Genomic DNA, 87,936 nt, shown 5'->3' with positions numbered 1-87,936 from the left:
CGATTTCCTGGTAGACAAGACACTGTTTATAACGTCTACATCACAGCGAATATAATCAACGACTCCTACGGCTTTTGGTACGATATTCCCTGCAAAGGGATAACAATTCGGGGGCCTCTTTCAAACTGGGGAATAAAAGAATACGACAATGACGAAAACCTTGTATTTGTAACAAACGCCTGGGGCGAAGAAGTTGGTGCAAGGTGGTACAAAGCAGACGGTCAAGTTCATACCCTAGCAGGAATTGAACGCCTTGACGGTGCAACAGAAGCACCGGAAGCACCAACGAAAAATCCAGAAGAACCGCCTGCACCAATTCCAGCACCAGACTATCCGCCACCTTTACCTAGACCAATAGTTCCCGGTGAGGACGATAACGAGATTGTCCCTTTTCGGCGACCAGCCCCAACACCAACGCCACAACCGCCGCCGGAAGAACCACCCGCACCAGAACCACCAGACAACCCAGAACCAGAACCGCCACCAACAGTAACGCCACAACCGCCACCAGCACCAGAACCACCCGCGCCAGAACCACCACCAGTCCCAACCCCTCAGCCGCCGCCACCTGCGCCCGGCTATCCTTCACCGTCGCCAACTCCGACACCGACCCCAACTCCAACCCCAACTCCAACCCCAACCCCAACTCCGACACCAACCCCGACTCCAACCCCAACCCCGACTCCAACTCCAACCCCGACTCCAACCCCAACTCCAACTCCAACTCCAACTCCAACCCCAACTCCAACCCCAACTCCGACTCCTACACCAGAACCGCCGCCAGTTCCCGAACCACCACCAATCCCTCAACCGCCACCAGTTCCCGAACCGCCGCCAATACCAGAACCACCCCCAGTCCCCGAACCGCCACCAACACCAGAACCACCACCCCAACCACCACCAGTCCCCGAACCACCCCCAACCCCAGAACCACCACCAGTCCCCGAACCACCCCCAACACCAGAACCGCCACCAATTCCCCCAGTTCCACCAGTCCCCAAACCACCACCAACACCAGACCCACCACCAGACGGAACCCCGCAAACCCCGCCAATTACGCCACCCGTGCCAGAAGAACCCAAACAACCCCTACCACCTTTTTGGATTCCGCCGATTCCGGGCAGAGTCCCACTGCCACCAGCCCAACCCCCACAAGAACCACCCGCAGGCCCCGGCTGTGACACTTGCGGAACTGCGATTTTAGGACAAAGCCAAAACAACGGATTAAAACTAGATGCTTTAACAGCAGTGCTTCAAGGTATTGATTTATCACTGTTAGCCGTAATCAATGCCAAACTTGGCCCACAAATTCCAGGTGGTTTGTCAACAAAGTTAGTTAACGGGTTTAAATGGCTAAAAATTGATAGGGCATTAAATTTACTCACACTCGCCGCGACAATTCATAACGCTTTCATGCTCAGTAACAACCTTGGACAAACTCTATTAGGAATAATAAATAATGTTTTACAAGTAATTGGATTGAAGGACGACGACGGGACAGCGTTTGATATTGGGTCAATAATTAATAGCAGTATTGAAAATCTTGTTAAATCAATCGTCGGTGAAGAAAATTATGACGCTATTTCAACAGCTTGGGCTAAAGCCAATAGAATCTATCAAGCAACAACAAATGTTTTGAACAATTTAATGAACGTAAACGCTGTAATTACTAATGCTTTAGAAATTATTGGCGGATACACAGGCAGAATTGGAAATGCTTTGAGAACTTGGGGTGTAGTTGGTGAAAAGGCTTATGCTTGGATGAATCCACAGCCAAACTTTGACAACAAATGGATAACCAAACTTCAGCAACTCCAAGAAGGTGCTAACACTGTACAAATGATTTCACAAGTACCAATTGATGTTACTAACTCTATTACCGAGTTTAATAATTCAACCACAGAAATGATTAAGGCTATCAAACAGGAACCAGACACTAAAGACGGTATAAATCCAGGCGAAGCATCCAAAGTTAAAGCAGAAAGAGAAACAGCCAAAGCCGCTAGTTTTGCCCCTTCATTTGATATTTCAGATTTGTTCGATGCGGATGATTAACCATGACAGAATTACCTGCAAACTTTGATTCGTGGGAACATCTGCAACAAACTTATATGCTTGAATACAACAAGCGAGTAGATAAGTTTTTTAGTGATGTTCAAGGCAATGGTGATTTATCCGGCCCTCGTCCGTCTCTAAAATTAGCTTGCCGTCTTAAAGATGATGACAACATCGCAACATGGAACTTACGAACCTCATTATTTTTTGATGTGATTGGCTATAGTCGCAAGAACTTATCAATCTTTTATGGCAGTAACTTAGACATTACTCCACCCGTTGCTGGACATCCCCAACTATTTTTATATTTCTCGCAAGACTCGCAAGCCGTACCAGCAAACGGTAAGCGGTTAGACCATGAGAAGTCGTGCAGGTTAACCCGTTATGCTTGTAAATCTGGTGAAGCTTTACCAGCAGTTACAAAAGCAAACTTGTTAGATATTGCTAGAGAAATAAAACAACAGTTTATGGAAGGTCAAAAAGGTATAACTTACACTGCTGGTAAATTAGCAGTAAGTTACACCGACCCGATAAACGGTTTTCCCCGTGGTGGTCGCTGGTTGGTCAATTCAAAATCTGAAGCAATTACCCTTTATCAAAAGTTATGTAACGTCATAGACCGACCGTTTGAGATTAATAAAGTCAATGTCAACACACCAGAAAAAGACAGTACAAGCTCAACCTCAACGCAGAATGAGACGGTTTTAGGAAAGCAGTACAAAAAAGCTGCATATAGACCAGTGGCTAACTTAAGATTTCGTTATGCCTATGTATCTTTTGGTGGCACAGTACCGTCAATATTTCTGATAGATACAACTTATAAAAATACAGCACTCCTAGCTTAAATTACTTAGGTTTACATTAATACTCCAGAACACAGGGAAATGTTATACATTTCCAAGTCCCGGAACCCTATCAAAGCAGTGTTAGTTATTGATTAATTAGATTTTTTACAGAGTTTGAATTTAATCTATGGCGACAAGAGTTAACGGGGTTGACAACGTGCCTCATCTAGTTGGCACAGGTACAAATCAAGTTTTATTGGTTTTACCTGATATTTACAGTACCGTTGGCACAGCATTAGGAGTAGTAAAGCTCACAGGTGATCCGCCAGCAGGAGTTTCTTCAACTACGGTCGCGCGTGCCATAGCAGAAGGTTTAGTTAGAAAAATTAAAATCTCTTACATTGGTGCAAATGCTAAACGCAAAACCTCAACTTTAATAGTTGCTGGTGATAAAGCAATGCAAGCTCGCGCCTCTTTGATTGGCGCTACTTATAGCAATTTCAAGATTAGAACTGCTTACTATCCAACTCGTATTCAACTTGGGTAATTTATGCCCAAACTTCAGAAGTATTTCATTACTGATGTTGCACTTGATAAAATCTATTTCCGGTCAACGGCTGGACTTTATCAAAGTATTGGTAGTGCAGTAACTGGAATTTACCCAGCACCAGATAATGAATTAGATAAGCCGGAAGTGTTGGTTAAAAATCTCTTGCTTGAAGGTCTATTAATTCGGCTTTCTGCAATTGTTTTAGTAAATACCAAAAGAAGAAATTTAGAGCTACTTTGCAATAAATTAGTTTTTCCTAGTGTCTTTGATACCGGACTTGGTAAAACTTTTTCTATTACTAATGGGGCTTCTGGCACAATCAAATCTTTAAATCAACGTAGACGACAAGTCTCTAGAGGATGAAATATGGCAAAGTTAGATAAATTCGTGGCGACTGTTGGAACTGCTAAATATGCTTTTCGCGCTCCGGCCGGCTTATACGATGGCACAATTGCTACAGAAACAGGAATTGCTGTAGCAGCAGAGGGAGATCAAGATTTACCAGAATATAAAGTTGCAGAATTGATGAAGAAGGGTATTCTTCGTCGTGTTAATGCCATTACTAGAACTTCAGCAGGTAGACCCAGCCGTATAGGACTGCTTTGTATTAGTACAAAACTTGCAACTATTTTGGATGCGCTCAAGGGCGACCCTTACTCTATTACTGGTGGCGGTAGCGGAACTATTGTAAGTATTGGTTTCGCTCGTCGTATCGTTAGCCGTGGCTAATTGGGACTTAATCGGGGAATTAACTGTCAGTAACTCATGGCAGTATTTCCCCAATGAAGTGCTGGCTTCTGAAACTTTTCGGATTACTACCACAATCCAAAATTTGGATGATTGGACTACTTGGAAGTTCAAAAGCGCAGCTTATCTTCAGTTCATTTACCCGAATGGTGATGCTACACCATCACATTATATTCGGGTACGTGATTTACCAACTATTTATGAATTTCCTATTCCAGAGCCTTTGAAAACGGAAGGCTATTTGTTGAGAACTCCAGTTATTATTAGGTCGTCTCGATATTTACCACTGACACCTAATGATATGTTTGCTCAGTGGAAATTTAAGTTAGAAGCTTGGCTTTAAAAATAGCTAATTGAGATTAAATCATGGGCGTTACTAATCCCACAAGTACAATAATTTCGGACAAAGAACACGAAACTTTTAGTAAGTGCAATAACAACACTGTTAATTTACTAACTAATATTGCTACTAATGTTGTCGATGAGAATCCTAATCGGATTTATGCACTTTTTCAGAATAACTCTAAATTCGATATTACTTTGATTTTGGGAGATTCTAAAGGGTCAGGACTAGAAAAGGGTATTGTTTTATATGCCCGTGGTGGTTGCTTTCAAATCGATACTACCAATCTTTACATCGGTAAGGTTTCTGCTATATCTGCTAATAATTGCAAGCTTTCTTTTGTGGAGTGTGTTGAATAATGGCTTTATACAATCCAGCAAGCGTTACGGTGGTTGAGCCGACTAGTAGCATATCTACACCAAGCAGTGTTACTGCTTCCACGGGCAGCATCACAATTTTGGCTTCTAACAGCAACCGTAAAGGCGGGACTATTTGGAATAATAGTACAGCCAGACTTTATATTGAGTTTGGTGCTACTGCTTCCACAAGTGCTTTTACTGCCAAACTTGAAGCTGATGGATATTACGAAATTCCTTTTAACTATACTGGTGCAATTTCTGGTATTTGGACAGCAGTAAACGGTAACGCTTTGGTACGAGAACTAACATAATATGCCTTTAACTAACCCCAACACCGCAGCACTACAGAAAGCTAATAATTTGAGTGATTTGGCTAATGCTGCTAGTGCTTGGCTAAATTTAGGGGCTAATCAATCTTTGGCGGATAATGCTGGATGGATAAAATTACCAAATGGATTGATTCTGCAATGGAGACGATTTACTGTCACAAGCCAACAGTTTACAGGCGGAACAATCTACAACTTTGACATTACTTTCCCTATTGCGTTTAACACGGTTTATCAGTGTGTTGGTTGTCAGAATACTACAATGCCAGCGACTTTTTTTATGAATTTGATTTTTGATAGTTTAACGAACAGTAAAGTCACAGCCAAAATTGTTTACCAAACTACTTTAGCTAGTGCAAGTCCAACTTTTACAGTATTTGCTATAGGTGTTTAACTTAATATGTACTACGTTAGTTTTGATGAAAATAATCAAATCAATGGTTTTTTTAATGACCAGATAAATAGCTTAATCCCTGACTCAGCCATTCAAATTAGTGATGATAAATGGCGCGAATTAAGCTCAAACCCTGAACAGTATTTATTACAGGATGGGCAAATTATTTTAAGTCCGCCCCAGCCACAATCAACGATTACACCGCAAATTAACTGGGCTGAATTTAATCGAAACATGCAATCTAATGCTGCATACAATCAATTTATTTCTGATGCAGTTGATAAAGACGCTGTACGTAGACTTGAAACTTTGGCTATTACTTTAGGAGTGACTAATCGCCAAGATTTTAATTTAGATGACTTGATATTACTTTGGAATATGGTCTTAGCGTCAATTCCTACAGAGAATCAACCTTTGGCATTTGCTATTTCCGAATGGAATCAAATTGCTAATCAATCTTATATGCCTTTTGAGTTTGGGACAGATGGCTCTATGGCAATCCGTGATAATTCATGAAGCAAGTAATAGCGGTTACTGCTACACCTCAACCGCAAGGTATGTACATCACTTGGGAATCAACTGGTGTTGTTTTGGGTGTGCTGGTGAGTGCTTCAATGCTGATTGGAATAGCTGTTAAAGTTGTTTCCAAATTCAATTCTATTACTAATAGCATTCGAGATTTGCGAGAGGATTTGAACTCACACACCAAATCCTTGGAACAAACCCAGCTTCTGAACGATAAGCTTTTTACGTTTGAGAAACGGCTTGACGTTCACTTACAGGATTATGTCAACCACAAAGACGCTGATTTGTTGGCGATAAATGGACTGAAGGAGAAAATTGAACATAAAGCCGAAAAGGCTGAGGGTTACTTTAAAGAGCTAAGAATTGAGATTAAAGACATTCAGGGTTTCTTGAACAAGCAGCAAAATTTTAGAATCCGCAATGACCAGTGATACCCTCTGGGGATTCACTCTAGTCACCTTCCTCAGATTTTAAAATCCCTTCTTTTAGTGTAGGTGTTTAGCATCAGGTGTTCATGATCAGGACTTATGCGCCAGAATTATTTGTGGAGATGGGGTGTAATTTTTCCTGCACAAGAGTTGCCTACTAGCCTAAACTGTAATTTATGGCATCTACTATTCAAGCTTTACCAACCGAAGTCGTATATCTCATTACAGCTGGTGAGGTGATAGACTCCTTGGCATCTGCTGTGAGGGAATTGGTGGAAAATTCTCTAGATGCAGGTGCAACGAGGATTGTGGTTTATTTATGTCCGCAACAATGGCGCATTCGTGTAGCTGACAATGGCTGTGGGATGAACCTGGAAGACTTGCAACAAGCTGCTATAGCCCATAGTACAAGTAAAATTCGCTCCAGCGATGATTTATGGAAAATTAACAGCTTGGGATTTCGGGGTGAAGCGTTGCACAGCTTGACGACTTTGGCAGAGTTAGAAATTTTGAGTCGTCCTGCTGATGGTAATTTGGGATGGCGGGTGGTTTATGGTGATGATGGCAAAGCACAAATAGTAGAAGCAACAGCGATCGCACCTGGTACAGTAGTTACAGTTTCTAATCTGTTTGGTAATTGCCCATCTCGCCGCCAAGGTTTACCCAGTGCAGCACAGCAAATGAAAGCTGTACAAGCCACAATTTATCAAATTGCTTTGTGTCATCCGCAAGTAACATGGCAACTGTGGCAAAATGACCGCGTATGGTTCACCATTTCTCCCGCCGCCACCACCGGACAACTACTGCCGCAAATTTTACCCCAAGTCCGCCAAGGGGATTTACAAGAACTAAAACTCGAAATTCCCCACCCTCCCAACTCCCAACTCCCCACTCCCCACTCCCAACTTTCCCTAGTAGTCGGACTCCCAGACAGGTGTCATCGCCATCGCCCAGACTGGGTGCGAATCGCTATGAATGGCAGAATGGTAAAATCGCCAGAACTTGAGCAAACTATTTTGTCAGCGTTTCATCGGACTTTACCACGCGATCGCTATCCTATTTGTTTATTACATCTAGAAATTTCTCCCGACCAAATTAACTGGAATCGCAACCCAGCCAAAACGGAAATCTATCTGAATGAATTAAACTATTGGCAAGAGCAAATCACCCAAGCAATTGACCAAGCACTCCGCATTGATGATGCGAACTTTAAAGAAGCTGTCCAAACAACCAGAGTCAGCAAATTACTCAAAGCCGCAGAAGAAAAAGGTGGTTATAAATTTAATCCCAGCAAAACACTCAGCACTCAGCACTCTCTCAAAGCAGTAGCCCAAGTAAGCAACACTTACATTGTTGCTGAACATCCTGGTGGTATGTGGCTAGTAGAACAACATATTGCCCACGAGCGAGTTTTGTACGAACAAATCTGTGATCATTGGCAACTTGTTCCTGTGGAACCCTCGATTATTCTTTATCAACTGTCACCCGCACAAGTTTCACAATTGCAACGCATTGGTTTAGATATAGAAATCTTTGGCGAACAACTTTGGGCTGTTCGGAATATACCTGCACTTTTGCAACAACGAGAAGACTGTGCAGAAGCTATTTTAGAACTTAGTTGGGGCGGAGACTTGCAAGCGGCTCAAGTTGCAGTTGCTTGTCGTACCGCCATTCGTAACGGTACACCACTGAGCCTACCAGAAATGCAAATATTGTTAGACCAATGGCAACGCACCCGTAACCCCCGTACCTGTCCCCACGGTAGACCAATCTATTTATCCCTAGAAGAATCAGCCTTAGCCCGATTTTTCCGCAGACATTGGGTAATTGGGAAAAGTCACGGGATTTAAGGATTAGGGGTATAGGAGGCAGAAGGGAAGGGGTTGGGGGTTGGGTTTGAGAGAAAGTTGCACACCATATTAAATATGTTATTTGCTTGATTTCTAAGTAATTCGAGTATTATTTATAACAAATATTTTCATAGCGATCGCTCGTTCATATCCATAATTTAAGTACAAATTAGTATTTTTCATCAGACTTTAAAAAACATTATCTTCCTCGTCGATTCTTAGCTGTCATACTGCGAATGATTACGATATGTTACCTATTCTTTTATGACAATTTCTAAATTAATTTGAACTGGATATGAATTCTTGAATGATAGTTTACTAAAAAATTCATATTAGTAGCGTTATTCTCTAGTAATTTGTGGGAACTCTGAAAATAGTTGATTTATCAGGTTTGCACAGACTTAAATGTAGATTAATTTATCCAGATGTTAACCAGGCAATAATATTTTGATTTAAATTTTATTTTTACATTTGCTTAACGAAGTAAATAAATACATTTTTAATTAATTGAGAGGATGAAATGTTAAAAGTGATTCTTGGTCATAGTGATGACCCCGATACTCAAGAAGCGACGAAAGATGTGCTAGATAGATGTGTGAGTCAATTACGTGATTTACCTGGAATACCAGTCAAAGCTGGTATGATATTTGCGGCGATAGACTTTGATCACGCACTGATTCTCAAAGAAATTCAGCAAGTATTTCCAGCGATTGACTTGATTGGTTGTACTACAGATGGTGAAATATCTTCAATATTGGGGTTTCAGCAAGATTCCTTGACGCTGATGCTGTTCTGTTCTGACACTGTAGATATTCATGCAGGGATAGGGTACGAAGTCAAAGAAAATCCCTTGGCGGCGGCGCAGCAAGCAGTACAACAAGCTACGCAGAGGTGTAGCACCCCGGCAAAATTATGTGTCACCTTACCTGCTAGTTATTTAGCAGATGGTTCTACTACCAATGGCGAGTTAATTTTGGCAGGGTTGAAATCAGCTTTAGGTTCTGAAGTGCCAATTTTAGGTGGTACAGCAGGAGATCAATTTAGGTTTAAAACAGCTTATCAATTTTTTGGGAATGAAGTTTTTACAGATGCACTCCCAATTTTGATTTTTTCTGGGGAGATTTTGTTTTCTTATGGGACTGGTTGCGGTTGGACACCCATTGGACGCAAGAGTATTGTGACGAAATCCCACGGAACGGTGGTTGAGGAAATTGATGGAGTCTCAGCACTAAAATTTTATCAGCGATATTTGGGCGATCGCCAACCAACAGCAGAAAATCCTTTAGCAGTATACGAAGGAAACAGCGATCGCTACTATATGCGAGTCCCGAATACTTGCACACCAACTGGTAGTATTAACTTTTTGGGCAGTGTCCCAGAACAAGCCACGGTTCAAATGACAGACTTTAACCGTGATGATGTTCTTTATGCTGTCAAAACCTCACTTCAGAAAGCATTAAACAACTATCCCGGCACAGAACCAGACGCTATTTTACTATTTTCTTGTTGCTGTCGGCGTTGGTTATTAGGCACAAGAGCCAAAGAAGAGTATCAAATTATCAAAACAGAACTTGGTAAAGAAATTCCGATTTGTGGTTTCTATACTTACGGTGAATTTTCTCCCATACAATCACAAGGTTCTACTTATTATCATCAAGAGACATTTGTGACTTTGCTAATCGGCACAAAGTAAAGGGTTATGCAAGATATAGACTACGATGGCAGACTCAAGGAATTAGAAAAAACTGTGCGAGTTTTGCAAAAAAAATTAGAACGTTCTGAAGCAGACCGCCAACAATTAGAGAATGCTAGTGAAGTTAGAGAATCACTACTCAAAAATGTGATTCGAGAATTAGAAGCATCACAAATTGCTTTAGAAAATCGCGGTCAAGAATTAGAAAATATTTTGGGCAATCTCAAGGCTTTACAAATCAAATTAGTAGAATCTGAAAAAATGTCTGCTCTGGGAGTTTTGGTAGCGGGAATTGCTCATGAAATTAATAATCCCGTTAGCTTTATTTACGGTAACTTAAATTATGCTCATAAATACTTTCAAGATGTCCTAGGTTTAGTAGAAATTTACCAAAAGCATTATCCCAAACCAGCAATTGATATCCAGAAAAAAATCAAAGCCATTGAACTTGAGTTTATCCAAGAAGATGCACATAAGCTATTTCAATCAATGATGTGCGGTGCCGAGCGTATTTGCGAGATTATCAAATCACTACGTACCTTTTCTCGCCTGGATGAAGCCGAGTTCAAAACTGTTAACATTCATGATGGGATTGATAGTACTTTAGTAATTTTAAATAATCGGTTTAAGGCATCATCTAATAAATTACAGGATATTCAAATTATCCATAAATATGGAGAATTACCATTCGTTGAATGTTATGCAGGGCAACTTAACCAAGTATTTATGAACATCTTAGCTAATGCGACTGATGCTTTAGAAGAGGCAGTAATTAAAAAAAGATGCACTCAAGAGAATTTCCATCCCACCATTGAGATTGAAACTAAAGTTATTAATCATGATTGGGTAGAAATTAGTATTGCTGACAATGGTTTAGGAATTACAGAACCAGTGCAGACAAAATTATTCGATCCGTTTTTTACGACTAAAGATATTGGTAAAGGCACAGGCTTGGGTTTATCTATTAGTTATAAAATTATTGTGGAATTGCATAGAGGTAAATTAGAATGTCATTCAGCGCCAGGAGCAGGAGCAAACTTTATTATTCAAATTCCTATTCGACAATCTAAAAATTCAGCACTAAATGACTGAATAATTCAATCCAGGACTCGAAGAAGTGTCACACCACTAATGGCTGCATAAATGGGTGAATAAGCTACAAGAAAAACTGGAAGACTATAAATGCCAGCTAAATTCCTTACCCCAAAAATTATAATTATCGCAGCGATTAAAAACACCACAATATTCATAACTATCCACAATGCTGCTTGTGGAGGTGTAAATCTGAGTGCTAAAGATTGGAGAATTCCCATTACCAATGCCGCTATGATTAAGGCAGTAATAGAACTAGCGATCGCTCCTCTATTATCCCAAAGAGAACGAGTTTGACCAACTCCCCAGCTAGTAGACATCACAAAAGCAATAGAGAAGGCAATTCCCAGCCAGCCAAAAGCACTAGCAAGTATCCACCAAAGACAATTGGTAAACCATCTCTGCAAAACAAACCATTGAAATATCCCAATCACTACACCAGCCACCACCGCCGCCGCAACCATACCACCAACCACTATATTTGGTAAAGCTGAGGGAGGGAAAAACATACTCACTATACTAATGGCTAACAATCCTACACCAGTGCCAACAAATCCACCAAGAGTAAAGCCGATTACTGTTAACAGCATCCAGCGTCCCCACACTCCTACACTCAAAGAATTTTGGTCACTCACTGTTTAACTCCAATTTTGATGACAACCCATTACAAATTAAAATAAACCCCTCAGAATGAAGCATATAACTGACTGCACTTCGCAGGCAATTATATGCTTGTTCATATCGATTTGGTATGAGTCCTATATTTAAGACTGTCGCGCGAGTATCAAAGACTCTCGCGCGAGTATTTAAGACTGTCGCGCGAGTATCAAAGACTCATTCACGAGTATTCAAGACTGTCGCGTGAGTATCAAAGACTCATCCGCGAATATCAAAGACTCTCGCGCGAGTATTTAAGACTCATTTACGAGTATCAAAGACTCGTCCGCGAGTATTCAAGACTCTCGCGTGAGTATCAAAGACTCTCACGCGAGTATTTAAGACTCATTTACGAGTATCAAAGGCTTATTCACGAGTATTCAAAACTCATTCAGGAATATCAACTAATAGCAAAAGTCTCTGGGAGTGAACTGAAATAGATTTTGCTTGAAGTTATCTAAAGATAACTAACGCTACGAGACTTGCAATGGATTTTGAAGTGTGATTTAAGCTAAATTAAGTATTTTCTGATATCTGCTGGCATGAGTATCAATTTCAGAAAGCGATCGCTCACAGATGGCAATCGGGCATTACAGTTATTTACAGACCGTCATGAATTGACTCGCGTATTTGCTGCTTACATAAATGAGGAGCCAGCAGCAGAAACAATATTATCTTTTTATGGTGATGGTGGTAACGGCAAATCTTTACTGCTGAAGTTTTTACGCACCAAGTGTTGTAAGCGGTTCGGTACGGATACTTGGCAGAAACTCAAGACAAAAACGGCGGCGGAAGTAGCAGAAGATATCGAGTTTGCCCATAGTTGGGAGTTTGAGCAAGTACCCGCAATTTTACAAGACTTTGGACTAGCACCGAATGGGGATGATCAACCCCAAGACCCATTTTATGGGTTGTTGATGCTTAGGCGATCGCTGGCACGGGCGGCGACAGAATTAAACTATCGGCTGCGGTTTCCCTTGTATGATTTTGCCTGTGTGTGGTATCTCAAGCAAAAAAATCGCCTCACGCCGGAGAAGTTGCAAGAATGGTTTCCCAGCGAGGAAGTTGATTTATTAATTGAAATTGGCAATGCTATTAGCGGCACATCTTGGGGAACTATTGGTAAAGCTGTCTTTGGCATTTTTGATAAGCACTTGGGAGAGAACTTTCAGCTATATTTACAGCGACGGGGACTGAAAGAAGCAGAGGTACAAGAAATTCGGGGGATGGATGCGGAAACGGAATTAATCAATGAACTCCCCCGCTATCTGGCGCAAGATTTGAATGTGGCGATGTTGCAAAAGAAAGCACCACCCAGAATTGTGTTGTTTTTCGATACTCATGAAGCTTTTTGGGGAAGTCAACGGCAACAAACAGGCATACTATACTTTCAGCGAGATGAATGGCTGCGGTATTTTCTCGCCGAGTTGGAATTGCAAGCGGGGATAGTCGCCGTCATCGCTGGGAGAGAAGCACCGCATTGGGAGGAAGCTGATAATTTTTCGATTCCGCAACAATATATAGATACTCAGTTAGTCAGCCATCTTTCCCCGACTGATGCAGACGTGTATTTACGCCGTGCTGAGATTAGAGATGAAGAATTGCGGCAAAGTGCGATCGCCTACTCTAGTGTGAGAGAAAATCAAGTACATCCCTTACTGTTGGGTTTGTCTGCGGATGTGATTTTACAAGCCCAAGCACAGCGAGTTACTCTCAGCGCAGCAGATTTCCCCAAAACAGCCGAGACGGTAGATAAAGCCCAAATCTTGATTAACCGACTGCTGAAATATGCAGATAGAGAAATTAGTTATGCGGTTCACGCTTTAAGTGCTTGTCGTTCATTTAACTTTGAAATTTATCGCCTGCTGGGTGCAGAATTACATTTCACATCTAGCAAACCAGCCTTTGATATCCTCACAGAATTTTCCTTTGTTTGGGATGTGGAACAGTTAGGAGAAGACTGGTATCGCATCCACGACTTACTGAGGCGGTTAAACTATGAAACCAATAACGCAATTACTCAACAGGCTCATGATGTTTTAGAAAAATACTACCGCCAACAGGGACAAGTTGCAGAAGCAATATATCACGCTAACCGTTTAGATTGGCGACGAGGTGTGTATGAGTGGGTAGAAGTGTTTGAGGAAGCATTACGCCTGAGTCGTTATCAACAATGTCGCTCACTGTTGGAAGTCAGAAGTGAGTTAATCATTAACAGCGATTTTCAACTGGGTAGAGTGTCGCAGTTTGAAGGTGATTACTATGCTCAATTAGCGAGATATTCAGCAGCGCAAACAGAATATTTAGAAGCTGTGGCTGCATACAACCGAGAATTAACCATCACCCCCAACGATACCTCTACCCTCAACAACAAAGGAATAGTGTTATGCAGTTTAGGGGATTTACAAACCCAACTAGCCCAGCATCCCCAAGCCCTACAATCTTACACCGATGCGATCGCTACCTGCGACCAAGCCCTCAAACTTGCTCCTGATGATATCTCGGCTCTCAACAGCAAAGGAAGTGCGTTAGGAAGTTTAGGAGATTTGCAAATCCAACTAGCTCAATATCCCCAAGCCCTACAATCGTACACCGATGCGATCGCCGCCTACGACCAAGCCCTTAACCTCGCTCCTGACTATATTCAAATTCGCAACAACAAAGGAGCAGCATTACAAAATGTGGGAGATTTGCAAACCCAACTTGCCCAGTATCCCCAAGCCATACAATCTTACACCGATGCGATCACTGCCTGCGACCAAGTTCTAAAACTTGCTCCTGACGACAACTACGCTCTCAACAACAAAGGGTTAGCATTAGAACGTTTAGGAGATTTGCAAACCCAACTAGCCCAGTATCCCCAAGCAATACAATCTTACACCGACGCGATATCCGTCTACGACCAAGCCCTCAAACTTGCTCCTGACTATATCTCTGCTCTCAGCAACAAAGGGGTTGCGTTAAACAGTTTAGGGGATTTGCAAACCCAACTAGCCCAGTATTCCCAAGCAATACAATCTTACACCGATGCAATTGCCGCCTACGAACAAGCCCTGAAACTTGCTCCTGACGATATCAATGCTCTCAACAACAAAGGGGTTGCGTTCCAAAAATTAGGGAATTTGCAAACTCAACTAGCTCAGTATTCCCAAGCCATCCAATCTTACACCGATGCGATCGTCGCCTACGACCAAGCCCTCAAACTTGCTCCTGACTATATCTCTGCTCTCAACAACAAAGGGGTTGCGTTACACAGTTTAGGGAATTTGCAAGCCCAACTAGCCCAGCATTCCCAAGCCCTACAATCTTACACTGATGCGATCGCCACCTACGACCAAATTCTAAAACTTGCTCCTGACGACAACTACGCCCTCAACAACAAAGGATTAGCGTTACAAAGTTTAGGGAATTTGCAAACCCAAATAGCCCAGTATCCCCAAGCCCTACAATCTTACACTGATGCGATCGCCACCTACGATAAAGCCCTAAAACTTGCTCCTGACTATATCTCTGCTCTCACCCACAAAGGGGTAGCGTTAAACAGTTTAGGGGAATTGCAAACCCAACTAGCCCAGTATCCCCAAGCCATCCAATCTTACACTGATGCGATCGCCGCCTACGACAAAGCCCTAAAACTTGCTTCTGACTATATCCCTGCTCTCAACAACAAAGGGGTAGCGTTACAAAATTTGGGAGATTTGCAAACCCAACTGTCCCAGCATCCCCAAGCCATCCAATCTTACACTGATGCGATCGCCGCCTACGATCAAGTCCTCAAACTTGCTCCTGAAGATATCTATACTCTCAACAACAAAGGGAATACGTTCCAAAAATGGGGTAAATTACTTTTACAGTTATCCCAACAACCAGAAGCAATCAATCATTTACAAGCAGCATTAGCCGCCTTTAATCGCTCCTTAGCCATAGCCCCCGGTGATGAGGACGTTCGCAATCAGCGAGATGAAGTACAAGAATTGCTGGATAATTTATAGAACTTACGCAGACTCTACGATTTCTTGGCATTCTACCCTGCGGGAAGCCGCTTGCGCGTAAATCCTATTAAAGTGGGGCTAGGAGCAATTAAACTCTAAAAATTGATTGCACTCAAATCTGGTTCAGTCGAAGAGTTTAAAAACGTCCACAATTGCAAATCGGTAAAATCGGGAATTGCCATAAACGCGCCGACTGTTTGCAGATTTTGTGGATCGTGGGTGGAGGCGATACCAATGGTAGGAATACCAGCCGCAACAGCCGCACGAATGCCAGAAGGAGAATCTTCCAGTGCGATCGCTTTCTGTGCGTTAATCTTTAACTTGTTTAAAGCAGTTTGATAAGGTGCAGGATCAGGTTTACCAGCAATGCAATCCTCTGCCAAAATCACTGTATGAAAAGCTTCTTTAATCTCTAAAACCTCAAGCACAAATTCTACATTCAATCGAGGGGCATTGGTGACTAATGCCCGTTTTAGCTGATGTGTCTCTGTCCAAGCTATGAGTTCAGTAAATCCACTCAACGGTTGCAGATGGGAAGCTAATTCACGAAACAATGCTTCTTTATCGTCGGCAAATTTCTGTCCTTCTGCTGGTGATAATTGCGGCAAAATATCTTTGACAATTTCTGGATTCAAGCGGCCACTAATCCGAGATTTGTAGAATTTTTCATCTATTTCAATGTTGTAGTCTGCCAACATTTGCTGCCAAGCTTGGTAATGTATCGGATCAGTATTGACAATAGTGCCATCTAAGTCAAAGAGAACTGCTGCCAGCATAATTCTTTAAGTGTAAATAAATATTAACTTTCTTTACACAGTTTACCTTAAGAAGTGTGAAGTATGAAAGGAAGAAGTTCATATAATTAAGTAGGGTGACACACTGCTGAAAGGATGTTTTAACAGTTATCTTGTTGGTAAGTGGTGATGCGTTACGGCAAATTTATACTTTGTGTCACGCTCAAATCCTCACATTGCCGTAACACACCCTACTCGACTTCACACTTCACACTTCAGACTTCACAATGGTTGCTGCCAAAAATTTTTTTCGTGTTGATGATTTACAAGTGCAAGTTTACAATTCTGAAGCAGAAATGGCTGAGAATGTTGCACAAATTACTAGGAAATATTTAAAGGATATCTTAGCAAAACAGGGTAAAGCTGCTGTTTTATTAGCCACAGGGAATTCCCAACTCAAATTTCTAGATGCGTTAATTAAGTTGGGTGGTGTAGATTGGTCAAAAATTACTTTATTTCACTTAGATGAATATTTAGGCATTACGGCTGATCATCCTGCGAGTTTTCGACGTTATCTACGAGAACGGGTAGAAAATAAACTGACTCCGCAGGAATTTCATTATATAGAAGGTGATACATTAGAGCCTGTAGCTGAATGCGATCGCTACACACAATTACTCCAAGCACAGCCAATAGATTTATGTTGCTTAGGTATTGGCGAAAATGGACACTTAGCTTTTAATGATCCTGATGTTGCTAATTTTCATGATCCTTATAGTGTCAAGTTGGTGAAATTAGATATAGTCAATCGCCAACAACAAGTGAATACTGGTCATTTCCCCAATATTGACAGTGTGCCACAGTATGCTTTTACTGTTACCCTGCCATTAATTTGTACAGCCAAAAAAATTATCTGCCTAGCACCAGAAAAACGCAAAGCCCAGATAGTAAAACAGATGTTACAACAAATAATCAGCACTGATTGTCCGGCATCGATTCTCCGCCGTCAATCACAGGCAACTTTATTTTTAGATGTCGACTCTGCTAGTTTATTGGATTAAAAATCCTAGATGTAATCACCAGCACTACTCGCTAGTTTCTAGCTTAATCCTAGACAAACAAGCCTCAAGATAAGGGCAATCTTCACATTTGAGTTCTTCGCCTGGATTAGCACAGCCACAAGGAGGCGAAATCAAGCATTCGGTTAGTTTTTTAGATGTAGAAGAAGGTTTTAATATTATCTCAACAGCCGCTTCTTGGAGGCAGAAAATTACATCCTGCATCATATATATGGAACCTTTGGTCATCTAGGTAAACTAATTATTCATTCGTGATGTTTAAAAAGTTGATAATGAATTCTGAGTTTTTATTATTGTATTTTACCGAAACAGTGATGAGTAATGAGTAAGAAGTAAAATTAATTACACTCAGGACATAGGGTTTAAAGTCCTAATTTCAATCCCCTAACTTTAGTTATAGGGTTTCACTCAGCATTCAGCACTTTCAACTCAGCACTCCTGAACTGATAAGTTTCAGTTGACCACTTTACCCATGCTGAAACTTGATCTTCAAAAACAAACTCTCGTCTTTGAGAATTAACAGTCTCAGCTACTAATACCTTGAGAGTTACGGTTTGCATATTATGATTCATAATCTGCTGTCCGTAACCAATCACTTTTCCTAGATGACCCGTTTGTTGATTCAGCACATAATCACCAATGGTGAACATAGTGACACTTTCAACGTTAATAAATAGGTGAATTTTTAAAATTCTCTATAAAAAAATAAATAAAAACCTCATGCTTATAGGATGATTTACTTTATCCTATTTTCATATATTTTCTAACTATCGATAGATGTCATCTTAATTTTAGCCGTAACGCACCAAAAGCTTTACGGCAGATTTATTACGCTATCGTTAACAGATCCTACATTTATTTTAAAAATCCAATATGATTTCTATAGTGCAGTACGCTTCAGATCAGAACCCTGAATTACAATAAAACCAGGATTTACGCACAGGCTACGGAAAATCTAAACACAGAGGTGCAGAGAGAAGTTGCGTGCGCGGGTTCCCCGCGTTGAGCAAACTTCGGGAGTTCATGGAGAAATGAGGGTTTGAGAGGTGTTTTGCGTAAGCCCTAAAAACCTACAAATAATGACTCATCCCTCTTTCAAGAAACCAGATTTTCTGAGGGCTGAGGAATAAGCTAGTAATTTTCTTTGAAAAATCTATATTCATCACATTTTTTGTTAACATAACTCAGAAAAAACGCTCCGAACCACGCTGTATTATCGCCCGATATTCGCATCCGATTGTTGGGCAACAACTTTAACTAGTAGTTCATCGCATGAGTTCTGAGTTGTTAGTGGTGGTCAGATCCCAGGCTTCTTGGAGAAGTCCAGGATATTGTAGCGCATCAAAAATTAACGGGACAGACTACTAGCTATTGTTAAACCTAGCTGACAGCCAATGCAGTTAGCAGTATCAGAGCAACAAACACAATAGCTAATGCCCCCTGGAAGATGTATCGCTGTTGCTGTTCTGGTGAGGGATATTCTGCCAAGGACATAGCAGGCTGAATTGCGTAGTTATCGATCATTCCCTCATCATCTACTGTGTAGCCAGTTGCGAGGGGTACATTAAGTAATTGACTGCCTTCTCGATGTGTACGCGCTTGAACTTCAGCGGGGATCAGTTCACTGCCATCACTACGAAGATGTGCGATCGCTTTGTTCGGTTTCTTTCCTGCTTTTAAATCTCCTTCTTTATTAAAATGCATTTCCAATGGTTCGCAGATGTACACCTCAGCTTCCATAAAGAAGCTGTCAGCAGTCATACAATCATCAAGGTTGAGGATCTTCCCTTCTTTATCGGTGTAGCGCATGGGCGTGACCTCGTATTTAAGTTATATGTAATTATTATAACAAATTATTTACTAAATTGGGACACTTGTGATATTATTAATATCCTTTTTTTATTCATAACATTTTTACCTTTGTAAAAGTTCCAAAAACTGTGTTGCAACTAAATATGGGGTCTTGTCTATCAATCCTTAATTCATGTTGCACCCAAGGTTCAACAGATAGTATTGCTAATAATTGAGCTTGATAAAAACAAAGAAACCTCTGAAACACGCGGGTTCAGAGGGTTATGCAGGTGTAAATGAGTTGCTTGCTACCTAAATAGCCCCTTTCTAATAGAGTATTTACCAACTCTACTCCTCTAGACCCACCCAGATACTACCTTCTTCTACGCGGGTTGGAAAAATTGTCAGAGCCTTTTGTTTGGAAACCATAGCCAAAACTCGTCCCACACCAGGCGGCCAGGGACTCCAGTCTTTGACATCTCCACTTTGGAGGTCAAAGGCACTATGATGCCAAGGACAAACGATTGCATTGTCTTCCGTTACTTTGCCACCTTGCAGAGGCAGCCTCATGTGAGGACAGGCATTATCTATCGCATAGATATGCTCTTTGTGATGCAGGAGTAAGATCGTGTAGTTACCCACTTTCAGCACCTTCCGCGCATCTTGGGGGAGCGCATCTTGAGCAAGCACCTTGACCCAATTCATAAAAACCTCCAGCATTTAAGTCTAATCATCATGGTTATAGAAAACCAAATTGAGGAACTTGTCGGGTCTACATCCCAAAACACCCCAAACCTTTTCTACTGGATAAAGCCCATGTTAAGTAGTTCCTGGGGAGTTGCTAGCACGTCAATTGCCACAAAGAAAATCTTGCCTTGCGGATTGAGCAAGAACCGCCATGCTAGATTTATGCCAACACTGTCACCAAACCAGGGAGTTTGCACTTTACCTGTCACTTTAATCTGGGTGAATTCTCCTTCTGTTGGTTCAGATACCCCTCGCTCTGGTATGAGTTTGAGTCCGTAGCATTCTTCGCGCATATAGACGAGGATGTTCTCCTGACCCACAATTGGTTCTTGGAAAGGGGGTTGCAGGGCACCATCTTCAGCAAATAAAGCTACAGCCCCTTGGAAGTCAAAGGCGTTCATATTCTCCACATAGCTTAGGACTGTCAAGTTGTTGATACCCTCAATGCTGACCTTAGTTCGGGGTGCGATATCTTTAGGAGGAACCACAGGTTCTTTGACTTTTTGGGTGCTAACTGTTGGGGCATACCCCATATTGACAACAAGATTTTGTAATACGGTAAGTTGCTGACCCCCTTCCAGTTGACGGATAGCTTGGAGGACATCTGATGCCTGTGCAGACAGTTCATAACTTTCTGGAATGGGAGCAACTATTCCTTGTTTCATCCACTCGCCTAACTGATACCAGAAACCCAACTTAACATTCGTGCCGAAAGATGAATATGTACGGCAGATTGGAGTATCACTATGGTTAACCAGATCGCACATAACTTGCGTTTGCTCTCTAGCAGGCATCTGCTTGATTTGAGTCAAGGTTTTTTCTGCGAAGACCATATTGGCTGCTCCCATAGCAGCAGGAGTGATTGTAACTCCCATCTCGGTATAGGCAAACCAAAGTAAAGCCAACTGATCCTCAGCACTGAGTTGGTTGCATGATTCAACCGTCGCGGGAATTGCATTAGCAACTTGAGTTCCTGGAAAAATGGAGCGTGCAGACTCGATAGTAAACGACATTTTTAAAAATCTCCAGAACGAAATTACATTAATTGATAGTGTTTCAAAAACGGTGATGCTAACTTGAAACTGATGGTTCTAACAGCATTTCCAGACTTAAATCACCATGTCCAGAAACATGACCTAAAATCTGTTGGGCGATCGCATATGAAGACTGTTGGCAAATAGCTAAACAGGCAAGCACAGCCAGAAACTCATCAATATCCATAGGTTTGGTAAACCATAGGTCAAACCCCGCAGACAAACCACGTTGGCGCATCTTTTCATCGGCGTAGCCTGTCACAGCAATGGCTAATACCACTTGCCCTCGCTCTTCCGCTTTGCTTTTCACTTGTTGAATCAGGGCATAGCCATCTTCCTTTGGCAAACCAATGTCACTCATGACGATATAAGGTTGCCATTGCTCAAATATCTCCAGAGCTTGCAGGGCTGAAAACGCTTGTTGTACCTTAACACCATAGAGTTGCAGCAGGATCGTCATCAAATCGCAGAAATCGACATTATCGTCTACGATAAGTACTTCCAGCCCTTGGAGGAATGAAAGATTATTCAGAAATCTATTACTTGGATACATAACTACTCCAATTGAGATTTCATGTACAACGATTGCTAAAACCCCTCAGTAATTCCCTAAAGGAGTGAACTGTTAGAGAGCAAGAATATAGCATCCTTTCTCCTACAGCATGACAAGTTGCTGTTTCATTTCTTGGTTTATTTGATTAATTACGATATGAAAAGTAAGGAAAGTTTTAGAGATGAATTCTTTCAAAATTCTTTGATTAAAAAACATTCATCAGACAGTTATAGGGCAGTGACTATTAAATAGTCACTGCCCTATAGATACTATTTCCTATTCCTATTTAAGCGTTTGCTTACGCAGGAATCAAAACTGTATCAATGATGTGAATTACACCATTATCAGCAGCAACATCTGGTGTTGTGACTGTGGCATTGTTTATCTTGACACCTTTAGAAGCGTCAATTTTTACATCTTCACCTTCAACGGTTTTAGCTGATTTCAGCTTCACCACATCCGCCGCCATCACTTTGCCTGAAACAACATGATAGGTCAGGATTTTTTTGAGCTTGGGAATGTCCTGAAGCAATGCCTCTACTGTACCTTTGGCAAGCTTCGCAAACGCTTCATCAGTGGGTGCAAAGACGGTGAATGGCCCAGTTCCTTTAAGAGTATCTACCAGACCAGCAGCTTTGACCGCAGTTACTAGGGTGCTGAAAGAACCAGCATTAATAGCAGTATCAACAATATCAGCCATGTGTTTTACCTAGGAGCGTGAAATCTGTGAACAAGATTTAGTATGACACCCTGTTGTCATAAATCATGTTTAAGCAAGTGTTTGAATAGCGTATAATTTGTCTGATTTGTATTAAAAATTTCCCGAATATTTTTAAATTAATTAAAAAGACATCACTTCAAATCATGCTTCAAAAATATAAGATACTTACACTAAAATTTACAACATTTATTATGAATAAAATTAGTAAATTTCATACAGATTTCAATAAAATAGTCTATTTTGTAGATGCAAAACTAATTAACCTCCAAAAGGAATATTACCACTGATATTCTGGGGTGATTATCGCTCACAACATGAAGTTAAATCGGCAGCATTCCACTTTTTCCATCAATACCTGGAAAGGTATTGCTATAGAGATAGTGTATCTTTGTAATTCCCCGACTTTTTCATCCAGGTTTATAGCTTATAAGCATTTAGAAAAATTAACTAAAAATTATTACTCTATAATTACCTTCTATACATTTATCCAAAGGTTGATTTTTTAAATATAAATGTCTTGCCGTCCTTCTCAACTTCTCATTAATATTGAGATTGAGTTTTTTCTCTCTTGTAATTGTTAAAATGTAGTTAAGCTTATACACTAAGACAAAGTTATGGTTGGAAGTAAAAGATTTGATGATACATTAGCTGCTATTGAGTTAAATGCAGCCCGAAAATTAAACTGGGATTATAATCAGTTCAAAGACTATTTTAGTTTTACAGTAAACAAGGAAGCTATTGAGATAGTCCTCAAGAATCAAATCGACGAATCTCAGTTAAAAACTTTAAAGCAAGCTTTGTTAGATTATGGTTTTCAGTACAAAAAAACTGTCAATGATTTGCTATTGGTTTTTGAGCAAAATGTTGAATTAAGAGAAAGCAATATTATAGATTGCTAGGAATACTGTACTAGCCAGTAACTAGCAATCATGAACGATGTACACGAGGACAAATGAAAATTTGTCATTTGTCATTAGTTGTTTCTCCACTTGCTCTGTGTTGCTTGCTTCTTCAAGTTAGGAGTATCTAGATAAATATAGGAATCCGGTTGGATTTGAAGAAATTATTTGCGTAGAGAGGGAATAGGAAAGAAGGGAGTAGAAGTGTACTGAATTTTGTCAAAAATAAAATATGAGTCCTATATAAGATAGTGACTCATTTGGACTCTGAGTTGCATCTGGTACAGCAATAAAATAAAGCCGAATTAAATTCTCAATAAGTCTCAGTAAACTAAGGTTGAGTGGTTTGAGTCAACAGTCCTTAAACCCCATCTCTAAAATTTAGGCAAGACTATCCGTAATCTGGGTTGTGACACCCATAGACACGGAACGGCTTGTCGCTAGACATTGCTCTCCAGTTGATTGTTATTGTCTGCCTATTGCAGATTAGTAATTAGGTAGTCGAAGTAAATGCCAACAACACTTGCATCTTCTCCAGACAACATTGAGATAGTGATGTTCTTCATAGCACGGATACTTTCGACAACGCCATCAATTGGGGTACCGAGAGATTTGTACATTTGGCGAACACCAACAATCCCGATCTCTTGAATTGGCGTAGTATCTCCAGCTGCGACACTGTAAGTAATCAACCGCAGGTAGTAATCCATATCGCGCAGGCAGGTGGCAGTCATACTTTCGCCGTAGGCATTGCCACCTGGAGCAACAAGGCGTGGAAACCTCTGAAACAGTTGCTTTCCAGCTTGCTTAACAATACGATCGCGGCTTTGAGTTAAAATTTGCACAAGTTCTAGACGGTGCTGACTGCTCTTAACAAAGATATTAATCTGGTCTAGTTCTCCAGGAGTGAGATAGCGAACCTCTGCATCTGCATTTAGAATCATCTTGGTAATAATACTCATTGACGAACTCCTGAAAGATTTAAATTAGTTGTAAAATGCGTTAGGCGATCGCATATTGAAGATTGCTGCAATAAACAGCATCCCTTCTCCTCAAGCATGACAAGGCGCTGTTTCATTTCTGGGTTGATTTGATTAACTACGACATGAAAAATAATCTGTAACATCTAACGATGAGCAGTGCCTTTAGATTAAAGGCACTGCTCACCAATAGCAGATTTGTTGTCAAGCGTTAGCTAAAGAAATAATTGGCAGATTCTAAGAGATCGTTGTGTGTTCCTCCATCAGGCATTTTTGCCCCCCTCAGATTAGCTCTACTGAAATTGGCTCCTTTGAGTCCAGCCCAGTTTAAATTAGCGTTGCTTAAATCTGAGCCGCTCAAGTCTGCGTTGCTCAAATGTGCGCCACTCAAATCTACTCCACTTAAATTAGCTTTAGGCAGGCTTATTCCTCTCCAGTCTGCCTGTCTAAAATTTCTTTCTCCGGCTGCATATCGTTTTAAAACTTCATTGGCATCCATATTGGTTGCCTCACAATGTGTAGCGTTATCGCTGTTTATATCTTTATTATAACTCACAGTCTGCCATTATAACATCACCGTTTTCTCTTTGCGATCGCATCTTGTTAGGTTGGGTTGCTTAATGGAGTGCTATTTAAATCAATCATCTGTTCTGTAATGTTTTTTGGGACACAACTATCTGATTTGCTTCCTCAACTGCGGCATTCAGTGCTTGATAGGCTGTTTCATAACAACCAAACAAGCATGAGTCAAAGTCTGCGATAGGGTATGGGTTGCGCTCTAATACGTTATCGATAGCGATCGCGTAAGAATACTTCTTTTGATCTAAAGGGTGGGAATGTACTGCCACATACCACTTTATAGTTTTTCCACCCTCAGATTTAGTCCCATCTTTTTCTAAGATTGGTTTATACATTGTTGGCTAAACTCCTGATAGCTTTAGTTGATCAGCACTAAGGTACTTTAATTAGATGCGGAAAACCTCTGTGTCGGAGAATAGTTAAGGTGTGAAAGTCGAGCATTAGTTTACCAAGATTGTTTTAGATTCAAGTTGCGATCGCCTATTACCGCGATCCACCAGTGCTGCCATTCCATGTTCTGAAGCACGTAACTCCTTGTCCGAGATTTCTGGCTCCTTGGTATAGACTGAACTCAGCAAGATATTCAAAACTCCACTTTCTTCAGCTTGACTAACGGCGCGATGCGTAATTAGTTCGCCCACATTCAGAATTACGTTATCTTCTGGGTCAAGAATGACACGGGTAACTGGACGACCCAGAGCTTGTTCAATCCGTTGCTTCTTCATTGCCCGTTCGCTGCGTCCTTGTAGATTTTCAGACTGCTTTTTCAAGGCTCGCCAAAAAGTGTTGAGGTTCTCTTGAGCAATATTTGCCCCCTCGCGCAGTTGAACTTTGGTTTCTAACCATGTGTCATTAGCACTAGACCGGACTGCGGTTGCCAGAGTTAGACCGACAGCGTTGAGCAATTCTGCTTCTTTACCATAAGTTTGGACACGATTAAGAACGGATTCAGTCACAATCTGCCCAGATGCCGCAATAATTAAGCCATCATTAGCACGCACTGTGTGCAGGACTCTGCGCCCTTTTGCTTGCTGGATTGCTGCGTGTGCAGCCAGCCCATCAACTGAGTGGCGCAGATTAGCGACGCTACTGTGAGTTATACTCCCAATTCGATTGCTAGTAGATTCTGCTGCTGCTTGCAGATTGCGGCTGATGTTTGCAGTCAGACTGCCACCTGTGGCTCGATAGAGTTGATCGAGGATACCCATGCGATCGGCTGATTCTGCATCGGCTAGGGTGACTTCCTGCCCTTGCAGTAGCAATACATTTTCGTCTGGAGTCAGCACATCCTGCTCAACGTGCTTACCAATCACGTATAACTTTTGCTCCGCAGGGTCAACCAGATTATTTGTCAGCGAAGTAGTTGCATCTCGATTCAGGTTTTGCAGTTTGCTGCTAGTGGCATCAGTTGCGGTCTGCAATTGCTCACCTGCATTCTGCCTTGCTTCCTGTAGACTACGGTTCGCGTTCTCTACCGAGCTTTGCAGTTGCTCATTTACGGTTTGAACTGCTGTTTGCAGTCTGCGGTTAGCAGTTTCAGCCGAGTCTTGGAATTTATCTTCAGTTGCGTTAACGGCTCCTCGGATACCACCGACTTGTTCTGCCATCATTTGAGCAGTTTCGGGAGGCACAAAAGCAACATCGTCACCAATTTTCAGCGTTTCGGGAGCAGGAACAAACGATCGCCCAGAGTAAGCATCGGCAAACACACCACCGGAAACTTCGTATCCTTCCACCAGTCCACTATGCTCATCGAAGAACAAATCAACCAGTCCGCCAAGATCGAGTCCCTCAGTGGTTAGAATTCTCGTGCCTCTCAGCACAATATTTTGGTGCAAAATCTCTTTAATTGCCGGAACACGATGTGCCTCAACAACAGATTCTTTCGAGTTAACTACGATCGCATCTAACCCGATAGCTTGTACCTCTTGCAAGGGAATCACTTTTGCATCCCGAAACAGTCCCTTCTCTTGCACCAGGAAGCCCAAAAGTTGATTGCGTGTCTGATCAAAAATTAAATCTTGAATTCGCTCAATTTTTTTACCCGTGTCGTATGTAACGACCACTTTATTGATAATATCACTACCTTTACGCATTTATTCCTCGCAGTTTTTATTGATTTGGTTGTCCAGTGACTTGTTCGTTAGTTGGCTGATTTTTTAGCTGAAAAAAGCGTTTCTCTCGACCAAAACCAGGAACAATGTTAATCACGCCAAAGTATTCGTAGAGTACTCCGAAGATGGCGAGCATGATGATGAGAATGGTGATGTTTACTCCAGTATGAGAGCGATGTCCTATGAGTCTTGGCATTTTTTCCTCTTATATTGTTGTTTTTAATAACCAGAATTGGTGTCAATCTTAGACAAGATTATTTACATCAAGAATGTAATTTATATACCTATTTATCGGACTATACCTTCGTTGACTTTGTTCTTTAAACCACATCTATTTTGATAACCATAGTTTTAAAAGTAGTGGAATATCTGCAAGATATCTGGTAGGAGCGGGCTTTCCGTCCCACACTACTCCAAGTTTTCAAATGGACGATGTTTAAAAGAAATAAAGTCAGAAGATGTATTTCTCAAGATAGATTTTTGATTTCCTTGTTCTCAAGCTGTTGAAGCTATTTTTGAAATAAATATTTTTAGCCTTAATACTATTGTATTACTTAAAAGATGATTATAGTTAATGTAATTGTAGTCCATTATTAAAAAGTTAATTTTTTATTACAAAATATACAACTTTTACGCTATTAAAACTTTTCTTAAACCTAATTCCAAACAGCAGGGTTTGCTTGGTTGCAAAACTGAGTAAAAAGGTGTAAAAGTAGCGAAGATAGCCCGATATGAAAAATAACAGTGATATCTTGCTGTAATTTCAAACATCCTTATGAACCAAAGAATGAGGTAGTTAATGAGAGCAGATCAACTAAAAACTACCCAAAAAATTAATAGGCTACTGATATGAATTGATATAAAAGGAATATTACCTAAAATATCTATTTTATGTTCTTGATTTGATAACATCTGCAAGCTTTTGAATTAGCTTTGGAAATAGCAATGATTACTATTAAAAAACTTCGTTTGAAATATCTGTAATATTGCAACCTTCTGGTTATACTAATCGGCGTTCTATCTGCTGTCGTTGCTCTAAAAAGCTAACCAGCGTTCAGAAAAAAGCCCTAAATTCTTTCTCTCCTAGCGTGACAAATCGGTGTTTGAGATCAGGGTGTAGCAACGGTTAGAGATGTATAAAATGAGTGAATAGCGTTTGAGTTTGTTACAAAACTTGAAATACTTGGATTAAATTCCAGTCTGATTCTGACTTTTGTATGATTTAACTAGAGCAGAAGATATTTAGCATAAGAAAAAAAATATAGATAAAATCCTTGGTATTCATAAAAATTTAAGTTGTGAATTTTAATATGAGTTTTTTGTCTTATGGTCAGGCGATCGCTCCAAGCATCACATATTGGAATTCAACAGGCTAAAAGAGCGTTTGCCCGCAAGGGTTGGACTCAGGAAAATTTAGCGTTAGAAGTTGGCTTAAAGACTCGACAACCTGTTTGGCGGTTTTTCTCTGGCCGTCCGGTTGAGCGTCATATATTTTTGGAAATTTGTTCCATATTGGAATTGAATTGGCGGGAGATCGCTGCCGATCCGCCGGACGAATTCTCCGATCCCACAGAAGTTGCCCAGGCTTCTGTCTTAGATATTAATGTCTTAGTGCAACAAGTGCGATCGCAACGCCACGAAAAAATTCAAGACCAATGCGGGATCTTGCAGTTATTAGATATGGGTCATCCCGTTGCGATCGATGAAATATATATTGATGTGAATATTCTAGAAGACATCCCCAGCCAACAGTGGTTAGATATCTCTAACCTGCAAAACCTTAAACCAACTGAATTTGACCGCTTTGGTTTAGGTGAGGTTGAACAGAAACAAATACCAGGTATGCGGGCAGTCGAAACTTACTCTAAACTCAGGGTGCTGGGTAAACCGGGAGTAGGTAAAACCACCTTTTTGCAACATCTTGCTATTCAGTGTAACCAAGGCGCATTTGCAGCAAACCAGGTTCCTGTTTTCATCGTACTGAGGAATTTTGCTGAAGAATCTAGGGTAAGTGGCGAGTTCAGCCTATTACACCACATCCGCCAGGAATTTGTTACGTCTGGAATTTCAGAAGAGTCAGTGATTGAAACCTTGCTTGAGAAAGGCAGAGTATTGCTATTGTTCGATGGGATGGATGAAGTTCTTAACCAAGAAAGTAATGCTGTCTTAAGAGAAATTCGCAGATTTTCTGACAAATATCACAAAAATCGGTTTGTAGCGACCTGTCGAACGGCAGCTAAAAAGCTCACGCTCCGGGGCTTTACCGATGTTGAGATAGCCCCGTTTACCTCTGAACAAATCCGCGCCTTCGCTCGAAAATGGTTTGTGGCATTCACTAAGACAAACACTCAAGATGGGCATGTACAGTCCCTTCAGTTTATTCATAAGCTGGACTTACCCGAAAACTGGCAATTTCGCCAACTCGTGATCACACCCCTATTTTTGCATCTGGCCTGCTGGGTGTTCCACGGTCAGGAAAAATTTCCTACTAAGCGGACTGATTTTTATAAGCAAGGGCTGGATCTTCTCTTGGGCAAATGGGATGAAGCTAGAGGCGTTGAACGGGATGAGGTTTACCGAGGGTTTTTATTACCACAAAAGCTCAAGTTGTTGAGTCAGATTGCAGCCACAACATTTGAAGAGGGTCAGTACTTCTTTGAGCAACGGGTGATTGAGCAATACATCAGTGACTATATTCGGAATCTTTCTGAGGTGGCAATGGAGCCAGAGGAACTGCAATTAGAAAGTGAAGCGGTACTAAAGGCCATCGAAGCTCAACATGGGCTACTGACAGAACGAGCGCGGGGAATTTTCTCCTTCTCTTATCTAGCGTTTCAAGAATACTTCACAGCGAGAAAAATCGTTGCCAGCCATAACCTACAGGCATTAGAGCAAGCTCTGGCAGGATTAGTCAGTCACATCACTGACCCTCACTGGCGCGAAATCTTCTTGTTGACAGCTGCCATGCTTCGGAGTGCAGACGGGCTGGTGCAGTTGATGAAGCAACACATTGATGCACTGGTGGCCCAAGACCCTTACCTCCAAGAATTTTTGAGTTGGGCAAGCCAAAAATCTCTGACTAACCCGTCGCCACCAAAAGTTGCGAGTAGCCGTGCATTTTACCTTGCACTTGCCCGAAATCCTCACATAGCTTCTCACTTTACCCTAGCCTGCACCCTCGACCAGGGAATGCTTCTGGATGCCGTGTTAGATAACTTGCTGCTGGAATGTGCGATCGACCGCAGCCAAGATTTTGCCTATGCTTATACCTGTGGAGATGCTCTCTCGAACATTCTGAGCATTGTTTTGGATGCTGGACTCCATAAATCCCTGCAACAACTTAGGGATCAATTGCCAAATCCTCATCAAAATCAAGAAAAATTTCAGGTATGGTGGCAGGCACACTCTTCAGCTTGGATTGAACAATTAAAAATGACGGTTAATAATTATCGTAATATTAATCACCATTGGCAATTTAGCCAACAGCAACAGCAAGTGCTACAACGCTACTATGATGCTAATCAGCTACTTCTCGATTGCTTGAATAGCAATTGTGAGGTGACAGCTGCGATTAGGCAAGAAATTGAAGTAACTTTATTGTTACCTCAAAAGGAACTTGAGGATAGAGAATGGCAATAGAATTTGTCTGTTTATTTCACAAAAAACACAGATAAATCTAGATTTTATCTGTGTGCGACTCAGGTCAATTTTGGTTTAATTTAACCTGACTTCGGGATAAGGAAAGGAGCAGGTAGTAAGCTGAAAATAACGACAAATCCAGTAACCTGCCCTATGTTTAGTTTAGAAGCATTATTCTGTCATGTAGACGATTTCTGTCAGGTATTTGAAGCGCAATGGCACAAAAAGCTGTTGGTCAATGGAGCTAGAAGAAGAAATAGGGCTAGAAACCTGTGCTTAAGTGAGATAATGACGATACTGATTGCATTTCATCCAACACACTACCGAAATTTCAAGCATTTTTATTTGAACCACGTCAAACAGCAATGGAGTGCAGCTTTTCCGCTTCTTCCTTCTGATCAAAGATTTATCGAATGGATACCATCAACTTTGATACCGTTGTGCGTTTACCTAAAGCATTGTTTTGGTAAGTGTACTTAAAATGCAGCATTTAAGTCATTTTCAAAAATACAGCATTGATGATCGCACCTGCGGAATCTGGGTTGAATAAGAATAAAACCCGATTTAGGCAAAAAAATCGGGTTTTTCGTGTTTTGTTATTAAATATTCAGCCTCATCTGTTTAATGCTAACTCTTTTTTTTGTTTCATAATTAATAAATACTCATTACGAGTTCCATCTACACGGTAGTGGTCGCAGATGCGACAGAGTTTGAGCAAATCCAATCGACTAAATACTTTTTGGCGTTCAATTCCGTTATCGTTTCGCCAGCGCCAAAAAGTTGTTCGGTCAATGCGGCGATCGCTCTCAGGCCATCTTCTGCGAGATAAAAAATTTACCAGTTCTTCTTCGTAAAACAAGTAGCCCTTTGGTAACTTCAAGAGTTCTTCTCTTAAATCATTTAGCGGTATGAGTGGATCTAGCTCAGATAGTCTCATGCCAGCAAGCCCTTATAGTTTCTTGTACATTCAATTACACAGAACACTTTTGCAACACGGTTTTATCACTTTCTGTTGAATTGAAATACTGCAAAGTTAAGTTTTAATAGAGTAATAAAATAGCAGAGTGAACATGATACATTGATTCTCCCTACTACTTTTTTTACCCGCTTTTCTCAACAAACAGTATAAATTTACGTGATTTAATCAAACACAATAAACTGATTAATACTTAATTGCAACCCTCATGCAACAATTTAATATCATATTCAGCTATTTTAAGTAATTCGCAAAATCTACTTTTAGATAGATGTAGGATTCATATTAAATAAATGTAGTAGTGATCGCCATTTATTTACTGACAATGATGCGACTAGTAACACTGTAATAGGCGATCGCAAAACTTACACTACATTTACCCAAAAATCTGCTGTATCAACTTTACCACGACGCTGGAACTGCATCCACAGTTTATATGTTCCAGGTTGAGGAAAGTTAGTAACGAATTTTATCTGTCCATCTGCACTATTTTTGAGAGCATGAGCATGGATATAATCATTAACTGTCAAGGGTGAGGAACTTTTCACAATCACTAAATGTCCTTTTTCACCTAAATAAGTCTCTAAATCCTTAATTGGCTGATTATTTGCCGCATCTTTGATATCAAAATTCAAGGTAACTTCTTTACCAGCCTGGATATTTTGATTGGCAACATCAAGATTAACTTTAGTATTAGAGATAACTTTAGTTTTTTCAAACTTTTCTAAACTTTTTGGTAAAGGAATTGAACCAGGAATTTTAACTTGCATTAATGATAGCGCCTCATTTTGTCCAGAGGGTTTATAGTCACTAAACAAACTATAGTTACCAGGAGTGGAAAAATTTGCACTCACTTCAAAACGTCCATTACCTTTGTAAGTTGGATGAATATGATCATAAGTGGCTAAATCCTCGCGCACGATAATTAAGTGCATCAGTTTTTCTTGAAAAGTATCGAACTTGTCTATAGATTTACCGACAGTATCTTGAACATTAATCACTAAATTAACAGGCTGATTTGGTAGCAAATTTTTTGGCGTAGTTAGTTTTGCTTGGGTAGTGATTTTTGTCTTAGCTTCATTACCAGGATGTTCCATTGAGTGTCCCTGATGTTCACTCGACGACATATTATGCTCATGATCAGTATGTTGTGATTCACTACCAGATACCTGCGTTTTGTCAGATTTTGTGACCGATGAGCAAGCAGGTGCTATCAATAGGCTAGATAATACGATAATTCCAGTCCAAAAACGCTTCATTTTGTTCTTATTCTCCAATTTAACTGAGCATTTCCATGAAAATATGACTTAACTGCTCATAAGATAACTAATCAAGACAAAAGTTATCAAAACTAAGTTATATTTGTTATACAATATAAACTTAATTTCAGAAAATTTACGGTAACAAGCAACTGCCTTTTGAGATAACTTGATGTCAATCAATATTTATTACATTACTTAGTTAAAAAGCTGATTATTATGCAGTATGAAGGATATAAGTACTTTATGAGTGGCTGCGCCCAGAGAAGTAAGAAAACTCTTCTACAACCATGACCCTCCGGTAAAGACTTTTACAATTAACAGGTTTTGAGGATGGCGTTTTTAGATAATTTTTTTTTCCTAACCAGTTTATTCCCCACGGACATTGCTATCTCTGGAAGCCGGGATTAGTCTGGTTGCATGTTATTTCCGACTCACTAACTGCAATAGCTTATTATTCAATTCCATTCATGCTAGTGTATTTCGTCCGCAAACGCAAAGATTTGCCGTTTGACTGGATATTTTTAATGTTTGGTGCATTTATCATTGCTTGCGGTACAACTCATGTCATGGATGTTTGGACACTTTGGTATCCAACTTATTGGTTATCAGGGTTGATTAAAGCCATCACAGCTTTGATCTCAGTCACTACAGCTGTACAACTTGTGCCATTAATACCTCAAGCATTAGCTTTACCTAGCCATGCACAACTAGAAGCTGCAAACTCTCAACTAGCCACAGAAATTGCTGAACGCAAACGTACAGAAGAAGTACTCCGAGAAAGTGAAGAACGTTGGCAATTAGCTTTGCGTGGCAATAATGATGGGATTTGGGATTGGAATATTAAAACAAATCAAGTTTTTTTCTCTTCTCGTTGGAAAGAAATGCTTGGTTATGAAGATGATGAAATTAAAAATCATCTGCAAGAAATTTGGACAAGAATTCACCCAGATGATTTAGATGATGTAGTCAAAGCAGTTCAAGATCATTTTGCAAAATTTACATCATTTTACGCTAAAGAATTTCGGGTGCTTTGTAAAGATGGGACGTACAAATGGATATTAGATCGGGGTCAAGCCTTGTGGGATGAAAATAATAATGTCATCCGTATGGTAGGGTCACATACAGATATTACTGAACGTAAGCAAGCCGAAGAAACTTTAAGTAAAATACTCACACAACTAGAAACTAAAGTAGAAGAACGCACAGCAGAGTTAAAAAAAATCAACAAATCATTAGAGGCAGAAATTACTAAACGTAAACAAATAGAAAAGGCATTAAGAGATAGTGAAGAGCGATTTCGGACGGCATTTCATCAAGCAGCAGTGGGAATTGCCCATGTAGGTTTAGATGGCAGATGGTTATTAGTCAACCAAAGACTTTGCGATATTGTTGGTTATACAGCCGAGGAATTAGAGTTACGCACCTTTCAGGAAATTACTCACCCAGATGATTTAAATGAATCTTTGAAATATGTTGATGAAATATTACTAGGTAATATTCAAACATATTCCATCGAAAAACGTTATTTTCGTAAAGATGGTGCTGTAATCTGGATCAACCTGACTGTTTCGTTAACACACCATTCTTCAGGAGAACCAAAGTATTTTATTGCTGTGATTGAAGATATTAGCGATCGCAAACAATCTCAAGCACAAATTCAAGCATCATTACTGGAAAAAGAAGTATTACTCAAAGAAATTTACCACCGAGTCAAAAATAATTTACAAGTAATTTCTAGTCTGCTGAATTTGCAATCTGATTATATTCAAGACCAAGAAGATATGTATGTTTTTCAAAAAAGTCAGCAGCGAATCGAATCAATGGCCTTGGTACATGAAAAAATGTATCAATCTCCTGACTTAGCTCGCATTGATTTTAGTGAATATATTCAAGATTTAGTTGCAAGTTTATTTAGCTCTTATGAAATTAATGCAGGTGCAATTTCTTTAAGATTTAATGTTGAACATCAGGTTTTACTCGGTTTAGATTTGGCAATTCCTTGTGGGTTAATTGTACATGAACTAGTATCTAACTCTTTAAAATATGGTTTTCCTAATGGTAGAAATGGAGAAATTTATGTAGGAATTAGAGAAGATTTAGACCAGCAATTCACTATCTTTGTTAGTGATAATGGTGTCGGCTTACCACCTAATTTTAATTTTCAAAATACAGCCTCTTTGGGTTGGCAGTTAGTTGAGGCTTTAACTCAACAAATCTCAGGAACCATTAAGATTAACAATCATACTGGTGTAGAATTTCAAATAACATTTTCCTTAATTTAAATTAAATTAAAAGGAATACTATTTAACGATATAAATTAACAGGAGGTTTTATAAAAACTCTAATTAAAGAGAATTGTTTTTTAGATATTTGATTTGTCTATAAATTGGTGATTTATTTTATAATACAAATACATGACAGACGCGAATATTTTAGTTGTTGAAGACGAATCTATTGTTGCTAAGGATTTACAAAATAGACTGAAAAAATTTGGCTATACAGTTGCTGCGATTGCTTCTTCTGGACAAGAGGCAATTAATAAAGCTATGGAATTTAGTCCTGACTTAGTACTGATGGATATCCGTTTAAAAGGGCAAATGGATGGCATACAAGCAGCAGCAGAAATTCATAAATATTTAGATATACCGATAATTTATTTAACTGCTTATGCAGATGAAGATACATTGGAGAGAGCTAAAATAACCGAACCATTTGGTTATTTACTCAAACCTTTTAAAGAGAGAGAACTAAAAACTAATATTGAAATTGTGCTGACGAAGCACAAATTAGAACAACAATTGAAAACTAACCAACAATGGTTAGCGACATTACTCAATAGTATTAGTGATGGTGTGATATCAAGCGATCGCAATCAACTGATCACCTTTATGAATCCGGTAGCAGAAAAGTTGACAGGGTGGACACAAGCAGAAGCGATCACCAAAAATATAGCAGAAGTATTTAAAATTATTGATATCAATACTAGAGAATCTTTAGAAAATCCCATTAAAGTAGTTTTAGAATCAGAGGCGATCGCACCTTTTTCAACTACAACTATTTTAATTGCTCAAAACGGTACAGAAATACCAATAGACACCAGTGCTGCACCAATCAAAGACGAAAAAAATAATCTCGTAGGTGCAGTGTTAGTGTTTCGGGATGTAACAGAAAGAATACAAGCAATGGCAGCGCGACAAAAGCAAATACAGCAAGAGCAACTTGTTGCCCAATGGGAGCAACTCAATCAATTCAAAAATGACTTTTTAAATTTAGTTTCCCACGAATTGCGATCGCCACTTTATCACATGAAGGGCATGATTCAAATGTTACAGATATCAACGGCTGTTCAAGAACAGCATTACTTTCTGAACATTTTAGAAGCAGAGTGCGATCGGGAAATGGCATTAATTAACGACTTATTAGAGTTACAACGCCTGGAAAATTCATCAAATCTACTGCTGGCTCCTGATTTATTAGTTCTACAACAGTGGCTACCTTGGCTCATCGAGCCATTTCAAATTCGCACTCAAGAACATCAACAAACCTTGCAACTCAATCTACCAGAAAATTTACCCGCATTATTTTCTGACCGTCCTAGCTTAGAACGTATCTTAGTAGAATTACTGAATAATGCTTGTAAATATACTCCTGCTGGCGGTGAAATTATGTTAAGTGTTAGCCATGAAACTGCTGAAATTCCAGCCAAAATGATTGTTACTATCAGTAACTCAGCAGAAATTCCCGTCGATGAATTATCCAGAATTTTTGAAAAATTTTACCGCTTTCCTGATGCAGACATTTGGAACCAAGGTGGTACAGGTTTGGGTTTAGCAATTGTGCAGAAGTTAGTCACGCAACTGCAAGGTAGCATCCAAGTCACCAGCCATCAGGGATGGACGACGTTTACTTTAACATTGAGTGATTTAGAAATAAGTTAATTATTTAAACCTAAAATCCCCACCATTCAATGGTGGGGAGTATGTCAAATCCAATTTCAACCAATTATCTTCTTGCGAAAGTCCTGTACTAATTAAGCTTGTGCATTCTAAGCATTGACAGTCAAATTAATCTTAACAACGACATCATTAAAATCATTGTCACCGCCGCCAACCAAATCCTCAAAGCCGAAAGTATTATCACCTAATATCCGCACATGGCGAGCATTGTCAGAGTTGGCACCCAAAAACGTAAAGAATACCGTCGGGTCATTGCTAGTATTGCTATCTAACAAAGCATTAATACCACCATTGACAATTAAGAACGGCACATAGATGCCACCACCACCAAAGTTACCTTGACCATTACCAGTGCCTTGATTACCCACCGATAAACCAATACCTGTCACCCGTTGGTTAATGGCGGCTTGCAGATAACTAGCGTCTCCAACAAGAACGTCGGCTGTACCATCACCATTGGTATCAATACCACCACTTTCATCAACAACTTTATAAAAACCGACATAGTTGTTGTAAGATGCTTCGCGGTAAATACTAAAAGTCCCAGCAATTAGGCTATCACTGCTATAGTCGCGCAAATCAATCGCTTCACCTTCATTTCTACCTTGTAAACCGACACCGATGGGTAAATCGTCATCAGTTTCTTCAACATCAATTACTAAGTCGTCAAAGCTTGACTCGCCGCGTGAACCGTCTCTCCAACCAATGGAGAAGCCACCTGTACTTAACGAAGTGATTTGTTGAGTGGTAGTGCTGGAGAAGATGACGGTAGTGCTGGTTTTTAAGTAAAAGCGCAATTGTGTACCACCGTTAAATTCTAAGACGCGGCCGAGGTCGTCGGGATTGAAGCCTGTGGGGTTGTTGGTAAGAATTGAGAAGATGGTTTTAGAACGTGCGAGGGCTTTTTCTTGATAACCTACTGCACCTGGTAAAATGCCTTCGATTGAGCCTTTATCATCATCGACGTTGAAGATGCCGAGTTCGTTGAATTGTTGGGAACTGCGTCCTTTAATTTTAATTTTGATTTTGACTTTGGTGAACTCGCTGCCACCGATTTGGAAGAGGTCGTTGTTGGGGTTGGTGAGGTTGCCTTGGAAGATGGTGTTGTTTAACAGTACTGAGATGCTACCATCATTTTCTGTGTAAATATCATCTTTGCCGTCATTGTTAAAGTCTCCTACTTTTACATAGTATGGTTCATCCCCGACAGCGAAGGTAATCGCATTAAGAAAACTACCACTACTATTACCTAGGAGTACAGATACAGTGTCGTCATCATAGTTGACGCTGACTAAATCTTGGATGCCATCGCCATTGAAGTCTCCTACTGCTACTGCATCAGCGTAACTCCCAACGGCGTACGTGGTAGCAGTACCGAAGCTTCCTGAGCTATTACCAAGATACACTGATATTGTGTTGGCATCTCCATTTGGAGTTACTAAATCTAAAATATCGTCATTGTTGAAGTCGCCAAATGTCACATCTTCAGAATCATCATAAGTTCCAAGATATGAGGCAACGTCGATGATTCTATAAGAGCTGAAACTACCAGAGCCATTACCTAACAGTACTGATGTCAATGAACTGCCGCCTGCGGCAATATCATCTTTGCCATCGTTGTTAAAGTCTCCTATTCTTACGGAATCAAAATAAGTTCCAACGTTGAAGGTCATGGCAGAGCTAAAGCCACCAGATTTATTGTTGAGTAGCACCGATACAGTTGGGCTATCATCGTTGGCGGTTGCCAAATCTAGGTAGCCGTCACCGTTGAAGTCTCCGACGGCTACGTCACTGGGGTAATAGGTCGAATAACTAGTTCCTCCATACCCAACGCTGTAATATTGGGCAGAAGCAAAGTTAAAGCTACCTGAGCTATTACCAAAGGCAACGTATAAATTATTAGTATTTTCTTCTATGTATGCTAAATCCAGAATGCTGTCTTTGTTGAAGTCTCCAACTACCGTTGGATAACCAGGAAGGGAGGAACTGTTGTAGTTAATGACGGAGGCAAAAGTTACTGATGTTGTCATTGTTTGTTTATGTGTAGATGTTTACTGACTAACTAGCTAAAGGTATGGCAGATTCCAGATTTGTGAATGGGAGCGTGAGGTGTTTCTGTTCTGTGCTTCAGAACAATCTGGTTTGCTTAACCTCTAATTAGCTGTATCTTTGATAACTCTTACCTAGGATGGATGTCAAAATAATTTCTAATATAAAAAGATGGATTTTCCTCTATCTGAATGATTTAGACAGAGATGATGCTCAATGATAAGTTACCTAGTATTTTTACGTAAAAACTATAGTTTGATTGTTATATATCAGTAATAATACAGATGTTATTTCTAGGTTACTGGACTGTAAAATCTGCGGTGAGTTAGTCAGGTAGGTGTAAGGCTGTTGAATCCCTATCTCGCTACGCTCCATGTTTCAGGGAAAGAGCTTGCTCCCCCTGCTCCTTGCCCCTCCGCCTCTTCGGTGAGGGACTTTCATCTACCTTCCCAAGCTGAAAATTATGGTTGTCACACCTGCACTCAAACGCCCGATCGCACTGCAAATTTCTGCTTCTCCTGATTTCGTGAATTGGTTACAATCTCAACAGATTAGTCTTGCGATCACTACGCCTCAAAGTTCGCGGTTGATATTGTTGGGTGTAAATCACCAAGGGCAAATTTCGGGATTTGAGCGAGTGTATGAGCAAGCTGCGGGATTATATACTACTGGTGAGAGAATTTATCTAGGTACTAAAGGACAAATTTGGCAGTTAGATAATTCTTTAGTACCGGGGCAAATTTATGATGGCTATGACAAGTTATATATCCCGCGAGTTGGCTATACTACCGGAGATTTGGGAATTCAGGATTTAGCGGTAGAAACGGAAAATAACCGCATCGTATTTGTCAGTAGTTTGTTAAACTGTGTGGCAACAGTGAGCGATCGCTATAGTTGCATTCCCTTATGGAAGCCTCGTTTCATTTCTCATTTGGTGAATGAAAATCGCTGTCAGTTGAATGGTTTGGCGATAGTGAACGGTAAACCGCGTTATGTGACAGCTTACAGCCAATCTGATGTGGCAAATGGTTGGCAGCAGACATGGCAAAATGGCGGTTGTGTGGTAGATATTCAGTCTGACGAAGTTGTAGCTACGGGTTTATCTATGCCGCATTCGCCACGATTTTATCAAGATAAGTTGTGGTTGTTGAATGCTGGTACCAGAGAATTTGGCTATATCAATATATATAGTGGAAAATTTCAAGCGGTGACTTTGGGTTCTGCTTGGTTGCGGGGGTTGGCGTTTGTTGGAGATTATGCGATCGTTGGTTTATCTAAGACTAGCCATCATAGTCTCAAGCTAGTCAATAACAACGCTGAAACTGAATGCGGTTTGATGGTAATTGATATTAAAACTGGTGCAATGGTTCACTGGTTACGTTTAGAAGGCGAAGTCACCGAAATTTTTGATGTGCAGATATTGTCTGGAGTTAGCCGTCCCCAAGTTATGGGATTTCTCTCTGATGAAATTCATCAGTTAATTAACCTAGATCCTCGTTCGCCTTTAGTTAAACAAAATCTGCAATCACCTGTAATCAAATTAACTGAAGATAAATCTTTCATCCCAATTCCCAACTCCCAATTCCCCACTCACCAATTCTTAGATACATCGCAACCTGAATTAATTTGGCCGACGGCGGATCATCTGTACGCAGAAACATTAGCATTACAAAAACAAGGGAAAATTACCGAAGCGATCGCGCAATACGAAAAACTCATTTCCCAACATCCTCGTTATGCTCCAGCTTGGCATCAATTAGGAGTAATTAGAGAACGTCTAGGACAAACTGAGGAAGCTATTTTAGCTTATGAAAAAGTTATAGAAATTAATCCTCATCATGCTCAAGCACATAATAACTTAGGTATTTTGCGAGTAGATGCCAAAGATTTAGATGAGGCAGTTAAATGTTTTACTGCTGCTATTCAAAGTAAACCAGATTATGCTTTTGCTCATAATAATTTGGGGTTAGTTTGGCAAATGCAGAGTAAATTACCTCAAGCAGCAACAAAGTTTCGAGAAGCTTTGCAGATAAATCCAGAATATGCCGAAGCTCATTTAAATTTAGGGATTGTCTTAGAAGCACAAAATAATTTAGAAGGTGCGATCGCTTGTTTTCGTTCGGCAATTCAATACAAACCAAATTATATTAAAGCCCTCAACCGTCTTGGTGTAGTGCTAACAATGTTAGCTATGTTTGGACAGGGAGAAGTTAACGAACCCAAGCGGATATTCGAGCGAATTTTAGAAATGCAGCCAGGTTCGGCTGAGGCATTTACTAATTTATTTTATCTTAAAGAAATGACTTGCGATTGGCGATCGCGTCAGTCTGATTTAACTAAGCTTTGGGAACAAACAATTCAAGAATTAGCCACTGGTGAACGGACAACACTTGATCCATTCAATTCGTTAAATAAGCCTTGGGATAGAAAATTATTATTACAATTAGCTAAGACACACGGCAATGCGATCGCTCAACAATGGGAACAATTACGACAAACTCTAAATTTCCAACATTCCCGTTATTTGAACGGTAGATTACGCATTGGCTATTTATCAGGTGATTTTCGCGCTCATGCAATGAGTCATTTAATTACTGGGATTTTTCGAGAACATAACCGCAGTAATTTTGAAATTTTTGCTTACTCTACTGGAGCGGATGATAATAGCGAATATCGTAATTACATTGCTAACACCAGCGAACACTTTAAAGATGTTGCAAGTTTATCTATAGAAGAAACTGCACAGTTAATTTATGATGACCAAATTCATATCTTAATTGATTTAAATGGTCATACTGCTGGTACTCGCACTCCAGTTTTAGCTTTAAAGCCAGCACCGATTCAAGTCCATTTAATGGGAACTCCCGGCACAATCGGCGCAGATTTTGTTGATTATCTAATTGCTGATTCGATAGTTACACCACCGGAATTTGCTGATGGGTTTAACGAAAATATAGTGAGATTACCTCACAGCTATTTCTTTAATGACAATCAACAAGTAATTTCTACTAATTCTGTGAAGCGATCGCAGTATGATTTGCCAGAATCAAGTTTTGTTTTTTGCTGCTTTAATAATCACTATAAAGTTGAACCAACAATCTTTGATGTTTGGATGAGAATCTTAGCAAATGTATCAGGAAGTGTTTTATGGTTAATTGCTAGATATCCTATTAACGAAGCTAATTTGCGTCGAGAAGCACAAGCAAGAGGAATAAGTGGCGATCGCTTAATTTTTGCCCATCATGAAGCCAAAGCTGAACATTTAGCTAGACATCAATTAGCAGATTTATTTTTGGATACATTATATTACAATGCTCACACAGGTACTTGTGATGCTTTATGGGCAGGATTACCAGTAATTACTTGTCCTGGCGAAACTTTTCCTTCGCGGGTAGCTGCTAGTATGCTAATGGCAGTTGGTTTACCTGAGTTGGTAACTAACAGTTTAGAAGTGTATGAACAGTTAGCAATTCACTTAGCAACATATCCTGAAAAGTTACAACAAATCAAACAAAAATTAGCTCAAAATCGCACCACATATCCACTGTTTGATACGCCACTTTATACTCGTAATTTAGAGCAAGCCTATCGTACTATGTGGGAGATTTACGCATCTGGTCAACCAGCAAGAGCGATAACAATTAATTCGTAATTCATATCTGAAAAGGGAGACAAGGAAGACAGGGTAGACAAGGGAGAGAGATGTTTATAAATCATTTAGGATTGCTATATTATGTAAGTACAACCTGTACATACACATAAATATGAGCAACTCTTACAGCATTCGGAGTACCAAAATTGGTAACAGCGCAGGATTTAGGCTACCAGCAGAGTTTTATCGTGAACATCCTCAGTTTGCTAATGCAGATGGTTGGATAGAGGTACTATCACCAGATACTGCAATTTTGCGAATTGTGCCTGAGTCAAGTGAAGAAGAAGAGGACTCAGTATTAATGCGGCTGTTTCTCGATTTTGCCATGACAGAAGCATTGAAAAATAACACATTACAACCTTATACAAACCAAATGTCGGAGGCTGCCCATAAACTAATTGCGGGTGTAGAGTTAGACAATGATTCATTAGAAAATGGCGAAGTTTATTAATAATGGTTGGGAAGTTTACTACCACCCACAGTTATTTGGCGCTCAATATCAAGAATTATTTGAGCGTGTTTCCCGGTTGCAAGAGCAATTACCAGAGGCTGAATATAAAACCCATGCAACAGTAAAGTTATTTGCAGCAATTACTGTGGCAATTGAAACTAAAATTCCAGCCGATCCTTTTGCAAGTCATTTTGCCTTAAAAGGAGCATTAAAACGCTACGGAAGAGTGAAAAAAATGGGTTTACCAGAAAGGTATCGGTTATTTTTTCGGGCGTTTGATACAGAACAATTGAAAGCGATTGTTATTTTGTGGTTAGGATTTCCACGCAAGGAGGGAGCAAAAGATGACTGCTACCAAGTGTTTACTAAAATGATTGAAAGAGGGACATTTCCAGATAGCTTGGATGAGTTGTTGGCAGAAGGCTAGAGAAATAATTCTTACCCAGGATAAACTCTTCCTTTCCAAGCACCGCCGCGTCCTTGCCAATGGCGGATGGCTGAGTCGATAGTCATTAAAGTGTAGAGAAAGGCGATCGCAGGTAAACTCAAAGCTAATAATGGTGAGCATTGATAAAAGCGGATAATTGGCAAGTAAGCCAATGCCATTAATAACCATGTTGCTAAACCTGTAATTGCAATCATCCAATTGCCTAAAATTACACCAATCACCACGCCAAAAGGTGGTAAGAGGTAAATCAAGGTCATAGCAATTACGGTGCCGAATAACAATATAGGTGAGTAATTTAATTGTGTATAGGCAGTCCGCGCCACCATATTCCAAATTGTGTCTAGGGAATCATAAGGGCGTAAACTGCGAGTTAAACTACTTAATCCTAACCAGATACGTCCTTGACTGGATTTCACCGCATTTGCTAAAGCACAATCATCAATTAAAGCTTGACGAATAGCGGCAATACCACCGATTCTTTCTAAAGCGGTGCGGCGAATTAAAATGCTACCACCCGCCGCCGCCGCCGTGGAATTTTTCGGATCATTGACCCAGCGAAAAGGGTAGAGTTTTTGAAAGAAGAAGACAAACGCCGGAATTAAAAATTTTTCCCACCGACTATCACAACGTAGCCGCACCATCACAGAAACCAAATCTAAATTTTCTTGTTCGGCTTTGGTGACAAGTCGTAGCAGATTATTGACATCGTGTTCAATATCTGCATCGGTAAGTAAAAAATATTCTGGGACGAGTGCTTTAGCTTGTTGGACACCTTGCTGCACTGCCCAAAGTTTACCAGACCAACCAGAGGGTAAAGGTTCACCAGAGATAATTTGCAATTGCTGGGGTTTATCAACAGCGTGGGCGACTCCTTCCGCACAGGCGGCTGTGCCATCAGTACTGCGATCGTCTACTAAGAAGATATTAAAATTGCCATCATAATCTTGCAGTAAAAGCGATCGCAAACTCATCGGCAAAACATCCGCTTCATTCCGGGCTGGAATCACCGCACACACTGACGGTAAAGATTCTCGCTGCGGCTGGATGACTTCTAATTGCTGGTCTAAGCGCCAAAACTGTCCCCGCAAACTCAGTAATCCTAACCAAATTATTAAGGATAAGACCATCAACCCTAGTACAATTGCCACAATAACCTCTTGCAAATTCTCAGTATCTCAGACAGAATACTATGTCTGCTGATTGTGGGAAAACATTTTTTTCTCCGTATTGCCGTGTTGAAAACTGGATGTTGAGTCCATATAGTTCGGTAAAGATCCCCCCGCCTGCGGCGACCCCCTTTTTAAGGGGGTGAAAGAGCAATAAGACCCCCTTTTTAAGGGGGGTTGGGGGGATCTGAGATTGAAACATTGACCGAAACAAACTGGATGTTGAGTGAGTGTTGAGTTTGAGAGAGATTTAATGCAAACACAAGACAGGGTACAAGTCAATCAAGTTGCAGATGCGATCGCAGCCAGCCAAAAATATCTGCTGTCAATGCAATATCCCGCAGGTTACTGGTGGGCGGAGTTAGAATCGAACGTCACCATTACGGCGGAAGTTGTGCTGCTGCATAAAATTTGGGGAACCGACAAAACTCGGCCATTACATAAAATTGAAACCTACTTGCGTTCTCAGCAACGGCAGCATGGCGGTTGGGAACTGTTTTATGATGATGGTGGTGAACTCAGCACTTCCGTAGAAGCATACATGGCGCTACGGCTGTTGGGTGTTCCCGCCACAGACCCGGCCTTAGTACGGGCGCGAGAATTTATTCTGCAACGGGGTGGAATCAGCAAAACGCGCATCTTTACCAAATTACACCTCGCCTTGATTGGCTGTTACGACTGGCGCGGTATCCCCTCTCTCCCGCCTTGGATTATGCTGTTACCGCCAGCTTTCCCCGTGAATATTTACGAAATGTCTAGCTGGGCGCGTTCTAGCACTGTACCACTGTTGATTGTGTGTGACAGCAAACCTGTTTATCAATTTGACCAAGCCATTAACTTAGATGAGTTATATGCCGAAGGTGTGAATCAAGTCCAGTATGAATTACCCCGCCAAGGTGATTGGACTGATTTATTCTTAACTTTGGATCAAGGATTTAAATTAGCCGAAAGCTTAAATCTAGTTCCCTTCCGCCAAGAAGGAATTAAAGCCGCCGAAAAGTGGATTTTAGAACGCCAAGAAGTCACAGGCGACTGGGGCGGGATTATCCCGGCGATGTTAAATTCGATGCTGGCCTTGAAGTGTTTGGGTTATAGCCCAAATGACCCAATTGTGGAACGAGGACTCCAAGCCATTGATAATTTTGGCATTGAAACAGACGATCACTATTGCGTTCAACCTTGTGTATCACCCGTGTGGGATACAGCTTGGGTAATGCGGGCGTTGATTGATTCTGGTTATGCACCTGATCATCCAGCAATAGTCAAAGCTGGAGAATGGTTACTGCAAAAGCAAATCCTGGATTATGGTGATTGGGTGGTGAAAAATCGCCAAGGTAAACCAGGTGCTTGGGCGTTTGAATTTGACAATCGCTTTTATCCTGATGTAGATGATACAGCCGTAGTGGTCATGGCTTTACACGCAGCCAAACTACCTAATGAAAGTTTAAAACAAGCTGCGATCGCCCGCGCCTTAAATTGGGTTGCATCTATGCAGTGTCGTCCTGGTGGTTGGGCAGCTTTTGACTTAGATAATGATCAAGAATGGCTGAATGCTATCCCCTACGGTGACTTAAAAGCCATGATTGACCCCAATACCGCCGATGTCACCGCCAGAGTCATCGAAATGTTGGGTGCTTGTAACTTATCTATTGACTCCCATAACCTCGAACGCGCCCTATCTTACCTCCTCGCCGAACAAGAAACCGAAGGTTGTTGGTTTGGGCGTTGGGGCGTAAATTACATCTATGGTACTAGCGGCGTTCTCTCGGCTTTAGCATTAATTAACCCGCAAAAGTATCAACGCCAAATCGAAAAAGGCGCAACTTGGTTAATCGAATGTCAAAATTCCGATGGCGGTTGGGGTGAAACTTGCCGTACTTACAACGATCCTAGCCTCAAAGGCCAAGGACGCAGCACTGCATCTCAAACAGCCTGGGCGTTAATTGGGTTAATCGCCGCCGGTGAAGCCACTGGTAAATTTGCAATGGAAATTATTGAACGCGGAATTGATTACCTAGTGAAAACGCAAAAATCAGACGGTACTTGGTTTGAAGCCGACTTTACTGGTACTGGCTTCCCCTGTCATTTTTATCTCAAATATCACATGTATCAGCAATATTTCCCGTTAATTGCTTTAGGCAGATATCAAAACATCAAATAAAGCACCATTTTTCAACAAAATAAACCACAGATGGGTATACCCGAATTTCTCACGTATGGGTAGCGGGTGTGGGGAGAGAGGGGAGAGAGGGGAGTGTGGGGAGAGAGGGGAGTGTGGGGAGTGTGGGGAAAGATTTGTTCACCATCCTCCCACCCCTCCCACACCTCCCACACCTCCCACACTTCCCACCCCTCCCACACCCCTGGATTTCTCACAAGAGAGAAATCCAGGTTCAGCTACGCCTGCTCTGATTATTTTAGGATAAAGACATGGCAAGAGATTAGGATTGGGTCAATTCATCTATGTATCTCAGCAACAACCCAAAAGATTGGTCATGGCCGTTTTGGCCTGTTGTTCCCTTTTATCCCTACAAACAACGGCGGACACTTTGCCAAGAAATTGTGAAAGATACAATTTGGACATTCGACCAAGTGCATGGCATTCTCTATACTATTGTGCCGATTCGGATGACTGTGGTGAAGCTGACAGGTGGTGGTTTGTTGGTTTATGCACCTGTAGCAGCAACTAAAGAATGTATGCGGATGGTGCAGGAATTGGTAGCAAAACATGGTGAGGTGAAGTACATTATTTTACCAACCAGTTCTGGTCTTGAACACAAGGTTTTCGTCGGCCCCTTTGCCAGAAACTTTCCGCAAGCGCAGGTGTTTGTTGCACCTCATCAATGGAGTTTTCCGTTCAACTTACCACTGAGTTGGTTAGGGTTTCCCCAACAACGAACTCAAGAACTACCCGAAGACGCTAGTCTTGCGCCATTTGCAGATGATTTTGAGTATGAGGTGTTGGATATTAACTTGGGACGAGGTTCATTTGGGGAAGTGGCTTTGTTTCACAAGCGATCGCACACCCTACTGTTAACCGATACAATCATCTCTATCTCCGAAAATCCTCCGGCTATCTTGCAACTAGACCCATACCCCTTGCTATTTCACGCCAGAGAAAATGCCCTCCAACCCATTGAAGATAACCCCACAAACCGCCGTCAAGGATGGCAGCGTATTGCCTTATTTGCGATTTATTTCCGTCCCAGCGCATTAGATATCACAGGACTCGGTGAAAGTTTCCGCGAAGCTTTACAAGCACCAGACCATTCAAGAAAAGCATATTTCGGTTTATATCCGTTTCGTTGGCAAGCAAATTGGCAACAGTCATTTTATGCCCTGAGTCGTAATGGTCGTCCATTTGTCGCCCCCATTTTGCAAACTCTTATTCTGCCCCAAGCACCACAACAAGTCATCGACTGGGCTAACAAAGTTGCAAAATGGAATTTTTACCAAATTATTTCTTGTCATTTTGATGCGCCTATTACCACCACTCCCCAGCAATTCCGCCAAGCATTTAGTTTCTTAGAAAAGCAACCATCAGTCAGTGCAGAAACTCAACCTTGGTTAGAAAAAGACTGTCAATTCATCAAAGAACTAGAAGCAAATTTACTCAAACAGGGTATTGCTACTCCGCCCAAGGAGAAGGTGTAATAAGTAAGCACGCAAAATTAATTTCTGGACTCACAGAAATATAGGGGTTCTTACTTGCTTGTAATACAGTCGGAACCCCACCCCGCATTTGCTTAAGCAAACTATACCCTCCTCGCTTGCGGCTATGGTGTACACACAAATCTCGGTTGAGTGCATCTGTCCCGCCTTGGAATAAATTCCAAGTCTCATAGCGCAAGTCATCTGAAGATGACTCAAAAAAAATTAATTTGAGTCTACTTCAGTAGACTTTTGCTATCAGCCTGGAACTTTAGTTCTAGGCGGGATGCGTTTCATACTGCCTATTTTCAACTTGTGTGTACACGGTAACTTTGCTTGCGGGTGGGGTTGAAATGTACCTCATCCAACCGAGAAACGCTATAGATTTCGCGTACACATTTGTTATTTTTGGATTCGTAAAAATAGATTTCGTGTACACATTTGTTATTTTTGCATACGCATTTGTTATTTTTGGATTCGCAGAAATAGATTTCGCGTACACATTTGTTATTTTTGCATACGCATTTGTTATTTTTGGATTCGCAGAAATAGATTTTGCGTACACAATTTTAGATTTTGAGTCAAAAAACAAAAATAAATTACAATTACGTTAACATGAGCTTGTATCAATAACTTTAGTTACCTGCGTATATAAATGGATATCGCACTGATCGTCAAATTTCTCGTTCCCTGTCTGCCATTTCTGCTCAACGTGGGTGGTAAAGTTGCAGAAGGCGCATCACAAAAAGTTGGTGAAGATGTTTGGAATAAAGCTAAAGCTATTTGGGGGAAGCTACAACCCAAGGTAGAAGCTAAAGAAGCCGCAAAAGAAGCTGCTGCGGATGTAGCGCAAACTCCAGATGATGAAGATTTACAAGCAAGCTTGCGAGTGCAACTGAAAAAGATTTTGGATGCTGATACCGCACTGGCTGAGGAAATCGCCCAAATTTTGCAGGCAACAAAATCTGATGATACCTCTGTTAGCCTCAACGCTCAATCTTACGACGAAAGCATACAGATAAATACAGCACGTGATGTTAATCAGCCAAACTATGATTTCAGCAGAAATATCAACAGCCCAAAGTAACTAACTATATTGCTGTTTATGGTACTGCACAGCAAGAAATAGTAGAGTGGCTAGAACGCAGTACCAAAGCTGAATCACCGGGAGTTCTCAAAGCGGGTAACTCCCCTAAAAATTTGGCTTATTGGCAAGGACGAAAAACCGAAATTGCCCAAATCCAGCAATGGTTAGCTGATGAAAATACCTGTTTAATTGGCATAGAAGGCATCGGTGGCACAGGTAAATCGATGCTGGCGGCTAAAATTTATGCTGAAATTGCTGGGTTCCCCAAGCGGTTTTGGGCTGATGTTAGTAATGGGGCAGGTTTTAGCGATTTAGCCAGAGAAGTATTAACACAATTTGGCTTTCCTGTGCCAGAACAAGAAGCGCAGTTGGTAGAAGCGTTAATCAGGTGTCTGCGTTCTGGGGAGTTTCTACTAATTATTGACAACCTGGAAAGTTTATTACAACCTGATCGACAGTGGGGAAGTTTATTTTACGGTGAGTTTTTCCAAACATGGATAGAATCTGGTGGTAATAGTAAGGTGTTAGTCACCACCAGAGAAAGACCAGAATTAAAAGGCTTTGAGTGGCTACCCTTGAAAGGTTTGCAAGTAGAGGAAGGGGTGGAACTGTTAACAGCATTGGGCATTAAAGGGAATTTAGCCGAGTTTGTGGAATTAGTAGATGGGCATCCCCTATTGTTGAGATTAGTAGCAGACTTATTAAAAGCAGAATATTCACAAGACCCGGATTTAAGCAGATTAGCAGATTTAGGCTTAGGGAATTTGCGCCAGTTGTTGACAGATCCCCAAGTGGTAGGTGTGCATCGCCGGGAAAATGTGGGGATGGTGTTGGTATTAGATGCTAGTTTTGCAAGATTGAGTGAATTACAAAAGGCGTTATTGCAGAATATTAGTGTGTATCGTGGTGCGGTTGATAGTACAGCAGCAGTAGCAGTGTTACCGGGAAATGCAGAACCAGAGATTGAGGGAGAATTGCGGAATCTGGTGAAGCGTTCTTTGTTGATAGAACAACTCAATGGTAAGCGGCGATTTGGATTTCAGCCTGTGGTGTGGGAGTATGTGCGGTATAAAGCAGGTGAACAGACAGAAGCACATCAACGAGCCATCAATTACTATCTTTTGAATGTTAAACAGAAACTTTGGCAGACAAAAGATGATATCAAAGAATATTTAGAAGTTTTTCATCACTGGTATCAGCTAGGAAATTATGACTCAGCATTTGATGTATTAAGATTTTGCGATGAATTTTTAACCTTGCGTGGTTATTACATCGACCAAGTGGAATTATATGAGCAGTTGGTAAGTAAATGGCAAGAAATTGGGGATAGAGAAAATTGGAAATATACAGCTTCTCTCACTTCATTAGGCATTGCTTACTGTTCCCTGGGAGAGTACCAACGGGCGATTGAGTTCTTCCAGCAGTCTTTGGAAATATTCAGGGAGATAGGCGATCGCAATGGCGTTGGTAATTCCTTGGGCAATTTAGGCAATGCTTACAATTTCCTGGGAGAGAACCAACGGGCGATTGAGTTCCACCAGCAGTCTTTGGAAATATTCAGGGAGATAGGCGATCGCTTTGGTGTTGGTAGATCCTTAAACAATTTAGGCAGTGCTTACTATTCCCTGGGAGAGTACCAACGAGCGATAGAGTTCCACCAGCAGTCTTTGGAAATATTCAGGGAGATAGGCGATCGCAATGGTGTTGGTAATTCCTTAAACAATTTAGGCAGTGCTTACTATTCCCTGGGAGAGTACCAACGGGCGATAGAGTTCCACCAGCAGTCTTTAGCAATATTCAGGGAGATAGGCGATCGCTTTGGTGTTGGTAGTTCCTTAATCGGTTTAGGCAATGCTTACGGTTCCCTGGGAGAGAACCAACGGGCGATTGAGTTCTACCAGCAGTCTTTGGAAATCAAAAGGGAGATAGGCGATCGCTCAGGCGTTGGTAGTTCCTTGGGCAATTTAGGCAATGCTTACTGTTCCCTGGGAGAGTACCAACGGGCGATTGAGTTCCACCAGCAGTCTTTGGAAATTAAACGGGATATAGGCGATCGCTTTGGTGTTGGTAGTTCCTTAATCGGTTTAGGCAATGCTTACTACTCCCTGGGAGAGTACCAACGGGCGATTGAGTTCTACCAGCAGTCTTTGGAAATATCTAGGGACATAGGCGATCGTAATGGTGTTGGTAGTTCCTTAATCGGTTTAGGCAATGCTTACTACTCCCTGGGAGAGTACCAACGGGCGATTGAGTTCCACCAGCAGTCTTTGGAAATTAAACGGGATATAGGCGATCTCAATGGCGTAGGTACATCCTTAATGAATTTGAGCAATGCTTATTATCGGTGTGGCAAAATTCGAGAAGCATTTGCAGTCTGGCATCAAGCCGAGTCGATTTTCCAAGAACTTCAGCTTCCTTTTGAAGCTATGCCTTATCCTCAGTGGCTAAAATCATTAATAAAATTCGCTCAACGTGGTTGGTTTCAGTTTTATTTTGTGTTTTATTTTTGGGCTGATAGCCTTTCCCTTTGCCCTTGTATGGTTGATTCTGCTACTTTTATGGCGTTTAATGCGTTCCCAGTTTAGAAGATGAAAACTGATATCTTATGACCGTGGTTTTTGGGCGTGGTTGCGGCGGTTGTGGCATTGGCTTCACTCTTGGTTTCGGTAGTAAAACAGTTTGCTATTTATGAAAAAATGATAACTTAGCTATTTCTTAACTATATGCTGCACAAATATCTACCAAAACCACTGGTTTTTCTATTAACTATGGGATGGTTGATACAACCTATTGCTGCTTACTCCCAATCTTTAACCTATAATGACAACTATGCAAGCTTATCTCAGCAATCCTTCCTAATCAGCCAATTTAGACCAGGCGATAGTTGTGAAGCAAACGACAACTTAAGCTTATTTGCTGATACTTTTATTAGTGTGTGCCGCAAAGCATCAATTAGGCGTGAGTTTCCCAGCGAGTTTTTGAAATCTTATTTAGAAGACATCAAGAACAACAAATCTGCTGTTGGTAAAAAAGCTTGGAAGTTATTGAATGATGGCAGATTCAAAAAATAACTTTGGAGAATTATTGATGAAAACTGAAAGCATAAATAAAAAAGAATTCTTCTACATAGCGATAATTCTCTACAAATCATCTTCAGACCAACCTGATTATCAACCTTTGTATCAAGAAAGCTTTGTTTTAATAAAAGCCACTTCTTTAGAAGCAGCAAAAGCTAAGGCTGTGGAGTATGGGAAGAATGAAAGCGTCAGCTATAAAAATGAAAATGGAGAAACTATTACTTGGTCTTTGCAACAAGTGGTAGATGTTAACTTGGTTTTGGATGATGACTTTGATTCTTCTGAAGATGGTGTTGATTTATATACCCGCCATTTTCGCAATTACGAAGCTTACCAATCCTTTGAACCTTTATTGTCTAACGAGGAATTGTAGGATTTTATCATTAACTGAGAATCAAAGGCACTGGGCGATCGCAATGCTGGTGAAATATATTACAAACACCTGTAGTTTCTCGTCGTGGTTTTTGGGTATGGTTGCGGCGGTAAACAAAATCCATTCACTTATAATTAGTATAAGCTGTTAATTCCCAACTTCTTAATCACCTATGCAAAAACTAGAAATCGAACTTGATCAAGAAACATTTGCAAAAATTAACCAATTGGCACAAACCTATAATTGCGAAATTTCTGACATAATCAAGGCAATGATTGATCAATTAACACAACCAGAAATTCTTAATAATTCATTTATCGGTAAATGGGGTGATGAAGCAGAATTAGTTGATGAAATGGTTGCAGATATTTTAAAACACAGGAATTATAGAGACTAAAATTAGGTGTGAGAAAATCTTTAATTGATACGGATATTTTATCAGAAATTCGCAAATTAAAAAATCCTAAAATAAATGCTAAAGCCATTGGTTACATAGGTATATGGCAACAGTACACAATTTCTGTTATTACTGTTTCCGAAATTATCAAGGGATGGAGGAGAATAAATCGTAATGACCGGATTCAAGAGTTTTTAACAGATTTATCTCAACTAGAAATCTTGCCTTTAGACCAAAGCTGTGCAGAACTTTCAGGTTTGATTCAAGCGGATTTAGAAACATCAGGACAACCAATCGGGTTAGCTGATGTCTTAATAGCTGCTACAGCGATCGCAAATAACTTAGTTTTAGTCACAGGGAATACTAAACATTATCAAAAAATTCAAGCATTAGGATACCCTTTAGTAATCGATAATTGGCGAGGATGAGGAGCAAATTCCTGTCATGCAACGTCATATTCAGTAAATATTACTAAAGTTTAGGTTTGACTCGATGTCCAACAGTCTTAGGGGTAAACTGCCACTTTTACTGACATTTTGCTTAGTTACTAGCTTGTTACCTGCATCTGGTTCGGTATTATGTCCAGCGATCGCTAGTAACAACTACATCGCTGATCGAGATTATGGCAGAAATGGGAGTAAGGGGACAAGTGGGCGATCGGGCAGAGATGGCCGCGACGGTCAAAATCAAACTATTTTTGTCGATGGTTCAGCAGTCAACCTCGATTTATCTGGTCAAGATGGTGAGGATGGCGAAGATGGCGGATATGGTTATCGCCCTGACTGCGGTTATCAACCAGAGAACAAAAATCATGATATTCACGCAGCCAATGGCGGTGCTGGTGGCGATGGTGGTAAAGGCGGAAATGGCGGAAATGGCGGTTCTGTCACGGCTTATTACACAAATTTAGCCGACTTACGCAAAATTCTTGTGCGTGCGACCCCAGGGGAAGGCGGACGCGGTGGACGTGGTGGTAATGGGACTGCTGGTTGCAATTGTCGCAGGCGCAGTTGGGAAGTGGAAACCTGCAAAGGGACTCCTGGCAGTTCTGATTACAAATGTACCAAGAAGCGTTACAGATGTTACGACGGGCGGAATGGAAGCAACGGTAGCGACGGTAGCGATGGTAATACCGGACGCTTGGGAGTGTTGAGTATTGTGAATAGTAAAGAACCCTTAGCGGCTGACACTCCTAGCATCAACTTATCAATTGCGGAATTAACTGGTAAACAATTCCCACTCTCAAAAAATAAATGGAATCTGCGTACAGGTGCAGCTTCATTACTTGCCCCTGGTTCTATAATTGCTGATGAATACCGCGAATTTGACCAGCGTTTAGAAGAGTCGTTTCAGTTGGTTTGGCAGGAAAAACAACCGAGTCAAAGTTTTAGTAATCAAGCTGTCATAGTCACTTTAAATGATAGTAAACAAGTAGAAGTGACTTTTCCTGAAGATTTGTGGGTTGATGCTAACAGTCAAAGTGAGAATAATTTGACAACTTATACTGTGAATCACGCAATTCTCAAACAAGATGTAACTCGGTTAGCGGTCGCTGAATTTACAGGTGCGGGAGAAAACCTTAACTTAAAAATTGTCGATTTAGCAGCGAAATCTGATATTCTGCAAACTAAATTTCGTGTGAAATTCCGGGCGCGAGACAACTATGGAGGTTTCTCAGACTATCAAACTGTTTATACAGGTGATGTTCCGCCTGAATTTGTCACCCGTGACTATAATCGTTTTACTTTGGCGTTAGGCAAGTTAAAAATACCAGAAAATGCCCTAAGTCCTGGTACCAATGTTGATATTGAAGTGACAGCAACACGTTCATTAGGCGAACGTTCCGCCAAGCAAACTATTAACTGGCAAAGTGCAATTCGTCAGCCTAGTACAACAAGGCAAAAGTAAAAAGGTAAAAGTAAAAAAGCAAAAGGCAAAAGAAATAATAACGATACCACAAGCTTTTTAGCAACTGCTTCTGGTCTGTTTATTTACAGCGTTTTTCATTCCAATGAGGTGCATTCATCTAGCCTTAAGCATCCTAGCCTCTAGTTTCTATCTACTTGTACTGTACTCACCCAGAAAACGCTGTACGCCGTATTGTACTAGATAAAATTTTAACTAGATTTTTTACTTTCAGAAATCATCTGTGCTAGTAGAGAACCCATGAAATCTAAAAATTGATCTAATAAAGTGCCGATAATACCAATGTAGAGTAATACCTGAATCATGCTATTAGTATTACCTGCTTTGTAACTTTCCCAGAGAATAAAACCTAATCCTCTGGGGCCAATTAGCATTTCTATGGCTATAACTGTAAACCACGCTACCCAAATACCAACTTTCAATGAATGAAATACATGAAATATAGCAGCCCGAAAGTTATTATTTTGTCTGCGAAAATGTTGTAAACCGATAGCCACATTAATGATAACTGTCCAAAATGTGGCAAGAAATATCACCATTACTGATGCAGGTTCACTATCTTGAAACAAGATGAGTGCAATTGGCAGTAAGGCTAAAGGCGGAATGCTATGTGGTATCTGAAATATCCTTCTAAAAATCTGATAAACTGTAACATTTATGCCAATAAAATATCCAACGAAACTGCCGAAAATAGCAGCAGGAATGTAACCTACAAATAGTTTTTGTAAGCTGGCTAAAAAGTCTAAAAATAAAGTTTGTTCCATGCCTCAGTTTTTATTTGGAACGTCTATATATTACTGTGGCAATTAATAAAAAACAGTCAATAGATAACTCATGAGAATGGAAAGAATTCAGAAGTCAGAAGTCAGAATTTAATAACAAGAACATTTTTTGGAGCATGAATTCCTAAAATTTACTTTACCAGAGAATAAAAATAGACTCACAAAAATAAATAAAATCTCAATAATTCGTGAAGAACAAGATCCCCGACTTCTTTAAGAATTCGGGGATCTGAATATCTAACTAATTTTTTACAAAATTTCAACAGCAAGTCATCGAGTCATGATGTCTCAAAGATGATAGGCGACCGACGGTTGCGCCATCTCTGGAACTGGTGTAGAGTCATCTGCTGATTGATTAACTCGATTCAGCCATCTTTCGGCTTTGGAGTAGTTATCTTTCTGCACTTGTTTGATGGCTTGTTTGTAGTTGAGAGTTACGCCCCAAACATCAGAGACGAAGCGTTTTTCCTGTTTCATTTTGTCAAAGAACTGGATAGCTTCTAACAGTGATAAACCACCTTCAGCATTAGCGATCGCTAACATGACTTCATAAACATCATCAGCCATTTTGGCATCACCGCACACATAATAATGGCATTTTGGATGACTCAGCAGTTGCCAGATTTCTTTGGGTTTGCGCTGCATCAAATTTTGGACGTAGACTTTCTCATCGCCCTGGCGAGAAAATGCCACGTTTAATTCCGACAGCACGCCCTGACTATACCATGTCTGCAATTGCTCTTGATAAAGAAAGTCCTGGTGATTGCGACAACCAAAGTATAAAGTTGCATCAGCTAGGGTTTTTCCTTGCCGCGCCAAGGCTTCTCTGTATTGTAAGAAGCCAATTAAAGGTGAAACTCCTGTACCTGGCCCAACCATCAACATCATCGCTTCTGGGTCACTGGGTGGACGGAAACTGGAGGTACGCACATCAATTCGTACTTTGGTTCCTGGTTGCAGTCCAGCGAGGTAATTAGAACATAGTCCCTGACGGACTTTGCCTGCATCGGTTTTAATTTGCAACACCCCGACGGTGATTTGAATTTGTTGGGGATGCAATAACGGACAGGAGGAAATGGAGTATAGACGTGGTTTTTGTTTTGGTAACAATTCCAGTAAGGCGGCGAGGGTAATGTTCGCGCCGGGAAATTCATCGAATAAATCAGCCACGCTCATGTAATTGTCGGTGATGTTTTTGGTGAGCGCAATGCTGTCGGGATGGTCTTCACCTTGGCGGAGAATTTCTAACCAAGTTTCCAGGCGTTGTTTTTCTGTGTGGTTTGAGGTGGCGGAATGTAAATATGCCAATAAATCGTTGAATGGTTCCCGCACAGCTAAATCTAGTTCTTCTGATAAGACATGACCAACGGTTGTGGGTACGGCAATGGGTGGTTGATCTTCGGTTTCCTGACCATCGGTGGTGACGTAACTCGCACTAAAGTAGGTGTCGGGTGTCAAATTCAAGCGATCGCAAATTCGCTGTACTAATTCTGGGGGATTATTGGGATATACTGCCACATGATCACCTGTTTCATATTTCAGGTGAGTGTTAGCAATATCAAAACTAATAAATCGAGTGGAACGGCTTCCGGGAATAACTTCTTGCAGCAGTTCTTGATTAGCAATTACAGGTACTTCTATCCCCCGTTCGCTACTTTCTGCCACAGCCAAGTTTTCTGCGGCGTTACTAGTTAAGAATTTTACCTGTAATTGGGGTGCGTTGACGGTCGTCCCATCAGCCGCAGTTGCATCTTCACCCAAGACGCGGCTAATTAATCTCAGCCATTGTTTGAAGGTATCAGCTTGGCCTTTGATTTCGTCGGCTTTATGCAGAGGCACAATACAGTTAGCACCGGAACGCGCCAAGGCTTTATCCACAGCAATTCCCGCCGCACAAAACTGTTCATAAACCGTGCTACCCAGTCCCAAGACGGAATAATTTAAACTCATCAATGAACCGGGGGGTTGCTTTCTCAACCAGTGTAAGAATTGTTTACCGTTTGCTGGCATTTCCCCGTTGCCAAAGGTGGAAGTGACAATCAACACCAGTTTTTCGGAACTTAAATGAGTTTTGTCGTATTCATCCAGCGCCATCACCTTGGGACGGTAACGATTTAATTGTCTTGCGGCTGTCCGGGCAAAACCTTCAGCGGTGCCGGTTTCTGAGGCATACAAAATCAAAATCCGGTCTTCTTTGCTGTCGTCTTCTTCCAGAGATGTGGTGAATTTTTCTAAGTCAATGCCATCTTCCACTGCCCAGCGATCGGCAGCGTGGTGATAAGCTGGTTCTAAATAAAAGTCCCGTGTTTGGTGATGCCATACCGGACAAACACTCCCGCCTGCAGGGGGCAGCACCCAACCCCATTCCGATGGACATTCTCTACCTGCTTTCTTTTCGCGTAAATCATGGGTGAGGTATTGGCGTGAGGCAGATTGGTGGTCTACCATTGTCACCTTAGCTTTTTGGAAAGAATGCAGGATGGCGATATTTAATTCTAAGGCGACGCGATCGCGCCATAAGGTATGCTCAGAACTGGTATCTAATTTCAGGATTTGGGCGATGTCTTCGAGTTTGTTATAACGCCCTTCTTCTAAGAAGTCACGCATCAGTTCTGTACCCATATACCAGCCATTAAAGGGTACACAAGCGTAACTAATACCACCGATATCCATGCGGAAATTACTGATGGCGGGAATTGCATACCAACGCAAACCCAAGGATTTGAACTCAGCAATGGTGGGGTGTTCAATATCGATTTCTAAAATTTCTTCTTTGGGGAACTCATACAGCTTCGGCTCCATTCCCGGCACTTCAATGACTATCGGTAAAATATCGTAGGGTGTGCGCGGTTCGGGGGGTTGCCAACCTAATTTTATGATGGTGTTGGTTAAATCTAAGTTAGCGCGATCGCCCATCACACTACCATCTGGTTGTTCGTAGGCGGCGTAACGTAATAATTGCGAATTCCACAGCCGCGGCCCCCAGCGTTCTTTGGGGAGTTTGGGACGAAATGCGGTCATAATCACTTGAACATTACCGCCATTGGTTCCTAAGCGCAAATGTTCGACTAATTCTTTGAACATTTCATCAGGTTCGGTCACATGGCGACAATCACGCACCACCATGTTATTCCACTGAATCCGACCAATACATTTAGACGCATTCCGCCAAGCTAACTGTGCGCCATAAGCTAATTCTTCGTAGGTATGATTATAAGTACGGGTAGCTTTGATTTCGGCTTGAATTTCTGCCCAACGTCGCGCTTGATGTTCTGGTTCCCAACCTTGTTCACTAGCAATTACTTGGAGGAATTGCTTGGCTTTTTTCAGTAACCGCTCTTCATTCAGCTTGGGCAATTTCATCACATTGGTGACGCGATTAAACAATGTCTGCCATGCCCTTCGTAATTCTGGAGTAAAATTCGGCACATATTTTTCAAACAAGACAAACATCGTGTCAGAAATGGCAGAATAAGCACAAGATGGCACGCCGACACTGCCGTGAATTTGTCCTAATAATCGTAGTTCTAGCAACAGTTCATCCGTGCTTTCACTCCGCAAGCAACGCATGAGAAAGTCTAAAGATTGGAACAGGTGCAGTGAGAGATAATCAATATCGGCTCTGCCGAAAATTGGCAACACAAAGGGATATTTTTCAAATAAATTTTGATAAAATACCATCCCCATTTCTTGTTTGTTTTGGCTAAATACCTGCCAAGTATCTGCCATTTCCTTGAGTAATTCTGGTGGTAAGGCATCTTCGTAGTAACGCACTGCCTCTACCATCGGCACAATAATATTACTATTGAAAAATTTGTACAGCGCCGAGTTAACACCTTTCGCTAAATCTTGGCGGTCATATTCTTCTAGGTAAGGAATTGAAGGTAACATCCACATCCACACTTGTCGAGCTTTTACCCAGTGGTGGGGACGCATCCCAATATCCGCAAACAAAGCCCCATAATCTTCGACGGTATCAAAGTCATCGCCTGTTTCGTAAGGTACACCTGTCAGGGGTTCGGAAATGATATTTTGGGTGTATGGCTGGAGTTGGTGAATACAGTAGTCAAATAACTCATAAAAGTAATCTGTCATACTGTCGATCGCTTCCCCAAAAATATGTTCTAATTCTGGTTCTTCTAACAACAGCCGCTTCAAGAACTTTTCCATTTGCAGTTCTTTCCAAGCCCGCAGTTTATTCCAGACATCTTTGACAATTACTTCTTCTTGGGTTGTCAGGGGAAGAGGTTCAGGAATTTCAACTTCTTTGTCGATGGTTGCGGTTGGTTTGAGTTGAAAACGTGAATGAATTGGCTGATTAGCTAACAGTTTGATTGTGTTGCTACCTGCTTCACCAACAGTCTGGGTGATTCTGGCTTTGAGGGTTAAGTGGGGTGCGAGACTCCAGGTAGTAATCGGAAATTCTAGTTCAATGGAGTTGTGTCCATGCAGAAAATCCTGCGCCGCAAAGGTAACTGTCCCAGCATCTTGCCAAGGTTGGGTCATATCGCCTTGACGGTAACACAACGTAAGAGCGATCGCGCAGTCTTTATAATTAGTGAAATTCACTAACCAGCTTGGCTGCATCCGCGAAAACAAATCTTTGGATAATATTTCTTGTCCTTGCTCCGAGAGAATTTGTACACGACATTTATATTTAAAATCTCTACCTGCGGGAAAATCGGCGGCTGATATTTCTGTTAAATGAATGAGTTGTTGAGTGTAATCCATATTTAAAAATTACTGGGATAAATAGTTAAGTTTGACTTACACAGTGATACCGTTTCACTTTAAGTTTGATACAAATAGACCGCAGGGGAGCAGGGAGCAGGGGGCAAGGGTAAAGAATAAAAAACCCATGAATTTGTATCATTTTTTCGTGAAATGGTATGAAATCACAAATTAATGGTTTAGCAAGGGTATTAGGAGCGTGTTTAGGTGAACAATCATCACACTCCGACATCCCAAAAATACCAGTCTCAACCGATTAACTTTGTGTGTAAGTTTGATTTGGTTACAAACTACTCTTGATAAGCCAAAAAAGCCAAATTTTACAAAATAGAATTCAGGAGTCAGCCAACAAGAAATCAGAAAAGATTAGAGTTTGCTCAATCAGTTGTGTAGAAAACCTCTAAATAATTGACTCTGATTCTATGACTCTTATTTCTGGATACCTTTTCAACAGGTATTTACACATATATACTTACTCATATTTCTTTAAATTTGCATTAACTAAGTTAAAAGTTACGTGCTAGATGATACTAGAACTAGCATTATACAATTTTTAAGTGTAAATCACTACAAACTTGTCGCTAAATGTTACTTTTTATGGTCATTAACTCAAAAGTTCTCCTTGTAGGATAGTAACTGCTTGACCAGAAAGGAGGACGCGATCGCCGCCGTCATAATACAATTTAACTACACCACCGCGCTGGGATGCTTGATAAGCCAAGAATGTATTTTTACCCAAGCGATCGCGCCAAAAGGGGGCTAAACAGCAATGAGCGGCTCCCGTAACTGGGTCTTCATCAATGCCCAAAGCTGGGGCAAAAAACCGAGACAAAAAATCATATTCTGAGCCTGGATGAGCTTTGCTCGTGACAACCACACCATCTACAGGGAAAGTTTTCAAAAGTTGAAAATTCGGCTGCATTTGCCGTACTACATCTTCTGAAGCTACTTCTACGAGATAACCGAGAGAATTTTGGTAAACGGCTTGATAATTTACACCTAAAGCTGTACCGAGTTCCGGTGGTGCATTAGTTACTTGTGAGTGATTAACGGGAAAATTCAGTTCAATCCATTCATTTTGGCGCTTGGCAATCAATAACCCACTTTTGGTATGAAATCTCGCCACCTCGTCACTAGCTAAATGTCCTTGCGACCACAACACATGGGCGCTGGCTAAAGTTGCATGACCACAAAGCGGCACTTCTACAGCTGGCGTAAACCAACGCAGATTAAAGCCATCATCCTGTTTCACCAAAAAAGCCGTTTCTGACAAATTCATTTCCTGTGCTACCTGCTGCATCCAGTCAGTGTCTTTTGGTGCAGGCAAAACACAAACAGCCGCAGGATTTCCCGCAAAAGGTTTATCGGTAAAAGCATCAACCTGAGTAATGATTTGTCCCATGAACTTACTCTAGAATATGAAAGCAATATATATCTACGAGAGTACATTAAAGATTTACGCAACTTCTCTACGTCACTTTGCGTTTGAAATTATGCAAATTCACCATATCTCCCACACCCTAAGCGATACTTTACGCCACAGACGGCAAAAACTAGCTCAATTAATTGATTTCCCGGTAATTCTCTGGTCAGGTAGCAGCAGCCCCCGCAACTTTCGAGCGAATACCTATCCATTCCGCGCCAGTAGCCATTTCTTGTATTTTGCTGGCTTACCTCTACACAACGCTGCCATTCGTCTAGAAGCAGGCAAACTAGAGTTATTCATTGATGATCCCGAACCCGGTAGCGCCTTATGGCATGGCGAAACACCCAAACGCGAAGAAATTGCCGCCAAAATTGGTGCAGATACGGCGAGAACCTTATCTGAGTTGAAACATCGTGGTCATGGTGCAGCCTCAATTCCTGTGCAGAATTATCGCACCAGCCTTGTACAGTCCCAAATTCTACATAGAGAAATTTCTTCACCTTATGATTTGGAGGGATTGGATTTAGAGTTAGCCAAAGCAATTGTCAGTTTACGCCTTACTCACGATGAGGAAGCCTTAGCTGAATTACGTAAAGCTGCAACTGTCAGTGTGGCTGCACACAAAGCAGGTATGGTAGCCACCCCTAAAGCAAAACAAGAAGCAGAAGTCCGGGCGGCAATGGAAGGGGTAATTATTGCCCAAAATATGACCACTTCTTACAACAGTATTGTGACCGTTCACGGTGAAGTTTTGCATAATGAGGCATATCATCACCCACTGCAACCAGGTGATTTACTTTTGGCTGATGTGGGTGCAGAAACCGAAATGGGTTGGGCGGCTGATATTACTAGAACTTGGCCTGTGTCTGGTAAATTTTCCGCCACGCAACGAGATATATATAATGTTGTCTTAGCAGCTCATGATGCTTGCATTGCCAAAATTCGCCCTGGCGTAGAGTATCGAGATATTCATTTATTAGCCGCAACGGTGATTGCTGAAGGGTTAGTTGATTTAGGCATTTTACAAGGCAACCCCCAAGATTTAGTCGAATTAGATGCCCATGCCTTGTTTTTCCCGCATGGAATTGGGCATTTACTCGGTTTAGATGTGCATGATATGGAAGACTTGGGAGATTTAGCGGGATATGAAGATGATAGAACCAGGAGCGATCGCTTTGGCTTAAGTTACCTGCGTCTTAATCGTCCCCTACGTCCGGGAATGTTAGTCACAATTGAACCAGGATTTTATCAAGTCCCCGCAATTTTAAATGATTCCCAAAATCGCACTAAATATCAAAACATCATCAATTGGGAGCGTTTAGAAAAATTTTCTGATGTCCGGGGTATCCGCATCGAAGATGATGTTTTAGTTACCGCCGATGGCAGTGAAATTTTAACAGCCGCCTTACCAAATGATGCTGATACCATAGAAGCTTTAGTAAACAACCTTGATGAAGAGGCTAGAGGCTAGGAATAAAAAATATCCCATCTTCTGGGGACAAGGGAGACAAGGGAGATAGATTTTATATTCCGCTACCTATGATATTCAGAGGCTATTTAAGTAGGTTGTGTTACGGCTCTGCAAGGATTTCAGAACTTAAGAGTGTGAAGATTAGCCATAACACACAGGTGCATCCACTTTCGGCAAATAGCCCTGCGCTAAGGCGCACGCTACGCGAACAGACTGAAGTCTGGGGCTATACAAACTAAACCCGCCTGCACGGGTTTTGAGATAGTCCGCGTAGGCGGACTTGGTTTGTGTAGCTGCGATTTCCAATCGCCCGGTGTTTCTTCCAAAAGTGGATGCTCCCTAACACACCATTTTTCTTGGTGTGTTCAGAGTTGCTATATATTCTAGAAATCCACTCTGCTCATTCTATGATTTTAGAATGTAAAAAATAAATCTATTTGAGAATATTGTGGTATTATCTTATCTCTTTTTGAGAAGTTAAGCCTTGAGCCATAATGTACTGTCACTCTCTAAATACAGATTTTTATAATTATGGTGCTTACAATTAAGTGAATAATTTTAAACTTTCTACGTGCAGCCTGCATCTATATACTATAAATATTAGTTACAGCAACTAACTTGATACTTAGAATATCAATTCTCCATATTTTTTACCAGATACAAAACCCGAAATTGGTATTTCATCATTAATATCTGTCAAATTTGGATAATTTGGATTGAGCTTTTTTAGTTCAAAAATCAATATTTATTATTTATTTATTAATATAATTTGATTATGAGCCAAAAAATCAACAATAAAAATTCCCATATTCTTGTCTGTGATGATTGTCATGTCACTTGTTTTTTACTAGAAACAATTTTAGAAACAAATGGTTATCAAGTTACTACAGTCTTGTGTGGAGAAGAAGCATTGCAAAAAATAGCATTTCAAAAATTTGATTTGCTTTTACTAGATGTCACAATGTCAGGAATGGATGGTTACGAAGTTGCCTACCGCATCCAACAAAATCACATTTGTAAGTGTTTACCGATTTTGTTGCTGAGTGGCTACGAAGAAGACACCATCAAAAAGAAGTGCCAAGCCAAAGTAGCAGGTATTATCCGCAAGCCAGTTGATATGAATGTCTTGTTAGCAGATGTGAAACAAGCTTTACAATCATGTCACTGTGACCAAATTAGTGTTGCTTAACTCAGCTTTGCCAAACCTCTAAAATCATAATTTATACACAAAATACGGTTTACCACCCCAAACCCAGTAGGTATCCAGTTGCTCAACTCGGAGTGAAAACTACTAAGCTGGTAGATAGCACGTTAAAACTCTACCGGAAATTCTGCATCGCCTTTGGCGACAATTCCGGCTTCCTCATTGGCTAAATACTTGTAACTTAGATATGTTTGATGCACTAGCAGACCGTTTAGAATCCGCCTGGAAAAAACTTCGGGGTCAAGATAAAATCTCGCAATCCAATATTCAAGAGGCTTTGCGAGAAGTCCGCCGCGCTTTATTAGAAGCAGATGTCAACCTCCAGGTAGTCAAAGATTTTATTAGCGAAGTTGAAGCCAAGGCGCAGGGAGCCGAGGTAATTTCTGGCGTGCGCCCAGACCAGCAGTTCATCAAAATTGTCTATGATGAATTGGTGCAGGTGATGGGGGAAGAAAATGTTCCCCTGGTGGAAGCTGAACAAAAGCCGACAATTGTGTTGATGGCTGGTTTACAAGGTACTGGTAAAACCACAGCCACAGCCAAATTAGCTTTACATCTAAGGAAATTAGAGCGCAGCTGTTTGTTAGTCGCCACAGATGTATATCGCCCCGCCGCAATTGATCAGTTGATCACTTTGGGTAAGCAAATTAACGTACCAGTATTTGAGTTGGGCAGTGATGCTAACCCAGTAGAAATCGCTCGCCAAGGTGTAGAACGCGCCAAAGCTGAAGGTGTCGATACAGTCATCATTGATACTGCGGGTCGTCTGCAAATCGACGAAGACATGATGGCGGAGTTAGCCCGGATTAAAGAAACAGTCCAACCCCACGAAACTTTGTTGGTGGTGGACTCGATGACTGGTCAAGAAGCCGCCAACCTCACCCGCACCTTCCATGAGCAAATCGGCATTACTGGGGCAATTCTCACCAAGTTAGATGGTGATAGCCGTGGTGGTGCAGCTTTGTCAGTCCGCCAAATTTCCGGCGCACCCATCAAATTTGTCGGTGTTGGGGAAAAAGTCGAAGCCCTACAACCTTTTTACCCTGACCGGATGGCATCGCGGATTTTAGGGATGGGCGATGTGCTGACTTTGGTAGAAAAAGCCCAAGAAGAAATTGACTTGGCTGATGCCGAGCAAATGCAAGAGAAAATTCTGTCAGCAAAGTTTGACTTTACCGACTTTCTCAAACAGCTGCGTTTGTTGAAAAATATGGGGTCACTGGGAGGCATTCTCAAGATGATTCCTGGTATGGGTAAGCTGTCTGATGATCAACTCAAACAGGGCGAAACTCAGCTAAAACGCTGCGAAGCGATGATTAATTCCATGACCAAGCAAGAACGCCAAGACCCAGATTTATTGGCAAGTTCTCCCAGCCGCAGACGACGGGTGGCTAAAGGTTCTGGTTACAAAGAAGCTGATGTAAGTAAGCTGGTATCAGACTTCCAAAAAATGCGATCGCTCATGCAACAAATGGGTAAAGGTAACTTCCCTGGTATGCCGGGAATGTTCGGCGGCGGTGGTATGGGCAACGCCTACGCAGGTGGTCGTCCCGCCGCCCCCGGATGGCGCGGTTATAACGGCGGTGGTGGCGGCAGCAAAAAGAAAAAACCCAAGGATAAGAAGAAAAAAGGCTTTGGGAACTTGTAGAAGAGGGGACAAGAGAGACAAGGAAGACAAGGGGAAAAGTCTGTTACAAGAGGCATAGGAGCAGGGTGCAGGGAGCAAGGGGGAAGACGAAGACGGAGCTTGAACTCCGCCCCAGTAAGAGCGCCCTTCCAGTGCGGGGCTTCGTACCCATGCTTCACTCCACGCTCCAGGGAAGGGCTTGCTCCCCCTGCTCCCTGCCCCTTTCCCCTCTGCCTCTTCTGTGATTCCCAACTCCCCACTCCCTAACTCATATAGCCGCAAACACTAATCAAGTGTTAAAATAAGCATTTCAGCATGGGAAGTAATCAACCAAGGCACTTTCGCCAAGTTACTTCCTCAATTTATCAGCTGCAAAAATCCATACAAACAGGAGAACAATTCTTCAACATGATCAAACTGCGCTTGAAGCGATACGGAAAAAAGCGGGAAGCGAGCTACCGTATTGTCGCCATGAATAGCCTCTCTCGCCGCGATGGTCGTCCTTTAGAAGAACTGGGCTTTTACAACCCCAGAACCGATGAAGTTAGACTAGATGTTCCCGGCATCGTCAAGCGACTACAACAAGGCGCACAGCCCACTGACACCGTACGTCGCATCCTCGTAAAAGCTAATGTTCTTGAACAGGTCAGTGCAAAACCCGCATCATAACCTCAATACGCCATCTTTCGCAGCTAATCCCAATTATGTTGGACTAGTGCGATTTTTGATGCAGCCGTTTTTAGAATCTCCAAATACCTTAAGCGTTGATTGTGAAATTTCTCACACCCTGAAAAAAGCTTGGATTCGCATTGCCTTTGACAGTGCAGATAAAGGCAAAGTATTTGGCCGAGGCGGACGCAATATTCAGGCAATTCGGACAGTAGTTGCTGCTGCGGCAGAACTGGCTGGACAATCTGTATATCTGGACATCTATGGCAGCAGTGCTATGGGGCGAGATGGTATGTCTTTTGATGAAGACCGCGAAGAGCGACCGCCACTGCCAAAAACTAGGGAAAGACGTGGCAACAACGGGCCTAGTAGACCTGTTGCTAAACCTCGTTTCCGCTAGGTTTAAACTATAAAGAAAGGAAGATGAGGGAGAAAAGTATGAAGTGTGAAGGATGAAGTCTGAAACTTAATTCTTCTGCCTTGTGCCTCCTCTCATTGACCTAATTTCTAAATGCTATTTTTGAATGCAACTTCTAAATATCTCTGTCAGGGGGTGAAATTAGGGAGTGGCTGAAGTCCGTCTAGGTGAAAATGAAACAATTGACTCGGCACTAAGACGTTTTAAAAAGAAAATTCAAAGAGCCGGGATATTATCTGAGGTTAAACGTCGGGAAAGATACGAAAAACCCAGTCTGCGCCGGAAGCGTAAAGCAGAAGCAGCACGTAAAGGCGTTCGCTACTAAGCGATTAACCGCAGTCAATGGTGGAATTTGAGGTGAGCAAGTTTAATTAACTTTAACCTCGCTAAAGTAGAGATGCGATCGCGTCTCTACTTTACTAGACAAAATCTTAAACATAACTAGTATGGCGATGCAAAAGCGCAAAACTAGAAAATAATGTAAAAATAAACATAATTAAAAACTGTAATTAAAAATCTAAAGAAGTAATAGACCGTTGTTAAAAATAACTCCTCACACATTTAAGAAATAACTATGGCAGATGCTTTAAAGATTCAGCTGCCTAATATTCCGAGTGCGATCGCTCTTGCAGGTGATGGTGAAGAAAATCTCAAAATCCTGTCTCGGCAAACAGGCGCGGTGTTAGTGCTACGGGGACAGGAACTCCAGATTACTGGTACAGATGCCCAAATTAATTTAGCATCCAGGTTGGTGCGATCGCTCGAAGACCTGTGGATTAAAGGCAATACTATTTCTAATGCCGATATTTTAACAGCTCGTCAAGCTTTAGATAGCGATCGTGAAGACGAACTCCAAGAATTACGTCGAGATGTCCTCGCTAGAACTCGCCGTGGTGAAGAAGTCCGCGCTAAAACATTTCGTCAACGACAGTACATTGAAACTATCCGCAAACGAGACATTACCTTCTGCACCGGGCCTGCTGGTACAGGTAAAACTTATCTCGCCGTTGTGGTCGCTGTGCAAGCACTCCTCGCCAACCAAGTAGAAAAGCTAATTTTAACTCGTCCAGCCGTCGAAGCTGGTGAAAGATTGGGCTTTTTACCAGGAGATTTACAACAAAAAATTAATCCTTATCTGCGCCCACTTTACGATGCTATTTACGAATTCATTGATGCCGAAAAAGTACCTAATTTAATAGAACGCGGCATTATTGAAGTTGCACCACTCGCATATATGCGCGGACGTACCCTAAATAATGCTTTCATAATAGTGGATGAAGCTCAAAATACTACACCCGCACAAATCAAAATGGTTTTGACGCGGTTGGGTTTTCGTTCGCGGATGGTGATTACAGGCGATACAACACAAACAGATTTGCCCCATAATCAACAATCAGGCTTATCAGTTGCTTTAGACATTTTAAAACACGTCGAAGGCATTGGTTTTTGCGAATTTACCCAAAAAGATGTAGTGCGTCATCCTTTAGTGCAGCGAATTGTTGCTGCTTATGAAAAATACGAAAAATAGTCAACAAATAACCAATGACTAATGACAAAGGACAATTAATTATGAGTGCAAATTTAAAAGAATTTTTAGAAGCTTGTGAAATTTTAGGAACTTTACGTTTAATTGTTACCAGCAGTGCGGCTGTATTAGAAGCACGCGGCAAAATTGAAAAATTATTTTATGCCGAATTACCCAAAGGTAAATATGCCAATATGCACACAGAAGGCTTTGAATTTCACTTAAATATGGACAAAATTACCCAGGTGAAGTTTGAAACAGGTGAAGCAAAAAGAGGCAACTTTACAACTTACGCCATCCGATTTTTAGATGAGAAACAAGAACCTGCGTTAAGCTTATTTCTGCAATGGGGCAAACCAGGAGAATATGAACCCGGACAAGTAGAAGCTTGGCACAATTTAAAAGAAAAATATGGCGAAGTTTGGCAGCCTTTACCAGTAGAATTATAATTCGCTTGTTATTGGCTGTAGGTTGGGTGAAGCGATAGCGAAACCCAACACTGATATTGGTGTAATAAATTTACAGACTACATAATATAGGAATCCGGTTTGATTTCTGAATCTAGTTGTGTAGACAGGGAGTAGAGAATGGGGAGTGGGGAGTAGGAAAAAAGACTATTCTGAATGTACTGAATTTTTTCATCAATCAAATATGAATTCTATATTTAATTAAATACAAATTACAATGCAGGCAATTTGTAGTTTTTTCTTGGTTATTTTATTTCTGCTAGGCTGGAGTGGAAATGCAATAGCAGGTGAATTATCTGAACATTTAGAAAACTTTCATCAGTGGGAAAAATTAACTTCTGTACAGCCAGCTTCTGATGATTTAGCTTATCCAGAATGGATGGCTGGTACTTGGAAAGTGACAAGTACATTAGTAGATTTAGCAGCACCCTTAGCACCAGATATTGTTACACCTGGGTTTGAAAGTAACCGTAAACAACTGAATCAACCTGTAAGTTTTATTGTCAGATTTATTAAAATAAAACCATCAATCAAAACTGGTGTAAAATTTATCCCACAAATCAATAATTTACAACCAATTTTAGTAGCAGATAGAGCCTTTAATAGCTTAAATTTGGCTAAAGCTTATTTGGGTAAAAAGGCAGTATTATCTGTTAAGGTTGACCCAGATTCGCCTAATCGCCAAATTACATTGTTACGCGGAGAACGGCAATTAGTCTCTATTATCACAGCACGCGCTACAGAAAGCATTTCTGAGCATAAATACATCACTGCGGAAGTATTTCAACAACTATTTAAAGGTGGTTCTCGCCCTTATTTTAACTCGGTAGAGTCTACAACTGCTTACCAGAAATTAGCCACAAATAATCCCACAATTGAAGCAGATCAAGTTACTGCTGTTTATCTTTCTCCCCAAGATCCAGATTATTTTCAGGCTGGTTCTCGACCTGTGGCGCTTTATCGTTATCGCTTAGAATTTTTTCCGGTCGAAATGCCTCATCCTCCAGAAGAATGATTTGCTAAATTAGCTCTTGACTATTTTGTAATACACTTGTAGTATATTGTTCCAAGCTCACGATCGCACTCTTGGACAGAATAGATCATGGCAACATTTCGAGATATTCTCAACTATTATCGTCCCCACTGGAAACTGAGCCTTTTCAGTATTACTGCATCGAGCATTTACGAAATTATTGATTTGGTTGTCCCGTATGCGATTGGGCAGATTTTAAACGTTTTGTCTAACCAACCGTTAGATAAACCTTTACAAAGTGCGATCGCATCTATTTCTGAAGTTACCAATTACCCAGTTGATAAAACACTATCTTTGGTAGTTTTACTCGGTCTCATTTTTATAGTAACTGTAGTGCGAGCGCCTACCCAACCTTGGTTAACTCATTGGTTTCATTGGGATATCGCCTTAAGGTTGCGTCGTGCTAAAAGTCAAACAGCCATAGAAAAAATTCTCACTCTCCCTTTGGAATTTTATGATGTAAATAATCCTGGACGCATTGCAGGCAGAGTAGCGAGAGGTATTTCCAACCACACTTGGACTTATCCAGAAATTGCCGGACAGTTGATTCCCAAACTATTACGTGTGTTGGGAATTTTTGTGTTTATCTTGTTAATTGAGTGGCGAATTGCGCTGTTATATCTGATTTCTTTTGTAGTTATCCTTGGTTTTGGTTTGAAAGATTTGCAGCGACTGATTTGGCATGAAAGCCGTTTAGATAGATACGCAGAAGATACAGAAAGTCGTACATCAGAAATCATCACTAATATCAAAACTGTTAAAGCATTTGCTACAGAAAGCCAAGAACTTAAACGCCAAAATCTACGTTTGCAACGTGAACTCACAGTAATCGATTATCGTATCCACAAAGGTTACGTGAAACTGGCTACTTGGCAGAGAAGTGTGATTCAATTTTGCGTGTTTATGATTTTGGGTTTAACTTTAGCAGCCACCGTTAATGGTCGAATTTCTCTCGGTCATTTTGTTATGACCTTGACTCTTTCTAGCATGGCTTATGCTGAATTAGAACCAATTGGTACCTTAGCAGAAGTTTTTGCACGGCGCTATTCTTCTATGTTGCGGTTTCACGAATTTTTGCAAGAACCAACAGGTTCAGATGCAGCTAGTTTATTAAACACAGAAACCGAGACAGAATCACCCTATACATTTACAGGTAAATTAGAGTTTTCACAAGTGAGTTTTGGATATGATGCCAATCGTAAAGTATTACAAGACATCAACTTATTGATTGAACCTTACCAAACAGTCGCCTTAGTGGGACGTTCTGGTTCCGGTAAATCAACTTTGGTGAAACTACTATTGCGGTATTTTGAACCTCAAGATGGTCAAATTCTGATTGATGGGCAAGATATTCGTACCTTGGATGTGGGTAAGTATAGACGTAGATTAGCGATCGTTCACCAAGAAGTAGACGTTTTTAACGGCACAATTTTGGACAACCTCACCTATGGTAGACCAAACGCCACCTTGGAAGAGGTGCAAGAAGCCTGTAAGATTGCCAGAGTTGATGAAGTGCTACAGACCTTACCCCAAGGCTATTACACAGTTGTTGGGGAACGTGGAGTCAGGCTATCTGGCGGACAAAGACAGCGCCTCGGAATTGCGAGAGCGTTGTTAGTTAAACCAGATGTGCTGATTTTTGATGAAGCTACCTCTAGCTTAGATTATGAGTCAGAACGTTCCATTCAATTGGCTATGCGATCGATTCAAGGGACTTGTACCACAATTGTGATTGCTCACCGTTTAAGTACAGTCCGCGAAGCCGACAAGATTGTAGTGTTAGAACAAGGCAAAATCGCCGAAGTTGGTAGCCACGAAGAATTGCTGCGTCATGAAGGTATTTATCAACGCTTACACTCTCTCCAAGAAACCGGCGAACTCTTGAGTTAATCTCAAGTTGCAATCAAAGATAGTAAGTAACCTAGGGTGGGTATGATTATCCTCACCCTACACCCATCTCTAGCAACTGATTAAAAACTTTTCTCACGCCCCTTGCAGTTATGAAAATCTACTGCTAAGATAATAAATCGTGGGACATGCGGGTCGGTGTCCGAGTGGTTAATGGAGACGGACTGTAAATCCGTTGGTTTACGCCTACGCTGGTTCAAATCCAGCCCGGCCCACCTTCTCAAAGTGAAATTATGAGTTATAATGACTGAGTATTCAGTAGAGTTAACAGCATTATAGCTCATAACTCCAAAGATAATTTATGCCCGTGTGGCTCAGTGGTAGAGCACACCCTTGGTAAGGGTGAGGTCACGAGTTCAATCCTCGTCACGGGCTTTCCAAGAATATAGAAAAATCAATAGTTTCAACCAGTTGCGTAAGTTGGCTGTACTCTATCAGTATCTTCTTAGAGATGTTAAGTTGCATAGAAGTTCCATAACAGTATTTTTTATATAACAGGCTTTTTTCATAAGATATATCTATGTAATGCTCATTCAATATATCTAAGGCTGTTATGAGATAAGAGTTCTAGTTATTTTCGCCTATAAGGCTTCTGTCTTCTGCCTCAGATGTGATTTATCATTCATCACATCCAAAGCCGCTTTAGAAGCTGTTTAGAATGATGTATGAAATTTGATAAGAAAAACTCAATCTCTGCAATATTAAATATGAGTCTATCTTATTAATTACATTTGCAGTCTGTTAACGTTTACCCATGTTGTATGGAAAAGTTTTAAGTAGGGTAAGACTTTCAGCTTTCTTAAATATACAGGTTTATACAGGTTCTGTATTAGTCTATCTAAAAATAGATATGTTAAAGCTTATACATATATAACTGCCGTATGTGGCATAATTTTTATACTGTGCATATAACTCTACAAGTCTATGTATGAAACGTTTATTGACCTTGATGAATTAATAGTTCGTTGTAGAGATAAACAAGCTAAGAAGCTCATTCAAGAGGCTGTTGCCTGTTATCGAGCGGGGGCATTTCGTTCTTGCATAGTTGCAACATGGAATGCAGTAGTATTTGATTTTCTACATAAATTAAGAGAACTATCACTATTAGGTAATGGTGAGGCATCAACTATATTAGAAAAATTTGATAATTTAAGGATTACAGAAAATGTAAAAGAGTTATGGCAATTTGAATCAAATATTCCTGAAGTTGCACTCACAAAATTCGAGCTAATCTCATCTGTAGAAAAAAAAGATATTGAAAGACTATTTGAAGATAGAAGTAGATGCGCTCATCCTTCTATGACATCGTTAGAAGAGCCATTTGAAGCTACAGCAGAAATGGCACGTTATCATTTAAGAAGTGCAGTAATACACATTCTACAGCGTCCGCCCGTTCAAGGTCGTGCTGCTCTTACTAGAATTTGGAAGAATATAGAAGATGAAAATTTTCCTCTAGATACAGAAAGTGCTGTAATTGTTCTTCAAAAGAGTCCTCTAGGTCGTGCTAGGGTTAGTGTAGTTGAATCAATTGTCATAGGCTTAACTAAAAAACTTTTAATAGATGAACTATCAGAAGATGAACAACAAAGACATTTTTCAGCACTTAATGCTGTGTCAATTATGTACACTAAAGAAACTGTAGAAAAACTGAATAATACATTATCTGATATTATTCTCGATAAAATTGTTAATGAGAATTGGGACAAAGTAATTATTTATCTTGGCAATACTACAGCTTGGGACATAATAAGTGAACCATGTCAGATTAAAGCAAAAAATTTTATAGATAAACTCGATATACATGACAATGTAAAAAATGGTAGATTTGCAATTAAGAAGAATTTATTATTTAAAAATATAGATATATTAGTAAAGGCAGCTTATGTAGATTTTCTAAGAGATTCAGTAATTAATAAGTTGCAATTATCTATAGATGAACTGCTAGAAATTAAAAAGCGTTATAAAGATACTCTGCTAAATGAAAAGATAATTAATCCCATTTTAAAAGATACAATTCATCAAGCTACATTAGACAATTTAGCTATGATGGTTTCTGACTTAGATACTTCTCTATATGATGTAGTCAAATTTCGTATAGAAGATGAAATAAAAAAAGCATCCTTTGACAACTTGCTTGAACTGCTTTCAGAATATAATAATGAATATTTACACCAACTTATTAAATGTTCTATAAAGGATAAAATTAGTGCGACTTCATTGCAAAGTCTAATATCGGGTATTTCTGATTTTAAATCAGAACTAAGAAAACTAGATAAACAACTAATAGAGTTAATTGAGAATTATTTGTTAGAGAAAATTCAAGAAATGACTTTTGATGATTTCGATGAATTAATTAAGATAAAAGATGACTATAGGCATCCAATAATTGAACAACATTTCAAAAATTTAATTAAAAATAATGTTGATGGGGTAGTAGATAAATTTGTATACTCTGGCACTTGGGCAAGTGCTATGTCTAACACTCATTTATTAGTCGAAATTGTGGATATACTAAAATCTGAACACTGGAAACGTATTTTAGATGCTTTTTGTACAAATAATCAAATATATGGTTGCCCTTATCGTCCACCAATAGCATCTACATTCATATCTCTATTTAAGAAATCTGTAGAAAACACAGGTATTGTACAAACTTACTGGTTGGATTTTAGGAGAAATCTTGATAAGTTCGCTACAGATAAAGACATAAATCAACTAAAGTTAGCAATTGATTACACTCAACTTTAGACATAGACAAGTGATGACTGCCAGTACCTACACTAGAGAGAGACTACAAAAATTCTGTACCTTTTTAAAAATTACATTAATCTACGCTTATAATTAATCTATTGTCTGTTTTAGAGGTGATTTATTATCATAACACCAACAAGAGTACCAACACCAGGAAAAATTTTAAGTAGAGAACTAGAAAATCGCAAGGTTGGGTTAAGCATCATATAACCCAACCTTGTATCTCAAGATAAAATTGGTATTACTTCACTTCTGCTTCAAATACACCTACCGGACAAGCAACGTTTGTCCCGCCCAAACCACAATAGCCGTTGGGATTTTTGGCTAGGTATTGCTGATGATAAGCTTCAGCGTAGTAAAATTCTGGCGCATCGAGAATTTCTGTGGTGATTTCGCCATAACGCGCTTTGATTAGTTCTTGTTGGTAAGCGTTTCGTGATGCTTCGGCTTGCTGCTTTTGGCTTTCAGAATAAACGTAAATCCCGGAACGGTATTGTGTGCCAACGTCGTTACCTTGGCGCATTCCTTGGGTGGGGTTGTGGCTTTCCCAAAAAACTTTGAGTAGTTGAGCGTAACTAATAACTTGGGGGTCAAATACAACGAAGACGACTTCATTGTGACCAGTCATACCTGTACATACTTCTTCATAAGTGGGGTTGGGTGTAATTCCGGCTGCATAACCAACAGCAGTGCTATAAACGCCCGGTAGTTGCCAGAATTTACGTTCTGCACCCCAAAAACAGCCTAAACCAAATAATGCCGTTTCCATACCTGCGGGGAAAGGTGGTTTGAGGGGATTGTTATTTACATAGTGATGAGCAGGTACAGGCATTTCCTTTGATCTTCCTGGCAAAGCTTCTTCAGCAGTAGGAATATTCAGCTTTTTTTTACCAAATCCAAACAGTACCATAGTGTCTAACTCTAAGGTTTGATATACATTCTCAGTGTAGTTAATATTCTAACGATTCTGGCGATCGCTACGGATTTACCAATTTTGGATTTTAGATTCTTGTTGATGCCCAGATTTCCCCTTTGGGAAAATTTTGGTTAAGCTTCAAGCTACTTTGGAAATGACGGATACACAGGTATGTACCAGGGGTAGGAGTGGCCCTAGTTGTTCTTGGCCGTTGACGGCTAAATCACTGTGACACAAATAAACTTTTTCAGATACACGCGAGAGTAAGTCTGTCAAAATTCGCCTTAGTCTTTCTTGTTCGGTAGTTTTTTCATCTTCGGCTGTCCAAGGTTCGCCTAACCTGTCTCGCAAGAATAAAGGCGCACCAAATAATGTAGCTGCACCACCTTTTGCCCACAATGGTGAACCAGCATCTAGCCAAAAATGCCAACGATGCGATCGCCGACTCGAACGATATTGGAAAATAGTTGCTAAGGTAACGGCTTTTCTCGACAAGCCAATAGGACGCAACGGATAAGGATTGGCAGTAATCGTACCACGTCGCAGCAGTTGAATAAATTCAGCCAGGGTAGTGCTTGCTGAGTGCTGAGTATGGAGTGCTGAGTGCTGAGTGCTGAGTGCTGAGTGCTGAGTGGGGGTAGAAAAGGTAGAAAGATTGCTCCCTTGTCCTCCTAGCCCCCCTACCTCCTGCCTCAACCTAGTATCAATTTCCCAATAATGTTGGGCAGTTTCCAGCAATTCGCGCAGGGCTGCCATTTGGTCGTAGGGTGGGTTGCTGTCTTTGCACAAAAAGTCTTGAATTGCGAGATATAAAAGCGAAATCGGGCTAGGAATTAAACGCTGTTCTTGTTGCGATCGCTGTTTTTCAATCCACTGTAATATCTGAGTGTAAGCTGTGGTTGCAGCATAGCCAATTCTATCCCAGCGTTCAAAAGAGTTGACGGGTAATAAATTAGGTCTGTCGGGATGAGGTACAAAACAATAATCAGCAATTAACCCAGCACGTACCGGGTCGATGTGAGTGCTGAGTATGGAGTGCGGAGTCACCGAAGTTTGCTCAACGGGGGGAACCCCCGCACGCAACTTCTCGCTGAGTGCTGAGTGCTGAGTTAATATTTCTCCCTTGTCTCCCCCCTCCCCCCTCTCTCCCCTCTCTCCCTGACCCCTGCCCTCTGCCCCCTGCCTCCTACTCAACACCACCAACATCTCAGCCACCGCATCTCTATCTACCAAGCGTCCCAAGCCGGGATAAACGAGTGCCAGCATGGTTAATAATGCCCGAATCGTTGGTGAACTAATTAGGGGGCGTTGGTCGTTGAGTGATTCGACGGGGATGTTTTGCTTGGTGAGAATTTCGGTGATGGTGTAACGTGCGATCGCATCCAAACCAGGTGCGATGATGGCAATTTCTTCTGGTTGTATTCTTCCTGACTTAATTGCTTTGCCAATGACCTCGGCTGTGGTTCGCAATAGTTCAGCGCGGGAGGTAGTTTGAATCGATTGGACTGTTGCAGGTAACTCTAACATCACCATTGGTTGAGTAATAAATTCTACCATCGGTCTAGCTAGGTTATCGGCTAAGGATGGTGCAACTGGTGTAAATAAAGTTTCTAAGCGGCAATGCCTCGCTAACCCTTCCAAATAATTGGGATCAGCACCTAATCCTAAGCGTACAGCGCCATCAGGGTTGTAAGTAAATGCCCCAACAGCACCCTGTTGTAAAAGTGTTTCAAACAACTGTCTGGTTACGGCGGGATAATCATCAACATCATCAGCTAGTATTGCTTGATACCTTTGGCTGAGACGTTCTTGATAATGGCGATCGCTTAACAAGTGCTGTGTGTAGAGTTCAGTTATAATCCCATAAGTGAGCAAGCCTCGCTCTAAACACCAGTTACGCCAATCTAGCAGCAAAGATGCCAGAAATTCCGGCTCTAGATTTATGCCGTTTTCTTCTAAACCGCTTTGTAAAACCTCAGCAATTCCTTCACAAGCTGTACCACTGTAAGCAGCTAATTGCAATAAGTCCAAAATCCGTCTTACTAAACGGTATTCGTTCACTCCTGCACGCCGCAGAATCTCTGCATCGATTTGCTCACGCCAGAGTTTTGTAGCTAATTCCTGTTCAGTTTCTGGGCGCAATCTTACCGGAAATTGTGCCTTGAGATGCAGCAACTCAATTAGTAAAGGCCAAAATAAAATAACTTCATCTTGAAAAAAACCCAAGGGAGTTTTAGCACGAATGGGATATTTTCCTAAAGTTTTTGTAACAATTTTGTCTGATAATTCCCGACGATTGTCATCATTTGCTGCTAATACCAAAACTCCTGGTTCTGTTTGCTTTAAAACAAAAGGTTTTGAAATGGAATTGTCAGATTTTTTTCCAGCTTTTTTAGTATAAAATAATCCCAAGTTGTGATTTTCTATTTGTAGCCAACGACAAAAATGCTCTACTAAACGATTTGTCTTACCGCTGCGGCTATTGCCGACAATCCAAACAGAATGTGAAGCCACAAACTTTCTCCTTCTAGATTTCGTTAGTATATCTTGTACGTTAACTTAGGGTTAATAATCACTAGAAAAGGCTGGATAATTGCCTACAATGAATAATTTCGCTTTCACCCAAAAAATTTACTCTTACTTACTAGCTGCTTACCGTTGGTACTTATTAACACCACAGCGTTCTCTTGATGAAGCTTATAAAGCAGCCTTACAAATTAAATCCATCGAAGATGAGCATTTCAACGCTCAGAAGATAGATGCTGACTCAGGTATCTACAGCAGCAGTATGATGGATTATTTTGAGTTAGACCTCAAAAAACAATTAAAAATTGCTCGGATGCGCCTAACAGAATTTCGCGCTAGCCGTTGGTTTTCCAACGAATCTAATCAAAAAGCAGCACGAAAAACAGGTATAGAATATCCCAATGCGGACATAATCTTAGAAAAATTAAGATTTATTGATGAAGTCATATCAAAATATACCGTACCTGATATTGAAACTACTTCTGCAATAATTAATCAACCACAAAGAGTCAAAATTGATGAGGTTGCTACGCCCAGATCCCCCGCTTCATTAGCTACACAATTACCAAATAACAATCTAGAACCCAAACAAAAATCGCGGCGGAAAGCTGATACAACAGGTGTATTACCTCGCTCAATTTTAGGAACTATTAGTCGTTTACAAGTCGAGTTAGACCCAAATTCTGAGCAGGATGTTGTTAAAAACTTTCGGCAAGCTCAAAAAAGAACTATCATATCAATTAGATTTATATTATTACTAATTATTGTACCTCTTTTAGCACATCAACTATCAAAAGCTTTGATTGTCGGGCCATTAATCACCCATTTTAGATCAGCAGAAACAGCAAATGTCTTCTTAAATTTTGAAATGGAAGAAGAAGCTCTATCAGAACTGCAAAGATTTGAAGAAAGAATTAGATTTGAAAATTTAATTGGCATTGCACCGCCTCTGAATCCAGAAGCTATAGAAGAGAAACTCAAGGAAAAAGCCGCAGAAATCGCGGAAGAATTTCGGGATGAAAGTGCAAATGCAATTAAAAATGTGTTTGCTGATATTTTCTCGGTAATTGCTTTTGTTTGGTTGCTGCTGGTGAGTAAACAATCTATTGCCGTGCTGAAAGATTTTTTCGATAATCTTGTCTATGGTTTGAGTGATAGTGCCAAGGCGTTTATTATCATTCTGTTTACGGATGTGTTTGTGGGATTCCACTCTCCCCACGGTTGGGAAGTGATTTTAGAAGGCGTATCGCGCCATTGGGGTTTACCTGCTAACCGCGATTTTATCTTTTTGTTTATTGCTACATTTCCAGTGATTTTGGACACGATTTTTAAATACTGGATATTCCGTTATCTCAACCGAATTTCGCCTTCTGCTGTGGCGACTTATCGCAATATGAATGAGTAGTTTAAGAGGGAATGGGGAGAAGGGAGACAAGGGAGAGATGTTTGTCAATCATTTAGGATTGCTATACAAACTAGCCACTTTCATCACCCCGCCAATCATTATTTTGAGTTTTTTGGTGGGGATGCAACCATTAGGATTTCGAGAACTGAGTTTGCCATTATGTCGAATTAAAAAATGGAATGTACCAGATTCTTTACAAAACAAGCAACCAGTTTTGATTGAGCGATCGCCTGTGGGGTGTTGTCAAGATGACATATCTTGTTTCGACGAATTAGCAGACAAAAAAGCTTTAATTACTTCTATTGACCGCAGTTTACAATACTTGCAAACCTCACGGGCGATCGCAACTTATCAAAAATATCCCGTCACCGGAATTACACGCGATCGCGTCATCAAAAGTTTAACCAGATTCCGCCAACTGCTTTTAAAATCAAAATCTGCCAAAGAATTACATCAAGCCATCGAAAAAGAGTTTGTTTATTATCAATCTGTTGGCAAAGACCAAAAAGGTACAGTCTTATTTACCGCTTATTATGAGCCACTGTATCTTGCTAGTCGCATTCCCACAGATGAATTTCGCTATCCCGTTTATCGATTACCTCCCGATATTAATTCTTGGCCGCAGCCCCATCCTACCCGTTTAGAATTGGAAGGTGCTGATGGTTTACAAGGGACAAAAGGCAAATTACGGGGATTAGAGTTATTTTGGTTCCGCGATCGCTTAGAACCATATATGATTCAAATTCAGGGTTCAGCGCGACTGCAATTAACCGATGGCACTGATACAACAATCGGTTATGCAGGTAATACAGGTTACAACTATAAAAGTATTGGTCGAGAACTAGCCAACGATGGCAAATTGCCATTACAGGGAATGACAATGCCCATTATCCTCGACTATTTTCAACAGCATCCCCCAGAATTAAATATCTATATCCACCGTGATCCCAGTTTTGTGTTTTTTCAAGAAAACCACGGCGCACCAGCCCAAGGTTCAATTAATGTCCCACTCACCACAGAACGTTCCATAGCTACAGATAATTCTCTCATGCCGCCTGGGGCTTTAGCTTTGATTCGCGCCCCTTTTCCCTTCGTCCAAGCTAACGGCGAGATGGAACATCAGATTGTGAGCCGTTATGTGCTTGATCAAGATACAGGTGGAGCAATTAAAGGTGCGGGTAGAGTAGATTATTTTTTGGGGACGGGTAAAATCGCCGGAGAGCGTGCTGGTGTTACCGTTAGCAATGGACAGTTGTATTACCTGTTACTCAAACCATAAAAAATTCCTAAAAATTCTACACCAGGAACTCAAGTAATCATCTGCCGTCATTTTGGCTAATAGTCAGTATAAGACAGAGCTATGCTAGAGCCTGCTTTTATTGCGTGTATTTGATGGTTGTTTGAAGTGGAGTGTGTTTTCTGAGTTTAGAGTTTGATCACAAATAATTTACTTGCCTTAATATTTGGCAAAAAAATGTGGAAGATCAAATCTGAAATAATGATTAATTGCCGTGTAGTTGATTATGTAAGTTTAACTTTCAATCACTACAACTAATGCTCGTTTATATTGGCAGCACCTTTATTTGTACTTTAAGCGATCGCAGATTATCTACAGAACAACTTAGTGCTGACTACACTTCACTGTTAGGGGCGCATACTTCATGGATATTAACCAAATTTTAGTTGTATTTATTCAGTCGATCATGGGAGTCGCAAGTGTTCAGGATTTTAGTTGATGCCGATTTAATCTTAGATGCTTTGATAAATCGCAACAAATTGACAGAAGATGTCAGAGAATTACTCGATGGAGTGCATCCATCCATCAAGCTGTATTTAACAGATATTGGCTGGCAAAAAATAGCTGCTTATACTAGCCGCTTGCAAAACAGTCAAATTGCGGAGATAGTAATTGACTGGTTACGAGAAAAAATCAACATTTGTATTGTTGACCAACAAATTCTGCAAATAGCACGTTCATCACCATTAAGAGATTTTGAATCGGCTGTCGAATTTGTTTGTGTTGACGACCAACTTTTAGATGCAATTGTCACGCATAAACCGGAGGATTTTGTAGAAGCACCGAATCAACAGAGGGTTTGGTCTGCGGCTGATTTATGGTTACGAGCTAATTTAGAAAGACAGTTACAAAAATGTCTTTAATGTGCATATGAGCAGTCGTCAAATGCTTAATAGTGCTTATAAAAAAAGGCGTTAGGGCGAGATTTTTAAGAAAGATAGTTTAAAATAAAGTTTTTTTAGGGATTTTCTAGGCGCAGGTTTTTTTTGGTGCTAGGATCTAGCACTATATATCGAGATAAAAGTGCTGTAGCTGTGAAACAAAAGCCAAAACCGAGGATTGCTTTGCTTCGTGAAAGAGCAGGGCTGACCCAGCTTGAACTATCGCGTCTTGTGGGCGTAACTGAAAGCACTATTCAAAACTGGGAAAGCGGCAGAACTGGGACAGACCACATTGAAAGAATCATTAGGTTCTGCAAGGCATTAGATTGTCAAGTAGACGACCTAATAGAATATGTGAACGAACCATTAGAAGAACCTGTAGCCAAACCAAGTTCAATAAACGAAATACATCAGATTTTAGGTACTGAGACTACTACCTCAAACTTAAATTCTGAAAGTGAAGTTGCTCCAAAGCATAAAGCCACGAGCAACTAACATATGCTTTATCTAAAAGGCAACAGGGAACAGGCTAAAAAGTCTGTGATTTTCTATGTTTGATGATTAGTTTTTTCTAATCTCATTCCTAACTACTATAAATTTACTAGATGAACCGATGGGTCATCTGTCAAAGATTTTTGGCTAGAGATGATCTATCGGTGATTTTTCAGCATTATTTGTGTTGCCATAAATTGTCTACTGTCACAAACTGATAGCCTTGTTGTAGCAATTGCGGAATTAGGATTTCTATTGTTGCGGCTACATCTTGTCCGCCACAAACGCCGTCATGCAAGACAATCAGTGAACCATTTTGTACTTGTTGAAGAACTCTCTGTACTACTGTGGTAATTCCTGGTCTTACCCAGTCTTCTGGGACAACACTCCACATTACGGGACGGTAATTCCATTGACGGAAAAATTTTAAAGTTTTGGGTGTAAATAAACCGTTGGGAGGACGAACATCAAGCACTTGTGCGGGGTTCAAGTTACAAGCGTTGTAAATCGAGGCTTGGGTTGTTTCTAAACTTTCCTTGAGTTCCTTGGGAGTCAGTAAAGGGAAAGAACGATGATCATAACCATGTAAACCAATCCAATGGCCTCTGTCGCTGACGGCTTTAGCAACATCTGGTGAACGATTCACACAAGCACCCAGCCAAAAAAAACTGGCTGTGATATTGTAACGGTCTAAAACTCGTAAAACTTGGGGTGTGTATTGGGGATGGGGGCCATCATCAAAAGTAAGTGCGATCGCCTTACAATTGCGATCGCCACTCCAAAGACAATCAGGAAAGCTCGGTTGAAGAATCCGATAAATTAAAGGAAACGAGAAAGCAAACTGCATTACTAATTTTTCGTAGCTTTTTTTAGTCTAGTCTCAATTTAACGATTTAAGGTGAGCCAAGAAATCTACATGAAAAGCCTTACCTTGAAAATCTTCTGCTGATGCTTCAAATAACCCTGAAACAGAAAATCCTTGCTGCTGCAACCATAATTGCACCCACTCTAAAAGTTCTGCTTTGGAAAAATCCTCTGTCCTGACTACAATTTCTGTTCCATCAATAAGATAAGAATTATCACCAAGTTTTTTCAACAACTTCTTTTCAAACTCATCAAAATCAGATTCATCTTCTAGATTATTTGGATTACCTAAAGCATCTATAGTTAACCAGAGAGCTTCGCCATTGTAACTACCATAATCTGGAAGTAAGTAAACATCTTCCCAGATTTGACGTTCTTGCTCCCAGATATGAGGGATGTAGTACTTCCAATTCATATTTGAGACTTTAGAGACGATTTATACATTAAATTTTAAGTAGTGGACAGACACAGAGAAAAAAACTTTGCGCCTTTGCGCCTTTGCGTGAGCATTTCACTGCACTAAAGCCCTAACATCATTTGCCGAATCTAATTGTAATGCTGTAGCAACGATCGCCTCGGCTTGAGCTACAGTTAATTTTGCGATCGCTTGTTTAATGATCCCGATAGCTTGGGGATTGACGCTCAATTCATCTAACCCCAAACCTAATAATATTCCGGCGGCGGTTGGATCTGCGGCTAATTCTCCACATAATCCTACCCAAATTCCGGCGGCATGGGCTGCTTTAACAGTTTGTTGGATCATCCGTAACACGGCAGGGTGTAAGGCATCGGCTAAATACGCTACTCTGGGGTTAGTGCGATCGCCTGCCATAACATACTGGCTTAAATCATTCGTCCCAATACTGAAAAAGTTAACTTCCGCCGCTAAATGATCCGCGATGGCGACAGCCGCCGGGACTTCAATCATGACACCAACTGGTAGATTTTCATCAAAAGAAATACCTGCTTGCCGCAATTCGGTCTGTACTTCCCCTAAAATTGCCTTAGCTGCCCGTACTTCTGTCACACTAGCAATCATTGGGAACATCACTTTAATATTGTGTTCCGCACTGGCGCGTAAAATTGCTCTTAACTGAGTTTTAAATAAGTCTGGATGATCTAAACAAAAACGAATCCCCCGCCAGCCTAAGAAGGGGTTAGCTTCAGAAAAGTTGAATCGCAAATAAGGTAATGGCTTGTCACCGCCAACATCGAGGGTGCGGATAATTAGCGGACGGTTATCTAAAACTTGGGCGATCGCCTGATACACTGCTAGTTGTTCTTCTTCTGTCGGTGCGGTGTTTCTCCCTAAATACAAAAACTCCGTCCGCAACAGTCCCACACCTTCTGCACCACCAGCCACAGCCGCTTGGACATCTGCAATACTACCAATATTGGCGAGGATATTGATTTGTTTGCCATCACGGGTAATCGCTGGTTGATGCGCCTTGGCGAGTGCTTCTTGTTTAGCAGTTTGCCAAGCTTCTCGTTTAGCCTCCAACGCACCGAGAATATCTGCTTCTGGTTCTACCCACGCTTTACCGCTTTCACCATCCAACGCCATCAAAGTACCATCTTGCAACCGCAACACTTCAGGATTGACACCCAAAACGGCGGGAATCCCTAATGTCCGCGCAATAATGGCGCTGTGGGATGTAGCACTTCCTGACACCGTACAAATACCGAGTACTTTACTGGGGTCTAACCCGGCTGTGTCTGATGGTGTCAAATCTGTGGCTAGTAAAATTGCAGGTTCGGCAAGGTACAAACTACTAGCAGCACTTCCGGCTAACAGTCGCAGCACTCTTTGTCCGACATCCACCACATCTTCGACACGTTCTTTTAAATACGCATCATCTAAAGTATGGTAGGAAGTTGCAACTTCATCCACTGCGGCTTGCCAAGCTGCTTCGGCATTGAGGTGATGTTCCATGATGCGTTGCTGTACAGTTTCCAACAACACAGGGTCTTCTAAAAATAGTAAATGAGCATCAAAAATTGCAGCTTCCGTGTCACCGATTTGCAAAGTTGCTTGGGAAAAAATTGTCTGAATTTCTTGTTGCGCGGTGTGAATAGCTGCTTGTAAACGCTGTAATTCTGCTTCTGGGTCGTTGACGTGGTATTGTGTAACCGTCACCGGAGCAGGTTGATAATGAATTACAGGTGCGATCGCAACTCCCGGAGAAGCCGCAATTCCTGAAAGTTCGCCATGAGTCGCTGCTGTTGCTTCCGCCTGCACTGCTGGCGGCAAGACTACAGCCTTATCATCTTCACCAAAGTTATTTGCAAATAAAATTTGTAATGCCGCTAGTGCTGCATCTGCATCAATACCAGTCGCAGTAATTAATACTTCATGTCCTTGACGTACTCCCAAAGTCGTCACTTGGTTAATACTGTCACCCCGAACAACGGCGGTATTTCTGGTTAAATTTTGAACATGAATGCGAGATTGAAATTTTGCGGCTGTGGCGACAAACTGCGCCGCCGGACGCGCGTGTAAGCCTAAACGATTGCTCACAGTCAGCCGAATTTCTCGATTCGGATAAGCAGTACTTGTTATCAGTTGTGTATTAATACTGCTGTCAATTGTTGTATTAGTAACGCCTAATTGCGTAGCTTTGGCGTTTAATGCTCCTCTCGCCTCTGCTATTACCTGCTGGATATTTTTACCTATGGCGGCGGCGACGGCGGCGGCGATCGCACCTTCTACCAATGGTGCTTCACAGAGGTATACTTTTTCTTGGTGTGCTTCTGGCAAAAACTCCACAGCCATTTCTGCATTCATGACTGCGCTACCAAGATCCATCAATACTAATACACCATCATCACTAAATACAGATGCGATCGCCTCATAAATCTTCAGCGCATCCGTACCAAGTGGATTTTCCGCATCGTCAATACCAGCCGCCACCGCAATCGCAACTTTGCCCTGAACCATTTGTGCAGCGAGTTCCTGCACACCCAGAGCCAATTGTTTACTATGAGAAACGATAACTATTCCGACCACTGCAACACCATCAACTTTGTTGAGAGTCTGAGATTGAGCAAGCTACTCGTTGCAGTCCAAAATAGCATCAATATTTCATTGTCATTACAATTGTCCAGAAATCTTTAGAATGAGGCGTTGTATCTGGGGGAAGGATGCGAGCAGAGTTGATATTCAGCAACAGTCAACAGTATTACATCAAACACAATGATATAAAATAACTCTAATTCACCAAAAATTTTTATTTATATAACCAAGCATTTTTATTATGACTAAAATTAAAGATTCTCTTAAACTAGAATCTCTAGATTGGGCTTTCGCTCATATCCAAAAGTTTGGAGATACTGATATATTTCCAGTTCCATTCGAGTATGAAGCAATGCGATATAGCTGGACAGGACTAAAAAATGACATATTGGAAATTGATATAGCAAAGCACGAAGGTCGTTCCTTCCAAAGATTCCTTGTACCAAAGCCTCAAGGAGGATTTCGTGTTGCTATTCAACTTGATCCGATCGATACACTCATATATGCAGCTTTAATATATGAGGCGGCGAATTTGATTGAAGCTTACCGTATACCTCGAGAACGTAAAATAGCTTGTTCTTATAGAGTAGACCTTCATGCTGATGGCCGGTTATTTTGTCAAGATAATGGTTGGAAAGACTTCGATACAAAATCTGTTGAACTAGCAGAATCAGATAATTATAAGTATGTTATTACGGCAGATATCGCAGATTTTTATAATCAAATAAGCCATCATCGTATAAGAAATGCTTTAGAAGTAGCTGGAATATCATCTGAGCGTGCATCGAATTTTGAAAACTTCTTGATGAATTTGACACGTGGTCATTCAAGAGGAATTCCAGTAGGGCCTACACCATCTATTTTATTGGCTGAGGCTTGTTTAAATGATGTTGATATGTTTCTGCTACGAGAGGGATATGCTCATACACGGTATGTTGACGATTTTTGCATATTCTGTAAAACTCGCAGAGAAGCATACAGAGCCTTACACGACGTTTCAGAGTATATTTATACATCTCATAGACTTACGCTCCAAGTTAGTAAAACAGAGATAAAACAAATTGAGCAGTTTTTGAAAGATGATTTATTTGATCCAGAAAGATTAGAGGAGCAAACAAAAGCTGAAAAAATTAAAAATTTATCCAAGTATATTTGTAAATCTTCTAACCTGCAATCCTCATCAGAGATATATAAATTAAAAACTGAAAATTTACAAACTTCGGTAGATACAAATGAAACACGTGTAGAATTCTTACCGAAAAGTTATAAATTACTAAATTACGCCTTATGTGAATGAAGCCAGAGGATGCTGTTCAAAAGTAAGCACATCAATACCAAAACGCTGACGCAGAAAAAGGCGTAGAGTATGACTGGTGATTTTAGCGGCAACATG

74 protein-coding genes, 2 tRNA genes and 3 pseudogenes are annotated in these 87,936 nt (G+C 40.8%); 52 read left to right on the top strand and 27 right to left on the bottom strand.

The window, feature by feature from the left end; genetic code table 11:
* From H6G74_RS31270 to H6G74_RS19190, 14 genes and pseudogenes are all read left to right on the top strand, one after another.
* A pseudogene (locus H6G74_RS31270) lies at window positions 1-2,055 on the top strand (hypothetical protein); the annotation flags it as partial.
* A 2-nt stretch (window positions 2,056-2,057) separates the two neighbouring features.
* Window positions 2,058-2,900 carry a hypothetical protein gene (locus H6G74_RS19250; RefSeq protein ID WP_190969202.1) on the top strand — a complete coding sequence of 281 codons (843 nt, stop codon included), beginning with the start codon at window positions 2,058-2,060 and terminating at the stop codon, window positions 2,898-2,900.
* A 127-nt stretch (window positions 2,901-3,027) separates the two neighbouring features.
* A complete protein-coding gene (locus H6G74_RS19245; RefSeq protein ID WP_190969201.1) occupies window positions 3,028-3,387 on the top strand; it encodes a hypothetical protein in 360 nt (119 codons plus the stop codon).
* Between the two features lie 3 nt (window positions 3,388-3,390).
* Window positions 3,391-3,753 (top strand): hypothetical protein, encoded by a 363-nt coding sequence (locus H6G74_RS19240; RefSeq protein WP_190969200.1) that lies wholly within the window; start codon window positions 3,391-3,393, stop codon window positions 3,751-3,753.
* 3 nt (window positions 3,754-3,756) lie between these two features.
* The gene (locus H6G74_RS19235; protein ID WP_190969199.1) at window positions 3,757-4,119 is read left to right on the top strand and encodes a hypothetical protein; all 363 of its coding nucleotides are present in this window, start codon (window positions 3,757-3,759) and stop codon (window positions 4,117-4,119) included.
* A complete protein-coding gene (locus H6G74_RS19230; protein WP_190969198.1) occupies window positions 4,112-4,480 on the top strand; it encodes a hypothetical protein in 369 nt (122 codons plus the stop codon). Before H6G74_RS19235 ends, H6G74_RS19230 begins: the two co-directional genes overlap by 8 nt.
* Before the next feature lie 23 nt (window positions 4,481-4,503).
* Window positions 4,504-4,839 carry a hypothetical protein gene (locus H6G74_RS19225; protein WP_190969197.1) on the top strand — a complete coding sequence of 112 codons (336 nt, stop codon included), beginning with the start codon at window positions 4,504-4,506 and terminating at the stop codon, window positions 4,837-4,839.
* Window positions 4,839-5,150, top strand: a complete 312-nt coding sequence (locus H6G74_RS19220) for a hypothetical protein (RefSeq protein WP_190969196.1) — start codon at window positions 4,839-4,841, stop codon at window positions 5,148-5,150. The genes H6G74_RS19225 and H6G74_RS19220 overlap by 1 nt, the downstream gene beginning before the upstream one ends.
* Window position 5,151: 1 nt before the next feature.
* On the top strand, window positions 5,152-5,559 hold the full coding sequence (locus H6G74_RS19215) for a gp53-like domain-containing protein (protein WP_190969195.1): 408 nt from the start codon (window positions 5,152-5,154) through the stop codon (window positions 5,557-5,559).
* 6 nt (window positions 5,560-5,565) lie between these two features.
* On the top strand, window positions 5,566-6,075 hold the full coding sequence (locus H6G74_RS19210; protein WP_190969194.1) for a hypothetical protein: 510 nt from the start codon (window positions 5,566-5,568) through the stop codon (window positions 6,073-6,075).
* On the top strand, window positions 6,072-6,515 hold the full coding sequence (locus tag H6G74_RS19205; protein ID WP_190969193.1) for a hypothetical protein: 444 nt from the start codon (window positions 6,072-6,074) through the stop codon (window positions 6,513-6,515). The genes H6G74_RS19210 and H6G74_RS19205 overlap by 4 nt, the downstream gene beginning before the upstream one ends.
* 173 nt (window positions 6,516-6,688) lie before the next feature.
* Window positions 6,689-8,362 carry a DNA mismatch repair endonuclease MutL gene (mutL, locus tag H6G74_RS19200; protein WP_190969192.1) on the top strand — a complete coding sequence of 558 codons (1,674 nt, stop codon included), beginning with the start codon at window positions 6,689-6,691 and terminating at the stop codon, window positions 8,360-8,362.
* A 520-nt stretch (window positions 8,363-8,882) separates the two neighbouring features.
* Window positions 8,883-10,055 carry an FIST signal transduction protein gene (locus H6G74_RS19195; RefSeq protein WP_190969191.1) on the top strand — a complete coding sequence of 391 codons (1,173 nt, stop codon included), beginning with the start codon at window positions 8,883-8,885 and terminating at the stop codon, window positions 10,053-10,055.
* Between the two features lie 6 nt (window positions 10,056-10,061).
* Window positions 10,062-11,147 carry a sensor histidine kinase gene (locus H6G74_RS19190; RefSeq protein WP_190969190.1) on the top strand — a complete coding sequence of 362 codons (1,086 nt, stop codon included), beginning with the start codon at window positions 10,062-10,064 and terminating at the stop codon, window positions 11,145-11,147.
* 5 nt (window positions 11,148-11,152) lie between these two features.
* Here H6G74_RS19190 and H6G74_RS19185 read toward each other — a convergent pair whose 3' ends face one another.
* Complete coding sequence (locus H6G74_RS19185; RefSeq protein ID WP_190969189.1) at window positions 11,153-11,782, bottom strand: hypothetical protein; 630 nt, start codon at window positions 11,780-11,782, stop codon at window positions 11,153-11,155.
* A gap of 564 nt (window positions 11,783-12,346) precedes the next feature.
* Here H6G74_RS19185 and H6G74_RS19180 point away from each other — a divergent pair.
* Window positions 12,347-15,796, top strand: coding sequence for a tetratricopeptide repeat protein (locus tag H6G74_RS19180; protein WP_190969188.1), 3,450 nt, complete (start codon window positions 12,347-12,349; stop codon window positions 15,794-15,796).
* Window positions 15,797-15,891: 95 nt separating this feature from the next.
* Here H6G74_RS19180 and H6G74_RS19175 read toward each other — a convergent pair whose 3' ends face one another.
* The gene (locus tag H6G74_RS19175) at window positions 15,892-16,572 is read right to left on the bottom strand and encodes an HAD family hydrolase (RefSeq protein WP_190969187.1); all 681 of its coding nucleotides are present in this window, start codon (window positions 16,570-16,572) and stop codon (window positions 15,892-15,894) included.
* 245 nt (window positions 16,573-16,817) lie between these two features.
* Between H6G74_RS19175 and H6G74_RS19170 the strand changes: the two genes are divergently transcribed.
* A complete protein-coding gene (locus H6G74_RS19170; protein ID WP_190969186.1) occupies window positions 16,818-17,591 on the top strand; it encodes a glucosamine-6-phosphate deaminase in 774 nt (257 codons plus the stop codon).
* A gap of 24 nt (window positions 17,592-17,615) precedes the next feature.
* Here the strand turns inward: H6G74_RS19170 and H6G74_RS19165 are convergent, their stop codons facing one another.
* The 7 genes from H6G74_RS19165 to H6G74_RS19135 form a co-directional block, all read right to left on the bottom strand.
* Window positions 17,616-17,816, bottom strand: a complete 201-nt coding sequence (locus H6G74_RS19165; RefSeq protein ID WP_190969185.1) for a hypothetical protein — start codon at window positions 17,814-17,816, stop codon at window positions 17,616-17,618.
* A 197-nt stretch (window positions 17,817-18,013) separates the two neighbouring features.
* Entirely contained in the window at window positions 18,014-18,259 is a 246-nt protein-coding gene (locus tag H6G74_RS19160; RefSeq protein ID WP_190969184.1) for a hypothetical protein, read from the bottom strand.
* A gap of 730 nt (window positions 18,260-18,989) precedes the next feature.
* Window positions 18,990-19,418: a photosystem II assembly protein Psb34 gene (gene psb34 / locus H6G74_RS19155; protein ID WP_190969183.1), complete on the bottom strand. Its 429-nt coding sequence runs from the start codon at window positions 19,416-19,418 to the stop codon at window positions 18,990-18,992.
* 330 nt (window positions 19,419-19,748) lie between these two features.
* A complete protein-coding gene (locus H6G74_RS19150; RefSeq protein ID WP_190969182.1) occupies window positions 19,749-20,105 on the bottom strand; it encodes a Rieske (2Fe-2S) protein in 357 nt (118 codons plus the stop codon).
* A 95-nt stretch (window positions 20,106-20,200) separates the two neighbouring features.
* Window positions 20,201-21,160, bottom strand: a complete 960-nt coding sequence (locus H6G74_RS19145) for an orange carotenoid-binding protein (RefSeq protein WP_190969181.1) — start codon at window positions 21,158-21,160, stop codon at window positions 20,201-20,203.
* A gap of 58 nt (window positions 21,161-21,218) precedes the next feature.
* Entirely contained in the window at window positions 21,219-21,734 is a 516-nt protein-coding gene (locus H6G74_RS19140) for a response regulator (RefSeq protein ID WP_190969180.1), read from the bottom strand.
* Between the two features lie 298 nt (window positions 21,735-22,032).
* Window positions 22,033-22,434: a fasciclin domain-containing protein gene (locus H6G74_RS19135; protein WP_096646635.1), complete on the bottom strand. Its 402-nt coding sequence runs from the start codon at window positions 22,432-22,434 to the stop codon at window positions 22,033-22,035.
* Window positions 22,435-23,069: 635 nt separating this feature from the next.
* Here H6G74_RS19135 and H6G74_RS19130 point away from each other — a divergent pair.
* Complete coding sequence (locus H6G74_RS19130; protein ID WP_190969179.1) at window positions 23,070-23,354, top strand: hypothetical protein; 285 nt, start codon at window positions 23,070-23,072, stop codon at window positions 23,352-23,354.
* Between the two features lie 476 nt (window positions 23,355-23,830).
* Here the strand turns inward: H6G74_RS19130 and H6G74_RS19125 are convergent, their stop codons facing one another.
* From H6G74_RS19125 to H6G74_RS19105, 5 genes are all read right to left on the bottom strand, one after another.
* Window positions 23,831-24,316, bottom strand: a complete 486-nt coding sequence (locus tag H6G74_RS19125) for an allophycocyanin (protein WP_190969178.1) — start codon at window positions 24,314-24,316, stop codon at window positions 23,831-23,833.
* A 229-nt stretch (window positions 24,317-24,545) separates the two neighbouring features.
* Window positions 24,546-24,833 carry a pentapeptide repeat-containing protein gene (locus tag H6G74_RS19120; RefSeq protein WP_190969177.1) on the bottom strand — a complete coding sequence of 96 codons (288 nt, stop codon included), beginning with the start codon at window positions 24,831-24,833 and terminating at the stop codon, window positions 24,546-24,548.
* 142 nt (window positions 24,834-24,975) lie between these two features.
* Complete coding sequence (locus H6G74_RS19115) at window positions 24,976-25,248, bottom strand: hypothetical protein (RefSeq protein WP_190969176.1); 273 nt, start codon at window positions 25,246-25,248, stop codon at window positions 24,976-24,978.
* Window positions 25,249-25,353: 105 nt separating this feature from the next.
* Window positions 25,354-27,009 carry a PRC-barrel domain-containing protein gene (locus H6G74_RS19110; protein WP_190969175.1) on the bottom strand — a complete coding sequence of 552 codons (1,656 nt, stop codon included), beginning with the start codon at window positions 27,007-27,009 and terminating at the stop codon, window positions 25,354-25,356.
* A 16-nt stretch (window positions 27,010-27,025) separates the two neighbouring features.
* Window positions 27,026-27,223 carry a hypothetical protein gene (locus tag H6G74_RS19105; protein ID WP_190969174.1) on the bottom strand — a complete coding sequence of 66 codons (198 nt, stop codon included), beginning with the start codon at window positions 27,221-27,223 and terminating at the stop codon, window positions 27,026-27,028.
* Window positions 27,224-28,353: 1,130 nt separating this feature from the next.
* Between H6G74_RS19105 and H6G74_RS19100 the strand changes: the two genes are divergently transcribed.
* The gene (locus H6G74_RS19100; RefSeq protein WP_190969173.1) at window positions 28,354-30,666 is read left to right on the top strand and encodes an NACHT domain-containing protein; all 2,313 of its coding nucleotides are present in this window, start codon (window positions 28,354-28,356) and stop codon (window positions 30,664-30,666) included.
* A gap of 153 nt (window positions 30,667-30,819) precedes the next feature.
* A pseudogene (locus tag H6G74_RS31920) lies at window positions 30,820-31,143 on the top strand (IS982 family transposase); the annotation flags it as partial.
* 136 nt (window positions 31,144-31,279) lie between these two features.
* Here the strand turns inward: H6G74_RS31920 and H6G74_RS19095 are convergent.
* Both H6G74_RS19095 and H6G74_RS19090 read right to left on the bottom strand, forming a co-directional pair.
* A complete protein-coding gene (locus H6G74_RS19095) occupies window positions 31,280-31,603 on the bottom strand; it encodes a hypothetical protein (RefSeq protein ID WP_190969172.1) in 324 nt (107 codons plus the stop codon).
* 404 nt (window positions 31,604-32,007) lie between these two features.
* Window positions 32,008-32,901 carry a hypothetical protein gene (locus tag H6G74_RS19090; RefSeq protein ID WP_190969171.1) on the bottom strand — a complete coding sequence of 298 codons (894 nt, stop codon included), beginning with the start codon at window positions 32,899-32,901 and terminating at the stop codon, window positions 32,008-32,010.
* Window positions 32,902-33,272: 371 nt separating this feature from the next.
* Here H6G74_RS19090 and H6G74_RS19085 point away from each other — a divergent pair, with 371 nt between their 5' ends.
* Window positions 33,273-35,186: a PAS domain S-box protein gene (locus H6G74_RS19085; RefSeq protein WP_449289973.1), complete on the top strand. Its 1,914-nt coding sequence runs from the start codon at window positions 33,273-33,275 to the stop codon at window positions 35,184-35,186.
* Between the two features lie 132 nt (window positions 35,187-35,318).
* Window positions 35,319-36,842, top strand: coding sequence for a hybrid sensor histidine kinase/response regulator (locus H6G74_RS19080; protein WP_190969169.1), 1,524 nt, complete (start codon window positions 35,319-35,321; stop codon window positions 36,840-36,842).
* A gap of 107 nt (window positions 36,843-36,949) precedes the next feature.
* On the opposite strand, the gene H6G74_RS19075 is transcribed toward H6G74_RS19080, so the two are convergent.
* A complete protein-coding gene (locus H6G74_RS19075) occupies window positions 36,950-38,890 on the bottom strand; it encodes an FG-GAP-like repeat-containing protein (protein ID WP_190969168.1) in 1,941 nt (646 codons plus the stop codon).
* A gap of 482 nt (window positions 38,891-39,372) precedes the next feature.
* Between H6G74_RS19075 and H6G74_RS19070 the strand changes: the two genes are divergently transcribed.
* The 3 genes from H6G74_RS19070 to H6G74_RS19060 all read left to right on the top strand — a co-directional run bounded on the left by H6G74_RS19070 (window position 39,373) and on the right by H6G74_RS19060 (window position 43,439).
* Entirely contained in the window at window positions 39,373-42,561 is a 3,189-nt protein-coding gene (locus H6G74_RS19070; protein ID WP_190969167.1) for a TIGR03032 family protein, read from the top strand.
* Window positions 42,562-42,673: 112 nt separating this feature from the next.
* A complete protein-coding gene (locus H6G74_RS19065) occupies window positions 42,674-43,012 on the top strand; it encodes a hypothetical protein (RefSeq protein WP_190969166.1) in 339 nt (112 codons plus the stop codon).
* A complete protein-coding gene (locus H6G74_RS19060; RefSeq protein ID WP_190969165.1) occupies window positions 42,996-43,439 on the top strand; it encodes a type II toxin-antitoxin system YhaV family toxin in 444 nt (147 codons plus the stop codon). Before H6G74_RS19065 ends, H6G74_RS19060 begins: the two co-directional genes overlap by 17 nt.
* An 11-nt stretch (window positions 43,440-43,450) precedes the next feature.
* Here the strand turns inward: H6G74_RS19060 and H6G74_RS19055 are convergent, their stop codons facing one another.
* Window positions 43,451-44,611: a glycosyltransferase gene (locus tag H6G74_RS19055; RefSeq protein ID WP_190969205.1), complete on the bottom strand. Its 1,161-nt coding sequence runs from the start codon at window positions 44,609-44,611 to the stop codon at window positions 43,451-43,453.
* Window positions 44,612-44,879: 268 nt separating this feature from the next.
* Here H6G74_RS19055 and shc point away from each other — a divergent pair, with 268 nt between their 5' ends.
* The 9 genes from shc to H6G74_RS19010 all read left to right on the top strand — a co-directional run bounded on the left by shc (window position 44,880) and on the right by H6G74_RS19010 (window position 55,119).
* Window positions 44,880-46,787, top strand: a complete 1,908-nt coding sequence (gene shc, locus H6G74_RS19050; protein WP_190969164.1) for a squalene--hopene cyclase — start codon at window positions 44,880-44,882, stop codon at window positions 46,785-46,787.
* 302 nt (window positions 46,788-47,089) lie between these two features.
* On the top strand, window positions 47,090-48,280 hold the full coding sequence (locus H6G74_RS19045) for a DUF4336 domain-containing protein (protein ID WP_190969163.1): 1,191 nt from the start codon (window positions 47,090-47,092) through the stop codon (window positions 48,278-48,280).
* Window positions 48,281-48,932: 652 nt separating this feature from the next.
* Window positions 48,933-49,364 carry a hypothetical protein gene (locus H6G74_RS19040; RefSeq protein ID WP_190969162.1) on the top strand — a complete coding sequence of 144 codons (432 nt, stop codon included), beginning with the start codon at window positions 48,933-48,935 and terminating at the stop codon, window positions 49,362-49,364.
* A gap of 113 nt (window positions 49,365-49,477) precedes the next feature.
* Window positions 49,478-51,949 (top strand): tetratricopeptide repeat protein, encoded by a 2,472-nt coding sequence (locus H6G74_RS19035; RefSeq protein WP_242051283.1) that lies wholly within the window; start codon window positions 49,478-49,480, stop codon window positions 51,947-51,949.
* A gap of 183 nt (window positions 51,950-52,132) precedes the next feature.
* Entirely contained in the window at window positions 52,133-52,435 is a 303-nt protein-coding gene (locus H6G74_RS19030) for a hypothetical protein (RefSeq protein WP_190969161.1), read from the top strand.
* Window positions 52,436-52,451: 16 nt separating this feature from the next.
* On the top strand, window positions 52,452-52,814 hold the full coding sequence (locus H6G74_RS19025) for a DUF4288 domain-containing protein (protein WP_190969160.1): 363 nt from the start codon (window positions 52,452-52,454) through the stop codon (window positions 52,812-52,814).
* A 172-nt stretch (window positions 52,815-52,986) separates the two neighbouring features.
* Window positions 52,987-53,211 carry a hypothetical protein gene (locus H6G74_RS19020; protein ID WP_190969159.1) on the top strand — a complete coding sequence of 75 codons (225 nt, stop codon included), beginning with the start codon at window positions 52,987-52,989 and terminating at the stop codon, window positions 53,209-53,211.
* An 8-nt stretch (window positions 53,212-53,219) separates the two neighbouring features.
* A complete protein-coding gene (locus H6G74_RS19015) occupies window positions 53,220-53,639 on the top strand; it encodes a PIN domain-containing protein (protein WP_190969158.1) in 420 nt (139 codons plus the stop codon).
* Window positions 53,640-53,703: 64 nt separating this feature from the next.
* On the top strand, window positions 53,704-55,119 hold the full coding sequence (locus H6G74_RS19010; RefSeq protein WP_190969157.1) for a collagen-like protein: 1,416 nt from the start codon (window positions 53,704-53,706) through the stop codon (window positions 55,117-55,119).
* Window positions 55,120-55,328: 209 nt separating this feature from the next.
* On the opposite strand, the gene H6G74_RS19005 is transcribed toward H6G74_RS19010, so the two are convergent.
* The 3 genes from H6G74_RS19005 to H6G74_RS18995 form a co-directional block, all read right to left on the bottom strand.
* On the bottom strand, window positions 55,329-55,901 hold the full coding sequence (locus H6G74_RS19005; RefSeq protein ID WP_190969156.1) for an ABC transporter permease: 573 nt from the start codon (window positions 55,899-55,901) through the stop codon (window positions 55,329-55,331).
* Between the two features lie 306 nt (window positions 55,902-56,207).
* Window positions 56,208-60,650, bottom strand: coding sequence for a nitric oxide synthase oxygenase (locus H6G74_RS19000; RefSeq protein WP_190969155.1), 4,443 nt, complete (start codon window positions 60,648-60,650; stop codon window positions 56,208-56,210).
* Between the two features lie 604 nt (window positions 60,651-61,254).
* Window positions 61,255-62,052: a PhzF family phenazine biosynthesis protein gene (locus tag H6G74_RS18995; RefSeq protein ID WP_190969154.1), complete on the bottom strand. Its 798-nt coding sequence runs from the start codon at window positions 62,050-62,052 to the stop codon at window positions 61,255-61,257.
* A 91-nt stretch (window positions 62,053-62,143) separates the two neighbouring features.
* Here H6G74_RS18995 and H6G74_RS18990 point away from each other — a divergent pair, with 91 nt between their 5' ends.
* From H6G74_RS18990 to H6G74_RS18930, 13 genes are all read left to right on the top strand, one after another.
* Window positions 62,144-63,547: an aminopeptidase P family protein gene (locus H6G74_RS18990; RefSeq protein WP_190969153.1), complete on the top strand. Its 1,404-nt coding sequence runs from the start codon at window positions 62,144-62,146 to the stop codon at window positions 63,545-63,547.
* Window positions 63,548-64,322: 775 nt separating this feature from the next.
* Window positions 64,323-64,736, top strand: a complete 414-nt coding sequence (locus H6G74_RS18985) for a response regulator (protein WP_190969152.1) — start codon at window positions 64,323-64,325, stop codon at window positions 64,734-64,736.
* Between the two features lie 202 nt (window positions 64,737-64,938).
* Window positions 64,939-66,399 carry a signal recognition particle protein gene (gene ffh / locus H6G74_RS18980; RefSeq protein ID WP_190969151.1) on the top strand — a complete coding sequence of 487 codons (1,461 nt, stop codon included), beginning with the start codon at window positions 64,939-64,941 and terminating at the stop codon, window positions 66,397-66,399.
* Between the two features lie 387 nt (window positions 66,400-66,786).
* Complete coding sequence (gene rpsP, locus H6G74_RS18975) at window positions 66,787-67,047, top strand: 30S ribosomal protein S16 (RefSeq protein ID WP_062292058.1); 261 nt, start codon at window positions 66,787-66,789, stop codon at window positions 67,045-67,047.
* The gene (locus H6G74_RS18970) at window positions 67,010-67,447 is read left to right on the top strand and encodes a KH domain-containing protein (RefSeq protein WP_190589428.1); all 438 of its coding nucleotides are present in this window, start codon (window positions 67,010-67,012) and stop codon (window positions 67,445-67,447) included. Before rpsP ends, H6G74_RS18970 begins: the two co-directional genes overlap by 38 nt.
* 166 nt (window positions 67,448-67,613) lie before the next feature.
* Window positions 67,614-67,790: a 30S ribosomal protein S21 gene (rpsU, locus tag H6G74_RS18965; RefSeq protein WP_062292053.1), complete on the top strand. Its 177-nt coding sequence runs from the start codon at window positions 67,614-67,616 to the stop codon at window positions 67,788-67,790.
* Window positions 67,791-68,039: 249 nt separating this feature from the next.
* Complete coding sequence (locus H6G74_RS18960; protein WP_190969150.1) at window positions 68,040-68,993, top strand: PhoH family protein; 954 nt, start codon at window positions 68,040-68,042, stop codon at window positions 68,991-68,993.
* A 41-nt stretch (window positions 68,994-69,034) separates the two neighbouring features.
* Window positions 69,035-69,439, top strand: a complete 405-nt coding sequence (locus tag H6G74_RS18955) for a ChuX/HutX family heme-like substrate-binding protein (protein ID WP_190969203.1) — start codon at window positions 69,035-69,037, stop codon at window positions 69,437-69,439.
* A gap of 235 nt (window positions 69,440-69,674) precedes the next feature.
* Entirely contained in the window at window positions 69,675-70,472 is a 798-nt protein-coding gene (locus H6G74_RS18950; protein ID WP_190969149.1) for a DUF6816 family protein, read from the top strand.
* 87 nt (window positions 70,473-70,559) lie between these two features.
* Window positions 70,560-72,380, top strand: coding sequence for an ABC transporter ATP-binding protein (locus H6G74_RS18945; RefSeq protein ID WP_190969148.1), 1,821 nt, complete (start codon window positions 70,560-70,562; stop codon window positions 72,378-72,380).
* A 150-nt stretch (window positions 72,381-72,530) separates the two neighbouring features.
* Window positions 72,531-72,613: transfer RNA gene (locus H6G74_RS18940), tRNA-Tyr, on the top strand.
* An 88-nt stretch (window positions 72,614-72,701) separates the two neighbouring features.
* Window positions 72,702-72,773: transfer RNA gene (locus H6G74_RS18935), tRNA-Thr, on the top strand.
* Between the two features lie 549 nt (window positions 72,774-73,322).
* A complete protein-coding gene (locus tag H6G74_RS18930) occupies window positions 73,323-75,146 on the top strand; it encodes a hypothetical protein (protein WP_190969147.1) in 1,824 nt (607 codons plus the stop codon).
* 244 nt (window positions 75,147-75,390) lie between these two features.
* Here H6G74_RS18930 and msrA read toward each other — a convergent pair whose 3' ends face one another.
* Entirely contained in the window at window positions 75,391-76,059 is a 669-nt protein-coding gene (msrA, locus tag H6G74_RS18925) for a peptide-methionine (S)-S-oxide reductase MsrA (protein ID WP_190969146.1), read from the bottom strand.
* A gap of 144 nt (window positions 76,060-76,203) precedes the next feature.
* Window positions 76,204-78,579, bottom strand: a complete 2,376-nt coding sequence (locus H6G74_RS18920; RefSeq protein ID WP_190969145.1) for a recombinase family protein — start codon at window positions 78,577-78,579, stop codon at window positions 76,204-76,206.
* 88 nt (window positions 78,580-78,667) lie between these two features.
* Between H6G74_RS18920 and H6G74_RS18915 the strand changes: the two genes are divergently transcribed.
* From H6G74_RS18915 to H6G74_RS18900, 5 genes are all read left to right on the top strand, one after another.
* Window positions 78,668-79,996 carry a proton extrusion protein PcxA gene (locus tag H6G74_RS18915; protein ID WP_390849971.1) on the top strand — a complete coding sequence of 443 codons (1,329 nt, stop codon included), beginning with the start codon at window positions 78,668-78,670 and terminating at the stop codon, window positions 79,994-79,996.
* A gap of 37 nt (window positions 79,997-80,033) precedes the next feature.
* Complete coding sequence (gene mltA / locus H6G74_RS18910; protein ID WP_190969143.1) at window positions 80,034-81,275, top strand: murein transglycosylase A; 1,242 nt, start codon at window positions 80,034-80,036, stop codon at window positions 81,273-81,275.
* A 275-nt stretch (window positions 81,276-81,550) separates the two neighbouring features.
* On the top strand, window positions 81,551-81,679 hold the full coding sequence (locus H6G74_RS31575; RefSeq protein ID WP_277927166.1) for a hypothetical protein: 129 nt from the start codon (window positions 81,551-81,553) through the stop codon (window positions 81,677-81,679).
* A 33-nt stretch (window positions 81,680-81,712) separates the two neighbouring features.
* Window positions 81,713-82,156 carry a hypothetical protein gene (locus tag H6G74_RS18905; RefSeq protein WP_190969142.1) on the top strand — a complete coding sequence of 148 codons (444 nt, stop codon included), beginning with the start codon at window positions 81,713-81,715 and terminating at the stop codon, window positions 82,154-82,156.
* A 171-nt stretch (window positions 82,157-82,327) separates the two neighbouring features.
* Complete coding sequence (locus H6G74_RS18900) at window positions 82,328-82,669, top strand: helix-turn-helix transcriptional regulator (protein WP_190969141.1); 342 nt, start codon at window positions 82,328-82,330, stop codon at window positions 82,667-82,669.
* 175 nt (window positions 82,670-82,844) lie between these two features.
* On the opposite strand, the gene H6G74_RS18895 is transcribed toward H6G74_RS18900, so the two are convergent.
* The 3 genes from H6G74_RS18895 to ptsP all read right to left on the bottom strand — a co-directional run bounded on the left by H6G74_RS18895 (window position 82,845) and on the right by ptsP (window position 86,537).
* Window positions 82,845-83,513 (bottom strand): polysaccharide deacetylase family protein, encoded by a 669-nt coding sequence (locus tag H6G74_RS18895; protein WP_190969140.1) that lies wholly within the window; start codon window positions 83,511-83,513, stop codon window positions 82,845-82,847.
* Window positions 83,514-83,546: 33 nt separating this feature from the next.
* Entirely contained in the window at window positions 83,547-83,945 is a 399-nt protein-coding gene (locus H6G74_RS18890) for a hypothetical protein (RefSeq protein WP_190969139.1), read from the bottom strand.
* A 96-nt stretch (window positions 83,946-84,041) separates the two neighbouring features.
* On the bottom strand, window positions 84,042-86,537 hold the full coding sequence (gene ptsP, locus H6G74_RS18885; RefSeq protein ID WP_190969138.1) for a phosphoenolpyruvate--protein phosphotransferase: 2,496 nt from the start codon (window positions 86,535-86,537) through the stop codon (window positions 84,042-84,044).
* Window positions 86,538-86,784: 247 nt separating this feature from the next.
* Between ptsP and H6G74_RS18880 the strand changes: the two genes are divergently transcribed.
* The gene (locus H6G74_RS18880; RefSeq protein WP_190969137.1) at window positions 86,785-87,840 is read left to right on the top strand and encodes an RNA-directed DNA polymerase; all 1,056 of its coding nucleotides are present in this window, start codon (window positions 86,785-86,787) and stop codon (window positions 87,838-87,840) included.
* Here the strand turns inward: H6G74_RS18880 and H6G74_RS31915 are convergent.
* Window positions 87,829-87,936 (bottom strand): annotated as a pseudogene (locus tag H6G74_RS31915) (IS982 family transposase); the annotation flags it as partial. The gene H6G74_RS18880 and the pseudogene H6G74_RS31915 overlap by 12 nt on opposite strands.

It is taken from the genome of Nostoc spongiaeforme FACHB-130, from assembly GCF_014698475.1.
GTDB classification, from domain to species: Bacteria; Cyanobacteriota; Cyanobacteriia; order Cyanobacteriales; family Nostocaceae; genus Nostoc_B; species Nostoc_B spongiaeforme.
The sequence above is the reverse complement of the archived record's forward strand: the minus strand, read 5'-3'. Positions and strand labels throughout refer to the sequence as shown.

What these genes read in the sequence shown, in the direction of transcription:
- H6G74_RS19250 (WP_190969202.1), top strand. Translation starts at nt 2,058, where the DNA reads ATGACAGAATTACCTGCAAACTTTGATTCGTGGGAACATCTGCAACAA.
- H6G74_RS19245 (WP_190969201.1), top strand. Translation starts at nt 3,028, where the DNA reads ATGGCGACAAGAGTTAACGGGGTTGACAACGTGCCTCATCTAGTTGGC.
- H6G74_RS19240 (WP_190969200.1), top strand. Translation starts at nt 3,391, where the DNA reads ATGCCCAAACTTCAGAAGTATTTCATTACTGATGTTGCACTTGATAAA.
- H6G74_RS19235 (WP_190969199.1), top strand. Translation starts at nt 3,757, where the DNA reads ATGGCAAAGTTAGATAAATTCGTGGCGACTGTTGGAACTGCTAAATAT.
- H6G74_RS19225 (WP_190969197.1), top strand. Translation starts at nt 4,504, where the DNA reads ATGGGCGTTACTAATCCCACAAGTACAATAATTTCGGACAAAGAACAC.
- H6G74_RS19220 (WP_190969196.1), top strand. Translation starts at nt 4,839, where the DNA reads ATGGCTTTATACAATCCAGCAAGCGTTACGGTGGTTGAGCCGACTAGT.
- H6G74_RS19215 (WP_190969195.1), top strand. Translation starts at nt 5,152, where the DNA reads ATGCCTTTAACTAACCCCAACACCGCAGCACTACAGAAAGCTAATAAT.
- H6G74_RS19210 (WP_190969194.1), top strand. Translation starts at nt 5,566, where the DNA reads ATGTACTACGTTAGTTTTGATGAAAATAATCAAATCAATGGTTTTTTT.
- H6G74_RS19205 (WP_190969193.1), top strand. Translation starts at nt 6,072, where the DNA reads ATGAAGCAAGTAATAGCGGTTACTGCTACACCTCAACCGCAAGGTATG.
- mutL (WP_190969192.1), top strand. Translation starts at nt 6,689, where the DNA reads ATGGCATCTACTATTCAAGCTTTACCAACCGAAGTCGTATATCTCATT.
- H6G74_RS19195 (WP_190969191.1), top strand. Translation starts at nt 8,883, where the DNA reads ATGTTAAAAGTGATTCTTGGTCATAGTGATGACCCCGATACTCAAGAA.
- H6G74_RS19190 (WP_190969190.1), top strand. Translation starts at nt 10,062, where the DNA reads ATGCAAGATATAGACTACGATGGCAGACTCAAGGAATTAGAAAAAACT.
- H6G74_RS19180 (WP_190969188.1), top strand. Translation starts at nt 12,347, where the DNA reads ATGAGTATCAATTTCAGAAAGCGATCGCTCACAGATGGCAATCGGGCA.
- H6G74_RS19175 (WP_190969187.1), bottom strand. Translation starts at nt 16,572, where the DNA reads ATGCTGGCAGCAGTTCTCTTTGACTTAGATGGCACTATTGTCAATACT.
- H6G74_RS19170 (WP_190969186.1), top strand. Translation starts at nt 16,818, where the DNA reads ATGGTTGCTGCCAAAAATTTTTTTCGTGTTGATGATTTACAAGTGCAA.
- H6G74_RS19165 (WP_190969185.1), bottom strand. Translation starts at nt 17,816, where the DNA reads ATGATGCAGGATGTAATTTTCTGCCTCCAAGAAGCGGCTGTTGAGATA.
- H6G74_RS19160 (WP_190969184.1), bottom strand. Translation starts at nt 18,259, where the DNA reads ATGTTCACCATTGGTGATTATGTGCTGAATCAACAAACGGGTCATCTA.
- psb34 (WP_190969183.1), bottom strand. Translation starts at nt 19,418, where the DNA reads ATGCGCTACACCGATAAAGAAGGGAAGATCCTCAACCTTGATGATTGT.
- H6G74_RS19150 (WP_190969182.1), bottom strand. Translation starts at nt 20,105, where the DNA reads ATGAATTGGGTCAAGGTGCTTGCTCAAGATGCGCTCCCCCAAGATGCG.
- H6G74_RS19145 (WP_190969181.1), bottom strand. Translation starts at nt 21,160, where the DNA reads ATGTCGTTTACTATCGAGTCTGCACGCTCCATTTTTCCAGGAACTCAA.
- H6G74_RS19140 (WP_190969180.1), bottom strand. Translation starts at nt 21,734, where the DNA reads ATGTATCCAAGTAATAGATTTCTGAATAATCTTTCATTCCTCCAAGGG.
- H6G74_RS19135 (WP_096646635.1), bottom strand. Translation starts at nt 22,434, where the DNA reads ATGGCTGATATTGTTGATACTGCTATTAATGCTGGTTCTTTCAGCACC.
- H6G74_RS19130 (WP_190969179.1), top strand. Translation starts at nt 23,070, where the DNA reads ATGGTTGGAAGTAAAAGATTTGATGATACATTAGCTGCTATTGAGTTA.
- H6G74_RS19125 (WP_190969178.1), bottom strand. Translation starts at nt 24,316, where the DNA reads ATGAGTATTATTACCAAGATGATTCTAAATGCAGATGCAGAGGTTCGC.
- H6G74_RS19120 (WP_190969177.1), bottom strand. Translation starts at nt 24,833, where the DNA reads ATGGATGCCAATGAAGTTTTAAAACGATATGCAGCCGGAGAAAGAAAT.
- H6G74_RS19115 (WP_190969176.1), bottom strand. Translation starts at nt 25,248, where the DNA reads ATGTATAAACCAATCTTAGAAAAAGATGGGACTAAATCTGAGGGTGGA.
- H6G74_RS19110 (WP_190969175.1), bottom strand. Translation starts at nt 27,009, where the DNA reads ATGCGTAAAGGTAGTGATATTATCAATAAAGTGGTCGTTACATACGAC.
- H6G74_RS19105 (WP_190969174.1), bottom strand. Translation starts at nt 27,223, where the DNA reads ATGCCAAGACTCATAGGACATCGCTCTCATACTGGAGTAAACATCACC.
- H6G74_RS19100 (WP_190969173.1), top strand. Translation starts at nt 28,354, where the DNA reads ATGGTCAGGCGATCGCTCCAAGCATCACATATTGGAATTCAACAGGCT.
- H6G74_RS19095 (WP_190969172.1), bottom strand. Translation starts at nt 31,603, where the DNA reads ATGAGACTATCTGAGCTAGATCCACTCATACCGCTAAATGATTTAAGA.
- H6G74_RS19090 (WP_190969171.1), bottom strand. Translation starts at nt 32,901, where the DNA reads ATGAAGCGTTTTTGGACTGGAATTATCGTATTATCTAGCCTATTGATA.
- H6G74_RS19080 (WP_190969169.1), top strand. Translation starts at nt 35,319, where the DNA reads ATGACAGACGCGAATATTTTAGTTGTTGAAGACGAATCTATTGTTGCT.
- H6G74_RS19075 (WP_190969168.1), bottom strand. Translation starts at nt 38,890, where the DNA reads ATGACAACATCAGTAACTTTTGCCTCCGTCATTAACTACAACAGTTCC.
- H6G74_RS19070 (WP_190969167.1), top strand. Translation starts at nt 39,373, where the DNA reads ATGGTTGTCACACCTGCACTCAAACGCCCGATCGCACTGCAAATTTCT.
- H6G74_RS19065 (WP_190969166.1), top strand. Translation starts at nt 42,674, where the DNA reads ATGAGCAACTCTTACAGCATTCGGAGTACCAAAATTGGTAACAGCGCA.
- H6G74_RS19060 (WP_190969165.1), top strand. Translation starts at nt 42,996, where the DNA reads ATGGCGAAGTTTATTAATAATGGTTGGGAAGTTTACTACCACCCACAG.
- shc (WP_190969164.1), top strand. Translation starts at nt 44,880, where the DNA reads ATGCAAACACAAGACAGGGTACAAGTCAATCAAGTTGCAGATGCGATC.
- H6G74_RS19045 (WP_190969163.1), top strand. Translation starts at nt 47,090, where the DNA reads ATGTATCTCAGCAACAACCCAAAAGATTGGTCATGGCCGTTTTGGCCT.
- H6G74_RS19040 (WP_190969162.1), top strand. Translation starts at nt 48,933, where the DNA reads ATGGATATCGCACTGATCGTCAAATTTCTCGTTCCCTGTCTGCCATTT.
- H6G74_RS19030 (WP_190969161.1), top strand. Translation starts at nt 52,133, where the DNA reads ATGGGATGGTTGATACAACCTATTGCTGCTTACTCCCAATCTTTAACC.
- H6G74_RS19025 (WP_190969160.1), top strand. Translation starts at nt 52,452, where the DNA reads ATGAAAACTGAAAGCATAAATAAAAAAGAATTCTTCTACATAGCGATA.
- H6G74_RS19020 (WP_190969159.1), top strand. Translation starts at nt 52,987, where the DNA reads ATGCAAAAACTAGAAATCGAACTTGATCAAGAAACATTTGCAAAAATT.
- H6G74_RS19010 (WP_190969157.1), top strand. Translation starts at nt 53,704, where the DNA reads ATGTCCAACAGTCTTAGGGGTAAACTGCCACTTTTACTGACATTTTGC.
- H6G74_RS19005 (WP_190969156.1), bottom strand. Translation starts at nt 55,901, where the DNA reads ATGGAACAAACTTTATTTTTAGACTTTTTAGCCAGCTTACAAAAACTA.
- H6G74_RS19000 (WP_190969155.1), bottom strand. Translation starts at nt 60,650, where the DNA reads ATGGATTACACTCAACAACTCATTCATTTAACAGAAATATCAGCCGCC.
- H6G74_RS18995 (WP_190969154.1), bottom strand. Translation starts at nt 62,052, where the DNA reads ATGGGACAAATCATTACTCAGGTTGATGCTTTTACCGATAAACCTTTT.
- H6G74_RS18990 (WP_190969153.1), top strand. Translation starts at nt 62,144, where the DNA reads ATGCAAATTCACCATATCTCCCACACCCTAAGCGATACTTTACGCCAC.
- H6G74_RS18985 (WP_190969152.1), top strand. Translation starts at nt 64,323, where the DNA reads ATGAGCCAAAAAATCAACAATAAAAATTCCCATATTCTTGTCTGTGAT.
- ffh (WP_190969151.1), top strand. Translation starts at nt 64,939, where the DNA reads ATGTTTGATGCACTAGCAGACCGTTTAGAATCCGCCTGGAAAAAACTT.
- rpsP (WP_062292058.1), top strand. Translation starts at nt 66,787, where the DNA reads ATGATCAAACTGCGCTTGAAGCGATACGGAAAAAAGCGGGAAGCGAGC.
- H6G74_RS18970 (WP_190589428.1), top strand. Translation starts at nt 67,010, where the DNA reads ATGTTCTTGAACAGGTCAGTGCAAAACCCGCATCATAACCTCAATACG.
- H6G74_RS18960 (WP_190969150.1), top strand. Translation starts at nt 68,040, where the DNA reads ATGGCAGATGCTTTAAAGATTCAGCTGCCTAATATTCCGAGTGCGATC.
- H6G74_RS18955 (WP_190969203.1), top strand. Translation starts at nt 69,035, where the DNA reads ATGAGTGCAAATTTAAAAGAATTTTTAGAAGCTTGTGAAATTTTAGGA.
- H6G74_RS18950 (WP_190969149.1), top strand. Translation starts at nt 69,675, where the DNA reads ATGCAGGCAATTTGTAGTTTTTTCTTGGTTATTTTATTTCTGCTAGGC.
- H6G74_RS18945 (WP_190969148.1), top strand. Translation starts at nt 70,560, where the DNA reads ATGGCAACATTTCGAGATATTCTCAACTATTATCGTCCCCACTGGAAA.
- H6G74_RS18930 (WP_190969147.1), top strand. Translation starts at nt 73,323, where the DNA reads ATGTATGAAACGTTTATTGACCTTGATGAATTAATAGTTCGTTGTAGA.
- msrA (WP_190969146.1), bottom strand. Translation starts at nt 76,059, where the DNA reads ATGGTACTGTTTGGATTTGGTAAAAAAAAGCTGAATATTCCTACTGCT.
- H6G74_RS18915 (WP_390849971.1), top strand. Translation starts at nt 78,668, where the DNA reads ATGAATAATTTCGCTTTCACCCAAAAAATTTACTCTTACTTACTAGCT.
- mltA (WP_190969143.1), top strand. Translation starts at nt 80,034, where the DNA reads ATGTTTGTCAATCATTTAGGATTGCTATACAAACTAGCCACTTTCATC.
- H6G74_RS31575 (WP_277927166.1), top strand. Translation starts at nt 81,551, where the DNA reads ATGCTCGTTTATATTGGCAGCACCTTTATTTGTACTTTAAGCGATCGC.
- H6G74_RS18895 (WP_190969140.1), bottom strand. Translation starts at nt 83,513, where the DNA reads ATGCAGTTTGCTTTCTCGTTTCCTTTAATTTATCGGATTCTTCAACCG.
- H6G74_RS18890 (WP_190969139.1), bottom strand. Translation starts at nt 83,945, where the DNA reads ATGAATTGGAAGTACTACATCCCTCATATCTGGGAGCAAGAACGTCAA.
- H6G74_RS18880 (WP_190969137.1), top strand. Translation starts at nt 86,785, where the DNA reads ATGACTAAAATTAAAGATTCTCTTAAACTAGAATCTCTAGATTGGGCT.